The 115,343-nt window shown below is 43.2% G+C and carries 97 protein-coding genes and 2 tRNA genes (1 of these 99 running past the window's edge); 52 read left to right on the top strand and 47 right to left on the bottom strand.

All coding sequences use genetic code 11. The annotated features are described in order from the left end of the window. The 4 genes in view from HY064_01200 to HY064_01185 are tightly spaced (at most 52 nt apart) and all read right to left on the bottom strand, a layout consistent with a single transcriptional unit that may run on beyond the window. Nucleotides 1-857 carry the beginning of a hypothetical protein gene (locus tag HY064_01200; protein ID MBI3509250.1) on the bottom strand. It extends 4,162 nt beyond the left edge of the window, so 857 of the gene's 5,019 nt are visible here — the first part of the coding sequence; the start codon lies at nt 855-857; the stop codon falls past the left edge of the window. 52 nt (nt 858-909) lie between these two features. Next, on the bottom strand, nt 910-1,989 hold the full coding sequence (locus HY064_01195) for a PorV/PorQ family protein (protein ID MBI3509249.1): 1,080 nt from the start codon (nt 1,987-1,989) through the stop codon (nt 910-912). A 52-nt stretch (nt 1,990-2,041) separates the two neighbouring features. Continuing rightward, on the bottom strand, nt 2,042-2,977 hold the full coding sequence (locus HY064_01190; GenBank protein ID MBI3509248.1) for a hypothetical protein: 936 nt from the start codon (nt 2,975-2,977) through the stop codon (nt 2,042-2,044). Between the two features lie 25 nt (nt 2,978-3,002). Next, a complete protein-coding gene (locus tag HY064_01185) occupies nt 3,003-4,442 on the bottom strand; it encodes an MBOAT family protein (protein MBI3509247.1) in 1,440 nt (479 codons plus the stop codon). A gap of 89 nt (nt 4,443-4,531) precedes the next feature. Between HY064_01185 and HY064_01180 the strand changes: the two genes are divergently transcribed. The 3 genes from HY064_01180 (at nt 4,532) to HY064_01170 (ending at nt 6,660) form a co-directional block, all read left to right on the top strand. Then, a complete protein-coding gene (locus HY064_01180) occupies nt 4,532-5,395 on the top strand; it encodes a CDP-alcohol phosphatidyltransferase family protein (protein ID MBI3509246.1) in 864 nt (287 codons plus the stop codon). Nucleotides 5,396-5,721: 326 nt separating this feature from the next. Next, nucleotides 5,722-5,976, top strand: coding sequence for a phosphoribosylformylglycinamidine synthase subunit PurS (gene purS / locus HY064_01175; protein MBI3509245.1), 255 nt, complete (start codon nt 5,722-5,724; stop codon nt 5,974-5,976). Between the two features lie 72 nt (nt 5,977-6,048). Then, on the top strand, nt 6,049-6,660 hold the full coding sequence (locus HY064_01170; protein ID MBI3509244.1) for a hypothetical protein: 612 nt from the start codon (nt 6,049-6,051) through the stop codon (nt 6,658-6,660). A gap of 60 nt (nt 6,661-6,720) precedes the next feature. Here the strand turns inward: HY064_01170 and HY064_01165 are convergent, their stop codons facing one another. Further along, on the bottom strand, nt 6,721-7,224 hold the full coding sequence (locus HY064_01165; GenBank protein ID MBI3509243.1) for a hypothetical protein: 504 nt from the start codon (nt 7,222-7,224) through the stop codon (nt 6,721-6,723). A gap of 272 nt (nt 7,225-7,496) precedes the next feature. Between HY064_01165 and HY064_01160 the strand changes: the two genes are divergently transcribed. Continuing rightward, on the top strand, nt 7,497-8,888 hold the full coding sequence (locus HY064_01160) for a YifB family Mg chelatase-like AAA ATPase (GenBank protein ID MBI3509242.1): 1,392 nt from the start codon (nt 7,497-7,499) through the stop codon (nt 8,886-8,888). Nucleotides 8,889-9,038: 150 nt separating this feature from the next. Beyond that, the gene (locus tag HY064_01155) at nt 9,039-9,362 is read left to right on the top strand and encodes a GxxExxY protein (protein MBI3509241.1); all 324 of its coding nucleotides are present in this window, start codon (nt 9,039-9,041) and stop codon (nt 9,360-9,362) included. 106 nt (nt 9,363-9,468) lie between these two features. On the opposite strand, the gene HY064_01150 is transcribed toward HY064_01155, so the two are convergent. Further along, nucleotides 9,469-12,705, bottom strand: a complete 3,237-nt coding sequence (locus HY064_01150) for a SpoIIE family protein phosphatase (protein MBI3509240.1) — start codon at nt 12,703-12,705, stop codon at nt 9,469-9,471. A 191-nt stretch (nt 12,706-12,896) separates the two neighbouring features. Here HY064_01150 and HY064_01145 point away from each other — a divergent pair, with 191 nt between their 5' ends. The 3 genes from HY064_01145 to HY064_01135 all read left to right on the top strand — a co-directional run bounded on the left by HY064_01145 (nt 12,897) and on the right by HY064_01135 (nt 15,253). Further along, a complete protein-coding gene (locus tag HY064_01145) occupies nt 12,897-14,168 on the top strand; it encodes a hypothetical protein (GenBank protein MBI3509239.1) in 1,272 nt (423 codons plus the stop codon). A gap of 9 nt (nt 14,169-14,177) precedes the next feature. After that, nucleotides 14,178-14,573, top strand: coding sequence for a hypothetical protein (locus tag HY064_01140; protein ID MBI3509238.1), 396 nt, complete (start codon nt 14,178-14,180; stop codon nt 14,571-14,573). 365 nt (nt 14,574-14,938) lie between these two features. Further along, nucleotides 14,939-15,253: a hypothetical protein gene (locus tag HY064_01135; GenBank protein MBI3509237.1), complete on the top strand. Its 315-nt coding sequence runs from the start codon at nt 14,939-14,941 to the stop codon at nt 15,251-15,253. Nucleotides 15,254-15,297: 44 nt separating this feature from the next. On the opposite strand, the gene HY064_01130 is transcribed toward HY064_01135, so the two are convergent. Together HY064_01130 and HY064_01125 are read right to left on the bottom strand one after the other, a co-directional pair. Next, nucleotides 15,298-16,104 (bottom strand): dienelactone hydrolase family protein, encoded by an 807-nt coding sequence (locus tag HY064_01130; protein ID MBI3509236.1) that lies wholly within the window; start codon nt 16,102-16,104, stop codon nt 15,298-15,300. Then, the gene (locus tag HY064_01125) at nt 16,101-17,501 is read right to left on the bottom strand and encodes a tryptophan 7-halogenase (protein MBI3509235.1); all 1,401 of its coding nucleotides are present in this window, start codon (nt 17,499-17,501) and stop codon (nt 16,101-16,103) included. The genes HY064_01130 and HY064_01125 overlap by 4 nt, the downstream gene beginning before the upstream one ends. A 122-nt stretch (nt 17,502-17,623) precedes the next feature. On the opposite strand from HY064_01125, the gene HY064_01120 reads away from it, so the two are divergent. Further along, the gene (locus tag HY064_01120) at nt 17,624-18,601 is read left to right on the top strand and encodes a type IX secretion system membrane protein PorP/SprF (GenBank protein ID MBI3509234.1); all 978 of its coding nucleotides are present in this window, start codon (nt 17,624-17,626) and stop codon (nt 18,599-18,601) included. A 49-nt stretch (nt 18,602-18,650) separates the two neighbouring features. Here the strand turns inward: HY064_01120 and atpC are convergent, their stop codons facing one another. Both atpC and HY064_01110 read right to left on the bottom strand, forming a co-directional pair. Further along, nucleotides 18,651-18,887 (bottom strand): ATP synthase F1 subunit epsilon, encoded by a 237-nt coding sequence (gene atpC / locus HY064_01115; protein ID MBI3509233.1) that lies wholly within the window; start codon nt 18,885-18,887, stop codon nt 18,651-18,653. A 60-nt stretch (nt 18,888-18,947) separates the two neighbouring features. Continuing rightward, entirely contained in the window at nt 18,948-20,447 is a 1,500-nt protein-coding gene (locus HY064_01110; protein MBI3509232.1) for a F0F1 ATP synthase subunit beta, read from the bottom strand. A 184-nt stretch (nt 20,448-20,631) separates the two neighbouring features. Between HY064_01110 and HY064_01105 the strand changes: the two genes are divergently transcribed. Both HY064_01105 and HY064_01100 read left to right on the top strand, forming a co-directional pair. After that, nucleotides 20,632-21,555, top strand: a complete 924-nt coding sequence (locus HY064_01105) for a bifunctional riboflavin kinase/FAD synthetase (GenBank protein ID MBI3509231.1) — start codon at nt 20,632-20,634, stop codon at nt 21,553-21,555. Beyond that, complete coding sequence (locus HY064_01100) at nt 21,552-22,193, top strand: leucine-rich repeat domain-containing protein (GenBank protein ID MBI3509230.1); 642 nt, start codon at nt 21,552-21,554, stop codon at nt 22,191-22,193. Before HY064_01105 ends, HY064_01100 begins: the two co-directional genes overlap by 4 nt. Before the next feature lie 177 nt (nt 22,194-22,370). Here the strand turns inward: HY064_01100 and HY064_01095 are convergent, their stop codons facing one another. The 5 genes from HY064_01095 to HY064_01075 form a co-directional block, all read right to left on the bottom strand. Continuing rightward, nucleotides 22,371-23,261, bottom strand: a complete 891-nt coding sequence (locus HY064_01095) for a T9SS type A sorting domain-containing protein (GenBank protein MBI3509229.1) — start codon at nt 23,259-23,261, stop codon at nt 22,371-22,373. Nucleotides 23,262-23,491: 230 nt separating this feature from the next. Further along, complete coding sequence (locus HY064_01090; GenBank protein MBI3509228.1) at nt 23,492-24,376, bottom strand: T9SS type A sorting domain-containing protein; 885 nt, start codon at nt 24,374-24,376, stop codon at nt 23,492-23,494. Nucleotides 24,377-24,560: 184 nt separating this feature from the next. Continuing rightward, the gene (locus HY064_01085) at nt 24,561-25,190 is read right to left on the bottom strand and encodes a thiamine phosphate synthase (GenBank protein ID MBI3509227.1); all 630 of its coding nucleotides are present in this window, start codon (nt 25,188-25,190) and stop codon (nt 24,561-24,563) included. 3 nt (nt 25,191-25,193) lie between these two features. Next, nucleotides 25,194-25,922: a geranylgeranylglyceryl/heptaprenylglyceryl phosphate synthase gene (locus HY064_01080; protein MBI3509226.1), complete on the bottom strand. Its 729-nt coding sequence runs from the start codon at nt 25,920-25,922 to the stop codon at nt 25,194-25,196. Then, entirely contained in the window at nt 25,919-26,554 is a 636-nt protein-coding gene (locus HY064_01075) for a 4'-phosphopantetheinyl transferase superfamily protein (protein MBI3509225.1), read from the bottom strand. The genes HY064_01080 and HY064_01075 overlap by 4 nt, the downstream gene beginning before the upstream one ends. 126 nt (nt 26,555-26,680) lie before the next feature. On the opposite strand from HY064_01075, the gene HY064_01070 reads away from it, so the two are divergent. After that, nucleotides 26,681-28,000, top strand: coding sequence for an adenosylhomocysteinase (locus tag HY064_01070; protein ID MBI3509224.1), 1,320 nt, complete (start codon nt 26,681-26,683; stop codon nt 27,998-28,000). A gap of 88 nt (nt 28,001-28,088) precedes the next feature. On the opposite strand, the gene HY064_01065 is transcribed toward HY064_01070, so the two are convergent. Continuing rightward, nucleotides 28,089-28,505, bottom strand: a complete 417-nt coding sequence (locus HY064_01065) for a hypothetical protein (protein ID MBI3509223.1) — start codon at nt 28,503-28,505, stop codon at nt 28,089-28,091. 75 nt (nt 28,506-28,580) lie between these two features. On the opposite strand from HY064_01065, the gene HY064_01060 reads away from it, so the two are divergent. The 6 genes from HY064_01060 to HY064_01035 all read left to right on the top strand — a co-directional run bounded on the left by HY064_01060 (nt 28,581) and on the right by HY064_01035 (nt 39,439). Beyond that, nucleotides 28,581-28,922 (top strand): hypothetical protein, encoded by a 342-nt coding sequence (locus HY064_01060; GenBank protein ID MBI3509222.1) that lies wholly within the window; start codon nt 28,581-28,583, stop codon nt 28,920-28,922. 451 nt (nt 28,923-29,373) lie between these two features. Further along, nucleotides 29,374-33,120 (top strand): TonB-dependent receptor, encoded by a 3,747-nt coding sequence (locus HY064_01055; GenBank protein ID MBI3509221.1) that lies wholly within the window; start codon nt 29,374-29,376, stop codon nt 33,118-33,120. Nucleotides 33,121-33,182: 62 nt separating this feature from the next. After that, the gene (locus tag HY064_01050; protein MBI3509220.1) at nt 33,183-37,334 is read left to right on the top strand and encodes a T9SS C-terminal target domain-containing protein; all 4,152 of its coding nucleotides are present in this window, start codon (nt 33,183-33,185) and stop codon (nt 37,332-37,334) included. 50 nt (nt 37,335-37,384) lie between these two features. Continuing rightward, the gene (locus HY064_01045) at nt 37,385-38,458 is read left to right on the top strand and encodes a PorV/PorQ family protein (GenBank protein ID MBI3509219.1); all 1,074 of its coding nucleotides are present in this window, start codon (nt 37,385-37,387) and stop codon (nt 38,456-38,458) included. 109 nt (nt 38,459-38,567) lie between these two features. Then, a complete protein-coding gene (gene greA, locus HY064_01040) occupies nt 38,568-39,041 on the top strand; it encodes a transcription elongation factor GreA (GenBank protein MBI3509218.1) in 474 nt (157 codons plus the stop codon). Then, on the top strand, nt 39,041-39,439 hold the full coding sequence (locus HY064_01035) for an HIT family protein (GenBank protein MBI3509217.1): 399 nt from the start codon (nt 39,041-39,043) through the stop codon (nt 39,437-39,439). The genes greA and HY064_01035 overlap by 1 nt, the downstream gene beginning before the upstream one ends. Nucleotides 39,440-39,448: 9 nt before the next feature. On the opposite strand, the gene ruvC is transcribed toward HY064_01035, so the two are convergent. After that, complete coding sequence (ruvC, locus tag HY064_01030) at nt 39,449-40,027, bottom strand: crossover junction endodeoxyribonuclease RuvC (GenBank protein ID MBI3509216.1); 579 nt, start codon at nt 40,025-40,027, stop codon at nt 39,449-39,451. A gap of 40 nt (nt 40,028-40,067) precedes the next feature. Between ruvC and HY064_01025 the strand changes: the two genes are divergently transcribed. From HY064_01025 to HY064_01010, 4 genes are all read left to right on the top strand, one after another. Next, nucleotides 40,068-40,994, top strand: a complete 927-nt coding sequence (locus HY064_01025; protein ID MBI3509215.1) for a hypothetical protein — start codon at nt 40,068-40,070, stop codon at nt 40,992-40,994. Beyond that, the gene (locus tag HY064_01020; GenBank protein ID MBI3509214.1) at nt 40,991-42,109 is read left to right on the top strand and encodes a glycosyltransferase; all 1,119 of its coding nucleotides are present in this window, start codon (nt 40,991-40,993) and stop codon (nt 42,107-42,109) included. The genes HY064_01025 and HY064_01020 overlap by 4 nt, the downstream gene beginning before the upstream one ends. A 15-nt stretch (nt 42,110-42,124) precedes the next feature. Then, entirely contained in the window at nt 42,125-43,366 is a 1,242-nt protein-coding gene (locus tag HY064_01015; GenBank protein ID MBI3509213.1) for an ABC transporter permease, read from the top strand. 172 nt (nt 43,367-43,538) lie between these two features. After that, a complete protein-coding gene (locus HY064_01010; protein ID MBI3509212.1) occupies nt 43,539-44,153 on the top strand; it encodes a deoxynucleoside kinase in 615 nt (204 codons plus the stop codon). Nucleotides 44,154-44,223: 70 nt separating this feature from the next. Here the strand turns inward: HY064_01010 and HY064_01005 are convergent, their stop codons facing one another. The 4 genes from HY064_01005 to HY064_00990 all read right to left on the bottom strand — a co-directional run bounded on the left by HY064_01005 (nt 44,224) and on the right by HY064_00990 (nt 55,733). Continuing rightward, nucleotides 44,224-46,314, bottom strand: a complete 2,091-nt coding sequence (locus HY064_01005) for a tetratricopeptide repeat protein (GenBank protein MBI3509211.1) — start codon at nt 46,312-46,314, stop codon at nt 44,224-44,226. A gap of 141 nt (nt 46,315-46,455) precedes the next feature. Then, entirely contained in the window at nt 46,456-49,512 is a 3,057-nt protein-coding gene (locus HY064_01000) for a gliding motility-associated C-terminal domain-containing protein (protein ID MBI3509210.1), read from the bottom strand. Nucleotides 49,513-49,546: 34 nt separating this feature from the next. Beyond that, on the bottom strand, nt 49,547-52,615 hold the full coding sequence (locus HY064_00995; protein MBI3509209.1) for a gliding motility-associated C-terminal domain-containing protein: 3,069 nt from the start codon (nt 52,613-52,615) through the stop codon (nt 49,547-49,549). A 31-nt stretch (nt 52,616-52,646) separates the two neighbouring features. After that, nucleotides 52,647-55,733 carry a gliding motility-associated C-terminal domain-containing protein gene (locus HY064_00990; GenBank protein MBI3509208.1) on the bottom strand — a complete coding sequence of 1,029 codons (3,087 nt, stop codon included), beginning with the start codon at nt 55,731-55,733 and terminating at the stop codon, nt 52,647-52,649. A 181-nt stretch (nt 55,734-55,914) separates the two neighbouring features. Here HY064_00990 and mtgA point away from each other — a divergent pair, with 181 nt between their 5' ends. Further along, nucleotides 55,915-56,643: a monofunctional biosynthetic peptidoglycan transglycosylase gene (mtgA, locus tag HY064_00985; protein ID MBI3509207.1), complete on the top strand. Its 729-nt coding sequence runs from the start codon at nt 55,915-55,917 to the stop codon at nt 56,641-56,643. Next, entirely contained in the window at nt 56,640-57,227 is a 588-nt protein-coding gene (locus HY064_00980) for a hypothetical protein (GenBank protein ID MBI3509206.1), read from the top strand. Before mtgA ends, HY064_00980 begins: the two co-directional genes overlap by 4 nt. Here HY064_00980 and HY064_00975 read toward each other — a convergent pair whose 3' ends face one another. Beyond that, a complete protein-coding gene (locus tag HY064_00975) occupies nt 57,228-57,866 on the bottom strand; it encodes an O-methyltransferase (GenBank protein ID MBI3509205.1) in 639 nt (212 codons plus the stop codon). Between the two features lie 144 nt (nt 57,867-58,010). Here HY064_00975 and HY064_00970 point away from each other — a divergent pair, with 144 nt between their 5' ends. Further along, nucleotides 58,011-60,812, top strand: a complete 2,802-nt coding sequence (locus HY064_00970) for a PD40 domain-containing protein (GenBank protein ID MBI3509204.1) — start codon at nt 58,011-58,013, stop codon at nt 60,810-60,812. Nucleotides 60,813-60,858: 46 nt separating this feature from the next. Here the strand turns inward: HY064_00970 and HY064_00965 are convergent, their stop codons facing one another. The 3 genes from HY064_00965 to HY064_00955 are packed head-to-tail and all read right to left on the bottom strand — an operon-like array spanning nt 60,859 to nt 62,515. Then, on the bottom strand, nt 60,859-61,290 hold the full coding sequence (locus HY064_00965; GenBank protein ID MBI3509203.1) for a GNAT family N-acetyltransferase: 432 nt from the start codon (nt 61,288-61,290) through the stop codon (nt 60,859-60,861). Nucleotides 61,291-61,292: 2 nt separating this feature from the next. After that, a complete protein-coding gene (locus HY064_00960) occupies nt 61,293-61,631 on the bottom strand; it encodes a hypothetical protein (protein MBI3509202.1) in 339 nt (112 codons plus the stop codon). Nucleotides 61,632-61,633: 2 nt separating this feature from the next. Beyond that, nucleotides 61,634-62,515 (bottom strand): PD40 domain-containing protein, encoded by an 882-nt coding sequence (locus HY064_00955; protein MBI3509201.1) that lies wholly within the window; start codon nt 62,513-62,515, stop codon nt 61,634-61,636. A gap of 349 nt (nt 62,516-62,864) precedes the next feature. Between HY064_00955 and HY064_00950 the strand changes: the two genes are divergently transcribed. Then, entirely contained in the window at nt 62,865-64,154 is a 1,290-nt protein-coding gene (locus HY064_00950) for a hypothetical protein (GenBank protein MBI3509200.1), read from the top strand. Between the two features lie 187 nt (nt 64,155-64,341). Here HY064_00950 and HY064_00945 read toward each other — a convergent pair whose 3' ends face one another. Further along, entirely contained in the window at nt 64,342-64,746 is a 405-nt protein-coding gene (locus tag HY064_00945) for a hypothetical protein (GenBank protein ID MBI3509199.1), read from the bottom strand. 248 nt (nt 64,747-64,994) lie between these two features. Then, the gene (locus tag HY064_00940; GenBank protein MBI3509198.1) at nt 64,995-65,954 is read right to left on the bottom strand and encodes an acetyl-CoA carboxylase carboxyltransferase subunit alpha; all 960 of its coding nucleotides are present in this window, start codon (nt 65,952-65,954) and stop codon (nt 64,995-64,997) included. 262 nt (nt 65,955-66,216) lie between these two features. Between HY064_00940 and HY064_00935 the strand changes: the two genes are divergently transcribed. The 6 genes from HY064_00935 (at nt 66,217) to HY064_00910 (ending at nt 75,131) form a co-directional block, all read left to right on the top strand. Then, complete coding sequence (locus HY064_00935; protein MBI3509197.1) at nt 66,217-66,576, top strand: hypothetical protein; 360 nt, start codon at nt 66,217-66,219, stop codon at nt 66,574-66,576. Between the two features lie 19 nt (nt 66,577-66,595). Further along, nucleotides 66,596-67,435: a 4-(cytidine 5'-diphospho)-2-C-methyl-D-erythritol kinase gene (locus HY064_00930; protein MBI3509196.1), complete on the top strand. Its 840-nt coding sequence runs from the start codon at nt 66,596-66,598 to the stop codon at nt 67,433-67,435. Between the two features lie 230 nt (nt 67,436-67,665). Continuing rightward, nucleotides 67,666-69,039 carry a DUF58 domain-containing protein gene (locus HY064_00925; protein MBI3509195.1) on the top strand — a complete coding sequence of 458 codons (1,374 nt, stop codon included), beginning with the start codon at nt 67,666-67,668 and terminating at the stop codon, nt 69,037-69,039. Next, the gene (locus HY064_00920; protein ID MBI3509194.1) at nt 69,036-71,876 is read left to right on the top strand and encodes a hypothetical protein; all 2,841 of its coding nucleotides are present in this window, start codon (nt 69,036-69,038) and stop codon (nt 71,874-71,876) included. Before HY064_00925 ends, HY064_00920 begins: the two co-directional genes overlap by 4 nt. After that, nucleotides 71,839-72,840, top strand: coding sequence for a MoxR family ATPase (locus tag HY064_00915; GenBank protein ID MBI3509193.1), 1,002 nt, complete (start codon nt 71,839-71,841; stop codon nt 72,838-72,840). Before HY064_00920 ends, HY064_00915 begins: the two co-directional genes overlap by 38 nt. A 65-nt stretch (nt 72,841-72,905) precedes the next feature. Continuing rightward, nucleotides 72,906-75,131 (top strand): hypothetical protein, encoded by a 2,226-nt coding sequence (locus tag HY064_00910; GenBank protein ID MBI3509192.1) that lies wholly within the window; start codon nt 72,906-72,908, stop codon nt 75,129-75,131. A gap of 20 nt (nt 75,132-75,151) precedes the next feature. Here the strand turns inward: HY064_00910 and HY064_00905 are convergent, their stop codons facing one another. The 4 genes from HY064_00905 to HY064_00890 form a co-directional block, all read right to left on the bottom strand. After that, complete coding sequence (locus HY064_00905) at nt 75,152-76,279, bottom strand: rhomboid family intramembrane serine protease (protein MBI3509191.1); 1,128 nt, start codon at nt 76,277-76,279, stop codon at nt 75,152-75,154. Nucleotides 76,280-76,409: 130 nt separating this feature from the next. Continuing rightward, the gene (locus HY064_00900) at nt 76,410-78,305 is read right to left on the bottom strand and encodes an Nramp family divalent metal transporter (protein MBI3509190.1); all 1,896 of its coding nucleotides are present in this window, start codon (nt 78,303-78,305) and stop codon (nt 76,410-76,412) included. Then, nucleotides 78,302-78,970, bottom strand: a complete 669-nt coding sequence (locus HY064_00895) for a metal-dependent transcriptional regulator (protein ID MBI3509189.1) — start codon at nt 78,968-78,970, stop codon at nt 78,302-78,304. The genes HY064_00900 and HY064_00895 overlap by 4 nt, the downstream gene beginning before the upstream one ends. Before the next feature lie 103 nt (nt 78,971-79,073). Then, on the bottom strand, nt 79,074-81,071 hold the full coding sequence (locus tag HY064_00890) for a gliding motility-associated C-terminal domain-containing protein (protein ID MBI3509188.1): 1,998 nt from the start codon (nt 81,069-81,071) through the stop codon (nt 79,074-79,076). A gap of 233 nt (nt 81,072-81,304) precedes the next feature. On the opposite strand from HY064_00890, the gene HY064_00885 reads away from it, so the two are divergent. Next, nucleotides 81,305-81,601, top strand: coding sequence for a DUF721 domain-containing protein (locus HY064_00885; protein MBI3509187.1), 297 nt, complete (start codon nt 81,305-81,307; stop codon nt 81,599-81,601). Further along, entirely contained in the window at nt 81,601-82,131 is a 531-nt protein-coding gene (locus HY064_00880) for a bifunctional (p)ppGpp synthetase/guanosine-3',5'-bis(diphosphate) 3'-pyrophosphohydrolase (GenBank protein MBI3509186.1), read from the top strand. The genes HY064_00885 and HY064_00880 overlap by 1 nt, the downstream gene beginning before the upstream one ends. Here HY064_00880 and HY064_00875 read toward each other — a convergent pair whose 3' ends face one another. The 4 genes from HY064_00875 to ubiE all read right to left on the bottom strand — a co-directional run bounded on the left by HY064_00875 (nt 82,132) and on the right by ubiE (nt 85,790). Continuing rightward, complete coding sequence (locus HY064_00875) at nt 82,132-82,404, bottom strand: hypothetical protein (GenBank protein MBI3509185.1); 273 nt, start codon at nt 82,402-82,404, stop codon at nt 82,132-82,134. 304 nt (nt 82,405-82,708) lie between these two features. Continuing rightward, nucleotides 82,709-84,280, bottom strand: a complete 1,572-nt coding sequence (locus HY064_00870) for an FAD-binding protein (protein ID MBI3509184.1) — start codon at nt 84,278-84,280, stop codon at nt 82,709-82,711. A gap of 6 nt (nt 84,281-84,286) precedes the next feature. Beyond that, nucleotides 84,287-85,015 carry a PorT family protein gene (locus tag HY064_00865; protein MBI3509183.1) on the bottom strand — a complete coding sequence of 243 codons (729 nt, stop codon included), beginning with the start codon at nt 85,013-85,015 and terminating at the stop codon, nt 84,287-84,289. A gap of 31 nt (nt 85,016-85,046) precedes the next feature. Further along, nucleotides 85,047-85,790 carry a bifunctional demethylmenaquinone methyltransferase/2-methoxy-6-polyprenyl-1,4-benzoquinol methylase UbiE gene (gene ubiE, locus HY064_00860; GenBank protein MBI3509182.1) on the bottom strand — a complete coding sequence of 248 codons (744 nt, stop codon included), beginning with the start codon at nt 85,788-85,790 and terminating at the stop codon, nt 85,047-85,049. 485 nt (nt 85,791-86,275) lie between these two features. Between ubiE and HY064_00855 the strand changes: the two genes are divergently transcribed. The 5 genes from HY064_00855 to eboE all read left to right on the top strand — a co-directional run bounded on the left by HY064_00855 (nt 86,276) and on the right by eboE (nt 91,688). After that, nucleotides 86,276-87,178: an EboA domain-containing protein gene (locus HY064_00855; protein MBI3509181.1), complete on the top strand. Its 903-nt coding sequence runs from the start codon at nt 86,276-86,278 to the stop codon at nt 87,176-87,178. Nucleotides 87,179-87,258: 80 nt separating this feature from the next. Next, a complete protein-coding gene (locus HY064_00850) occupies nt 87,259-88,167 on the top strand; it encodes a TatD family hydrolase (protein ID MBI3509180.1) in 909 nt (302 codons plus the stop codon). A 195-nt stretch (nt 88,168-88,362) separates the two neighbouring features. Continuing rightward, complete coding sequence (gene eboC, locus HY064_00845; protein ID MBI3509179.1) at nt 88,363-89,259, top strand: UbiA-like protein EboC; 897 nt, start codon at nt 88,363-88,365, stop codon at nt 89,257-89,259. 96 nt (nt 89,260-89,355) lie between these two features. Beyond that, nucleotides 89,356-90,477, top strand: a complete 1,122-nt coding sequence (locus HY064_00840) for a 3-dehydroquinate synthase (GenBank protein ID MBI3509178.1) — start codon at nt 89,356-89,358, stop codon at nt 90,475-90,477. 2 nt (nt 90,478-90,479) lie between these two features. After that, a complete protein-coding gene (eboE, locus tag HY064_00835; protein ID MBI3509177.1) occupies nt 90,480-91,688 on the top strand; it encodes a metabolite traffic protein EboE in 1,209 nt (402 codons plus the stop codon). Between the two features lie 5 nt (nt 91,689-91,693). Here the strand turns inward: eboE and HY064_00830 are convergent, their stop codons facing one another. The 6 genes from HY064_00830 to HY064_00805 all read right to left on the bottom strand — a co-directional run bounded on the left by HY064_00830 (nt 91,694) and on the right by HY064_00805 (nt 96,475). Further along, the gene (locus HY064_00830) at nt 91,694-91,966 is read right to left on the bottom strand and encodes a cytochrome c (protein MBI3509176.1); all 273 of its coding nucleotides are present in this window, start codon (nt 91,964-91,966) and stop codon (nt 91,694-91,696) included. Nucleotides 91,967-91,984: 18 nt separating this feature from the next. Then, the gene (locus HY064_00825; GenBank protein ID MBI3509175.1) at nt 91,985-93,256 is read right to left on the bottom strand and encodes a hypothetical protein; all 1,272 of its coding nucleotides are present in this window, start codon (nt 93,254-93,256) and stop codon (nt 91,985-91,987) included. 88 nt (nt 93,257-93,344) lie between these two features. After that, nucleotides 93,345-93,731: a cytochrome c gene (locus HY064_00820; GenBank protein ID MBI3509174.1), complete on the bottom strand. Its 387-nt coding sequence runs from the start codon at nt 93,729-93,731 to the stop codon at nt 93,345-93,347. Beyond that, nucleotides 93,728-94,273 carry a hypothetical protein gene (locus tag HY064_00815; protein MBI3509173.1) on the bottom strand — a complete coding sequence of 182 codons (546 nt, stop codon included), beginning with the start codon at nt 94,271-94,273 and terminating at the stop codon, nt 93,728-93,730. Before HY064_00815 ends, HY064_00820 begins: the two co-directional genes overlap by 4 nt. Beyond that, on the bottom strand, nt 94,266-95,579 hold the full coding sequence (nrfD, locus tag HY064_00810) for a polysulfide reductase NrfD (GenBank protein MBI3509172.1): 1,314 nt from the start codon (nt 95,577-95,579) through the stop codon (nt 94,266-94,268). The genes HY064_00815 and nrfD overlap by 8 nt, the downstream gene beginning before the upstream one ends. Continuing rightward, nucleotides 95,579-96,475 carry a 4Fe-4S dicluster domain-containing protein gene (locus HY064_00805; GenBank protein ID MBI3509171.1) on the bottom strand — a complete coding sequence of 299 codons (897 nt, stop codon included), beginning with the start codon at nt 96,473-96,475 and terminating at the stop codon, nt 95,579-95,581. Before HY064_00805 ends, nrfD begins: the two co-directional genes overlap by 1 nt. Before the next feature lie 381 nt (nt 96,476-96,856). Here HY064_00805 and HY064_00800 point away from each other — a divergent pair, with 381 nt between their 5' ends. From HY064_00800 to HY064_00790, 3 genes are read left to right on the top strand one after another with little or no spacing between them, the layout of a single operon-like run. After that, a complete protein-coding gene (locus HY064_00800; protein MBI3509170.1) occupies nt 96,857-98,218 on the top strand; it encodes an alkaline phosphatase family protein in 1,362 nt (453 codons plus the stop codon). A gap of 41 nt (nt 98,219-98,259) precedes the next feature. Beyond that, nucleotides 98,260-98,442 (top strand): hypothetical protein, encoded by a 183-nt coding sequence (locus tag HY064_00795; protein ID MBI3509169.1) that lies wholly within the window; start codon nt 98,260-98,262, stop codon nt 98,440-98,442. Next, nucleotides 98,430-98,732, top strand: coding sequence for a type II toxin-antitoxin system RelE/ParE family toxin (locus HY064_00790; protein ID MBI3509168.1), 303 nt, complete (start codon nt 98,430-98,432; stop codon nt 98,730-98,732). Before HY064_00795 ends, HY064_00790 begins: the two co-directional genes overlap by 13 nt. A gap of 276 nt (nt 98,733-99,008) precedes the next feature. Here the strand turns inward: HY064_00790 and HY064_00785 are convergent, their stop codons facing one another. The 3 genes from HY064_00785 to HY064_00775 form a co-directional block, all read right to left on the bottom strand. Next, the gene (locus tag HY064_00785) at nt 99,009-99,353 is read right to left on the bottom strand and encodes a transmembrane 220 family protein (GenBank protein ID MBI3509167.1); all 345 of its coding nucleotides are present in this window, start codon (nt 99,351-99,353) and stop codon (nt 99,009-99,011) included. Between the two features lie 21 nt (nt 99,354-99,374). Continuing rightward, nucleotides 99,375-100,832 carry a PQQ-dependent sugar dehydrogenase gene (locus HY064_00780; protein ID MBI3509166.1) on the bottom strand — a complete coding sequence of 486 codons (1,458 nt, stop codon included), beginning with the start codon at nt 100,830-100,832 and terminating at the stop codon, nt 99,375-99,377. Between the two features lie 64 nt (nt 100,833-100,896). Next, nucleotides 100,897-102,426 (bottom strand): PQQ-dependent sugar dehydrogenase, encoded by a 1,530-nt coding sequence (locus HY064_00775; protein ID MBI3509165.1) that lies wholly within the window; start codon nt 102,424-102,426, stop codon nt 100,897-100,899. A gap of 94 nt (nt 102,427-102,520) precedes the next feature. Here HY064_00775 and folK point away from each other — a divergent pair, with 94 nt between their 5' ends. The 5 genes from folK to HY064_00750 all read left to right on the top strand — a co-directional run bounded on the left by folK (nt 102,521) and on the right by HY064_00750 (nt 107,087). Then, entirely contained in the window at nt 102,521-103,036 is a 516-nt protein-coding gene (folK, locus tag HY064_00770) for a 2-amino-4-hydroxy-6-hydroxymethyldihydropteridine diphosphokinase (protein ID MBI3509164.1), read from the top strand. Beyond that, the gene (locus tag HY064_00765; protein MBI3509163.1) at nt 103,033-103,650 is read left to right on the top strand and encodes a deoxynucleoside kinase; all 618 of its coding nucleotides are present in this window, start codon (nt 103,033-103,035) and stop codon (nt 103,648-103,650) included. Before folK ends, HY064_00765 begins: the two co-directional genes overlap by 4 nt. 108 nt (nt 103,651-103,758) lie before the next feature. Further along, a complete protein-coding gene (locus HY064_00760) occupies nt 103,759-105,483 on the top strand; it encodes a hypothetical protein (GenBank protein ID MBI3509162.1) in 1,725 nt (574 codons plus the stop codon). 81 nt (nt 105,484-105,564) lie between these two features. After that, nucleotides 105,565-106,209 (top strand): hypothetical protein, encoded by a 645-nt coding sequence (locus HY064_00755; protein ID MBI3509161.1) that lies wholly within the window; start codon nt 105,565-105,567, stop codon nt 106,207-106,209. A gap of 194 nt (nt 106,210-106,403) precedes the next feature. Further along, a complete protein-coding gene (locus HY064_00750; GenBank protein ID MBI3509160.1) occupies nt 106,404-107,087 on the top strand; it encodes a carboxypeptidase regulatory-like domain-containing protein in 684 nt (227 codons plus the stop codon). Nucleotides 107,088-107,108: 21 nt separating this feature from the next. Here HY064_00750 and HY064_00745 read toward each other — a convergent pair whose 3' ends face one another. Next, nucleotides 107,109-107,648, bottom strand: coding sequence for an RNA methyltransferase (locus HY064_00745; GenBank protein MBI3509159.1), 540 nt, complete (start codon nt 107,646-107,648; stop codon nt 107,109-107,111). A 119-nt stretch (nt 107,649-107,767) separates the two neighbouring features. Between HY064_00745 and HY064_00740 the strand changes: the two genes are divergently transcribed. After that, on the top strand, nt 107,768-108,400 hold the full coding sequence (locus HY064_00740; protein MBI3509158.1) for an outer membrane beta-barrel protein: 633 nt from the start codon (nt 107,768-107,770) through the stop codon (nt 108,398-108,400). Nucleotides 108,401-108,605: 205 nt separating this feature from the next. Here the strand turns inward: HY064_00740 and HY064_00735 are convergent, their stop codons facing one another. Continuing rightward, the gene (locus tag HY064_00735; GenBank protein ID MBI3509157.1) at nt 108,606-109,406 is read right to left on the bottom strand and encodes a pyrroline-5-carboxylate reductase; all 801 of its coding nucleotides are present in this window, start codon (nt 109,404-109,406) and stop codon (nt 108,606-108,608) included. A 227-nt stretch (nt 109,407-109,633) separates the two neighbouring features. On the opposite strand from HY064_00735, the gene mutS reads away from it, so the two are divergent. The 4 genes from mutS to HY064_00715 all read left to right on the top strand — a co-directional run bounded on the left by mutS (nt 109,634) and on the right by HY064_00715 (nt 114,837). Then, nucleotides 109,634-112,255 carry a DNA mismatch repair protein MutS gene (mutS, locus tag HY064_00730; GenBank protein MBI3509156.1) on the top strand — a complete coding sequence of 874 codons (2,622 nt, stop codon included), beginning with the start codon at nt 109,634-109,636 and terminating at the stop codon, nt 112,253-112,255. A 245-nt stretch (nt 112,256-112,500) separates the two neighbouring features. Continuing rightward, nucleotides 112,501-112,573, top strand: a tRNA-Gly gene (locus HY064_00725). A 99-nt stretch (nt 112,574-112,672) separates the two neighbouring features. After that, a tRNA-Leu gene (locus tag HY064_00720) sits at nt 112,673-112,760 on the top strand. A gap of 172 nt (nt 112,761-112,932) precedes the next feature. Next, nucleotides 112,933-114,837, top strand: coding sequence for a hypothetical protein (locus HY064_00715; protein ID MBI3509155.1), 1,905 nt, complete (start codon nt 112,933-112,935; stop codon nt 114,835-114,837). Nucleotides 114,838-114,897: 60 nt separating this feature from the next. Here HY064_00715 and HY064_00710 read toward each other — a convergent pair. Then, a partial coding sequence (locus HY064_00710; GenBank protein ID MBI3509154.1) for a hypothetical protein occupies nt 114,898-115,343 on the bottom strand: 446 nt, incomplete at its 5' end.

Below are 115,343 nucleotides of genomic sequence, written 5' to 3'. Positions count from 1 at the left end.
ACTGTAAAGTTGGTTGTGCTGGAAGACAACGTGGACGGATTGAATGAAAAATATTTTTTCCAGACAGAATAACCATCGTAAACCGTATCGAACGGAGAACCGAGCGCCGGAAAATTTATCTGCAATTCATTGTCGTTCGGAGTGGACCAGTCATTGGAAGCAGAGCCGACCTTCATTTCTACAGTTGCATTGGGGCCGAGGTTCCACGCATGTTGCGAGTTGAGCGGAATGGCTGCCGACTGGCCATAATAGAAAGTTGTGTTATAATACCCCTCACCATCCAGAAAAAGCGGATCGGTCACTCCATTCGGATCTTCAACGCCATCGAGGTATTCTGAATTTCCTGCATAAATTTCTTCGTCGGTGAAATAGTTGGAAGGAGTATATGCACTGAAATTGGTATCGACCGGCGCAGTAAAACGGCGATTAGTGATGGAAGAATTCCACGTGATGAAATAAACAGAAGTGTCGTTATACAAACTGTAAAACGGGTCGAGCTGGTTTGAAGCTCCGCCGTAAATGGAAGTATCGTTTGTTCCGTCATTTCTTTTTCCGAAAAATTCCAGATAATCACCGGAATTGAAAACGCCGTCAGTGTCACCTTCCACCCAGATGTATTGTTCCGTTCCATTGTAAAAAACCTGGAAATTCCTGGGATCAATTGCAGCAAGTGAATTTCCTGTTGCTGCTACTGCATTCGCCATGGTGGTGGAATCAATGCGGTAAATTCCATCCCACACTATTTTTACTTTGAGATATTTTTGCGAATAGTTGATCCACTCATTTCCATACGTCTGTGCGGAAACGCTGCAAACAGAAAAAAGCAAAATGAAAAGTGTAAAGTAAAGTCGCTTCATGCAGGGTTATTCATAATGTTAAGCATGCGGCAGGGAGAAATGCCGCAAAGGATCAATGCATTTTTTTATCGAGATCGAATTTCAGGGAGAAGATATTCGAGTACAACGCTACCGACTGATCGCCGATATCAGTGAATGCGTAGTCAATGGTTATTTTTTTAAGGTGAATTCCCACTCCGAAATTCGGCTGGAACGTGGTCACATCTTTTCCGAAAACATCTTTTGCGCGCTGAATATTTCCGACACCACCGCGCAGAAAAATAATATTTTTAAAACCGGCTTCTATCCCCAGGCAGGGTTCCATGCTCCAGCTTCCCGCGCGCACAGGAACATTTCTTCTTCCGTCGAACGTATTGATGAAATCTATTTCGCCACCTACAGAGAATTTTTTCGATTTACCAACGTCCACTTTTTTCGCAGCGCCCATAATGAGTCGCGGTAAAGTAAGTTCCAGTCCGTTCTGCGGAATTGCATTTCCTGTTGCAAGAAAAACATCCTGCATATCCTGGCTGAGATTGAAACTCCACGCATTGAAAGTGGAAGTTACATCACGCACCACGGCGCCGAAGCGAATTCCCCTCCAGTCGTATTGCGCGCCTGCATCAATTCCGAATCCCCATGCGCCGGCAAAATCGCCGATCTTTCTCCTTATAATTTTTACGTTCGCGCCATAATTCAATCCTGCGATCGGGCCCTTGCGTGCGTAGGAAAAAAGAAATGCATAATCCTGCGCGGAAAATTTAGTGATGCGGTCGTAATCAATATTTCCTCCGGCATCAATGAGTTGTGTCGTATTCGGAATATCATCTACTGCAAAACGAAGAACGCTGAAACCGATAGCGCTGCTCGAATCGAGTTTGTGTGCAAATGCACCGTAATCATATTTGGCAATAGAAGCAAAATATTCGGCGTGCTGCAAACCGATCTGCAGATTTGTTTGCATGCCCATGAGTCCCGCCGGATTCCAGTAACCCGCCGTTACATCATTTACACTCGCAACACTCGCATTCGACATCGCGAGCGATCGCGCGCCCACACCTATAGCGAGAAATTCATTGCTGTATTTCGGCGCCTGTGCAAAGGCATTGAAACCGATAGAAACCAGGAAGGAAAAGAGAAGGGTTTTTCGCATGAGATTACTGAATATAAATTTACGGGAATTGTTTGACCTCTGCAATAACGATTCAGGGCCGGATATATTGCGCCAGATCGTGCGAAAATTGCTGTGAAAAACGAAGCGATCCATAGCGGGAAAGATGATGCAGGTCGGTAAAATTGGTTTTATCGTAACAAGGAGGCGAAAGGTGGTAATCGAATGTTTTAATACCGGATGCAGTGGCGATCGAATCAAGATGAGCGATCAGTTGTTTTTCATTGGTAATCGAATTCGAAAGGCGATAGTAAAGCGGCGAATAAACGAAGATCAGTTTAATATTCTTCGCTTTGCAGGTTTGAATAATGCGCTCGAGACATTTCCACGAAGATGATTTGAAAGAAATGACCGTTGGAATAACCGACATGGTATCGAGATCTCCTTTGTACGTTACCGGTATGGGAGAATAACCATCGTGAAAAGTGGTATCGTATTTCGAGGGCTGGTTGAAAAAACCACGCAGTGAATTGTCGAGGTATTGCGTTCCCATATAGGGAAGACTGTAAAACGGAAAATACCTGAACGCAGTGAAACGCGGATCGCTCGCCGAGAAATCTTTGTAAAGTGCAGGGTTGGACAAATAGGGGAAATAAGAGGGAAAATTCGGAATGGAATCGTCGGGCGCGTCGAACATGTGATAATCCATATTCAGGATGACAAATTTTGGCGGCGAACTTTTTTCGAGATATGCATCGAGCGCTCCTTCTATGAAAGGCATGGTGGCGCCGAGCAATCCTGCATTGTAAACAGTGAGATGAGTGGAATCGCTGATAATGTCGGGACGGAAATGCGATTCTGCCCTCGAAGAACCGATGATGAGCACATTGTAATTATTTTTCTGGAGGAACAGTCGGTTATATTTTTCGAATTGCCCGCGTGTGTTCATGCGTATGCCGATATATTCTATTTCCCGTACAGCATAAGATAGGAGAATAGCAGAAAAGATATACAGGAGTGAACGCTTCATTTCAGTTGTCAGTTTCAGTTGTCAGTTAAAAATGGAAATAAATAAATTCATTTGCATTGAATTGCCCGATCGCAAAAATTCCTGTGAACAGAATAACATAGATCCACGGGCGAATGTGCATTTTATAAAGTGATCCGGAATTTGTGAAGAAGAATTCCTCGTGAATTTCTTTGATGAAAAGGAAAGCGATGGCAAAGACAGCAATAAGCAAAGGGAAGGTTTCGAATTTCGTGCACAATGCCAGCCACGAAGTGTGCAGGTTCCAGTCGGAAGAAAATATTTTCGAATAGAAGATGCCCATATCTCCAATGGAATTTGCACGGAATGCGATCATGATGAGTGAATGAATGGTGATGAGATAGATCCACGCGGGAAATTTTATTTTTTTCCCGGGAGAAAATTTCATGAACGGAATTTCGAGCAGGTAAATTATTCCATAGAGAGCGCCCCAGAGCACGAAGGTACAGTTGGCGCCGTGCCACAACCCGCTGATGAGGAACGTGAGAAAAATATTCAGGTAATTTCTCGAAGTAGAAACGCGGTTGCCGCCAAGTGGAATGTAGAGGTAATCGCGGAACCAGGTGGTCATGCTGATGTGATTCCGTTTCCAGAATCCGTGAAGAGAAGTGGAGAGCAGCGGCCGGTTGAAATTGGTGACGAGGTCGAATCCGAAAAGTTTTGCTGTTCCTTTTGCGATGTCAGAATAACCCGAGAAATCGCAATAGATCTGCACGGCAAAGAAAAATGAAATAATGAAAAGAGAACTTCCGGAATAAGAATGAGGATCGTTGAAAACCGGAGTAACAAGATCATGTAACCGGTCGGCAATTACAATTTTTTTAAAAAATCCCCATGTCATGAGCCGTACCGCTTCGACTAAATTTTCGTGAACTAATTTTTTCTCCGAATGAAATTGCACGCCGAGATCGCCGAAGCGCGCAACAGGGCCGGCTACGAGCTGCGGGAAAAAAGAAACGAAGACTGCGAAGATGCCCAGGTTTTTTTCTGCAGGAATTTTTCCGCGATACACATCGATGACATAACTCATGGAATGAAAAACGTAGAAGGAAAGTCCGATGGGAATGATGAATGCTTCAATGTAATGCGGTTGTTTTCCATTGACAGATGCCGATAAAAAAGAAAAGGTGTTATAAGCGAAAGCAGAATATTTGAATGCGGCGAGGCAGCCGATGTTGGTGATGATGCTTAATAGCAGCCATGATTTTCCTTTCCTTATTCGGGATTTTTCCTGAATCCTGAATCCTGAATCTTGAATTTTTTTCCCAACGAACCAATCGATGCAGGAAGTAGCGGCGAGAAGAATTCCAAACCAGGGATTCCAGCTCATGTAGAAATAATAACTCGCTATGAGCAGCAGCATCCATCTCCACTTGTGCGGAATGATCCAGTAGAGAATGAAAACTACTGGGAGGAAAATGAGAAAGTGAATGGAATTGAATAACACGTTGTAAAAGTAGGTGGTTGGTCGTTGGAAGTCATAGGTCGCTCAATAAAATTAAGATGAAATATCGGCCACCAACGACCAACGAACCGATGACCAACCATTATCTTTGCGAAGTGAAATTATTCTCTATTCCGAATTTACTTACGTTGGGAAATCTCCTGTGCGGATGCCTTGCGATCGTTTTTGCATTCGAAGAATATCTTGTGTGGAGCGCGTATCTCGTGGGCATTGCCTGTGTGTTTGATTTTCTCGATGGATTTGTGGCGCGTGCTTTAAAAATAAATTCTCCAATAGGAAAAGATCTGGATTCACTGGCGGATATGGTAACATTTGGTGTGGTGCCGGGAGTGGTGATGTTCCAAATGATAAATGTTTCTCTTTTTTATTCCGGAAAATTACCGATGGGATGGGGAAATGATGATTATTATTTCGCACAACATGGGATAGCGTCGATTGCTTTTTTAATTACAATTTTTTCGGCTTTGCGTCTCGCTAAATTCAATAATGACACACGCCAGTCGGAAAGTTTCATTGGCCTTCCTACGCCTGCGAATTCTATTTTCATTTGTTCGCTCCCGCTGATACTGAATATTGACCGCAGCAATCTTTACGAATATGAAACGCAACACGTGAGCATAGCTGCCTTGATGACCAAAACGCAAGTCAGCCCTACACTGGGTATGGAGGAATTGGTGACAAGAATAATTCTCAATCCGTGGTTTCTCATTGGTGTAACGGTGGTGATGTCCCTGCTTCTTATTCTTGAACTTCCGCTCTTCGCATTAAAATTCAAATCGTTTTCGTGGAAGGGAAATGAGATCCGTTATATTTTTCTGCTGTTGTGTGCAGTGATGCTGGTGTTGTTGAAATTCGTTGCGCTGCCAATGATCATTGTGCTGTACATCCTGATGTCGGTGGGGAATAATATAATTGCAGGAAGAAATAAAATATGAAGGGCATCTCTAATAACTTCGAACTGCTGCGTTGGGCTACGTCCTCAAAATCCTCATTTACGAATAGTAAATTCCGGTTTTTCGGGCTTGCCCGCCTTGCATTTCTATGTTTTTAGAGATGCCCTGAATGAAGTTGGATGCATTTGTGATTTTGCAGCACTGAACCAACATTCATAGCCCCGACAGAAGCGCTTTCCCGAACGCGTTCGGGAATAGCGATGGCGGGAAGGCAGTTGATAAAATGCACAAAAGTTCCGCTCCGAATCGCCCTTATTCCCAACGAACATTAGCACATTTGCACTTTCACAAATCAGTAAATTATTCCAATGAAATTTAAAGCAGAAATAGATGTTATGCCACTGAAGGCGCTCCTTGATCCGCAGGGGAAAGCGGTGACCGGTTCCATGAAAAATCTCGGGTTGCCGGAAATTCAGAATGTGAGAATAGGAAAACACATTACCCTGGAAGTTGAAGCAAGTGATAAAAATGCAGCGAAAACAAAAGTGGATGAAGCGTGCAAAAAATTACTGTCGAACCAGATCATGGAGTTTTATGAATTTGAGATTGATGAACTGAAGTAGGTTGGTAGTAGGTGGCTGCGTGCTCTCCGGATTATTTTACTCCCAACCACCAACCAATAACCACCAGCTCCCATGAAGTTTTACAAATATCCTCTTTCCTTAGTTGCGTATGCGGTGCTCTTTGTTTTTGCGGCTTCGTACGGTTATCATCGTTTGGGAAAAATGGAGATGGCTCATTTCTGGTATTTATTTCCGGCTTGTGCGGCTGGTTTCATTTTCTGTTCATTCGTTCTCTCGAAGATTACGATGCCATGGGAACTGGATGTGATCCTGCAGGTGGCCATCGTGCTTGCGCCGGTGTTGTACATCATTAACCAGCGCGAAGAATACAGGCAGCCGGTTTTTATTTTTGTGATGGAGCCGGGTTACCATGGAACTTTGCAAATACATTTTAATACGGACAAGAATGCGCCGATGAATGCGCGAAGTACGGCTGATACGGTTTATTTCCGGTTCGATGAGTACGGAAGAATTCTGCTGAATGAAGAAGCGTTGTATGTGCAGAAAATGATGAAGAAGAATCTTTTTATTTTTTATCCCGATCACACGAAACAACATATTCCGTTCGTGGATAAAAACCGGAAGCCGGACAAAAATTTCGAAATAGTGGTGATGGAAGACAGCGCGGTGATGAAGAAGGGAAGAATGGATGCGATTTATTATTCGGTAAATAATTCCCGGTAATGCATAATGAATAATGAATAATGAGGAATGAAATTTAATTATGCATTATTTATTATCGAATTAATCTTCCGGTGGTTCAGGGGCAGTAGAGTAGCCCACTTTTTTCGGTTTGAGTGATTTCGGAAAGATCACATTTATGAGATCGTCCTCTTTGGTGAGCAGTGTTGCAGAAACTCCGTTGGTGATGGTCATCGGCACATCATATTTCAATTTCGGTTTGTAAGTTTCGTAAGTGCCGTCCTGGAGTTTGCGTTCCATTGAAATTATTTTTCCTTCTTTCACTTCCACTCTTCCTGTGTAGCATTGTGCATCGGGCCCGCTGCGCACGCTGATGATCACATCGTCATAAACTCCGTCTTTCACATCTTCTGCTCCGCGTTCTTCGAATTTCTGTTCCCACTTCGTGTAGCAATTGGAAGGCGCTGCAGAGCCGGCCCCGGTAGAAGTAGTAGTTGTGGTTGTGGTGGCTGTGCCCTTGCTTGCAGTGGTAGTTCCGCCGGAGGTCTGCGCGAATGCTGCGAAAGCAAAAAGAATCCCGGTGATTCCGGCGTAAACTTTTTTCATGAATAGGGTGTGTTTGTGGTGTGGAGATAAAGATAACAAAATCTGTACCAATGGGGAATTGGGTTATGGGTTGTGAGTTATGGGTTATGAGTTAATGTGGTATTGAGGTATTGGGTTTTGTGATTTGTTGCGGGAGTTTTCTTCCGGCGAATAAAAGTTACTAACATCCTTGGCGATCCGGAAAAAAGAGAATTCCTTTGCTGCACTTCTATTATTTGTAAGAATCATATCGTTAATGAATTTGAAAAATTTTAATTGTAAAATGAAAAGCCATGCCACTCGTAAAAATGTTCGGTTGTGCCGTTTCCGGCATTAATGCAAAGACAGTAACCATTGAGGTCAATATTGACACCGGTATCAATTACCATATTGTAGGGCTTGCCGACAGCGCCATTCGTGAAAGCCAGCAGCGAATTGATGCAGCGCTCAACAATAATGGTTTTAAAATTCCCGGAAAAAAAATTACAGTGAATCTTGCCCCGGCCGATATCCGCAAAGAAGGTTCTGCTTATGATCTTCCTATTGCAATTGGAATCCTTTCTGCATCCGGACAACTCATTGACGAAATCAACCCGGAAGAATTTGTGATCATGGGAGAATTGGCGCTTGATGGAATTCTCCGACCGGTGCGTGGCGCATTACCCATTTCCATTCATGCGAAAGAAGAGGGATTCAAAGGATTGATCCTTCCAAAGGAAAATGCGCGCGAAGCTGCCGTAGTGAACGGGATCGATGTTTATGCCATGGAACACCTCAGTGAAGTGTGTGCTTTCTTCGAAGGAAAAAGGGAATTCAAGCCCATGAAACTTGATCTTGACAAAGAATTTGCTGCTGCCGAAATTCTCACCGATTCTGATTTTTCGGATGTAAAAGGACAGGAAAATATTAAACGCGCACTCGAGATCGCAGCGGCTGGCGGACATAATCTTCTCATGGTGGGCCCACCCGGCGCAGGAAAAACTATGCTCGCAAAAAGATTGCCTGGCATTCTTCCGCCAATGACTTTGCGCGAATCGCTCGAGACAACGAAAATTCATTCGGTCGCCGGAAAGACGATGAAGAATTCAGGGCTTATTACGCAACGGCCTTTCCGCGCGCCGCATCATACGATTTCCGATGTGGCGCTTGTAGGCGGTGGCGGAATTCCCATGCCCGGCGAAATTTCTCTTGCACACAATGGAGTTTTGTTTCTCAATGAATTGCCGGAATACGATTGTGTGTGTCCGCCCGGTGGTATACAGAAATATCTCAATCGTTTGTCGGGCCCGCTGCTCGACCGGATCGATATTCATATTGAAGTTACGCCGGTTGGATTCGGAGAACTCATTGATCGTAAAAATTCCGAGCGCAGTTCCGATGTGCGTGCGCGTGTGGTGCGTGCGCGGAACAGGCAACTGGCGCGATTTGAAAAGCAGGAAAATATTTATTCGAATGCGCAGATGGGCGCGAGTTTGCTGCGGGAAGTTTGTGTGATCGATGAAGTGAGCATTCAGTTGCTGAAAACTGCAATGGAAAAAATCGGGCTCTCCGCGCGTGCGTATGATCGCATCCTGAAAGTATCGAGAACGATCGCCGACCTGGATGAATCAGAAAAAATTCTTTCGAATCATATTGCAGAAGCTATTCAGTACCGAAGTTTAGATAGAGAGAATTGGGCGGGGTGATTTACTAACAAATTTATTAGTGGCGATGGGGAAAATATTGCCACGGATTTTCACAGATTATACACAGATTAATATGGAAAAAGAAAAAAAGCGTTTTGATAAAACGTTTTATCCGGAATCAGAAATTACAGCAAGGCCATTGGATTATGCATGGAAGTTCACAGAAATCTCGGTCACGGGTTTCTTGAGATCGTTTACAAAGATGCGATTGAACGGGAATTCAAAATGAGCGGGATTAATTTTGAGAGGGAGAAAAAGTATGATGTGACCTATAAGGGAATTATTCTTCCCCATTATTTTTTCTCGGATTTTGTCATTGAAAATTCGGTGATACTTGAAATAAAAGCGCAGAATGGAATTTCAAATGAAGATTTAAAACAAACAATAAATTATCTCGCAGTATCGAAATGTAAAATCGGGTTGATAATGAATTTCGGCGAGTACTCTCTTAAATTCAAGCGCATAATTCTCTGAAAAAAATCTGTGCATAATCTGTGAAAATCCGTGGCAATATTATCAAACTTAAAAAATTCCAAATCCCAAATGGAAAATCCAAAATGAAAAACCTATTGCATTAACCTTAAACCTTCACTCCCATCACGCACACATCGTCGATCTGCGGTTCATCGCCTTTCCATTCGTCAAATTCCTTTTCCAGCATTTTTCCGAAATCGCGTATCGGTAATCCGGCACCGAGTAAAAGTGTTTCCCGGAATTTACGATAGGAGAATTTTTTTCCTGTCTCCGAGTTGAATTGGTCGGGAAAGCCATCTGAAGCAGAAATAATAATATCGCCGGTGGAAAGGCCGACTGTTTGAAGCGTGAATGGTTTTATTCTTTCGTGCGCGCCCACCGGTTGTTTATCCGGGGCAAGTTCGATCAGTTCTTTTCCGCGAACTATATAAACAGGATTGTTGGCTCCTGCGTAATGCAGTTTTTTATTTTTTTCATCAATGCAGCAGAGTGAAATGTCCATTCCATCGCGTGCAGGCATTTCGCCTTCCTTGCGCGAGCGGTTAAGCGCCTGTATCACCTGTTCGCGCAATTCATCGAGCATGAGCCCGGGAGAAATAATATTTTTTTCAGCGAGAATTTCATTGAGCAAAGTGATCCCGAGCATACTCATGAATCCGCCGGGAACGCCGTGGCCGGTGCAATCCGTTACTGAAAAGAATTTCAATTTATCGCGTTCTCCCACCCAGTAAAAATCGCCGCTCACAATATCGCGCGGTTTGAAAAGAATGAAGGATTCAGGAAAAAGTTTTGTGACAAGATCTTCCGGAGGAAGAACCGACAATTGTATTTTCCTCGCGTACGTAATGCTATCGGTAATGTCTTTATTTTTTTCTTCAATGACGGTCTTCTGATTTTCGAGCGTAATATTTTTTTCGTGCAACTCCGCCGTTCGCGCACGTACTTGTTTTTCCAACCGTTTTTTTGCATTGCGCAAACTGCGCGTACGCACGCGGCTGTATCCCAAACCGCCACTCAGTAAAAGTAAAATGCAGAAGCCATAAAATACTTTTGTTTTATAGAAAGGCGGGTCGACAGAAAAAGAAAATGATTGCGGAACTTTATTCCACACGCCTTCGTTGTTGCAGGCCTTCACATAAAAAGTGTAATCGCCGGGTGGTAATCCGGGATACGATGCAAAAGTTTCGGTAGTAGGAGGCGACCAGTCTTTGTCGAGTCCTTCGAGTTTGTAACGGTACTGAACTTTTTCCGGTGATGTGAGACTGATTCCTATAAAATCGAAAGTGATGTGATTCTGATCATAGCCCAGTGTAAGATCAAAAGGCATACCGGTAGAATGGTCAACGCTGTCAGCGAATTTACTCCAGTCTGTTTTTTCATAGAACAATCGCATGCCCGTTATGTGTGTTGCCGGTTCAATCGCATTGTGCGTTTCATAACGCGCATCGTATTTTATTGCGCCGCTTCCGGTTCCGAACCAGATATTTCCCTTACTGTCCCTGAATGCAGAATTCTGTGTGCATTCCACGCCGTTGAATCCTTCTGCTTTTCCGAAATGCTGAAAAGATTTTTCACCGGTGGAATCAAACAACACAACGTTGAATTTATTGATCCCGTTCACGGTTCCGATCCAGAAATATTTTCCGTCTTTCACTATCGACAGAACAGTGTTGTGGCTTAATCCGTCTTTCGTTTCCAGCTCCACACTTTTTCCGGTGGCCGGATCATAACGAATGATGCCGTATCCATAAGTGGTGAACCAGATATTTCCATTGTCATCGCCGGTAATGGAGTGCACCACACTTTTATCCACCTTGTCATTTATTTTTATTTGTTTGAAATCAGTGGCAAGTGGTTTTTTTCCTGTTGGTGTAAATTGAAGAACACCATTACGTGTGCCGATCCAGACAATTCCTTTTTTGTCAATGAAGATCGATCGCACGCGGCAATTGTTCAGCCCGTTTACCGAATTATAATAGAACAGGGAATCCTTCCAGAAAAATGCGATCCCATAATCAGTACCCAGCCATATATTTCCATCGTGGTCCTGGTTGATGTCGAAGATCGCACTATTGGGCAAACCATGATCATTCGTGTAAACAGTGGATTTTTTTCCATCGCATTTAATGGCTCCGCCCAAATATGTTCCCAGCCAGATAGTATGATCGCGATCCTCGAAAATTTTCCACACATAATTACTCACCGGTTTTCCGTCAACAGCATAATCACTGAAAGAGGTTCCATCAAAAACATTTACGCCACGCTGTGATCCGAACCACAAATTATTTTTACTGTCTTCAAAAATATTCAGCACATAAGAATTATTCAGCCCGTCTTTCCGGTCGTAAGTTGTGAATGCACCGAGATCATAGCGCGTTAATCCCTGGTCACTGCCTATCCACATATTTCCTTCTTTGTCCTGCATGATGCAGCGAACGCGATCATTGGGAAGTCCGTTTTTTTCAGTGATGTTTTGCAGAAGCGTGAGCGTATCTTCTTTTGAATTATCAAACTGGTAAATTCCTCCTCCATCCGTGCACACCCACAAATGGCGCTGACGATCTTCAGTCATATTCAGGATCAAACCATTCGAAAGGCCGTAACTGCTTTCAATATGCTGCCATGAATTTTTTTTCTTGTTGTATTTGCACGAAAAATTTCCATAAGAACCGATCCAGATATTATTGAAATGATCTTCGCAAAGCGACCATGCGCCATTCGAACAAATATCATAGCGGGGCTGCTGGTAAGAGATCAGTGAATCATTTTTACTTGAAAATACTGCACCGTCGCTCGCTATCCATATCGTTCCATCACGCGTACAGAGGATTGATTTTATTCCGTCGTTGAAAGGAGTTCCATTGCCAAGTGTGAGTGAAATTTTTTTGAAATTTTTTCCGTCAAATGTCCACACTCCTTCTTTATCTGAACCCAGCCACAATAAACCGGATGCATCTTCGCAGATTGCGTTAATCGAATTTGCATTCGCATTTATTTTGTTGAAGAAGATCTCCATTTTATTTCCATCCCACCGGGTAAGGCCGCTGAAAGTGCCGAACCAGATATTGCCTTTCCGGTCTTCATAAACTGTATTCACACGATTGTCTGCCATTCCGTTCTCTACATTGAATACTTCGAATTTTTTTCCATCAAAACGCGCAGCTCCTCCGCCATCAGTACACAGCCACAGGTAACCGCGGCTGTCCTGTATGATCTTCATCACCTGCGATTGTGGAAGTCCATCTTCAATAGAATAATTTTTCAGGTTGTAATGTTGAGCGAAGGAAAAAACAGGAAGAAAAAAGAGAAGAAGAAAAAAATAAGGTGAAATTCTTTTCGGCATAGAATGGTTTCTCCTCGAAAGATATAAAAATAGAAACAAGGAATGATGAACACCGGAACACCGGGTAAGTCTTTCTGCCGGATATCTTATTAAAGGCACCAACCATTGAGAATATTCGATATCCTGTTTGGCTGGTACCGGGCTTCATTCATGCCATTTCGATTCTGATCGCGGTGCATTATCTTTATAGCATGGCTGTTGACCGCATTCCGGAAAAGTTATATTTTACCTTAATTCTATTCCTGTTTTGTATAGGTTGTGTTTTTGCACAACCCACCGTCGTTTCGGGAAAAGTATATGATGCTGAAACCAGGAAGCCAATGAAGTATGCGGGTGTTTTCTTTGCCGATCATTTTCCGGATTCAGTTCGTTATCGGAATGATGAACGTGGAGGAGTTACCGACGATTCCGGTTATTACCATGTTGCTGCTTTGTATGGCGATTCACTGCAGGTCGAGCGCAATGGCTACGCAACGATCCGCGTGGTGGTGAAAGAAGGGCAGCAGCAAACATTGTATTTTTTTCTTCGCAAGCGCGATACGATCTTCGATGGAACAAAATACCATTTCGATTTTGATGCCGATTCTTCGGTCAGTGTGTGGATACAAATTCTTGGCACCGATCTCTTCGAAGGAAAATATCTTGAAACTTACCCGGGCGGAAAAATAAAATGTAGTGGTGTTTATTCAAAAGGAAACAGGGTGGGCTTGTGGAACGAATATTATGCGAATGGAAATCCGCGCGCTCACGGAAATTTTAAAAAAGGTGAAATGGATGGATTATGGAAATTCTATTACGAAAGCGGGAAAGAATATTCGGAAGGATATAATGAGGAAGGATATAAAGTTGGTTTGTGGAAAACATATTATGAGAACGGACAATTGCTTTCGCAGGGACAATATTTCATGCACATGAACAGCGGAACCTGGCGCTGGTATTATGAAAATACCAGCCCGAATGACTCGGTCGGGCGGGGAAAACTGAAAGCGCAGGCGCATTACATCATTAAATCTGACTGGCAAAAAACGAAGTTGGGAATTGGTTCTAATAAATACTGGGATCCGAAATATCATTTGCCCTGGATGAAGCGCACCTGGAAAAGTTCCCCGGTCGATTCGCTTGTGGAATATTATCCGGACGGCAAATTGCGTTCAAGAATTATTTATGATAAACACGGGAACGAGGAAGGTTCGGCAGAATATTATTACCCTGATGCCCGCCCGAATGACTCGCTCGGGCGGGGAAAACTGAACAGAATTGAATTCTACAAAAACGGCAAACCGGTTGATTGCTGGAAATATTATTGCGAAGACGGATCGCTTTCAAGATTCCAGAATATGAATAATCAGCAGAACGCCTGTGATTTGAACCAGGAAGTAAATGAAGATTGTACTTATCCCGGTGATATTCTTCCGGAAATTCCAACGGTAAGTTGCTGGCCGCCGCTGAGAATAATTTTTTAAAACAAAAACATGAAAAAATATTCAACTATTATTTTCTCCGGCGTGATCAAATTCAGAACAAAGAAAGTTCCTGATCCGAAGTTTTGTGTCGGTTCCCATTTGCAGGACGATTCCATTTTTCCGAAAGAACTTGTTTCTCAGAAGGGAGTTTTTGCGAAGATGGTGAATTTTGATTTCGATTGTGGTTTTAATATTGTCAGTTATGATCTTTCCGTTTTTCATGACGAAAAATTCAAAGACATGAAAGCTTCCGGGCCAGAGTTCACCGATGAAATGTCAAAACAACTCACGCTATTGGAACAGGGCGACCGTTTAATTTTCAGTAATGTAAAAGTGAAAATGCGTGCGCCTTCGGAAGATACTATCGTGAGAAAAATTAATGGGATCAGTCTGGTCGTGAAATAATTTTTATCATGGCGATAAAATTCATGAAGAATAGATTATCATTTTTCATTCCGGCAATTTTATTTGTTTCATGCTCATCGTATTTTCATCCTGAAAAAAGACATTACCGGCCTGGATATTATTTTGATGAGAGGGGAAAGTCGCGTGAAAACAATTTGCCAGGAAGAAGTAAGGACAAGCATTTCATTTCAACGGCGGATAGAAAAAGTGCAGAACAAAGTCGTTTTTCTGCCAAGCAAAAAGATACTTTAAAGAACGCGGGTATTTCCGGAAAAATAAAATCAGTTGCGGTGCTATTGCAGCGAAAGAAAATCAGGTCGCATTTTTCTGTGCTGAAGAATATTCCACGCGGTAAAAACGATAACGTGAATAAAAAGTCACGTATCGCTGCTTATTCATTCGTCATAGCACAATTGCTCGCTATCGCCGGATTCATCCTGCTGTTGACGGGATTAATGGAAATCGCGATCTTACTTGCGGGACTTGCATTTGTATTTTACGTTCTTGCCATTTATTTCGGATGGAAAGCGCAGAAAGAAATCGCAAGGGAAGCGCCGCCTGAAAAAGAAGAAGGTTCCGGTGAAGCGAAAAAAGCGGTGGCCTATTCAGCGGGAATACTTTTGCTCGCAGCATCACTCGCCGTACTGGCATTACTCAATAAACTGATAAACGGGAATTGATTCGATGCTGTAAGGATCTTTGTCTTCACGCCACAATTCGGGATTCATATTCCGGTTTTCAGAAATGCTTTTACCGCAACCCAGTATTCTTTATAATCATCGGTTGTTTCCCACAAACATCTCGAAGCGTGAATACCCGGCGACTTCGGCTCGAAAAAAGTTTTGTGCTGAGATGGAATAGCGTCGTAAATTTTTCTCACATCAGGAATTTCGTCGTGCGAGCAGGTGATGAAAACAGGTTTGTCGAGTGTGCTCACAGTTTTTGCAAGATTTAATTTGTCGCCGTAATATTCCCCGGGAGAAAATGCGAGCACTGCTTTTACCAATGGATTCACCGTTGCAATTTTCAGAACTAATCCTGCGGAGTAAGAACTGCCAACGAGGATCACCGGTTTTTTTGTTTGCTCATAGAGATAATTAATTGCTGCAATGATGTCCTGTTCTGCATCGAGATAAGTAGTGGGCCTGCCAGCATCTTTCGCGCGTTGTGCTGTTTCATTTTTCACGCCGTTCACTTCATTTCCCGAACGTTGATCAATGGCGAGACAATTGTAACCAAGCTCCGCCAGTTTCGGCGCGGTCTCGATGTATTCACCGCGACTGAATCCAGCCTGGTGACAAAGAAGTAACCACGGCAAAGTATCATTGCTGAAATAACTGTCGGCAGAAATAATAATGCCATCAGCAGCGGCGAATGTAATTTTCAACGGGGCGGAAATTTTTTTGCCGGTGGCCACGACTTTTGTTGTATCAGGAACAGAATCACTTTTAGTTTCACCAGCAACATTTCCAGAGCAATTCACAAGCAGGAGAAAAAAGATTGAAGGAATGAATATGCTTAAGGTTTTCATTTTGATATTTTTTCATTTTGTTTCTCAATGGTACTTTTTTCAGGCAGGTGTCCGTAAATTTCTTCGAAGGAATAGCGGCAATATTCTTTATCCGCGATCTGTCCGGCCCGCGATTTCACATAATGAATGAACTGGTTGAAATTGCGCTCCTTTGTGAGCGTGTCGAGGAATCCGGAATATTTTTTCCAATGCGAAAAAAAATCTCCGGCAAGCAGGTAATGAAAAGTATCGTAGGCATTCAGGAATTTCTGAAAACCATCGTCGCTGCTTCCTGTATCAGAAAATTTCATCAACTCCTGATCATAGAATAAACGAACGAATTGTTCGATGAGCCGGTAACCTCCTTCAATATCGATGAACGCTTCTGCGAATTCCAATTGCGCGTTGTCAATTCCTTTTTTCAGATGCGTGTCCACAACTTTTGTAACACGGAATGCAGTTTCCATTGCCACGAATAATCCGCTGGAAAAAATAGGGTCGAGAAAAGCGCCGGCATCGCCGATCATTGCCCAGTTCTTTCCGTATTTTTTTTTCGCGAAGTAAGAATAATCGCTGATGGTAAGTGTGTCGTGCTCAGGAACTGAATCACGCAGGATATCATGAAGACAAACCGCTTCAGAAAGTTCCTGCGCATACAATTTGTTTTTCCAGTCATCGCCGGTAAACTTTTTTTTCTGCTCACGCACATAATCATGATTCAGCGAAACGCCGATGCTGAGATAATTTCTGCCAATAGGGATCACCCAGAACCAACCTTTCTTTTCTCCGCCGAGATAAACGATCTTGATCATTCCTGCATTGAGAGAATCATCATATTTGTTATTCACCCAGCGGCGGTAAAAAGCTACACGATCAAGCCCTGCATAATGTGTTTTGTCGTTTAATTTTTTTGCGAGAAAAGAAGACTGTCCGCTGGCATCAAGAAGAAATTTTGCACGAATAATTTTTTCTTCGCCTGAAATATCCTGAGCCCGAAGCGTTACCTCATTTGTATTTTCAAGATTCACTTCAAACACGCGATGTTCTTCAAAAATATGTGCGCCGCATTTTGCAGAATGATCGAGCAAACATTTGTCGAACTCAGCACGTGGCGTGTGAAAGATCATTCCGGCTCCGTCGGTAAGCACGCGTTCGAAACACCAGACAGATTCGCGCCTGCCATCCTTGTCAATGAAATTTATTCCGGGTTTTTTTGTTGCAAATTTTCTCACCTCGTCGATCACGCCCATGTCTTTAAGGCGGTAATAACAAAAAGGAATGAGCGATTCGCCCACGTGCTCGCGCGGGAATTTTTCTTTTTCGAAAACTGCAACGTTGTAACCCATCTTTGAAAGATAAGTTGCAGCAGAAGATCCGGCCGGGCCGCCACCAATAATGGCTATATCATATTCGTTCATAACTGCATAAAATTACTCAAATCGTGTGGTGCAATGAAGAGAAAGCAATCGGCAGGGAAAAAGATTCTCATAAGCGTGTATCTATTTTTCCAGATCACGTTATAAATGCAAAACCCCGCAACATGAAAACATTTTTTACACTCGCCTTTTCATTCGCAATGCTCGTTTCGTTTGCATGCAATGATCATCTCTACCGCCTTGGACTCAACCAGCGTTCTTTTTATAATCCTGCATCGCTTTGTCCATACTGCAAAGGCAGTACTTTTTTTTCAACCGGTTTTATTTTTATGCCCGGAAATAAAAATATTCACGGCGATTTTTTTGCTGTAGGATGTGACGGGCCGAACAAATTACACGGGCCGTGGGACATCAGTTACACGAATGCTGTTGGTGATGATTCGCGCGCGAACGGCTACAGCCTGCGTTATGCGTACGAGCAGAAACTGAATAAGAAATGGCGTTTTTCTGCCGGGATGCGTTTCTCGTACGTGAACATGGAGCAGAAATTTTCCGGCGAAGGAGTTTCCCATTCTGTGAAAATGTCTTTTGCTGATCTGGATGGAGGAATTTTTCTGACGAACCAGAAAGGATTTTATTCCGGTTTTGCGGTGCAGCACATTCCTGCCATGAATAAAAAAAATGTTGCTTCTGACGGAGCTGCTGCGAATGTGAATAGGGATCGTGGGTATAATATTGTTGCCGGTGGAATTATTCCGGCCGGGTACAATTGGGATATTCTTGCGGAGACCAACGCGATGTATGATGGAAAAGAATATGTTGCACAGCTTGGTGCCATGTTCCGCTGGTACAGTATTGTCGGCATAGGTGGGGGAGTGACTTATTCCCGGCATGAAGTTCCGCACTATGAAGTGCGCGGCGGTATCACCACTTCTGTTTTCAAAATGATCTCATCGGTTGGATTTACTCCGGATGGAATTTCAGTTGAAACGGGAATGATCATTCGCTTCGGCGCCGATCTTCATCACCCGCTCATCATTCACACTGTTTCATCGCCGTGCACAGGAGGAAGTTGTGCTGTAACACCACCCACAAAGAAAAAGCACAAGCACGGGAAAGATGAATTCGATCCGCATCAATAAAAAATCCCGCCTCCTGTTAAAAAAAGATGAGATCATCTGAAAAATAAAATTATTCCGCGAGAATGATGATCTTGTTCTTATGAACTTCAGCAACCCCACCGTTGATCTCGAAGAATTGAGTTTGTGACTGTGTGTCCACCACTTTGATTTTTCCCTTCTTCAGGGACGAGATCATTGATGCATGTTTATTGAGTACTCCGAATTTTCCGGCAAGGCCTGGCAACTGCACAGATTTTACTTCTCCGCTGAAAAGCTGTTTGTCAGGTGTGATGATATCGAGTTTCATTTGAGTTAAGAGTTATGAGTGATAAGCAATTTGTACGAATTTGTAACTCATCGCTTATCACTAGTTTGCTTCCGCCATCATTTTCTTTCCTTTCTCAATGGCATTTTCAATTGTACCAACGAGGTTGAACGCAGCTTCAGGATATTCATCCACTTCTCCGTCCATGATCATGTTGAAACCCTTGATCGTATCTTCGATGGGAACGAAAACTCCTTTGAGCCCGGTGAATTGTTCTGCAACATGGAAGGGTTGAGAGAGGAAGCGCTGCACGCGGCGCGCACGATGCACCACCAGTTTATCTTCTTCCGAAAGTTCATCCATACCGAGAATGGCAATGATGTCCTGTAATTCTTTGTAACGCTGCAGCAGCATTTTCACGCGCTGTGCACATCCGTAATGCGCTTCACCCACAACAGCCGCGGTAAGAATTCTCGAAGTAGAATCGAGCGGATCAACCGCGGGATAAATTCCAAGCTCAGCAATTTTGCGGCTCAATACAGTGGTTGCATCAAGGTGAGCGAATGTGGTAGCAGGAGCAGGATCTGTCAAATCATCAGCAGGAACATAAACCGCCTGCACCGAAGTGATGGAACCTCGCTTAGTGGAAGTGATGCGTTCCTGCATGGCGCCCATTTCAGTTGCGAGCGTCGGCTGGTATCCAACCGCAGAAGGCATACGACCGAGAAGAGCAGAAACTTCTGATCCGGCTTGGGTGAAACGAAAAATATTATCGATGAAGAAAAGAATATCTTTTCCACCACCCGACGAATCTCCATCGCGGAAATATTCTGCGAGTGTAAGTCCGGAGAGCGCAACACGTGCACGTGCTCCCGGAGGTTCATTCATTTGTCCGAAAATAAAAGTGGCTTGTGATTCGAGCAATTTATTCTTGTCCACTTTAGAAAGATCCCATCCGCCTTTATGAAGCGACTCGTTGAATTCGTCGCCGTATTTTACAATTCCGCTTTCGATCATTTCGCGCAGAAGATCATTTCCTTCACGCGTACGCTCGCCTACACCGGCGAAAACAGAATAACCGGAATAACCTTTTGCAATATTATTGATGAGTTCCTGGATCAAAACTGTTTTTCCTACGCCTGCACCACCGAACAAACCGATCTTTCCTCCTTTGGAATACGGCTCGATAAGATCGATGACTTTAATTCCTGTGAAAAGTACTTCGGATGCTGTGGAAAGATCTTCGAATTTCGGTGGAGTACGGTGAATGGCATAACCATTTTCATTGCTGACCGTTCCAATTCCGTCGATTGCTTCACCTACCACATTAAAAAGCCGTCCTTTGATTTGGTTGCCAATCGGCATTTTTATCGGTGAACCGGTTGCAACAACTTCCATTCCTCTTGCAAGGCCGTCGGTAGAATCCATTGCTACTGTGCGGATGGTATTTTCACCAATGTGTTTCTGGCACTCGAGAACTATTTTCTGTCCACTGCTTCGTGTAACAATGAGTGCGTCGAGAATATTCGGAAGCGATCCTCCTTCAGAGAAACTGACATCGATAACCGGACCGATGACCTGGGCAATTTTTCCTTTTTGCATGGATGTAGAATAAATGGTTCTTGAAATTCGGCGCAAAAATAGTTGTTTTTAGTTGTTCATGATTCCGGCTTGTTGATAAAATTGGAGAATTCTGCAAGAGATATGATGATTGTCATGATCGGCACGCGAATCGTAAAATGAATTCCCCTTGCGAAATAAGCACATGATTATCTTTGTTCGCTGAATGAAAAGCTACAATCACATTGATGAATTCTCCGGAGTGAAAAACGCCGTGGTGACCACCGGAACTTTCGACGGAGTGCACCTGGGCCACCTTGAGATCATACGCATGATGCGTGTATTGGCGGATGCGTGCGGGGGAGAAACAGTCCTGCTAACTTTTTTTCCTCACCCAAGAATGGTTTTGTTCCCGGAGAGAAAACAATTGCTGCTGACTACGATTGCCGAGAAAACAGAATTGCTGGAAAAAGCCGGCGTCGCCCATCTGATCATTCATCCGTTCACAAGAGAATTTTCCATGCTCACATCGCACGATTTCATTGCTGAAATTCTCGTGAAAAAATTGCACACAAAAAAATTAGTGATCGGCCACGATCATCATTTCGGTAAAGACCGGGAGGGAAGTTTTTTTCAATTGAAAAGTTCTGGCGCGATTTATGGATTTGAGGTAGAAGAGATACCGGTGATCATGTCGCAAAAAATAAATATCAGTTCTACGCAGATCAGGAACGCGTTGATGAGCGGGAATGTGGAACTCGCTGCACAATATCTCGGGTATGATTACAAATTGGGAGGAACAGTGGTGAAGGGAAGAATGGCGGGAAGAAGTATCGATTTTCCGACAGCAAATATTTCCGTGAGTGATGTATTTAAAATTGTTCCTGCCGATGGTGTTTACGCAGTGAAAGTAAAACGCGGGAAAGAAGAAATGAAAGGAATGATGAATATAGGAATGCGGCCTACGGTGAATGGAAAGGAGCGGACGCTGGAAGTGAATATCTTTGATTTCAATGGAGATCTTTACGGGGAAACGCTTATCTTGGAGTTTGTAAAACGTATGCGCGACGAAGTAAAATTCGATGGACTTTCCTCTCTGAAATCTCAATTGGAGAAAGACCGCGCACTGGCGAAGGAAATATTACAATGAGAATTTTCAGAAATATTCTTTTCACGGCGGCAATTATTCTTTTGTTCTCATTGCGCGCATTCGCGCAGGCGGATGTTTCGAAAACGGTGATCCCGCTTATGGATTCTCTCACGCTCGATACGATGACCGCCTACACGGATCTTGCAGAAGCGATGAAGGAACCGGATAAAGTGGTAAAGCTCGTGTTGCGCAAGCAGGGATATACCGAATTCCCGAAGGAGATCTGGAGTTTTCCTAATCTGCAATATCTTGATCTCAGCAAAAACAAGATCAAGGAATTTCCCGACACACTTGCAAAACTGAAAAATTTACAAGTGCTTCACCTCTCAAGGAACAAGATCGAATCGCTTCCACGCGAATTGGGAGATCTTTCCAATCTCACTATTCTCGACATCAATCAGAATGAACTGACCATGATACCCCCGCAGATCGGGAAATTGAAAAAACTGAAATACCTCGATCTGTGGAGTAATAACATTTCTGTTTTTCCGGAAGAGCTGAAAGATATTGCCGGTAATCTTCAAATACTTGATCTGCGCGTAATCCTCATCAATTATGAAACGCAGAATAAGATCCGTGGATACCTGCCGAATACAACGATTTATTTTTCTCCACCCTGCCATTGTTCTGACCGTTGATTCTTGTCGGAATAGTTTATTACCTCCTTTCTTGTTTTTCTTAAGGGAAATATTTTTTGTTTTTTAATGGAAGATGGACTTATTTCAATTAAGGGACTCGTTCTTTTTTTTCAACAACTAAAACGCAGTCTTCTTCCAACTTCCTTCTTCCCCAAAAATCTCATCGCAACTAATACGTCAGTTTTCTATAATAGTTTTCGCTGAATAAACTTTTTCTCCGTCAATCACTGTGCAGATATACATGCCGGATTCGAAATTTTCTGTATTCACTTTCTGTGTGAATGTTCCACCGTTCGCTCCTTCTACTACCGAGGCAAAAATTTCTGCACCATTCAGATCATAAACGTAAAAACGGATCGCATTGTTTTCGTGCGGAACATCGAATGTAATATTCATGCAATGGAGAAATGGATTTGTACTCACGCGCAACGGGCGCGGGTAGGAAGTCTGCGAATAAATTCCTGTGGTCATTGCATAGGTCACCGTCATGGAAACACAATCGACACTGATAATGGGTGAGGACAAAGTAGGATTGTAAACTTTAATATAGGTTCCGAAATCCTGCGAATTAATATCGCCGGGTGACCAGGTGAGTCCCCATAATTCATTGGGCCCGCCATACGAGCGTTCGGAATTGGTGGTTGACCAAGGGAGATAGTTGGACTGGTTGTTCCCGCTGAGTGAAACGCTGTTTTGCCGTAATACGATTGTGCAGTCAAGAACTGCGGAAGCCATATTGCAGAAACCCGTTACATCTACTTCTATTCCTTTTATTTCCGCATTCCATGGAATATTAAATCCGAAATCAAAACACGTCAGGTAACGCGAGCGGTAACAGGAAGACTGGAAACAATTGAGAAATGGCTGCAGTTGAACATCCGAAAATTGTCCGTCACTCGACGAGATGTTGCTGGTATTATTCCAGATAGCGCCGGCGCATGCTGAACAATAAGTATAAGGTTCGTTGTCGGTCGAAGAAGGATACATGGGTCCTTCACTTTGTGCATACGCTGGAACATTCAGCAATAAAAATGTTCCGATGATAAGGGTTGGTGTAATTGTTTTCATAGCGGTAGATTTTAAGAAATAAAAAAATTACAGAGATAAATAAGTGGGTATATAATTATTGTCAATGAACGTAATCCTGAAACAAGTTTATGACAGTTCCGGCGTTTGATTATTTCAATTTCGATGGGGTGATAAAAACGGTCGATGCCATGCAGGAGAAAGAGCATGATCATTCATTCAGAATATTTTTTCTGTCTCTTAACGGAAAAAATCCCGTCCCAACTCAAACATCAATTCCCGATGATCGTTTTCTCCGAATAAATTTTATCACCGTCCACTACGGTGCAGATGTACATTCCCGGGCTGAGATTTTCCGTGTTTACTTTTTCCGTGTAAGTTCCGCCGTTCACACCTTCCGCAACCGAAGCAAAAACTTCTGCGCCATTCATATCATAAACATAAAAATGAACGGCATTGCTTTCATCCGGAATATCGAACGACATATTCATAGTTTGCTGCGCCGTATTCACATTCACACGCAGCGGATGAGGAGAAGAAGTTTGTGAATAGATTCCGGTAGAAACTTCATAGGTAACAGTCATGGAAACATGATCGACACTTACCGACGGAGAAAAAGTAGTCGGGTTGTATAGTTTAATATTCACACCAAAATCAGGAGCATTTATTTCTGCGGGTGTCCAGTTGTATCCCCAGAGTTCCCCGTTTCCACCGTAATGACGCGTTTCATCAGAAGTACTCCACGAAATCAGCGAAGCCATATTTGTTCCGGCAACAGAATTTGCATTTCTCCGGATCACGATGGTGCAATCGAGAACGGCTGAACTCAAAGAGGAAAATCCATTCATGTCCATTTCAATTCCTTCAATGACCGCATTCTGCGGAATGGAAAAATTGAAATTGTAACAAGAGAGATAGCGCGACCAGTAGCACGTGCTCTGGAAACAATTAAGGTAAGGCGCCAGTTGGAGAGTAGAATAATCGTTATCCGTTTCATTCACATTCGCTGCATCATTCCAGATGGAACCTGCACACGTTGTACAATAGAGGTAGGGATTATTCTCTGTTGTTCCGGGATCATGTACGCCGGAATTCTGGGCGAAAGAATAAGCAGGGAAAATAAAAATAGCCGGGATGAAAAGTGCAGCGGTTTTCATGTGCTTCGGAGTTTGGGTGGTTGCATTCATAATGCAGCTACCGCATAAAAGTCACAATCTGTGCCAAACCCGTGTAAGGAAGTCAAAGTGCATTGCCGGTCAACAACTGGTTGTTTTAATACACAACCGGCGATCAGAAAAAAAACAGGAGTTTGAAATAATAAAAAAAACAAAAAAATATTTTTTAGTCTTCCTCAATATTCAATTCCCTGAATTTATCCTTGATCGCGCATAATTTCTGAAGTGGATCTTCCGCTTTCCATATCCCGCTGTAAAAAACCATTCCCGAAAATCCAAGATCACGGCAGAGCGCCACATTTTCAAGAGCGGTTCCCCCGCGCGCAATGAGTGGATTAGTTGAACGTTCAATTCCGGCACGCAGGCTGTGTTCGCTGTAACCCACATTATATTTTCCACTCACTTTGTCGAAGATCGTTCCGAGGAATGCATAATGATAATTCTGATCATTGGAATAAACGCTGCCTATCTTATGAAAACTTGTGGTGACCACCAGTCCAGGTTTTTTCAGAAGCAACGTGCGCAGGCGCCACCAGGTACGGAAGCGCCGTTTCAGGTGTATGCGCGTGAGATGAATTCCTTTTAAATTGAATTGCGATGCAAGTTTATGATGACTGTGAATAATGATTCGGTTGTGGAATGCAGCGGGAATTTTCTTCAGGTATTCTTTCATCTCGCGCGTACTCATATTGGGCTTGCGCAGGTGATAAACGCGTAGCCCGTGTTCGAAGAAAGAGATGACCTGCTGGATCTCTTTTTCAGTTGTTCTGGATGGAGAAATTAAAAGAAGTTTCATGCGCTATTTCGGGACAGCTTTTACAAATTCAGAAAGTGATTCCGGAAAATTTTCCAGATGATTACCAATGACGACAATATCGGCTCCGACCGCGAATTTTTTTTTCATCTCCGGCGCTGAACGTATTCCTCCGCCAACGATTAGCGGGATGGAAATATTTTTTTTGACTGCTGTGATCATTTTTTCAGGAACGGAATTTCTGGCTCCGCTTCCGGCTTCAAGGTAAATGAATTTCATTCCGAGTTGTTCCCCGGCTACAGCGGTTGACACCGCGAGGGCATTGTCTTTCCTGCTGATGGGTTTTGTACTGCTGAATTTATTCACAGATGTTTCGCGCCCGCTTTCAATAAGGATATATCCCGTCGGAAATATTTTTATCGCCGTTTTCTTCAGATGCATGGCGGCTTTCACATGTTGCCCAATGAGCAGATCGGGATTTCTTCCGGATATCACTGACAAAAGTAACAGGCCATCTGCATGTTCACTTATTTGCTCCGGATTTCCCGGGAAGATAAGCACAGGGATATTTGATCTTTTTTTTATGGAGCTGATCAGCCGATCGAGATTTTTATTTCCCGGAGAACTACCGCCCACCAGAAAAATATCGGGAGGAAAATTTTCGGCCGCATTAAGGATCTCGCCGAGGTAAGTTGTTTTTTCCGGATCAATAAGGACCGCCAGTTTTTTTCTGCGCGATTGTTTTTTGAATATTTCAGGAAATAGAACGGTCATTTTGCAGAATGAAGAGTATAAGCAAGCATGTGTTCGCGGAAAATTTCATACCGTACATTCGCTGAAATGATTGTTGTTCCATTCCTGACCGAGGCGACCACTTCACCATGATCAGGAATATTTATTTCCGGAACTGAAATATCTGTTCGCATGGAAATAAATTTTTTTCCATTCATTTTGTAGATCGCTTCCTTGATGCACCAGTAAGCATGAAGTCGCTCCGTTAGTGATTCTGCATTCACAATTTTTAATTCTTCTTCCGAAAGAAATTTGTGAGCGATGAGATCGATCTTCGGACGGATCAGTTCAATGTCAATTCCACAGGAAGAATCAGAGATCATGAGTGCGATCATTTTTCCGGAATGAGAAATTGAAATAAAATCTGTTCCGCTGTGCATCCGGGGTTTTCCGTTCTCATCATAATTTATTTTTCCGCCCGGGTGAAGTTGCTGAAGCAGGCACCTCGAAGCAAGCCATTGCGATCTGCGGAAAACATGAGTGAAAGAATCGTACTGCATCTTTTCATGCTCATCGGGCACATACAGTTGCTCCAACTCATTGATATTTTCCGTCACTTCCCATATTCCTATCAAAGTATTTTTTCCGGGCGAAAGTTTATCAATGAGAGGCATGTTCGGAATTTTCAGCAGCAAATTAAATCAATAATGTTCTTCCATTTCATCCACGACGTTACGAACTTTTAACGCCAACCGGCCTTTGTTGCTTTTTTGTAACTTTGCATTCCAAAAAAAGAAACAATGAGCCACTTAACCGCTGAAAAGCAAATGAAATACAAAGTGAAAGATATTTCCCTCGCAGAGTGGGGAAGAAAAGAAATAAAACTCGCCGAAGCAGAAATGCCAGGGCTGATGTCGCTGCGTGAAGAATTCCGTTCTTCAAAACCGTTGAAAGGAGCACGCATTGCGGGTTGCCTTCACATGACGATCCAGACAGCAGTACTCATCGAAACGCTCGTTGAACTCGGTGCGGAAGTTACCTGGTCATCCTGCAATATTTTTTCTACGCAGGATCACGCAGCAGCAGCAATTGCAGCAGCAGGAATTTCCGTTTATGCATGGAAAGGAATGAATGCAGAAGAATTCGACTGGTGCATTGAGCAGACACTTTTCTTCGGTGCAGATAAAAAGCCATTGAACATGATCCTCGACGACGGAGGAGATCTTACCAATATGGTTTTCGATAAATATCCTGAGCTAGCTCCCGGCATCAAAGGACTTTCTGAAGAAACAACTACCGGTGTTCATCGCCTGTATGAAAGAATGAAGAACGGAACTTTGCTGATGCCCGCTATCAATGTAAATGATTCGGTAACCAAGTCGAAGTTCGATAATAAATACGGCTGTCGCGAATCACTTGTTGATGCTATTCGCCGTGCTACCGATCTTATGCTCGCCGGAAAAGTTGCAGCCGTTGCCGGTTATGGCGATGTAGGAAAAGGTTCCGCGCAATCGCTCTCGAGTCAGGGCGTGCGCGTGATCGTGACGGAGATCGATCCGATCTGTGCACTGCAGGCAGCGATGGATGGATATGAAGTGAAAAAAATGGATGATGCAGTGAAGCGGGCCGATATCATTGTCACTGCAACCGGGAATAAAGACATTGTGGTTGATCGTCATTTCAAAGCGATGAAGCATAATGCGATCGTCTGTAACATTGGACACTTCGATACGGAGATCGATATGGCCTGGCTGAATAAGAATTACGGAAAATCGCGCGATGAAATAAAACCGCAGGTAGATAAATATACGATCGACGGAAAAGATATCATCGTTCTTGCAGAAGGCCGTTTGGTGAATCTCGGTTGTGCAACCGGGCATCCTTCTTTCGTGATGTCAAATTCATTCACGAACCAGACCCTTGCGCAGATCGAGCTCTGGAATCATTCTGATAAATACGAGAAAAAAGTTTATACACTTCCGAAACACCTCGATGAAAAAGTAGCACGACTTCATTTGAAAAAGATCGGTGTAGAATTAGACACACTTACCAAAGAGCAGGCCGATTACATTGGTGTAACGGTTCAGGGGCCGTTCAAAACAGATCATTATCGCTATTGAGAAACAGATCTTCAGAAAACTGGAAAGACATTCTCAATGAATGTCTTTTTTTTATTTCTGGTAAATTGAATTTGCCGGAGAAACTTTTTCAGTTCGTCACCCGAAGTGTAGTTCCGTCAAAAGTTGTCCGATACATTTTCAGCGGAATTACTGCGTGCCCTGCAACGTTGCTTCCATCACTCAGCAGAAATTGCGAACCGCAACTCACATCTTTCATCAGCACATTATTCGTAGTGTCGACCGCAACAACCGAAGACGGATCTTCAGGTTTGTAAGGACAAGTCCTGTCGTAAGCCATGAATTCACTTTGCCCTTTTCTGTAAATCACAATTCCGCGGTTGCCGCCGGAAAAATATTTCCATCCGCCAACCGTGGTCAAAGAAATATTCTGCGGGTCATTCACATAAACGATCAGGTTCACATATACATTCGGCACGTACTGGTGTTCTTTCTGGCAGGCAGAAAAGAACAAAAGGAAAATGCCGCTGACGAAATATTTTTTCATTTTGGTTTATCAAAGATACAATTCCATTATGGCAATCCGTTTTACATTGAAAAGGTTAATTTTGCAATGATGAAGATGTTTTCCATTAGACGAATAATTTTCCTTTGCGTTGCCGGGCTGCTGTTGCCAATTTTCATTCACGCGCAAACCGATGCAGGAACAGGAGGAAGCTCTGATAACGGAACTTCGGAAGGAGCAAAAGCGCCGGATAGCAAACTGGAAAAGAAAAAAGCAAAGCGCGAATGGAAGAAAAACAGAAAACAGGAACTGGAAGATGAGAAAGCGAAAAAGGAATACAATAAAAAATACAATTCAAAAAAAACACGCAGGCGAATGAAACGCGATCAGCGCGAAGCGCAACGGAATAATGAACATAAAAGTGAATTTTTTCTGATTCGATGGATTCACCATCTCTGACACTGACCACTTGTGCTGAAAAGTAAACCAATTATCGCCCTTCTATCGCCGCGAAAAAGAAAGAGAAGTTTGGTTTAACCTTCTTCAGATTCTTTCGTTAAATTTGACTATCACGTTCTTTATTCGCATTGTCGAATAACCCGAAGTCCTCCTTTCATTCGAGGCTCACTGGTCCCGGATTTATTCCGGGTAACGGTCGACAAAGATCCCATCCCAAACAGGTCTTTGTCTCCGCTGCAACATCCTCCCGGCAGCGGGTTTCACATACTGAAATTTCCGGTGAATAACATGGAATTTTATTGCTGATCTGAGCACAATTTTCAGCGTTGCTGAGCATGCTTTGGACATGTAAACTTTTGTTAAAAACAAATTTGCATGACAGAAATAAAACTCTCTATATTTACCGACTTTAATTTTGCACGACCAATACACAACACGAAACTGAACCACTATGCTGCGAAAATTCTACGTAGTTCTTGCTTTCATTCTGGCAAGCGTCTCTATCGCTTATGCACAAAGCGGAGGAGCAATCAAAGGCAAAGTCATTGACAAAGCCACACGCGAAGGCATTCCCTTCGCTGTAGTTACGGTTTCTTCAAATGGCGTTAATGCCGGCGGAACAACCACAGACATGAATGGTGAATTTCAGATCAAGCCACTCAACGCCGGTGTTTATCTTGTGAAAGTTCAATATGCCGGTTACCAGCCGCTGGAAGTGAAAGGCGTGATCGTGTCTGATCTTAAAACAACTTATTTCGATCAAACTCCTCTCGAACTCAACGCAACTTCTGTTCAAATGACGGAAGCGGTTATTGTTGATTATAAAGAACCACTGATCGATCCTGATACAAAATCCGGAAGTACGGTTACGCGCGAAGAATTTCTCGCAATGCCTTCGAAAAATATTAATTCTGTTGCGGCTACCACTGCGGGAGTTTACCAGGCCGACGAAGGAAAAGGACTTAACATGCGCGGAATGCGTGACGGAGGAACTGCTTATTTCATAGATGGTCAGCGTGTAATCGGAAGTGCGAATCTGCCTCAATCAGCTATTGAACAGGTTAACGTTATTACAGGTGGTGTTCCCGCACAATTCGGTGATGCTGCCGGTGGAATTGTAAATATTACAACCCGTGGCCCACAAGCGCAATATTTTGGTGGAGTAGAATTGATCACCTCTGAAGTTCTTGATAAGTATGGTTACAATTTTGTCGGATTTAGTGTGGGCGGTCCGATTCTCATCTCAACAAAAGATTCGAATAACATTCGTCCGATTCTCGGATTCATTCTTTCAGGCGAAGGTTCGATCGAAAAAGATCCGAATCCATCTGCAATAGGAACTTACAAAGTGAACGATGATACGCTCCGGTATCTTGAAGAGAATCCGTTGCGTCCGGCACCGAATGGAGCTGGATTTGTTCGCAATACAGAATTCACGCATATGGATGATCTCCAGAAAATCAAAGCAAGACAGAATGTGGAATCACGCACGCTTCGTTTGAATGCAAAGATCGATTTCAAACCAACAGAAAATCTGAATCTTACTTTTGGAGGTTCTGTTGATTACAATAATCGCCACGATTATATTTATGAATACGCTCTTTTCAATCCAACCAATAATCCAATGGTGAATGAAAATACCTGGCGTGTTTACGGGCGACTCACTCAGCGTTTCGGAAGTTCAGGAGTTGAAGCTGATAAAAGTGCGTCCAACATCAAGAACGCGTACTATACTTTGCAGGTAGGATACACCCGCTATAAAAAAGTTACCGAAGACGATACGCATAAAGACAAGTTCTTTGATTACGGTCATATCGGAACTTTCCACCAGTATAAAACACGAACTTTTGCTCCGGGAAATATTATTTACAACGGAGATACTACGCTCGGTTATATTCAAACAGCTTATTCCGATTCTGCTCTCACATTCGACCCGCATTATTATGATACCTATACAGGATCTTATGGTAGCAACGGACTAGACTATACTTACGATGGTCAGCACGATCCTCTGAACCCGCTTGAAACAAACTATACTTCTTATGTATATGATAATCTTGGCGGCAACGTGGTCAATGGTGATGAGGTGAGAGCAAATCTTGGTTTGCTTAACGGTGATCGTCCTGGCAACGTTTATTCATTGTGGTATAATACAGGTCGACAGTATCCCGGATATCATATAACAGATAATACGCAAGTGAGGGTATCAACCAGTTTCTCGGCCGACATTAAAAATCACGCTATCCAGGTTGGTTTCGAATTCGAGCAGCGGGCTGAGCGTGGATATGATCTTTCAGCTGCGGGTCTTTGGGACAGGATGCGTCAATTGGCAAATGCACATCTTACACAACTTGATCTTGCAAATCCGCATATGTATAATTATGGAACTTATAATGCTTATCTGTACGATCGTTATTATGATGCATCACAGCAGAAATATTTTGACAAATCACTTCGCGCCAAACTAGGAATGCCGGAGAACAGTACAGACTGGATCGATATTGATGCTTTGCCACCTTCTTTCTTTACTCTTGATATGTTCAGTGCTGATGATATGTTGCTTGATGGGAATAATATTGTTTCTTATTATGGTTACGATTACACAGGTAAGAGAAGCAAAGGCAATCCATCTTTTGATGATTTCTTCAATCAGAAAGATGCGAATGGGAATTTCACTCGTGCTGTACCTGCTTTCCGTCCGATCTATATGGCTGGATATATTCAGGATAAATTCGATTTCAAAGATTTAAAATTTAATGTCGGTGTTCGCTTTGATCGTTTTGATGCAAATCAGAAAGTTCTTAAGGACAAGTATCTTTTCTATGAAGCAAAAACAGTATCAGAAATCAAATCGGAATTTCCCGGCACAAGTATTCCTGATAATATGGGTGATGATTATGTTGTGTATGGTGATGCTACGTGTAACTGGAATACGATAGTAGGATTCAGGAATGGTGATACCTGGTATGATGGAAATGGAAATGAAGTTGCCGATCCTTCAGTTATTGCACAGGCTTCTCAGACAGGACAGATATCACCAATCCTCGTGAATTGCAATCAAACCCAGATCGATTCAAAAGCATTCAAAGATTACTCACCTCAGATCAACGTAATGCCGCGTATTGCGTTTGCATTCCCGATCTCTGAGGAGGCGAATTTCTTTGCGCACTATGATGTGCTCACACAACGTCCGACTGACGCTTATCGTTTGGATCCACTTGAATATTATTACATCGCGAATCGAGTAGCGTTGTTCAATAATAATCCTGACCTGAAACCAATGCGTACTACAGATTACGAATTGGGATTCACACAAACACTTACAGCTCGTAAGAATTCTGCGATCACACTTTCTGCATTCTATCGCGAAATGAGAAATATGATTGAAACAGTTGCGGTGAATTATGCATACCCTGCGAAATATCTTACTTATGGCAATATCGACTTCGGAACGGTAAAAGGATTTACAGTTGCTTATGATCTCCGCCGTACCGGAGGAGTTCAGCTTACTGCAAGTTACACGCTTCAGTTCGCTGATGGATCTGGATCAGGAGCAGGTTCCGGCGCGAATCTTGTTTCTGCGGGTCAGCCTAATTTGCGTACTACTATTCCTCTGGACTTCGATCAGCGTCATTCTATTGTTGCTAACGTTGACTATCGTTTTGGTTCTGGTGCAAACTACCACGGCCCGGTTTGGGAACGTAAAGGTGGAAAAACAGTGAAGCTTTTCGATAACTGCGGTGCAAATATGGTTTTCCGTGCTGGCTCAGGTACTCCTTATTCCAAACAATCGAATGTTTCTCCTGAAGCCCAATTCGGCGTTGCAAGTCGCCAGATACTGCAAGGATCTATTAACGGATCAAGACTTCCATGGCAGATTCGCGTTGACCTCCGCATTGACAAAAATATTGATCTTCATTGGGGAGGAAATGAGAACGGGGAAGGACAGAAAATGGCCAACCTAAATGTATACCTGCAGGTTCTGAATGTTCTGAATACAAAAAATATTCTCGGAATTTATCGCTACACAGGAAACCCGCTTGACGACGGTTATCTTGCTGCTGCGGAAACACAATCGCTTATTAATTCACAGAATGACCCCACTTCATTCCGCGATCTTTATTCAGTGAAAGTTGCTAATCCATCAAATTACAGCATCCCGCGCCGCATTCGTATAGGTGTAATGCTCGACTTCTAATCGAACGTGTGATTTTTATCAATACAAAAAAAGAAAACACGTAAAATCTAAAAGGAAGCAAAATGAAAATCAAGTTTAGTATTATCGCAATCCTGATCTCCGCAGCAATGTTTTTCTCATTCGCTGCAAGTGCAAGAGAAAATGGAGCAAATGGTCACCGTGAAGCATCTGCTCACCGTGTTACCACACAGGATCAGCTCGCGTCATCCTGTACGCCCGCAACTGCGAAAACAGATCTCGATGTAAACAACGTAAGAACTACTATTATGACCGGTGGTGATATGTGGTGGGATTTGAGCACTGCGCGTTACGAAATTCCAAAAGACGGTAAAGCACATTCAATTTTTGCCGGCGCACTTTGGGTAGGGGGACTGGATGCAGGTGGACAATTAAAAGTTGCTGCCATGACTTACCGGCAAACCGGAAATGACTTCTGGCCCGGTCCTTTGGACACCACAACAGTTTCTATTGATGCAACAACCTGCCAGGCTTATGACAAACACTGGAAGATTACACGTAAAGACGTTGATGATTTTGCTCTTTACAATGCTGGCAACGGTGCACCAGGTTATACAGTTCCTCTTGTCATTCAGAGCTGGCCGGGCAATGGAGATGCTTCTTTAGGCCAGGGACATTATCTCGCGCCATTTGTTGATGTAGATGGAGATGGTTATTACAATTGGGCTGCGGGAGATTATCCTGCATACGATCTTAACGGTACTCTCGGCTGTTCCCGCTTCCAGTTATTCGGTGATCAAACTCTTTGGTGGGTGTTCAATGATAAAGGAAACGTTCACTCTGAAACTGGCGCTGCAGCTATTGGACTTGAAGTGCAGGCACAGGCATTTGGATTTTCTACAAATGATGAGATCAACAATATGACTTTTTATCGTTACAAAGTGATCAACAGATCTACCGTTGCGATGAATGATACTTATTTCGGACAATGGACCGACGCCGACCTTGGTGCCTATGACGATGATTATGTAGGTTGTGATGTTTCGCGCGGATTGGGTTACACTTATAATGGTGATGCGAATGATGGCACAAGTGCACTTCCCACAATTGGAACGTATGGAGCAAATCCGCCAGCGATTGGAATGGACTTTTTCGAAGGACCACTTGCTGATCCCGGCGATGGAATTGACAACAATCGGAATGGAGTAACTGATGAGCCGGGTGAGCAGATCATCATGTCGAAATTTGTTTATTATAACAACGACTTTTCTGTTATCGGTAATCCTGAAAATGGAACCCATTATTACAATTATCTCTCAGGATTCTGGAAAGATGGATCGCCTTTTACCTATGGAGGAAATGCCTATGGTGGTTCTATTGTGTGTGATTTTATGTTCCCCGGAGATTCCGATCCACAAGGATGGGGAACCAATTTCCAGCCGCAACCACTTTGGAGCGAAGCGTCTGTTGGGAACACTCCTTTCGACCGTCGTATGATGCAGTCTGCGGGACCATTCACCCTTCAACCTGGAGCAGTGAATTACATTACTGTAGGCGCAGTTTGGGCGCGTGCCTCCAGTGGGGGACCAACAGCATCTGTAAATCTGATGCGTACTGTTGACGATAAAGCGCAGCGTCTTTTCAATAATTGTTTCCGTACTCTGGATGGACCTGATGCTCCGGATATGACGATCCAGGAACTCGATAAGCAACTTGTTCTTTATCTCACGAACAAATCGAATTCAAATAATTATCTCGAAAAATACGAAGCATATGATCCATCGATCGTTTATTCTTCTTTGAATTCTGCACTTGCAAATATCGATACTACTTACGATTTTGAAGGTTACCAGATATTTCAGTTGAAAGATGCGACAGTCACAACAGCCGATCTTTATAATCTTGACAAAGCAAGATTGGTTCAGGAGTGTGATTTGAGAAATGGTGTAACGCAATTGGTGAACAGAGAATTTGACCAGTCATTGAATGCGGATGTTCCGCAGGATATGACCATTGAAGCAAATGATGTGGGAATTGCTCACTCCTTCGATGTAACGGAAGATGCTTTCGCAACCGGTAGCCGGACGCTGATAAATAACAAGACCTATTATTTCCTGGTTCTGTCTTACGCCTACAACCAGTATTTGCCTTATGCAGATGTAACTTTCGATTCACTTTATCCATTGAACGCATCAAATATCGGTCAGAAAAAACCGTATCTCGCAGGAAGAAGAAATGTGAAAATTTATTCCGGCATACCGCACATTACTTCTCCGGAAGCAAATGGTACGCTGCAACTTTCAAATTATGCAAGCGGGCCTAAACTCACAAGGATGGAAGGTTCCGGTAGCGGACAAAATGTTCTCGATCTGACTGAGGAATCGGAGAATGCAATTGTAGCGGCTCCGCCGGTTGTGTTTGATGGTTCTACAGGAACTTGGAATGGAACCGCCCGTGTCGACCAGGTGCAATACCAGAATGGAAAAGGACCGGTAAATATTAAAGTGATCGATCCGCTCAATGTACCTGATGGTATATTCAACATTAAGATAACGAATAATGTTGCTTCCAGTTATACAGTTGCAGCTGGTACAACTCACTGGGTATTGAATGAAACGTCACCATCTGTTCGATCGTGGGCATCTGATACGTCGCTTACTTTCTACAGTGTTTACGCTAATGAACAGATCATTCCTGAATTGGGAATGTCTGTGACCATGGCACAGGTTCAAACCCCGGGATTAGGCGCCAATCCTCTTGCAAATAGTGCCCTTGAATCTTCGATCACATTCGCCGATCCTTCCAAATCTTTCCTTACCGGTGTTGTTGACGAAGATGGTTCATCTGTTGCAAATTGGATTCGAGCTGGAGATTATCGATACACTCAATCCAATCCTCCTCCGTGTGCTCAGTCATTCGATGACCGATTTACGGGTGCTACACCAATCGACGCTAATGGAGATTATGAAAAATTAGTGGGCGGAACCTGGGGACCGTATCGCTTGTGCGATGATGCCATCAAATCAAGTGTGACCACGGTCTGCTATGAGACCGGACTTGCATATTGGGATACGCCTACAATGCAGACGAATAAATTTGAAAACCTTGCAAACGTAGATGTTGTACTCACAAATAATCGTGCGCAATGGACACGTGTTCCTGTTTTCGAAGTCGGTTCGAATCCTTCTCTTAATGCCGGCGGTGTTGGGCCATTGTTGCTCCGAAGCGGATCGTCAGTAGATCAGTATGGAAGAGATATTGCTCATGGTGGATCCTCTGGTTCCGGAACCGGCAATAGTGACTTCATCAGTGGAACAGGAATGAGTTGGTTCCCGGGATATGCAGTGAATGTTGAAACCGGTGAACGTTTGAATATTGCTTTCGGCGAGAATTCTTCTCTTACAGCTGAGCGTGGAAATGATATGTTATTCAATCCAACAGCTGACGAATACTCTGACTTCCCTTACCAGTATCCTCTTTTCGGCGGACAACATTACATTTATATTTTCGGCCATAATGGAAATGCACGCTATACCACCGGTGCGTTGAATGGTGAATTGAAAGATATTCCAGCATACGATTATGGTAAAGCGATCATGAAGATCATGTCATCTGCAACCGCTGCCACAGATCGAAATGAGGTTTTCCGTGATGCAATGTGGTGCAGTATTCCAATGCTCAATGATAATTACAGAACATGGTCATGGCCTTATAGCAGTTCTACTGTTATTCCTACCGATGTGAAGGTTCGTTTGCGTCTTGCGAAACCATACAAACGTATGCTCACCGGAATTACACCGAATGCGCAGAATCCATTATTGCCTACAGATAGTGTTGCCACTTCGCAAAATGGTAATAATCCTATGTACTATTTCGATACTCATGATCTGAAAGTAACACTCGGTGATAATCAAACCGCACAGGATGCTATGGCGCTTATCAATATCGTTCCGAATCCTTACTACGCTTATTCTGCGTATGAAAAGAATCAGATAGATAATCGCGTTAAATTCACCTGCCTGCCTGAAAACTGTACCATAAGAATTTATACGGTCAATGGTACACAAGTCCGCAAGTTGACCAAAGCGTCGGCGCAAACTTACCTCGACTGGGATTTAAAAAATCAGGCAGGAATTCCTATCGCCAGCGGATTATATATTATTCACATTGAAGCTACAATGCCGGACGGTTCAACAGGAGAGAAGATCCTGAAATGGTTTGGCGTGATGCGTCCAATAGATCTCGATGCATATTAATCATGATCTGTAGAATGTAATCTTCCGAATGAATTTTTTAAAAACAGAATATGAAAACATCAAATAAATCGATCATCATAATTCTCACAGCAGGATTGCTTTTCGCTTGCACTGAAAATGCATTCGCGGGGAATAAGGATCGCGCCGGCCAGGCAGGTGCACAGGAATTGCTCATCAATCCTTACGCAAGGACTTCCGGATGGGCAGGATCCAATTCTGCTTCTGTACGCGGGCTTGAAGCGATGTATCTGAACGTTGGAGGAACAGCTTTCACTCAGAAAACAGAACTTCTTTTCGCCCATACAAATTGGCTGGGAGGAACCGGCATTGGTATCAATTCTTTCGGATTTACACAAAGAGTTGGAACTACCGGTGCTATCGGTCTTGGTGTTATGTCAATGGATTTCGGTGACATCATGATCACTACAACTGATCTTCCTGAAGGTGGTATTGGAACTTTTCATCCAACCTATACCAATATTGGTTTGTCATACGCGAAAGGATTTTCAGAGCATATTTTTGGTGGTGTTGTGGTGAAAGCGATTTCAGAATCTATAGCAGACGTTGCAGCAAGAGGTGTGGCCCTTGATGCCGGAATTCAATACGTAACTGGGAAATATGATCAGTTGCATTTTGGAATCTCATTGAAAAATGTTGGGCCACGGATGCGTTTCTCCGGCGATGGACTTTCGTTCAAAGGAACTTCGCCCAATGGAAATTATGCAATGACGCTCGAGCAGCGTTCGGCGGATTTTGATCTTCCGACTTGTCTGAACATCGGAGCATCTTATGATTTCTATTTTTCAAACGACAGTTTGAGCATGAAAAATCACAAGATCACCGTTGCCGGAACATTTGTTTCGAATTCATTTTCAAAAGACCAGTTCAATACAGGTGTCCAGTATACCTGGAAATCTATGTTGATGGTTCGCGCGGGTTATTACTATGAGCAAGGCATTACTTCAACAACAGATCGTACAACTGCTTTCACGGGACCTACAGCAGGCGCAACTTTTGAAGTTCCTTTCGGAAAAAAAGGATCGACTTTCGCGATCGATTATTCTTATCGCTTTACAAATCCTTTCAGTGGTGTTCACTCGTTTGGAGCGCGACTCAACCTCTGATGCACTTGGGCTTTTAGCCTGATTTTATTATCTTTGCTCTGGCAGGAGAGTTCCGGTAAAACGGGATTCTCCTTCGCTTTTCAATAATACCACCGAAAAACCCAAAGTCATGTCCCAGATTACTTATGTAACCGAAGAGGGCCTCAAAAAATTACACGAAGAACTTCTCTTTCTTAAAACCAAGGAAAGGGCCAGTATTTCGCGCCAGATCGCAGAAGCCCGCGATAAGGGTGATCTCTCCGAAAATGCCGAGTACGACGCAGCTAAAGATGCACAGGGCTTATTAGAACTGAAAATTTCAAAGCTGGAAGAAATGGTCAGTAATGCACGCGTGGTTGATGCGTCACAACTCGATCTTTCTAAAGTTCTTATTCTTTGCAAAGTCACGATCAGGAATACAAAGAACGGCCAGAAAATGACCTATACGCTTGTTCCCGAAAATGAAGCGGATCTCAAATCAGGAAAGCTCTCTATCAATTCCCCTATTTCGAAAGGATTGCTGGGAAAAAAAGTGGGCGACATTGCTGATGTGGTTGTTCCTTCAGGTAAGATGCAGTTTCAGATCGTAGATATTTCCCGCTGATGCCCAGTATTTTTTCGAAGATCATTGCAGGAGAAATTAGATGTCACAAGATCGGTGAAACAACTAATTGCTTTGCTTTCCTCGATGTGTTTCCACTCGTTGAAGGACATGTGCTCGTTGTTCCAAAAAAAGAAGTGGATTACCTTTTCGATCTCGATGATGAATTACTTGCAGAAATAAATCTGTTCTCAAAAAAGATCGCCAAAGCGATTGAAAAAGTAATTTCCTGCAAACGCATTGGCGTGGCAGTTATCGGGCTTGAAGTTCCTCACGCACACATTCACCTTGTACCCCTCAATAATATTTCTGATATTAATTTTTCCCGGACTAAACTCAAACCTTCTGCTGAAGAACTCGCTGCTGTTGCCGAAAAGATCCGCGCTGCTTTGCAGGAATGAAATAACAGTTCACTTTTTCTTCCCGATAAGTCGCGATGGATTTTCAGTCAGAAAATTTTTCCATCCGCTGACTTTTTTTTCAAGATTTCCATTTCCGTTATTCTGAAAATGATGGCAAACCGCCGCAGCTAATGCATCAGTAGCATCGAGGAATTCGGGTGTCTCACGAAATGATAATAAAGTTTTAAGCATTGCAGCTACCTGTTCTTTCGACGCATTTCCATTCCCGGTGATCGATTGTTTTATTTTTTTCGGGCTGTATTCACGAACAGGAATATTTTTCGATAATGCAGCTGCGATCGCTACGCCCTGCGCGCGACCCAATTTGAGCATCGACTGAACATTCTTTCCGAAGAACGGAGCTTCGATTGCAAATTCATCCGGGAGGTGCCTCGAAATTATTTTCTCGGTTTCCGAGAAGATCATCTTTAATTTGGTTGCCGGATCTTTGATTTTTTCCATCCGGATAACACCCATTTCAAGCAGGAGCATTTTTTTCCCGGTAAGATGTATCACACCGAACCCCATAATATTTGTTCCGGGATCTATCCCGAGAATGATCTTATCCTTGTTCTTCTTTATTTCCATCGGGAAAGCCATGGCCGGCTTTTGTAAATTTACATTTGTAATGAGACCAGCAAACAGTCGTGATGCATTCAGCTTTGCAATAAAATTAGCAATTGTTTTGCTTGCGGTCGGTTATATCGTGTGGAGATTACAAAAAGGTGACGATCCAGTTGGTATCACAACCAGGATTTTTCGCGAGATAAAATTTTTTCCGGTTGATTTCCTATTTGTATTTTTTTTAATGCCGGTGAATTGGGCGCTCGAATCATTGAAGTGGAAATTAGCTGCCGGTCAACAGGTGCAGATGAATTTTATGCAAGCCGTTCGCGGTGTTCTAGCAGGAGTAACCATTGGTACTGCAACCCCGAATCGCGTGGGAGAATTTGCCGGAAGAATTTTTATGGAAAAAGAAGAAGACCGTTTGCCGCTTTTATTTCTCTCCTTCATTTGTAGTTTTTGCCAGGTGATGGTTACGTTCCTTGCGGGTATCGCCGGTATGCTCGTACTCGGTGATAATGCCGGGCTGACGCAGAATGAAAAAATTTTCATTTATGTTTCAGGTGCTCTTTTCTGCTGCACACCTTTTCTTCTTCCGCTTCTTTCCAGCAAGTGGAAAGAGAGAACAAAACAATTGAGGAATTTTCCGATCAGTGTTTTCTCAAAAATATTTTTCCTTTCCATAATCCGTTACGGGATTTATGTGTTCCAGTTCGCATTGCTTCTTCATCTCGAAAAACCGGAGATGTTTCTTTCAGATATTATTGGCGGCATTCTTGTTTGTTATCTCGTAATAACACTGGTACCGACTTTTGCTTTTACCGAGGTTTTGATAAGAGGAAGTATTGCCGGCCTTGTTTTTTCTGCATCAGGTTTCGGTAAAGCAGGATTCATTGCCGCTGTTGTACTCTGGATAATCAATGTGGCGATACCTTCACTCATTGGAAGTATTTTCGTTTTCAGATTGAAATTCTTCAACCGGGTAAAATGAAAGATATTCTCAGCGCGATTATTTCATTGCTCCTTGCTGCTTATTCCATGCGCCTTCTTGTACCCGCGATCCGTTTTTTTTTCCGGAAAAATTTCAGGCGCACTGAAAATGAAAATCATTTTATTTCCATAGTGGTTGCGGCGAGAAATGAAGAGACCAATATCGGTAAACTCATTTCTTCCATCATGCAACTTGAATATCCTTCAGATAAATTTGAGATTATTATTGTTGATGATCATTCGGACGATGAAACGGTGCAGCGGGTGGAAGATATGATCAGCGATGAAATGAATTTTAAAATTCTGCGCGCAGGTGCAAATGAGAATGGGAAAAAAGCTGCCCTTACAAAAGGAATTTCCGAAGCGAAAGGAGAGATCATTGCCACTACCGACGCTGATTGTAGTTTGCCCACTCAATGGCTGCAGGAAATTTCCAGTGCATTCTCCAATGAAGAATTGCAATTATTTGTCGGTCCCGTAATATATGCGAGAAAAAATTTTCTCTCTTATTTTTTTCAGAACGAACAGTTGGCGATCCAGGTTTTTGCAGGAGGATCCCCCATGAATGATCCGATGTTTGCCAGCGGAGCTAATCTTGCCTACAGAAGAAAAATATTTTTTAAAACCGGCGGATATGCAAACGATAAATATGTTTCGGGGGACGACATGATGCTGCTCTACAGAGTGAAAAAAAAATATCCGGCCGGCTGCAGGTTTCTTCATTCGCGCGCATCCATAGTGCATACGCTCGCGCCCGCGAACTGGAAAGAAGCGATACAGCAACGTTCCCGGTGGCTTTCGAAAATGAAGGGAATGAAAAACACCGCACTAAGGTTTACTGCGCTCGTCGTATTCTTCTCTAACCTTATCGTCCCCGCATTTTTATTCATCGCAGTTTACCAGTCCCACGCACTTTTTCCATTGGGAATCGCAGCTTTGTACAAGATGACGGTTGACGTTTTGTTGCTATCTTTATCCGTTCCGTTTTTCGGGGAACGAATTGTTTTTTTAACCTTCATTCCTGCAGAGATCATTTATCCTTTCGTCAGTATCATTGCCATCGCAATGAGTGTTCGGAAAAAAATGAAATGGAAAAAAAGAGTTTGGAATAATTGAATCTCCCGCATTTCTATGGATAACAGCGGCAATAACCGATCTTATTCACTCGCCTCATTCGCGTGGCATCGTCTCCGGAGAAATAAGCTTGCTATGACCGGCATTACGATCATCGTAATTGCTATTCTTGTTTCTATTCTCGGTTACAGCATTACACCCGATTCAAGCCCTGATGCTGATACACACGTAGACGAGATCGGTATTAATCGCCCCGGTTTCAAAGTGCTGATGATTCGATTGAGAAAAAATGCGGAGTCTGAAGACAAAAGTTTTTTTTCCTGGATGTTCACCGGTAAAAAAAATGATTACGAATACCATGCGATAAAACGCTATTGGTTTTCCGGGAATAATATTTATTATGAAGAATATACAGGTGATACCACGATGGGAAAGATTATTCCCTACAATCTTGCTGATGCGGTGTACGCCATCAATCAGGCATTTCCCATTTTAGATGATAGTATCAATGGCACCGATGATTTTTATGCTTACGGTGAAGTGCGCAAGATCCACAAAACGGTAAAGGAATTGCAGGCAGAAGTGAAGGATAATATTTTTGAAAAAAGATTTTTACTCGGCACAGATCATTTCGGCAGAGATCTGCTCAGCAGGTTGATGATAGGAACGAGAATATCACTTTTTGTCGGATTGGTTTCCGTTGCTATTTCTCTTCTTATCGGAATTCTGCTGGGTGCTATCTCCGGTTTTTTCCGCGGATGGGTGGACGATGTGATCATGTGGATCATCAACGTGGTCTGGTCGATTCCAACTTTGCTTCTCGTGATCGGAATTACACTTTTATTCCGCACCGGTATCTTTCCGATCTTCGTTGCCGTTGGTTTGACGATGTGGGTGGAAACTGCACGTGTTGTGCGCGGACAAATTCTCAGTGTGCGCGAAAAAGAATTCGTAGAAGCAGGACGAGCGCTCGGATTCAGGAATGCACGCATAATCATGCGGCACATTCTTCCAAATGTAATGGGGCCGGTGATCGTTATCTCTGCCAATAATTTTGCTTCTGCCATTCTTATCGAAGCAGGATTGAGTTATCTCGGTATTGGCGTTACACGTCCAACTCCATCATGGGGTGTGATGATCAGCGAATACAAAGGTTACATTCTTACCGGTGATGCTTATCTCGCGGTATTGCCCGGACTCGCGATTATGTTCGTCGTGCTTGCTTTTACACTGCTCGGTTACGGTTTGCGCGATGCCATCGATACGAAATTGCAGGGAGAAGACCGGATTATGACTTAGAATTCAATGATTCAATAATTCAAAAATTTATACTGGAAATCTTTATTCGTAAATCTTTGAATCATTGAGTTTTTGAATTTAAGAGATGAAAATTGTTAGTATTTATCAGTTGCTCACCAATAGGGATTTTCCTACTTTAGCCGCACACACGCACAAAATTTAATACACACTTATGCATATTGCCATTGCCGGAAATATCGGTTCCGGAAAAACCACTCTCACGACCTTACTCTCCAAACAATTCGGATGGCAGGCGCATTACGAAGACGCTGATGAGAATCCTTACCTCAGCGATTTTTATGAAGACATGCAACGCTGGTCATTCAACCTTCAGATTTATTTCCTGAACAGCCGTTTTGCTCAGGTGCAGGATATTCACAAATCCGGAAAGAATGTGATACAAGACCGGACGATCTACGAAGACGCACATATTTTTGCCCCCAATCTTCATGCAATGGGACTGATGACGACCCGCGATTTTGAAAATTATTTTTCTCTTTTCAAATTAATGGAGTCACTCATTGCCCCACCCGATCTTATCATTTACCTGCGCGCATCCGTGCCCACACTCGTGGCGAACATACAGAAGCGCGGGCGCGATTATGAAAATGCAATTCGAATCGATTACCTGAAACGACTCAACGAACGTTACGAAGCTTTCATTTCTACTTATGAATCAGGAAAGCTACTCGTGATAGATGTAGATGAAAATAAATTCCACGAGAATCCCGAACATCTTGGCGAGATCATGAATAAGATCAGTGCGGAGATCAACGGATTGTTTTAAAAATATTTTTTCTGAAAATGAAAATGCGCTGATTAGTAGCGCATTTTTTTTTGAAAAGGAATTTTCCTCCTCATACCTTCATCCCGATCAAACAGATATCATCCACCTGCTCGTAATTACCTTTCCATTTTTCGAGAATATCCTTCAGTAAAATTTTCTGCCGCGACATTGGTTCATTGCGCAGAGAGAGCAGCGTTTCTTTCAGCCGCGAATACCTGAATTTTTTTCCCTGCTCGCCCCCGAACTGGTCGGCAAAACCATCGGTGAAAAGATAAATAATATCATCTTTTTCCAAATGAAGACAATGATCCTTGAAGGGAGTCATTTCATACATGAAGCCGATCGGCTGCTTCGTCGCTTTTATTTCAATCAATTCTCCTCCCCGAATGTAATAGAGCGGATTATTGGCACCTGACCATGTGAGTTCTTTCGTTCGAAGGTTGAGCCGCAAGAGTGAAATATCCATCCCGTCGTAATTCGAACCGTGTTCGTGCTGATCGAGTTCACTGATGAATTTTTTCCGGAGTTCTTCAAGAATTTCCGCAGGAGAAAGAAGCCGGGAAGTTGCGTTGATCTCATTCAGAAAAGCAGTACCCAGCATGGTGAGCAATGCACCGGGAACTCCGTGGCCTGTGCAATCGGCCGCGCAGAAATAGAGATAATCCTCTTTTTCCAGTGCCCAGAAAAAATCACCACTCACAATATTTCTCGGTTTAAAAAAAATGAAATGGGGTGGGAGATGAAGTGAAACATGCTCTTCTGGTTTAAGCAACGCTTTCTGTATCTTTTTTGCGTAGATAATGGAATCGAGAATCTCTGTTTGTTTTTCTTCGACCAGTAATTTTTGTTTTGCAATTATTTTTTTCTGTTTTTCCGATTCGCGCAAACGGCGGAAAACAAAAATGATAAGAAAAGCAAGTCCGGAAATTCCGAGAATAAGGGAAACGCGTAGGTACTTTTCTTTTTGGAGCCGGGCGTCTTTTGCCTGCAATTGCGCATCTGTCAGTTTGATCTGATCGGCTTGGAGGATGCTGTCTGCTTCTGCTTTTTTCTCGAACTCGTAACGGAGTGTGGTCTTCGTGATTTCTTTTGTGTGAGCATCATTTACCAGTGAATCCTTATAATCCTGGTATTTGATGAAATAGTTCAGCGATGATTTATAATCATGCAATCCGCTGAAAGATTCCGAAAGACAATTGCAATCATCGCGTTCCACTTCCGGATCACCTATTTCCATGGCAAGATCATAAGCTTTCATGCAAAAAGTTTTTCCATTAATAAAATCATTTCGGCTGTTATAAAGAATTCCGAGAGAAGAATAAATGCGTGCAAGATCGATCGTACTGTTTGTTTTCTCTGCTAATTGCAGACTCTCCCGGTAATTTTTTTCGGCGTTATCAGGATCACCGAGATCTTTGTAGATTCCACCTATGTTGTTGTAAGTCCCGGCAAGACTTTCTTCATCGCCGAGTTCTTCCTCGATCAATTTACATTTTTCATAATAGGAAAGCGCTTCTGAAAATTTTTTTTCGAGTTGGTAAATTCCACCGATATTACTGAGTGAATTAGCCATTCCCCGCTTATTCTTAACGCTATCCTGGATATGAAGACTCTGCTCAAAATTTTTCAGAGCATCATCATAGTCTCCCTGCTCTTTATAGATCAACCCGATATTGTTGAGCGTGGTCGCTATCCCTTTCACATCTTTCAATTCATCTTTTATTCTCATACTTTCCTGGTAATAGAAAATTGCGGATGGGTAATCTCCCTTCATTTTAAAAATATTCCCGATGTTATTAATTCCCGACGCCATTCCTCTTTTATCATGTTGCGCGCTGTCGAGCGCTACTGATCTTTTGTAAATGATAAACGAGGTGTCGAAATTTCCTTTGAAATAATAAGCCATTCCCATTGTACTGAGGGCAATGCTTTCGAATTTCTGATTGTGGATGGAAGTGGCAAGATCCAGTTCTCTTTTAAGAAGAATGATTGCAGTATCAGGATCTGTATTCACATAACTTCTCGCTAAAGCATGATTTGCTTTCAGCCGAACTGTGTCGGGCCGGCCATGATCATTCCAGATATGAAGAAGTGAATCATTATTCTGCGCCGCGCCGCTCACCGAAAATAATAAAGTGATACCAAAAATTATTTTTTTCACAGAAAAAGAATTTAACCAGTTCATCCGGATTTGAACTTACAGAATAAAAACGGCATGACAATTTCCACCACGGCGAATGGAATAAACTTAAAAAAAAAGAAGTCTTGCGAACAGGATCTCTTCCGGAAAAATATTCCAATCTTAATTTCCCCTGATCAGATGAATAAATCCTTTTTCATTGTAGATCTTATCGGTATCATCTATCATGTGAGCAGTGAAATAATAAACACCGTCTGTTGCTTCTTTTCCATTCTTCGCCATTCCGTTCCATCCACCGGTAGGCCCTTCCCACACATACACGAGCGCGCCCCAGCGATCATAGATATCCACATGCACAGTTTTCATTCCTGAATTCGTGATGAACCAGAGATCATTATTGCCGTCGCCATTTGGGGTGAACACATTCGGGATCGAGTAAGAAACATTCGTCACTTCAATGCACGTACTGTCGCTCGATGTACATCCTGCTGCATTTGTCGCTGTCAATGCAATGCAATACGATCCGACATTTGAAGCAGTTAGCGCCATGCACGGATTCTGTGAAGTGGATGTATCTGTATTATTGAAATTCCACGACCACTGCACAGCGCCTGTTGTATTATCGGTCACGCAGAGATTCCCTGCACTGAGCGAGAAAACTCCATTCACTGCATTCGTTGTGAATGAAACTATAGGTGGAGAATTCAAGATCACTGATGCAGTTCCGGTTTGTATGCAACCATTAGCATCCGTTACAGAAACTGTATAAGTAGTCGAAACAACAGGATTCACCGAATGTGATGATCCGTTTCCACCATCGGCCCACGAATAGAAATACGGACCCACGCCGCCATTTGCATTCGCAGTCACTGTTGCATTTCCACCGGGACAAATGGAATCCGGTGTCATCGTCACGTTAAGTTGTGTTGGCTGCGTCACCTGGAAGGTTTGTATTGCAGCACAACCACTCGTATCGGTTGCAGTCACTGTGTATGATCCTGCAGGCAATCCATTCGAAGTTGGCCCGGGCCCTCCGCTCGGCGACCATGTGTAACTGTACGGTGGTGATCCGCCATTGACGACCATTGAAGCTGAACCATCCGCATTACCGAAACAACTCACATTTAAAACATTTAGCGTCGACGTTATGGCGGGAGGTTCTATGATCATAAATATCTGCGTGGCATTACACCCGTTAGCATCCGTTATTGTACACGTGTATTGTCCGGCTGCAAGATTCGTTGCGGTCTGGTTATTTCCTCCCGTTGGAGACCAGAAGAAAGTGTATGGGCCGGTTCCTCCGGAAGGAATTGCAGTTGCTGTTCCGTCAAAATTTCCGTTGCATGTAATATTGGTTTGGCTTGATGCAATGGAAATCGGATTTACAGAAGTGATCACAGCAGTGTCAATGATCGAACATCCATTCGCATCAGTAATTGTTACGGTATAAGTTCCAACAGAAAGATTGAGATCAGTTGCACTCGTACTTCCATCGGTCCACAAATAAGTGTAAGGCGAACTTCCTCCACTCGGATTTGCAGTTGCACTTCCTGGACCCGTACATCCAACAGGGAAAGTGGTCATGGTATTCAGAAGCACCGGAGGATCTGTAAGCGTAAAAGTTTGAGAAGCGCTGCATCCATTTGCATCGGTCACATTCACGGTGTAAGTTCCGGCAGCTAATCCTGTTGCTGTATCATTCGTTCCTCCGGCAGGACTCCAGAGATAATTGTATGTCGGATTTCCGCCACTCGTGTAAACAATTGCAGTGCCTGTTGATTGTCCGTTGCACACCGGTGATGTTGAAGTGAAAGTCAAAGCCATCGATGGAGGTTGTGTGATCACCACAACTTCATTGTATGTGCATGGTGTTGCATCAGTAACAACACAAGTGTAAGTTCCAGGAGAAAGTCCGGAAGCAGTAGGGCCGTTTCCACCTGATGGTGACCAATTGTAAGTGTAAGGACCAGTTCCTCCCGTTGGTGTAACAGTTGCTGTTCCATCGTTGTTACCAAAACATGTTACACTATTCACAGCAGCAGTTGCAGAAAGATTCGCGGAATTTCCAACAGAAACAGTTTGTGTTGAAGCAATACATCCTCCACCAACAGTTACCGTGTAAGTTCCGGAACAAAGATTAGTTGCTGTAGCAGCGCTGCCGCCACTCGGTGACCAACTGTACGTGTAAGATCCCGCAGGAGTAGGAGTGATCGTTGCAGATCCATCGCAGTTTCCGCACGTCGCCGGATTTGAACTTGCGCTGAGCGAAATAAGATTGCTTCCGCTCGGACAAACAGAACATGTGGTTGTCTGCCAATACAACCCTGCAACGCAAAGATTGAAACAATCTCCACCGGTGTTGAGATTAAAATTGGAAGTAGTTTGCGCAGCGTTAACGGTGGTTGGAACTGAAACATAATTCCACCAGTCCCATGCAAATGTTGCAGGCGTTCCGTTCATGGTCAGCGATGTTACCGAGAATTGAATATCGCCAACGCAGATGAAAGCAGTTGCATTTGTTGTTGCACCACATACTGGCGGAAAATTCATATTGTAATTTGCAACTCCTCCACTCACTTCAATACATCCGTCATCAATGACGAGAGTTCCCTGCCACGGTTGTGTACGATTACTGTAGATCACGATGAGCGTTGCACCATCCATATCTTCTCCTGCAGTCGGTGGATTTGTAAATACGTTGCTGAGATTATAAGTTCCGTTTCCGCTGATGATAGAAGTAACATCTGCGCGATAAGTGTAAGTTCCCTGGTATCCCCAGCATTTGTCGGGGCCGCTACCGATAACTGTCAATGGAAAATTCTGTGGGCCACCGGCAGGAGGTTGTATCGTTACTGTTTGCGCAGCGCCAGTTCCGGAACCTTCCACGTACAGGTAAGCTTTTTCAATGGTATCGCAGGTTTGTAATCCGCTGATAGTGTAAGGAGCTGGTTGCGGAATTCCGATCGGTGTAAATCGTTGGCCGAGTCGCTGCGAAATAGAAATATAATTCAATCCGCATTTGGAAAGCATGAAAGTATTTCCAAGCGTGTTGTTTCCATCCTGCGTATTCTGGTGGCCACTGCTTCTTGCAGTAGAATTGGTTGCATTGTAGCCACATGCTCCGGGTACACCAGGACAGTTGGTTGCGTGCTGTGCTTTAACTGCAATTGCAGAAAAAACTAAAACGTAACTCAGAATTAATCTGGAAAAATATTTCATCGCGGAATTATTTGGTTCTGTTTTTTTTGAGAATTTATTGTTTGTCTTTTATCAGGTGAAGGAAGCCGCTCTCGTCATAGATTTTATCTGTGTAATCAACGAGGTGAGCTGTGTAATAATAAACGCCATCGCTTGCCAGGGATCCGTTCTTCGTTTTTCCATCCCATCCACCGGAAGTAGAATCCCATTCGTAGATCAACTCCCCCCAGCGATTGTAAATTTCACAGCGCAGTGATTTCATTCCTTCATTCGTGATCGTGAAAATATCATTCGTGCCATCAGCATTCGGTGTGAAAACGTTCGGGATGAAATAAGAAATGTTCGTGATCTCGATGCAGGTGTTTGTGGTGTCAAGGCATCCATATACGTTTGAAGTGGTCAGTGTGATGCAGTAAGAACCGGTATCGCCGGGAGTCAGCGTCACGCATGGATTCTGAATATTCGAAGAGCCAGTACCATTGAAATTCCATGACCAAGCCACCGAACCATTGGTAATATCTGTCGGACAAAGATCACCAGAACCTAAAATGAAATATCCGTTGATATCATTCACTGTGAAAGCTGCAACCGGTGAGGGGAGAAGTGATGCGCTTGCAATTCCAGTTGTAGTACACCCGTTCGCATCTGTTACAATTACTGTCAGCGTAGTTGAAGCTAAAAGATTGAATGTTGTTGATGCCGTATTCGCGCCGTTCGACCAGGAATAAGTATAGGGTCCTGTTCCCCCTCCACCAGATGAATTGAGAGTGACCGGTCCGCCGGCGCAGGAAGAATCGGGTGTCATCGCCACGGTTAGGAGTGTTGGCTGTGTTACCTGAACGGTTTGTGTTATAATACAACCATTGGCATCTGATGCTGTTACTGTGTAGGTTCCGGCAGCAAGATTGCTGGCAGTAGCCGCATTTCCTCCCGATGGAGTCCATGCATATACGTATGGGCCTGTTCCGCCGGAAACATTCACAGTTCCCGATCCGATCGATTGGCCGAAGCAACTTTCATTCACTGAAGTTGCAGTAGTGTTCAACGCAGTAGGTGATGTGATAGTGAAGGTTTGTGTTGCAGTACAACCTGCTGCATCAGTGATCGTACATGTATACTGGCCGGCGGCGAGATTATTCGCTGTTTGCGCATTTCCTCCTGATGGTGACCAGGAATAAGTGTAAGGACCTGTTCCGCCTGATGGAGTAGCAGTGGCGCTGCCGTTATTGCCAGCGAAACAGGAGAGATCAGTTTGTGATGCAGCAATAGTGATAGGTGTTGAACTGGTAATGGTAGCAGAATCAATGATCGTGCAGCCATTCGCATCTGTGATGGTAACGGTATAAGTTCCGGGATTCAGGTTCGGTTCTGTAGCAGCAGTTCCGCCAGATGACCAGGAGTAGGTGTAACCGGGTGTTCCGCCACCTACAGTTGCTGTTGCACTTCCCTGTCCATTGCATCCCGCAGGAACAGCAGTCATGGATAATGTGAGTGCAGGCGGTTCTGTAATGGCCAGGGTTTGTGTTATAACACAACCATTCGCATCGACCACTGTTACGGAATAATTTCCGGCAGGAAGATTGATTGCGCCCGCGCCCGATCCGCCGCTCGGTGACCACGAGTACGTGTAGGCGGGTGTTCCGCCGCTCACAGTAACACTTGCAGTTCCTGTTGCCTGGCCGTTACAAGCAGGAGATGTGTTGGAAGAAGTTGAACTGAGAGCCGCAGGTTGCGTGATCATACTCACTTGGTTAAAGGTGCACCCGTTTGCATCGGTGACTGTGCAAGTATACGTTCCCGCCGCGAGTCCACCCACAGTTGCGCCACTTCCTACGTTGGGTGTCCATGCATAAGTATAAGGTCCGGTTCCTCCGGATGGTGTAACAGTGATGGACCCATTATTTCCATTCGCGCAAGGAATATTTGTAACTGCTGCACTGCCGGATAAATTCCCATTGCTGGTGACAGTCACAACTTGAGTTGCAGTTGCACATGTTCCTGTAACAGTAACGGTATATGATCCGGGACATAATCCTGTTGCTGTTTGCGTAGTTTGTCCACCGGGTGTCCAGGAGTAAGTATAGGATCCTGCCGGTGATGGTGTAACAGTTGCGGTTCCATCGCAAGCAGAACATGTTGCTGCAGTAGAACTTCCCGTTGCAGTAATAGAAGATGCAGAAGGCGTACATGTACTACAACTCGTTTGAAAATATAATCCGGCGATACAGAAATTGTAACAATCACCGCCAGTAGAAATGTCGTAGAGTGATGAGGTTTGCCCTACAGCGAGTGTACTATTCACCTGTTCGAAATTCCACCAGTTCCAGGTTATCGGATCTGGTGTTCCATTCAGGTCAAGAGAATTCACTGCCATCTGAATATCACCGAATCCTCCGAATGCAATTACATTGGAAGCAGTTCCGCAAACTGCAGGATAAGTGAGCGTAGAAGAAGTGGCTCCTCCTCCGATAATGATTGCACCATCGCTGATGTAAATATTTCCCTGGTAAGTTTGAGTAGGATCAGAATAAATGATCATGAGTGTTGCTCCGTCCATATCATTTGCAGAACCGGAAGTGAGACTTGTCCACAAACCACTGACGTTGTATGTTCCGTTTCCGTTTACAGATGCAGAGATATCTGCACGGTAAGTATAGGATCCCACATAGCCCCAGCATTTATCCGGACCCGCACCGGAAATCGTCATCGGATAATTTGCACTTCCTAGCGGGCCGTTGACTGTTGCTGTTTGAGCGGCACCATTTCCGGAACCTTCAGCCCACAAAAAAGCTTTATCAATTGTTGCACAAGCAGGAATTCCGGAGATAACGAATGGCGCAGGTTGAGCAATTCCCGCTGGAGAAAACCGTTGTCCGAGTCGTTGAGATGCAGTTGTAAAATTCAATCCACATTCGGTATTTGAATAAATACTTCCGAGAGAACCATTACCATCCTGCGGAGTTTGGTTCGGGCCGGAGTGATTTGCATTATTGTTATTCGTATGATGATAACCGCATGCACCGGGAACGCCTGGACATCCGGTAGAAGTTTGCACCTGTGCAGGGATCTCAGCGGCCAGAAAAATACCCGCAAGAAGAATTAAAGTGTTGTAAAATTTTTTCATGGTCGATTAAATTGGGATTGTGAACATGATCTTAATTGTCTTTGATGAGATGAATGAATCCACTTTCATCATATACTTTTTCAGAATAATCAGTGAGTCGTGCAGTGAAATAATAAACACCGTCGCTTGCCGGCGAACCATTTTTTGTTTTTCCATCCCAACCACCGGAGGTGGAATTCCATTGGTAAATAAGTTCGCCCCATCGGTTATAAATGGAGCACTGTAACGATTGCATTCCAGTATTGGTTATCACGAACAGGTCGTTGTTGCCGTCACCATTCGGTGTGAATACATTCGGAATGCTGTAAGATGAATTAGTGATCTCGATGCAGGTGTTTGTTGTATCGGTACAACCAAATGAATTTTCGACAATGAGTTGCGCACAATAACTTCCGATGTTACCTGATGTTATGGTAATGCAGGGATTCTGCGAAGAAGAAGTATCAGATGTTCCGAGTAACCAGTTCCAGCTGACCACGCCGGAATTCCCGGTGAAACATAATTGTCCCGACGATCCGGTCAATTGAAAAACACCGTTGGTTGCATTCGAACTGATCGTTGCAAGCGGAAGAGGATTCACCGTTGCAGTAACAGTGCCTGTTGCTGTGCATCCGTTCAAGTCAGTAACCGTCACAGTGTAGGACGTGGTGCTGATGAGATTCACATTGATATTCTGAGTCGTTTGTCCGCCGGGTGACCAGGTGTAAAAGTAAGGGCCGGTTCCACCGGATGCACCTGAAGTAATAACAGAATTCACACCGTAACAAACAGAATTGCCGGAAGTATTCACCGCGATCTGTGTCGGCTGCGTGATCGAAAGCGGTTGTGTTGAAATACAACCATTCGCATCGGTCACCGTTACGGTATAGTTCCCGGCAGGCAGGCTGTTCGCAGTTTGGCCTGTTCCTCCTGATGGAGCCCAGTTGAAAGTATACGCCGGGGTTCCGCCGGAAACATTCAGCGTTCCCGAACCATCACTCCAGCCAAAACAACTCACGGGAACTGCACTCGTGCTGGTGATCAGTTGAGCGGGTTCCGAGATCGTCACGATCTGCACGGTTGAACATCCGTTGCTGTCAGTGATAGTACAAGTATAACTACCGCCCGGTAGTCCGGAAGCCGTTGCTGCATTTCCACCGAATGGAGCCCAGCTGTAAGAATAAATTCCTGTTCCGCCGGAAGCGGTTACCGAGGCACTTCCGTTATTATTCCCGAAACACTGAACATCGGTAAAAGTGGAAGTTGCTGTAACACCTGTAGGATTCGTAACAGAACAGGTTTGTGTTGTAGTACAACCATTGGCATCCGTGATCGTGCACGTGTAGGTTCCCTGAACGAGATTATTTTCTGTTTGTGCATTGCCACCGCTCGACCAGCTGTAAGAATAAGGCATAGTTCCTCCGGAAGGATTTGCGGTCGCTGATCCATTGGAAGAACAGCCCGCATTGACGACCGTAATCGTAGCAGCAAGAATATTGGGTTCTGTAATTGTTACTGTGGCAGTACCGGAACATCCGTTCGCATCAGTGATCATGCAAGTATAAGTGCCTGCTGTAAGACCTGAAGCTGTTGCATTTGTTCCTCCAGTCGGTGCCCATGAATAATTGTATGATGGTGTTCCTCCGAACGGACTGATAGTAGTACTTCCGTTATTTCCACCATTACACAAAACATTTGTTTGCGTACTTGTTGCAGTAATGGGAGGAGGTTGAGTTACATTAACCACCTGTAGATTTGTGCAGCCATTACTGTCGGTGATTGTGCAGGTATAAGTTCCGGAAGAAAGATTGGTTGCAGTTGCTCCATTTCCGCCGGAAGGTGCCCAACTGTAAGTGTAAACTCCGGAACCACCACTTGCGGTGACGGATGCATTTCCATTATTTCCTCCAGTGCATGTTGGCGATGCGGAAGAAGAAGTCGCGGTTAGATTTCCTGTATTCGGAACAGTGAGTGTTACAGTAGTTGCGCAACCTGTATTTGCATCAGTGATCACACAAGTGTAATTTCCGGAAGCAAGATTAATTGCTGTGGCATTTGTTCCACCTGAAGGAGTCCAATTGTAAGTGTAAGTTCCGGATCCGCCAGAAGGAACAACTGTTGCCGATCCTGTATTGGAAGCACACGAAGATGCCGTTGTGGATGTTGTTGCAGTTAATGAATTCGAAACATTGATCGTGATCTGGTCATTGACAACAATAGGACCGGAGCAACTTGTGTTGGTAACAGTTGCAGTGTAAGTAGTAGTTGCAGTCGGACACACGTTCACAGTGTTCGTTGTTCCGATCACACCGCTTGGTCCTGTCCACGAAACAGAATAATTCGGTGCGCCCGCCGGCATAAATCGTTGTCCGTCATTAGTCGCGGTCCATTGTGTAGGATAATTTCTTCCCGGAACAAAAAATGCATTTGTACCTGTTGCGTTCTGTATTCCTTCTATTGCTGCTCCTCCATTCCAGGTTGTGCAAACCGGTTTATCCTGGCAATAGACATCGATGATGTTGGTAGTTTCGTGAAGCACAACTTCAGAAGTAGCGATGAGGTTGTTGCATTGATACATCGCAACATCATTCCAGCTCACCACAAATTCGCGACAAGGAGCAGAACCATAAACCTGCCAGTTAACATCGGTGGCGGAATTGGCAGTAGCAACTGAAGGATCAATATCGTGCCACGGACACATGATGCTGTTCATCGGATCTGCATTCGAAGGAATCGCAGCGCCAATGGGCCATTGGCAATAACCACTCGCCTGAGTAAGATCGAAAGTGATGATTGCGTTTGAACCGATGACGATCGAGTTATAAGTGTTTCCGAAAAATTCAAAACAGAATGGAAGAGCAATTGTTCCGGACCAGGTATCATCAATATTGATGAGTACAGAATTTCCGCCAGTGTACGGATATGGATTATAAGCAATAGGATTCACCGTGTATGAAGTTGTTCCTACAGAACCCTGGACACTTGCATTGAGATTTACACATTGGCCGGAGCAGATACTCTGATCAGGCCCGGCGTCAACTGCAGGACATGCAGACGCCTGTGCGCGTGTCGTACGCGGGGAAAACAGAAAAATCAAAAAGAAAGAAAATAAGGATAAGAAATGTAGCCCTTTTTTCATTGGAGTTCAATACACAGGTTTGCCAGCGACAAGATAGAAAAAAACAGGTTATCAGGCAATGTGTAAATGGACGATTTATTGAACATTTTCATTGCGAAAAGAGTGGGTTTTCATTCACTATGGTTTAATAACTGTGGATGAAGTGGGGGAAACTTCTGCCCGAAACGAAGTAAATTTGTTTATGACTCAATTCCCATTGAAGATTTTCCGGTTTTTCATTCGCGCCGGAATATTTTTTATTACGTTCAGTTTTCTGCTTGTGCTGGTTCTCCGATGGCTCCCCGTTTCCTATACACCGCTCATGTTCATCCGGCTTTGCCAGCACAATGAAAAGGAAAAAAAGATCGATCATCAATGGGTGGGGTTCAAAAGTATTCCGGACAATCTCGAGCTTGCAGTGGTGTGTTGCGAAGACCAGCGTTTTCTTCTTCATCACGGATTTGATCTCGAAGAAATAGAACGCGCAAGTAAGGAAGCAGAAGATGGCGGAAGAACGCGAGGGGCCAGCACTATCAGTCAGCAAACGGCGAAAAATGTTTTTCTCTGGCCCAGCAGCACGTATGTGCGTAAAGGATTTGAAGTATGGTTCACACTGCTGATAGAATTTTTATGGGGCAAAAAAAGGATCATGGAAGTTTACCTGAATTCGATCGAATTCGGAAACGGAATTTACGGATGCGGGTCGGCCGCAGAGCATTTTTTTCATAAGGATGTTTCCCTTCTGTCCAATGCCGAAGCGGCGCGGCTTGCCGTGGTACTTCCTAATCCTCTCGGGATGAAAGCAGATGCTGCAAGTGGAATTGTTATTAATCGAATGACATGGGCACTCGGGCAAATGAAGAATTACGGAAATAAAATTGATTTTGACAAAGGCGGATCTCCATTGGAAAATACAACCGGCACCAAGTGAAAAAAATCAGTTTCATATCGGCTATCATCATTCTTTCCACGGGATGCAATAGTTTTTTTCACGAGCGCTATTCATCGCTGAAAAAAATTCCTGCTCACGGCATTCCCAGTGAAGAAAAATGTGCAGCCATCAGAAAAAATGATCCGGATACTCAAGCCGCTTTAGTGGCCGCACAAAATGAAAATTTATACGCGAATGAAATTGTACTTCCGGCTAAGCCCGCCTGTTTTTCCGGGAACGATTCCATTTCTCATTTAATGCGCGGAGAAAAAAAAATTTCCTCTTTCCTGCATGCAGGCGTGCTCAGAAAAAATTTTCCATTCAAAAAGAATTTTCGCAAGGGAGATCCGCCCAATGACCATTCCGCAATTATTATTCTGGGCATGATCATCGTCGGACTTTTCCTGATGGGATACGGTGGTGGAATACTGGTCGTGGGAATTCTCGCGCCGAGCGCATTGCTTATCCTGCTCGGCGCTGCAATGCTTTTTCTCGGGATCATTCCTTTCCTGGGTTTGATCTCAATGATTGCCGGTGATCCGTATAAAGACGGGCCGAAAAAATTCCAGGAAAAAAAACGCTGATCATTTTTTCCGGATGATGAGCAAACCATCGCGCACCGGAAGTAAAACCTGTTCTGCTTTTTTTTCGTTCAGCGCTATTGCTGCAAATTTTCTGACGCCTTCCGTTTCTATGTCTTTTTCATTTTCATCAATGACCTTTCCACTCCAGAGCATGTTATCGGCTATGATGATGCCGCCGCTTTTCATTTTTGGAAAAATAATTTCCCAGTAAGCCGGATAATTTTCTTTGTCAGCATCAATGAACGCAAGATCGATCGGGTCTTTGATCTCTTTGAGAATAGTCAGCGCATTGCCATAACGCATTTCTATTTTTTTTCCGTGAATTGATCCTTCAAAAAATGGCTGTACTAATGGTTTCAATTCTTCATTGATATCGATCGTGATCAGTTTTCCTTCTGCGGGCAATCCTTCCGCAAGGCAAAGCGCAGAATAACCGGTGAACGTTCCTACTTCAACGATAAGCGAAGGATTACACATTTTCGAGATCATGCTGAGCAAACGTCCCTGCAGATGTCCCGACAGCATTCGGGGCATGTATGTTTTCAGATGTGTTTCCCGGGAAAGCCGCCTGAGTAATTCACTTTCTGCTGTAGTTTTCTCAATGGAATATTCTTCAATTTTCGGATCAATAAAATTCATCTTAAATGTTTTTTCAAAGGTAACATCCCGTGGAAAAAAACGTAAAAACTGCTACAATGTCAGTCCTTCTTAACTTTCTTGTGTTCAAAAGTTGAGAATTTGTTAATAAGCGCGCTATTCCGATTTGTTCAATTTAGCCTGATTATGAGAAAGCTCCGATTTCTGCTCGTTGCATTGGTTTTCTGTGCCAGTCATTTATTGGCGCAGAAGAAAGATAAAGCGACGGAGAAGAAAGAGGAAAAATGGCTGGAGACCGCAGAATATTTTTACGAAGAAGGAAATTATCTCCGCGCGTTGCCGTATTACAAATTATTGTCGGACGCCCATACTGATGATGCGTATTTCCATTACCAGTTGGGAATTTGTTACCTGTACAAAGGAGACGAAAAAGAAAAATCGATCACCAATCTTGAATCTGCAAAACAACTGGACAATACATTACCGCGGATTGATTATTATTTAGGCCGTGCTTATCATCTGAATTATCGTTTCGATGACGCCATCAATGAATTCAATCTCTCCATGCAGAATGATGAACTCAATGACAAGGATAAAAAAGAACTCAACCAGTATATCGGCTATTGCGAAAGTGCAAAAAAACTCATGCAGGATACTGCCGATGTGGAATTGAAAAATATCGGCGACCCGATCAATACTGCGAATTCAGAATATGTTCCGGTGATCTCTATTGATGAATCGAATCTTATTTTCACTTACCGTGGGGAAAGAAGTACGGGCGGACTCGAGGATGCAAAATTCAGATCAGATACTACCGGCGATTATTATGAAGACATCATGTATTCCATGCGCGTGGGCGATCGCTGGCTCGACCCGGAACCGATCAGTAATAACATCAACACAAAAGGACACGATGCAAGTATTGCGTTGTCGAATGACGGGCAAATACTTTTCATTTTTAAAAGCAATTCAAAAGACGGCGGCGATATTTACATGAGCACACTCAACGGTGATAATTGGTCAACGCCTGAAAGATTAGGGCCGACCATCAACACCGATAAATATTGGGAAGGAAGTTGTTCGCTTTCCAGTGACGGGCAAATTCTGTATTTCGCTTCTGATCGTCCCGGCGGATTAGGTGGAAGAGATATTTATTATTCCAATAAGCAGAGCGACGGATCATGGGGGCCTGCGATCAACATGGGACCCACTATCAACACGCCTTACAATGATGATGCGCCTTTCATTCATCCTGATGGCATCAATTTATTTTTCAGTTCCGAAGGACACAACAGTATGGGAGGGTATGATCTTTTTTATTCCACTTTCAAAGATGGCCAATGGGGAGATCCTGTGAATCTCGGTTACCCGGTGAATACTCCTTCGAACGAAAGATATTACACACTTTCTGCTGACGGAGCAACGGGTTATTATTCTTCAGATATGAAAGGCGGATATGGCCAGCAGGATATTTATACGGTGAGTCCGGGATTCCAGGGAGAGCCGCCGATACTCGCACTTGTTGTTGGTTTTGTTACGAAAGACGGAGCGCCGACTGATGCAAATATCAACGTCACTGATTCTACCACTGGGAAAGTGTATGGAAATTATCATTCCAATTCAATGAGCGGAAAATATCTTATTGCCCTCAAACCCGGAAATACTTATAAAGTTGCGATCGAAGTAGAAGGTGCTGATCCTTATTTCGAATATGTGAATGTGAAAGGGCTCGATACGTATGTGCAGGTGAATAAAGATTACAATTTCACCACAATGAAAACTGATTCGGGAACAACAGTTACTCCCGCAGTTGAAGATTCAAATGATGTGTTGCAGAAAAAGATAGATACGCAATTAAAAGAGATCCGTGCAGAGCAGAATGACCAGGTGTATGAACAGCGCATTTACAAACAGGTGCTGAAAAAACACGGAACAGATTATGATTCTACAATGAATTATGTAGTTGAACTCGGCACGTATGAGAACGCAAAAGATTTTGATTCATCAAAAGTTGCTGATATGGGGCCGATCACACGAACCGTTACCGCCGATGGATACGTGCGTTATTCGGTGGGGCCATTCAAAAATCTGATCGACGCTGAGCTTTACCGATCGCGATTGACTTCACACGATTCCACCATCGCATCAAATTCGGAAGTGGTGATTTACAAGAATGGAAAACGTTCTACTATTCCTTCTTACTACCGCAATGATTATAAAAGATCGGGTTACACGCCGCGCACGGATACGCGCGTTGTGATGAGCAAAAAAGGAACGCTCAATACAACTATTGGCAGCGATTACGGTTATGATAAAATTGTGAATGACTACGGAACATTCCAGGCCGACGGACTCGAATATAAACTTGAAATAAAAAATCCGAACGACACAACTTTTTTCGCCAAGCATGGAAAAATAGAACGCAAGCAATACCCGGATGGAACTGTGCGCTATTATCTCGGCCCGTGGAAAACACTGAAGGAAGCGGAAGATTTCAGGAACAATCTTATCAGCAGCGATTCTACTGCGGCAAAATCTCTTATCACTGTTTTCTATTTCGGCCAGCGTAAAACCGTTCCGGATTTCTTCAATAATCTTCCCTGCAATAACAACCCCGTCGATCTTACCGCATTTAAAAATAAATCACTCAACGATACAGCAGTCTATCATAAATTTCTCGGGCTCGCAGGAAATTATTGTCGCCCGGGATTGACCTACACTGTGCAGATCGGCGCTTATCATCACCCGCAGAATTTCAAATATTCTCAACTGGATAAATTCGGCCCGGCAACTATTAAAGATTATCCCGACACACTCACTCGCTTCACTATGAAAACTTTCGATACCGTGCGTGATGCAGAAATTTTCCGGCAGCAATGCATTCGCCTTGGAATTAAAGATGCGTGGATCACCGTGACTTACAAAGGAGAAAGATTCACACTCGAGCAACTGATAGCAAAAGATTTCTACGGCCAGCGGATCGATTAGATTTTTGATTTTTTTTTCTTCTTCGCTTCTGTCTACTGTCTACTGCCTACATATAAATATCTCTCCTGATAATTTCCATCATGTTCTGCGGATTCTTCGTCACTTCAAAACCGAATTGCGTGTAGAGCGTGTGTGCATCGCGCGTGGCGAGCGTGAATCTTCGTAATCCTTGCAGATCGGGATGATCTATGATGAATTTCATCATCGCCTTACCGATTCCTTTTCCGCGGTAATTTTCATTCACGATCACATCGCACAGGTACGCATACGTCGCCTTGTCTGTGATCACGCGCGCGAATGCAATTTGTTTTTCTCCTTGATAAACATTGAAGTTGATTCCGCTTTGAATTGCTTTTTCTAAAAGAGTACGGGGAATATTTTTGCACCAGTAACTGTTCGACAGTTCATGATGAATAAAATTCATATCAACTTTTTCTGTTGAATCATTGATGATGAATTCTCCGAAAACAATTTCCATACTTATTCTTTCACGTGAAATTTATGCATGGCGCGGTGAATGACAGGAGCGAGGAGAACGCCAACTGTTGTGAGAAAAGCTACACCGCTGAAGATAGCGTAGAACGAAGCGAAAATTTTTGCTGTTTCATTTTTCATCGGATCTATTGGCCCCATTCCGGTTAAGATCATTGACGCGTTCAGTAATGAATCAACCCAACCCAGTGAATTGAAAAAATGATAACCAAGTACGCCGATCATCAGCGAAATGAAAAGCAACAGCATCGCAAGCATGAAACTACCTATGAGCCGCTTCGTGAATTCTTTTTTTGTCGCTAATGGTTTGTGTTTGCTTTCGTACATGATCAGAGGTTGTCGGTTAATGCAATGAGATCCCCATAGGGAGAAATAGCAATGCGGGTGATCTTGTGTAATCCGTTGGTGGCGAAATCGTGTTCGAGTTTCCAGACTCCGGAATTGAACATCGTGCTGTAGAGTTTTGTTCCTTGCGCTGAGAAGATCCGCCCGTTTTTATCAATGGCAAAATCCTGACTGCCCTTAGGAAGTATGATCGCCGGAGCCAGAGAATCATTGTGTACACCCGTATTTGTCAATCCAGTGACCCAACAATTGCCACTGGTATCTGTTTTGGTGTAAAACATAATATCACCGTAAACACCGAAAGAACGGCCGATGCTCTCATCAACTTTTATTGTTTTCCCGCTGTTCAGATAACCAATGTAAAGTGTCATCGGTTCCGGAAGATCAGCAATGAAAACGGTGTTAGCGTCAAGCCATCTGTAATAAGCAACACCTTTCAGATCGGGAAAAAGAATTTCTGTTTTAGGATGAACGACATCTGCTTTTGTTTCATCGTAGCTCCATAATCTTTGTGTTGAATCTTGTTCTACCACAACAGCAGTCATGAAATGTGTTCCCGGAATAAACATCGGAGAATATTCGCTGACGTTAGTACTCGTGACGCGTGAAGTTCCGTTGGAGTTGTGACAATAAATATCCGTTTCACCACTGTCACGAACGGATGTCCAGAAAATATTTTCTTCATCAGAGGAAAACCACGGTTGATTATCATAGCCGGGGCGATTTGTGATATTCTTTCCATTGGTGAATGTCCCTAATGCAGCTTCTCCATACGTATCGAACACCCAGATATCCGTTTCCGGCATCTGCGCAATGAGTTCGGAGAACGGAAGGAGGAGAATGTAGAAGAAGAGGAATTTTTTCATTTAGCACAATGCTTTTTGACGTGTTCTTCTTTATGCGGAAAATAAATTGGAATAGGCATGAGCCAAAATTAGCAAAGAAGAAGATGCGAACACAAGATGGTATTTTCAGGTAGTGGGTCAGTTTGAAAATTCTTAGTGCCTTAGCGTCTTTGCGGTTTAATAAAAGAATGGTTTAGGAACCGTCCTTCAATTCTTCAGGGCAAGCTCCGGCGCGAAGTTGAATCGGAAAAGAGCAAACTGAGCCACTACCTATTTTTCACCAATGAAAGATCAGCAATTGCGTTTGACCTGTTAAATCATGGAATATTCCAGATGTGAGTGGTCTTTTTGTTTTTCGTAAATTAGATTCATGCGAAGAGCATTACCATTTTTTTTGTTGTGCCTTTTTTTTGCTACTTGTAAAAGAGATACCGACACTGCGCCGCCGGATATTTCAGTAGTGACTCCTTATGACATGCAGCAATTCAATGTGTTCGATACTATTCATGTTCACTTCACGGCGCACGATGAAACGCAACTCACAAATTACAATGTGAAACTCGAAGATGCGAATAACATTTCTGTGATTCCCGGAGTTTCGGGAACGCTCACCGGAATGAGTGCCGATATTTCATTCGATTACCCGATCAGCGAAATCCGTCTCACATCCGGAACTTATTATCTCGTGATAGAAGTGAGCGATGGAACCAATCTGAAAAGGATTTTCCGGAATATTTACGTTACCGAAGTTCCGAGAAAACTGAAAGGCGCTTGCGTGGTGATCTCGCCTTCTGCAAATTATTTCGAGGTGAATTCCATTGACACTGCAATGATCAACGTGGCAAATATTTCCGGATTCTATTATGGTTTCACCGATATGTTTGTCAATTCTTACTGGCAGCAGGCCGTTGTGGAAGGAAATGATCTGGGTTATGTAAACGGTTATTCATTGGGAACAATAAATGCATTCAATTATTATTCTTCCGGCGCTGCTTCACCGGTGTGGGGCGGTATCTGTTCAACAGGCCAACGCTATTGGGTAACGATGCCCGGTTCAGGAATGATCAGGAGTTTTGACGAGACCGGCCTTACCAAAGCGCAGGGTGCAACGGATGCCGGTTATTATGCACTGAAAATTTTCAATGTTGGTTCGCGCGTGTTTACCGAGCAGAGAAATGTTACTACGTTCGATTCGAAGATCGTGGTGTATAATACTTCCGGCGTCGGATTGCAGGAATCACCGATGAATCTCGATGTGGTTTCTTTTTTTGAAAAAGACGCTGATAATATTTATACACTTGGAAACTGGGCCGGGCAGGGGCATCTTTTTATTTACGATTATAATTCCAATGGATTCTGGGAACCGGTTTCGCTTGCAGCCGGCGCAACAATTACCTGCGCTGCACAGATCGACAACACTACTTTGCTGATCGCTATGAGCAACAGCGTTGTTTATAAATTCACTTATTCTCCTGTAGGATTGCTCACATGGAAAGCGGGCGTCTATCCTTCGCTGGTGGAATACGATCAGCCCGACGATGCTGTTTTCTGGACGGAAGGAAGTGCGCTGAAAAAATATTCTTTTTCTACCGCGGCGCTGTTGCGCACGTATACGTCTTCTTCCAATATTCTTGATCTGAGTTTGTGGTACAATCGGTGAGCTTTGAGTTATACCAATACTTAGCTCAGAAATTTCCAATGGGCATCTCTAATAACTTCGAACTGCTGCGTTGGGCTGCGTCCTCAAAATCCTCATTTACGAATAGTAAATTCCGGTTTTTCGGACTTGCCCGCCTTGCATTTCTGTGTTTTTAGAGATGCCCCAATTTAATTTTGGAGTTTGGATTTTATTTTTTTTCTCTTTTCTCGCTCTGTGCATATTTTCTTTTCAATTTTCGCTCATACTTTTCGGATTGGTGTTTTGTCATAATACCTCCGCCGAATAACAGTTCATTATTCCAGGTCATGAAAGGTATTGCTCCAGAAATTGTTTTCACGGAATCTGGAATTCGGAAGCAAAAAGTTTGAACAGAATCCCCGGCGATTCCCAGCAGTAAAGCACTGTTGGTTGGAAATGAATCAGAAGGATAATCAGAAATAATGCAGGCGACTGAACCATCAAGTGAATATGTGCCCTGATAAAAACGAGCGATTTTTTTTCTGCATGCATCGGTCGAATCACTACTGTATTTGTAGTGACAATTGTTCAAAGCATGTCTTATTTTCTTAGGAAATGCGCCGAAATCATTCACGACCGGCTGTTGATTCCATGAATTAGTGAAATCAAAATAAATTTTTGCTGATGCAATATTTGTTTTCCTGTAATGCGTGCAGGAAAACAGAAAAATCAGAAGAAATGGAATAATTCGCTTCAGCATTAACATTCAGACGCAACTAAACGAATATAGTTGGCTCAATAGCCAAAAATCTTAACCCAGAATCTGTCTGAATCTGTAATCTGTATTCTCCGTAGAAAATCCGTAATCCTCCCGCCAAATAACTATCCTTCCTCAATTACAACTCCCATCGCGCAGAATTTTTCGATGCGGTTTTTTACTAACGTTTTTGCATCCGGCATTTTCAGTTCGGCCACCTGTTTCAGAATTTCTGTTTTTACTGTTGCAAAAATTTCATCCCAGTTCACGTGTGCGCCACCTACAGGTTCTTTGATCACTCCGTCAATAAGATGTTGTCCGAGCATATCTTTCGCAGTGAGTTTCATCGCAACAGCAGCTTTTTCTTTTTCATTGGAACTTCTCCACAAAATGGTCGAGCAGTTTTCGGGAGAGATCACCGAGTACCAGGAATTTTCCAGCATCAGCACTTTATCACCCACACCTATTCCCAATGCACCGCCCGATGCGCCTTCACCGATGATGATGCAGATGACGGGAACAGTGAGCTTCGACATTTCTAAAAGATTTCTCGCGATCGCTTCGCCTTGTCCACGCTCTTCCGCTTCGATTCCGGGATAAGCGCCGGGAGTATCGATGAGCGTGACGATCGGTTTGTTGAATTTCTCAGCGAGTTTCATCAGGCGCAATGCTTTGCGGTATCCTTCGGGATTCGGCATTCCGAAATTATGAAACTGGCGCAGCTTTGTATTTCTTCCTTTCTGCTGGCCAATGAACATGATGGTTTCTCCATCCACTTGTCCGAATCCGCCCACCATCGCTTTGTCATCTTTCACCGTGCGGTCGCCGTGCAGTTCGATGAACGTATCGCCGCATAAACTTTTGATGTAGTCGAGCGTGTACGGGCGATCGGGGTGACGCGATACCTGCACGCATTGCCATGGCGTAAGATTGCTGTATAATTCTTTGCGCTTCAGTTGAATTTTTTCATCAACCTCGGCGAGTGATTTGGAAACATCCACTTTGCTTTTTTCGGCGGTGGAGATTATTTTTTCACGAAGCTCATCAAGCTCTTCGAGTGGTTTCTCAAAATCAAGATAGTTCATTCCGGGAGTAATATTGATTGGCGACAAAAATACAGAATACTGGGACTGGAAAGTTACTGTTTCGACGAAGGGGTGGAATACGACAATATCATTGGGAAAATGGGTATATTTCGGGGGGGAATAAAGCTGCTTTTATCAGATATTCAGTGAAATTATGTTGTTGGTCAGAATGTTCTGTGTTTCGTTTTGCTTGATTCTGTTCGGGGGTTTTTCGGTCAGAACCATTTCCGTTTCCAAAACCCATATTTCTTCAGCAGATACTATGAAATTGATTCAGGGTAGTTGGGAATTCGACTGCATAATGATCCTGAATAAAAAGCATTCAAAAGAGAAAAATTATTTTGCCACAAATCTGGAAATTGATTCAAACCAATTTATTATGAATCTAAGCGAAGCAGCTGAAGGGGGAAATATTGTCGAAAAGGATAATAAATTACTTTTTGTATTCTGGAACGATTGTCTAAAATACAAAACCGCAAATTGGTGTAGTGATATGGAAATTTACGAATGTAACAATGAAGAATTGATTCTATTAAAAAGGCAAACTAGTGCCGAATTCTATTTTGATAAGCAAAAGGGGCTATGCGATGTGCTTTTTGTTTACAAGAGAAAACATAAATAAATTTTGCATCAGAATTGAAATGATCTCCTTCCCCAACTCCAAAATAAATCTCGGCCTCAATATCGTCGAAAAACGCCCCGACGGATTTCACAACATCGAGACGGTTTTCTATCCGGTAGGGTGGAAGGATATTATCGAGATCACCCCTTCCAAAGCAACCGAACTGAAGATCACGGGGAACCCGGTGGAAGGAAAGTTGAACGAAAATCTCTGTATGCGTGCGTATGAGTTGTTGAAAAAAGATCATAGGATTCCTCCCGTAAAAATTCATCTGCATAAAAATATTCCAAGTGGGGCCGGATTAGGCGGCGGTTCTTCCGATGCAGTTTCTGTTCTGAAAATGCTCAATGAAATTTATGATCTGAATTTGTCGTGGGGAGAATTGCATCATTACGCAAAACAACTCGGATCGGATTGCAGTTTTTTTGTTACCAATAAACCGGTATTTGCGCAGGGAAAAGGAGATGATCTCGAAGGAATTCAATTTTCTATGAAAGCCCGCCCGGGCGAAGCGGTCGGACGGGGAAAATTCATTGTCATTGTCCATCCTCCCGCGCACGTGAGTACGGCGGAAGCGTATGCCGGCATGACTCCGCGCAAGAGTGAAATTTCTCCTGCAAAAATTATCACTGAAATGCCGATCGAAAAGTGGAAGGATGTACTCGTGAATGATTTCGAAAAAACTATTTTTAAGAAATATCCTGAAATAGAAAAACTGAAAATGCGTTTGTATGAAAAAGGCGCCATCTATGCATCTATGAGTGGAAGCGGCTCTGCTGTTTTCGGGATATCCGAAAAAGAAATTGCAACGGAAATATTTTCAGGGTACAATTGCTGGAGTGGCAGTTGTGATTTCTGATCACATATCCTCACGAAACTCCCAACTATTGTTAAGAATCGCTCAATTGAAAAATAGTATTTTGGTGCCAAATCAAACTTGCTAACTTTAGACAAGATGATTGGCCAGATCACGAAATACTGATTGCTAAAACACTCAACCTGCAAATAATCAGCAAATGAACAACACTTCGTATTTTTCGGTCATTCGTATTTCGTAATTCGTCCGTTTCGTAGTTCGTACAATAGTTTATGTTTAGAAAGATCTCCTACTGGCTTGGATTTACCGTAATGCGATGGCAACTGATCGCGACGCTCCTCTGCGTTTGGGCCATTTACGGATTCACTGATGAGCATTTCAAGATTTACGACAACAGCGATCAATCATTACTTATCCTCCATGCATTTCTTCCTGTGCTCGCGCGCGCGCTCCTGCTCGTACTCGGTTTCAGTGTGCTCACTTCGCTCTGTTCCTACCTCTGGTTTATTTTCCGCTATCGTTCAAAAAAAGTTTCCGTTACTCTGAAATTCGGCGATGGCCAACAGGCACTCGCAGGAATGGTTCCGTACCGGTTGACGGTAAAAGGGATTTTTCGTCCGCTGCTCGGCACGGTCCGCGGCAAACTTGTTTTTACAGGAATGAAACTTTCTTCCCCGGTATTGCTTGATGAAAATAATTTTCCGAAAGGAAGTATTCTCCGCCAATCCATTTCCGGCAAAGGGGAAACCATGCTGCATGATCGTGGAATTTATGACGTGGAGGAAATTCATCTCCAGTTCTTCGATGCACTCCGCATCATCATGCTTCCTTTTTCCATTCATGTTTCGAATCAATTCTATACACTTCCGCAGAAACAGGAAGAGAAACTCATCAAGGCAAATCCGAATACCACCGAAGAACAGTTGCAGCGTATTGAAATTCCGAAACGTGTAGAAGGAGAATACCTCAACTATAAAGATTTTGAAACCGGTGATGATGTGCGCAGGATCGTATGGAAAATTTACGCGCGCAGTAAAGAACTCGTTGTGCGCATTCCGGAAACAATGGATCCTTATGCATCGCATCTTTATTTCTATGCAAGTTTTTTCCGCGCAGATCGCGATGTGAGCGAAGAAGTTTTTGAAACAGAATTGCTCAATGGTTACAAAGACCGTCTGCGGAATATCCTGGATTCACTTCAGTTGAACGGATTTGAAGTGCGCATGCCTCACGACCAGGAAACACCGAAACTCGCCGGCGTAGGAGATAAGAAAAATGATCTCTTCCATATCACCGCTGCGCATTGGCAGAAAGACAAACGCCCCGTAGAATTTGTTGAACCGCGCAAAGCTGCTTTTGTGTGCGTGTCCTCGCTCGTGCCTGCGCAGGATGTGGCGCGTGCGATGGACAACCTGCCGATGTATGTTCCGGTTGTAGCTATAAAACTTTCCGATGGAATTCCTTCCGTGTTCCGTTTTCGTTTTAAAAATATTTTTTTCAAACCCGAACCGCAACCCGCTGATTCACTCCGCAGCCGCTGGTTGCTTTCTCCTATGAGAGCACGATTGAAAAAAAACGAACGCGAATTACAGTCACTTTTCAACCGGAGAGGAAATGCTTTTTTAATTGATGTGAACGGAAAATGAGCGAGGAGATCCATACACGGAAAACGATCCTGCAGCTTTTGTTCCGGCTGCTCTTCGAGGTGGCGCCTACCATTTTCATCAGCTACGTTACGCTCGGTTATATCAATAATTATTTCACAGCGCTCGAAACTTCTGTTGCCACACAAGCCATCTGGCTCGCCGCCGGACTTGTTATTTCATTCGTACTTTATTTTTATCGCGCCCGCATTGCAGTTACGATTATTCTTCTTTTGCTTGCTAATTGGATCGTCGCAAAAATAATTTCAAAAACTCCGGGAGAATTCGATCTTTTCAAACGCGAAGTTCAGTACCAGATATTTTCAACTTTATTTTTCATCGGCTGGGCTTTCGGGTTACTTCTTTCGAGATGGAGATTTGCTTTCATCGCCATTGCCATCGGACTCGGAATTACTACGATCAGTTCCATCGGGCAGAATATGGACATGACCGTTCCCGATGGAAAAACATTCGACGACGTTTTAAAATCATACATCTTCGATCACCTCTTCGCTTTATTTGCTTACGTGATGTTCATGCTTTTCATTTCACCTGTACTGGTGGAAATTCCTGATACCGGTTTAAAGAGAAGCGGAAGAATTGTGATGCGTGCGATCGCGTTCATGGCGCTGATGTTCGCCATTTTTATTTTCACAATGAATATCACCACATCGAATCCGCTGAAAGCCGTTGAAAAAATTCTCGAGTCAAGAGGAGGAATTGGCCCGCATCCTCCTGATAACGGCGATAAAAAAAATCCGTACGATGAAAATAACGGACTGCTCGAGCGCGGTGATAAAGGACAGAAACCAAATAAAGACGGAAAAGGCGGACAGGGCGGGAACAAGCCGGATGATAATGGTGATGGTGGTTACAAGATGAAGGACACGATGAAGATGAGTGATAAAATGAGCCAGGCCGATTTCGTGATGTTCTGTGCTAAGATCAAAAATTATTTTCCCGACGGAACTCCCAAACCTTTATACTTCGTTTATCACTACCTCACCAAATACGATCCGCATTCCGAAAGTTTTATCCGCGACACTGCGATGCCTTACTTCGATGAGATGCGCGTGGATCCTTCCACTTTGCCAATGTATCGTTCGAGAACAGATAGTTCGGTGATAAAAAATTCGCTCGCAACGAAAGAAAGAAAAACAGTGGAGTCGGAAGTTTACGTTTCTTCCAACACGTGGAAACATGCATTACTAGGTCCGTCCGGAACGTATTCGGTGCAGACCATTCCGGTCGATTGCACTTACAAAAATATGTTTCGCAATGCATACAAGGTTCGCTCTTATGTTTCTGATCTGAACAATGCGTATTTCGTTTACAATCCTTCCGCCAATCCGCAACTCGAAGATTACCAGCAGGAGCGTTTTAACGAACTGAGAAAAGTAACTGATTATTTTTCTGCCGATAAAAAACTTTACAATTACTACACCGACATGCCTACGGGCGTGCTTTACGATTCCATTCGCGCGCTCGCACAACGCATCACGAAGAATGCAACAACTCCGGTCGACAAAGTGATAGCAGTACGCGATTATTTTTTACAGCGCGATGAGAATGGAAAAAGGATCTATCGCTATTCACTCGATGCCGGTGTTCCGAGCGATCCGAATATTCCGAATGCATCGATGCTCAGGAATTTTCTTTTTAAAACACACACGGGCTATTGCACGTATTACGCAGGCGCTTCACTTTTCCTTTTGCGTTCTGTTGGAGTTCCCGCGCGATTCACAACGGGATTTGCAACGATCGATCGAAGCGATAAGAATAAAGGATGGTATTGGTTTTACGCGAGCCAGGCGCATGCGTGGACACAGGTTTATTTTCCGGGATACGGCTGGCTTGATTTTGATATGACGATCGGTAATGAAGATCAGAAAGAAGCGCCGAAGCCCGACGGAACTCCCCCGCTTCCTCCACCGGAACCGTGGCTCGTCATAGAAGGGAAAGCTGAAACAGATCCCGATCCGAAAACAAAACATCTCAGCGTTTCATTTGATAAAATTATTTTTTTCAACGATGAATATCATTTGAATCGCTCGTTCACGCGTGATGTGGATGCAACAGTTTGTCGTGTGATGTATGGAAAAAAAGATACTACACTCGCAGCAATTCATGCAGGAGATTCCATTTTCGTTGTGTCGTATGACGATGCGGCAAAAAAGGTTCCTCAGCCAATAACCGGTATGAAGATCGAAGACCAGGTGGAAAAATTTCCGGTTCCTGTTATTGCCGATGAAATACATAAGCAGCCGAAGGAAAAACCAAAGGAAAAAGAAGAGATCGATAAGAAGAATGGAAAAGCAAATGCAAAACCCATAACGTGGATGCAGATCATCGTGCGCATGCTCATCATCGTCGCAGCAGTAACCGTTTTCACATTTCTCCTCCCGTTATTCTGGATGTGGATACTTTTTGTGCGGATGAAATTATCTTCGGCGGCGAAGAAAAAAGCAGACCGCGCTTATCGTCTTGCGCTTTATCATTATCACATGAGCGGAACGGAGATCGCCAATGAAACTCCGCTGGAGTACGCCACCATAAAATCAGATCCGGTTTTCAGAAACGGGTTCGGAAATTTCATGAACGTTTATCTGCGGCTGAAATATTCCGGTGGACAAATGATGAATGGTGATGAGCAGATCATCCGCAATTTCGCTTCATCCATTCTCTCATCTGCAAGAAAAGCAAAAGGATTTTTCTCAATTCTCATCAGTTACACAAACATTTCCCGCGCAAATCGTTTTTTCAGAAGACCGTTGGAAGCAGACCAAAATAAAAACAAAGAACATGACGGACCACTTAGCGCCGACAACCGGCCCCAATAAAATTCCGCTGCTTATTGATAACATCAGTAAGATCATCCGCGGAAAAGAAAAAGAAATAAAATTTGTGATCACTGCGCTTCTTTCGCGCGGGCACATCCTGCTCGAAGACAATCCGGGCGCAGGAAAAACTGTTCTTGCAAAAACGCTTGCGCAATCCATTTCCGGCGGGCTCGACGAAGCGCCGGTGGAAGTGACAGGAACAGTTGCTTTCCGCAGGATTCAATTCACGCCCGATCTTCTCCCGATGGATCTGATCGGTTCACATATTTTCGATGATTCGAAAAAAGAATTCATTTTCAAAAAAGGTCCGCTCTTCACGAATATTCTTCTTGCGGATGAGATCAATCGCGCATCACCTAAAGTTCAGAGCGCGTTGCTCGAGTGCATGGCAGAGAACCAGATCTCCGTTGGAGATCGCACCTGGCATCTCGATAAATTATTTTTCGCGATCGCAACGCAGAACCCTATCGAGATGGAAGGAACGTATCCGCTTCCTGCTGCACAGCTCGATCGTTTCTACATGAAAATTTCTTTCGGTTATGTAACAGAAGATGTGGAACTCGACATTTATAATAATTACATCGCTATCGGCGACATCAAAGCGAATGTGAAGCAAGTTCTTTCTTATCACGATGTGGTGGAATTGCAGAAACAGTCGGAAGCAATTTTTGTTCATCCTGAACTTGTGAAAGCCGTGGTGAGCATCGCGCAGAATACGCGCCGTCACCCTGAGATCGCGCTCGGTTGTTCAACGCGTGGAGGAATCACTTTCATAAAATGTTTAAAATCGTGGGCGCTGGTGAACGGAAGAAATTATGTGATTGAAGATGATATCCGCGCCATTTCACGCCCTGTGCTTCATCACCGTTTGATCTTCCGTAATAAAGAAGCATCGCGCGTTGCACTGGCGCAGGTCGTCGATAAAGAACTTGAACGCCTCACCCGCCTGCATATTTCTCAATGAGAACTGCGTTGAAAAAAATATTGCTGTTTATTTTATCTGATTGTCGTTGTATAGCAATGATGAGTGTGGCAATTATTTTTTTTCCGCAGGTGATGCGTGCGCAATCCGTGCGCGAACAGATCGATGCCGACCGGCGTTCACTTTCTTACGAAGACGAAAAAACGCTGGAGAAGGCGAGGGAATTCATCCGGATGGACACATCGTATTACGTTGGCTATATGTATATGGGTGCGTTTCATTTTTATCGTGCGAATGATAAACTCGGTTTCACACAGGTCGTTGTTCCGCTTTCGAATGCAATGCGACTGATGGAAAAAGAATTCGATGCGCAGTTGCGTACACGCACGAATGACCTTTTCAGTTATTTAAAAGTGAGTCCGCTCCAGAATGATTATTGTACGATCGCTTATTGGCTCGAACAGAGTTACCAGAATATTGATGAGCCGGACAAAGCGTTTGCAGTGCTCGAACATGTGCGCGACAAAAGATTGCAGTATGAAAACGGGATAGATACGTACAACACGATGGCGTGGATCTATCACAGGAATCGTGTTTATACTTCGAAGAATTTTAAATTCCTGAAAAATTCTGTCGCTGCCAATGATTCTGTTGCGATGATGTATCTCGATTCTGCGATCACCACTTACCAGCAGAATGCAGAACTGAATGTGGGGATCTTCGATGCAACGTTCATCAACCAGCAATACCTCTACGTTTATCATTACAAAGCGATACTCTTCGATTACAAACTCAATATCGATTCCGCGAATTATTATTACGACATTCTTCTCCGCACCGGTTATTACAGCAGTAACAATTATGCAGAATTCAAATATGCATTGGGAGATTTTAAAACGGCCGACGATTATTTTCATGAAGCAGAACAACGGGAAGGAACTTCCGAAAAACGTACGCGCGAATTTTATTATATGCGCGGCAATCTCGATGAGTTCCGTGCGCGTCCTGATCTCGCCGACACTTTGCTCAGCCAGGTGATCGAAAAGCAGGGATCGACTCCCGGTTTCGGATGGCATTCCATCGGACTTGCACGTGCGTTGTATTATGAAGGACTAACGGCTGAAAGTGAACAGCGGAATATTAAAGCGCAAAATTTTGACGAGCTACATATTTCTACCACGTGGGGAAAAGAACAGTACAATCTCGCAGTGATGACGCTGAATTATTCCAATCAGTTGCGTTTTGAAAGAGAATATTTATTCGAGAATGATCAATGGTATTTCTGGTTCAACCCGGTTAACTGGTGGAAACTTTTTGAATATTCTGTGAAGAACCGTGAACTGAAACTTGTTCTTGCTTCTATGGTCGCCGCAAATCCCGAGCGTGCGCAGGTCATCTACCCGATATTCTCGAGTGAGAATCTCATCAACTTTGATGAAGTGTGGACCGTGATCGATGGATTCGGAACAGATTATTTCATCAAATTCTATTCTGATCTCCTGGAGAAAGACAAACGTCCGCTCATCAAAAAATATTATAAATATTTTCTGGGAAAACTTTATGCATCAGAAGGAGACAATGCAAAGGCGCTGGATTATTTCAACCAGGTGCTCGACGATCCGGATATTGATGACGAATACAACAAATTGCTTTACGCGCGTGCGTGCGAAGGAATTGCACTCACCACTTCAAACGCTGATGATCGTTATTACTACACGAGAAAAATGTATGAAGCATTTCCACAACTCGTTCCGTTCTCCGATGTAAAAATGAAATTCAATCTCGACATCAGCAACGACATCAATGATTCAGGAGTGAGTGCAGTTGGAAAATTCGGATGGTTCTTTGGTTGCATTGGATTACTCGGTGGAATTGTAATGTATTATCTCGTTAGTTCCGGCCGTGTGAAAATTAAAATGAAATTTGTTTATGGAATAACAACGCTCTTCATTTTATTCGCGGCCATTCTCATCTGGGGTTCGAAAGCCGGTGAGAAAAATGATCCCGCCAGCAATTGTATTCGTCAATTGAAAGAATGCTCCATCGATTTCAGCAATCGTTCTGATGTTCCTGTTGTGCACGTGGAATTCGATGTGAAGAAAGATGGAATGGATATTCATTACAGCGTGGAAGGCGCACACACTTCTGCCATCGGTGATTCAAACCCGTTGGAAGGATCATTCCATGTAGAGGATTTCGAATATAGTTTTGCAGGAAAATTACTTGCTTATCATTTGTTCGGGATTCAGAAATCCCGTTTAGGCGGCGAATATCTGGTGGATGACGTAGATGCGAAGATGAAGAAAATAGAGAAAGCGGATTCAGTAAAATAAATTTCAGATTTTTTTTCGCGTTATTTTGATTCCGTTTCAAAATTTAGCAGCAACATTTTTTTTCTGACCTCATCTGCCTTACGGTTCAAATTGTATGCGCTGTCAATGAAAGAACTGTTTTTTTCTTTTTTTGCTTTGAGAAAATAATCGCCGGCATTCAATTTCATTTCTGCATAAGCGCCAAGGCCGTGAAAATAAATCCGTGCACTGTCGGTAATATCATTTTTTCCTTCGAGCGAATCGGCAATGGCGCGGCAACGCTGCCAGGGCTGAATGAAATTCTTCTCTACATTTTCAAGAAGCTGTTCATTCGTATGAGCAATAAGATAATGCTGCGCTGATGTTTCCGTTTGTTCGAAGTGAAGCATCAGCGATTCCACATCGCCGCCAAGCGGAGTTATGAAACGAAAAATAAGAATACCGATAAAGGTGATCACAGCCGATAAAAAAACAAAAGTGTGACTGTTGATCTTCTGGTAATAGAATTTTTTAAGATCGAAATAAATGAGATATCCTCCAATGGTTCCGGTAATAAGTCCGCCGATGTGCGCAGAATTATCAATGTGCCACGAAAGGCCGATGAGTAAATTAATTCCTATCGCCTGCAACATTCCTCTCAGCATTCTTCCGCGAACTTCTTTATTGATAAGATCCGTTGTGAGTAACGCTGCAAAAACCCCGAATGTTCCGAAGATGGCGCCCGATGCACCAACTGCAACAGAATCTTCGTGCCACCACATGCTTACTGCACTTGCTCCTAATCCTGAACAGATGTAGAGAATTAAAAATCTCCATTTGCCGATGAAAGTTTCAAGCATTCTTCCAATGACAAAGAACGCGTACATGTTCGCAGCAAGATGGATGATACCAAAATGCACGAACATACAGGTGAACATTCTCCAGATTTGTCCGTGAACAAGCGTCAGGTTTCTCGAATTCGCTCCCCAAATAACAAGATCATTGGAGTCAGGCGCAATGGGATTTGATCCGGTCAAACACATCGCGATCCACACCAGAATATTCAGATCAAGAATGATCGCAGTGAAAAAGTAATCGCCTTTCGGAATAAACGCATTCAGAAAATTCTTCCACCACGGATTTCTTTCCGGAGTTCCGTTCCCTGTGTTATCGTTGTTCTGTTCTTCCATTGAAGCGCTAAGGTAGAAGTCGTAAAATGAATGGCAATGATTAAAATTACCCTTTGTATTTTTTTTGGAATTGAAAAATGTTCAATGTAAATTTTTCTCGTTTTCTGGCTACTGCCGTTATTTCCTGCCGCTAATGTTTACTTTTTCTTACAATAAGAACAGGAATATTTATCCGGTGCCGCACAGTTTCTACAGTCGTTCCGAGAAGAAGGTCTTTGAAAAAATTATGTCCGTGCGCTCCTATCACGAGCAGATCACTTTTTGCTTCGATCACAATCTTCGGGATCATTTCTTTCGGATTACCAAAACCGAGAATGGTTTCCACCTGGTAACCTTTCTCGCGTAGTTTTTTTCCATAAACCTCCAGCATTTTTTCATCGAAGGTGGTTTCCATGTCTTCCGTTTCGGCACTCATTACGCGCGCGCCCGCAGTTTCGGTTACGTGGATCAGGATGTAAGTTGCATGTTTTCCACCCTGGCCAATAGCATTGCTGATGGCCACTTCATCGCTCGCAGAAAAATCAACACACATCGCCACACGCTTGAATGAAATATTCTCGTGTATCGCCGGCAGATGTGAAACATCATGAGGTTTTGTTTTCTTTTCTGAAAGTGCTTTGGAAACCAGCGGACGAAATGTGATCCACAATAATAAACCTCCGACAAGAATGGAAACAGGGATAATGAGAAAACGGATCACCGTGTGATCGCCGGGTTTTGAAAGCCAGTCGTGAATGGAAAATTTTACAAGAAAAATATTGAGCACGATGATCAGTGCCGCGGTGATCCATGCCGGAATGATGAGTTGCAGATTGATTTTGAATTTTCCCATGAGTTTTTTACTGCTCACAAAATGGATAAGCGGAATGATCGCAAATCCAAGTTGAAGACTCAGGATCACCTGGCTGAGGATGATAAGGTCGTTCGTCATTTTTTCTCCAGCGATCATGATCGTGATCACCGCAGGAATGATCGCGAGAAATCGTGTGATGAGACGGCGTATCCACGGTTGCAAACGAATGTTGAGATAACCTTCCATCACGATCTGGCCCGAGAGTGTTCCGGTAAGTGTTGAACTTTGCCCTGCCGCGATCAATGCGATCGCAAAAAGAACAGGTGCAATTTTCGCACCGAGTAAACCTGCGAGTAACGGATGTGCTGCTTCTATTGTTTGTACATCTGTTCTTCCTTTCATAAAAAATGCGCAGGCGGCAAGAATGAGAATCGCTGCATTCACAAACAAAGCAAGATTAAGCGCGATCGCCGAATCGAAAACATTATAACGTATCGCGCGCCACACTCCTTTCGGCGAACGATCGATCTTCCGCGTTTGCACGAGTGCGGAATGCAGGTACAAATTATGCGGCATCACTGTTGCACCAATGATGCTGATCGTAATGTACAATGCAAATGAATCGGGGATCACTGGCTTGAGTCCGCCAATGATATCGTGTGCAGAAGGTTTAGCAAGAAATAATTCTGCAATGAATGCAAGGCCGATCACACTAATGAGTCCGATGATGAATGCTTCCATTCTTCTTATTCCGAATCGCTGCAAAGCGAGCAGGAGGAACGTGTCGAAAAATGTGATGAGAACTCCGGCGATCATTGGCAAACCAAAAAGTAATTTTAAACCGAGCGCCATACCAAGAACTTCAGCAAGATCGCAGGCGGCGATCGCGATCTCGGCAAATATCCAGAGTACAAAATTGATCGTGCGCGGATAATGTGCGCGTGTTGCCTGCGCGAGATCAAGCCCTGTTACCAATCCGAGCCGGGCGCTTAAGCTTTGCAACAGCAGTGCCATGAAGTTTGAAACGACAAGCACCCACAATAAAGTGAAACCATATTTACTTCCGCCGGCAATATCTGTGGCCCAGTTTCCCGGATCCATGTAACCGACACTCACGAGATAAGCGGGGCCAAAGAATGCAGCGAATTTTTTCCACCCGGTTCTTTTCACAGAAGCATCAATGGTTTGATGAACGTCGCCGAGTGAATTACTATTTTGCGAACTGTATTTCATCGGGAAGCAGATCTTGTTTTTTTAACGAGAATATTTTTTGTGATCTGCGGGCTCATGTGGATTTTTTTTCTGTTGATTCGGACCACTATGGAGCGATCGTATTCAACGATATTTTTTATTTCAAATGCACTACCAATCCGCGTCCCGGTTTTATCGAGGTGGCGGAGAAAAACAGGATTGTCTTCTGTTACGCCGGTCACAACGCCTTTGTCGCCGGCGCGCAATTCTGAAAGAAGAACACTCCGGTTGTCCGGAAATTTTCCTTCGCTATCGGGAATAAGATCTCCATGCGGATCTGTTTTCGGGAAACCGAGGTAAGCATCGAGTTTTTCTGTAAGTGAAGAAGAGTGAATATGCTCAAGTTGTTCGGCAATATCATGCACTTCATCCCATTTGTAACCGAGTTGTTCGACGAGGAAAACTTCCCAGAGCCGGTGTTTTCGCACTACTTCTATTGCAACAGAAAATCCTTTCCCGGTAAGTGAAACGCCGCGATAGGGTTTATAGCGTATGAGTTTTTTCTCAGAAAGTTTTTTCAGCATATCGGTAACGGAAGCTGCCTTCGTACTCACGATAGCGGCAATATCATTCGTACTGACCGGTTCGCCGTTCTTTGCAACGAGTTTCCAGATCGCCTTGAGATAGTTTTCTTCGGAATGTGACATTTCAATATTTCAGTTAACAAAAATAATAATTTAGACTTGTCTAAAAAAATATCCATGCAAAAATAAAACCCGGCTTTGGAGGCCGGGCTTTAGAAAAGTATTTTTACCTGATGACGTGAACGAATCCGTGATTTTCTATTGGAGCCATTCCCGGTTTGCAGCGCGATGTCATTTTCGTTACCCAATAGTAAACGCCTTCTGTACAATCTTTGCCGTGCGCTTTTCCATCCCAACCAATATTGTAATCATTGGAGTAGAAAACCTGGTTGCCCCAGCGGTCATAGATCCATATCTCGTAAACATCAATGTAGAGATAACGGAAATCATAAGCAGGAGTAGAATTCGTGGTTGAAGTCTGGTTCGCTACCGTCTGATCATAATACGGGTAGAAGAAATCATTCTTCATGTCGCCGTTAGGCGTGAACACGTTCACAGTTGTATCCGGGTTGAAGAAGTTTACTGGCGGATTCAGATTCAGAATAATACTATCGTAGATCGGACAAGCGGGCGGTGACCAGAGCACACACATATATTCAGCACCTATCTGCGGACCCGTTACAGTGATTGTATTCGAAGAACTGAGGTAAGCAAGTGTATCTGAATTCGGACCGATCCAGGTATAATTCTGGTAACCGGAAGGAGCGATGAGTTTGATATCAGGATCACCCGGACAGAAATCATAAATAATATTTGACGTGTCTAATCGCGCCGGTTCATTAACCGTGACCGTATCGAAATCAGTACAACCCAGCGAGTCGGTGAGATTAACGATGTAAGTGCCGGGTGGTACATTGGTAACATTGGCCGTACTTGCAGGTGGAGTTGTATTCCACGCGTAGGTGTAAGGAGGAATTCCCATTGTGGCACTTGCGGCCAGTGTACCATCTGAGAAACGCCAACAACTCGCAGGCGTGGCTGTGGCGTTCGGGAAAATATGAGTGTACTCAAGAGCAACCGGAAGAGTATTATGACAACTTGTGTCCACCGAAGAAACGAGATAAACATAGAAAGTATCTCCAACGGTTGGATTGCTTACGATCAATGTATCATTCGTTGCGCCGTTGATAGGAGTATGATTCGGATCGAGCCACTGATAAGAACCGTAACCGGTTGGTGCAGTAAGTATCAGTTGAGTATTGCCAGGGCAGAAGTGAACCTGAGCTGCGAGTGAAGAACATGCACAATCTACATAAGCATATCCCCAATGGCCACTCTGCGTACATCCTGCAACAGTGAAACGAACAGTCACCTGCTGATTGAGATAAGCAGATAAGTCAAAGTTCACTGTTGTCCACGGTTTATAATAAATAGTAGTGTCAGGAGCATACTGGAAAAATCCATTTATAGTTGCGGAAGTTCCTGCAACCACATAAAGCTGTGTGCATGAATTAATCGGTTGTCCGCTTGGATCGAGCACTTCAATACGCATATAAGGTTGCCAACTCGGTTGGTGTCCTCCGCTCCAAAGCACACAAGCATACTGGTAAGCAAAACTTGTAGAATTCGGGCCCACAATAAAAGTTTGTTCGAGAATTTCTCCCTGGTAGTTTGGTGTGGTGCCTCCCATTCTTGCAGCATAAATTCCGCCACCTGTTGGTACAACAGGAAATCCGCCATAAGGATCGGGACCAAAAGCATTTGAAACAATAGTATGACGCGCAGAAGAATTGCTGAGCGCAGCATTCAATCCCATAGTGAAAATACCAGGAGTTTGAGACTGAAGAGGGCCGAGTGAACTCACGGTATTGTCACCGATCGCTCCTGCCCAACCTGTAAAATCACCTAATTCAAAATCGACGTTATCACAAGCTACATCCGGATAGGAAGGATTATTCTGTTTCAGATTCGGAGGAGTATATCCGGCAGAATATTTTCCGAGATGGAATTTCTGATCGATGTAATTGCGTTTTGCGAGTTCGATCTGGTTGTTTGCTTCAACAGGGTCGCTTGCTTCACCGCATTGCTGTAATGCAACATCAACCTGGAATCCTGCAAGAGAATCCAACACGATGTCATTATCAGTTTGCGTGGAAACCTGTGCTAACACAGGAATCGCAGAAAATGAGCAGGCTGCGATGAATAGAGTAAGTTTTTTTTTCATGGTAAATAGGGTGTCTGCCAGACCTGCTAATATACTAAAGTTATCCTTTGAATGTCAAGTCATTGGCAAGTTTATATTCACATAACGCCAAAGATCAGAAAGGGTACAATCTCCTCGTAAATTATTGAAAATTAATTGATAAACTACGTTGTTAACCAGCCGGAAATCTTTTGAACAGGATAATTTTTTTAACATCGTCTTCTTAAATTCACAAACAATTAATCCTGATCGCGATGACAGTCAAAAAAGGAAATGAGTACACGATAGCTGAGGCGATACGGGAAATGATGGAAACTTACCGGCTTGATGGGAAAATAAATGAACTGAAAGTCCTGAATTCCTGGGAAAAAGTGATGGGGCCGGTGATATCAAAATACACGAAGAAAATGCAGATCAATAACAGGATTCTTTTTATTGAATTGAATTCTGCTCCGCTTCGTGAAGAACTTTCTTATGGAAAAACAAAGATCATCAGTATGCTCAATTCCGAAGCAGGCGCAAATGTGATCGATGATATTGTATTACGCTGATGAAACTCCTGATAGACGCTATTCTTTTTGCTTCTGAATGTCATTCGGGCCAAGTGCGGAAAGACGGACACACGCCTTATATCAATCATCCGCTTGAAGTGATGCACCTGCTCATTTCAGAAGGAGGAATTGATGATCATGAAATTCTTATTGCTGCCGTGCTGCACGATGTAGTAGAAGATACGCAGGTGACGGGTCAGGACATCCGTGAAAAATTCGGGAAGCGGGTAGAAAAAATCGTTCTTGAATTGACGGATGATAAATCGCTTTCGAAAGATGAAAGAAAAAAAGCACAACTTGATTCTGCTGCTTCGTTGTCGCGGGAAGCGCGATTCATTCGCCTGAGTGATAAGATCTGCAATGTGTACGATATTCTTTATGCACCTCCGGGAAACTGGGGAATGGATCGCAGGCGCGATTATTTATTCTGGGCAGAAGCGGTGATAGAAAAAATAAAAGGAATAAATGAACCGCTTGAAAAAAAATTCGCTGAGCTGATGAAAGAAGGAATACGTTTTCTCAATGCATGATCAGCGCACTTCAGGGCCAAGCATCTTCGGCCTCACTTCTGAAACATGGATCAATTTTATTTTCACCGGATCATTCATCTGAAATTTCATCCTTGTCAATGCAATTTCGAATGCGCTGGAATTAATGCTGTCGAACGAAAGTTCAATCGAATCGTTGACCACTACTTTTCTTGTGGTGAATACCGGGATTGAATCTTTACAAATCAATTCAGGATTTTGGAAGTAAATATTCTTACCCTGAAAACTTACATTAAGAGGCTGTTTAAATTTCATCCTTCTGTTTTGTTATGCGCCATTTTTGTCCATCCTTCGTTGCATTTCTTGGCCGTAGTCGCTCCACTATGGCCTGCAAAATGCGCCTCGGCTGAACAAAAATGGCATCATAACAATTTCAAAAAATGAATTTTAAACAGCCTCTAATAACCAGCGTGTCAAGTTGGGAACAATCTGCAATTTCGTAAGTAGGAATATAGGTCGGATGCTCAATAGATATTGCTTTCTTTTCACGGCATTCCGTCAATGGAAAAATTAAAATGATAAATGCAATTAGTTTTATCGCCTTCATTAACGAAGCAATTTACAGAACCGCGATCATCTCCGCACATTTCTGCCCGTCCATTGCCGCAGAAACAATTCCTCCCGCATATCCTGCTCCTTCTCCGCACGGAAAAAGATTCGTGATCTCTACGTGATGCAATTTTTCTTTATCGCGCGGAATGCGCACGGGAGAAGATGTTCTCGATTCCACTCCAACCACCACGGCTTCATTCGAAAGGTATCCTTTCATTTTTTTTCCGAATTCACGGAATCCTTCCTGCAATCTTTTCCCGATAGATGCGGGAAGTAATTCGTGCAGCGGCGCAGAAATAATTCCCGGCGTATAGGAGCATTCCGGAAGTTTGCGCGAAAAATTTCCATAGGCAAAATCAGCGAGCGCCTGCGCGGGTGCGACTTGGGTTTTTCCGCCGGCTTCCCATGCTGCACGTTCGAGCTGACGCTGAAAATTCAATCCTGAAAATTCCGCACTACCATTTTCATTTTTCAATTCCAACGGATCAACCGGAACAACGATGCCGGAATTTGCAAATGGATTATTTCTCTTCGAAGGCGACCATCCATTCGTCACAATTTCTTCCTGAGCGGTCGCGCATGGCGCAATGATTCCGCCCGGGCACATGCAGAAAGAATAAACTCCTTTTCCATCCACCTGGTGAACGAGCGAGTAGGGAGCAGGCGGTAAATATTTTCTCAGGTTCTGCACTTCTTCCACACGACAACGATATTGCAATGAATCGATCAGTTCCTGCGGATGCTCCACGCGCACGCCCATCGCGAATGGTTTTGCCTCGATCAGAATTTTTTTGCGATGAAGCAGTTCGAAAATATCGCGCGCAGAATGGCCGGTGGCGAGAATAATATTCTTTGCAGGAAATTCTTTTTCCGTTCCATTCCGGACAGCAGTGACTGAAATGATCTTTTTTTCATTGAGCATAAAATCAGTTACGCGCGTATCGAAATGAATCTCTCCGCCGGAAGCAAGAATATTCTCCCGGATCTTCACGATGATCTCCGGTAGTTTGTTGGTTCCTATGTGCGGATGCGCATCAATGAGAATATTTTCATCGGCGCCATGGGCCACAAATAATTCCAGTACAGAATTGATGTCTCCTCTTTTTCCGGAACGCGTGTATAATTTTCCATCGGAATAGGTTCCTGCTCCGCCTTCGCCAAAACAATAATTGGAATCGGGATCCACGATCATTTCTTTATTGAGTATAGCAAGATCACGTCTTCTTCTTCGTACATCTTTTCCGCGTTCGAGAAGAATTGGTTTTTTCCCGAGATCAATCAAACGCAGTGCTGCGAATAATCCCGCAGGGCCTGCCCCGATGATAACCACTTCTTCTTTTCCACTCACCTCTTTCGGTTGCCAGGAGAAAATTTTATTCATCACCGGTTCGTCAATGAAAACATCTACGCTGAGCATGATCTTCACAAAACGCGAACGTGCATCAATGGATCTTTTGCGCAATAGAAAACCATTCAGTGATTCAGGATCGATACCAGTGGCTTCGCATATCTGCGCACGTATTTCCCGCGCGTCATTCGCCTGTGCAGGCGTGAGCGCTAATTGAAGTGAACGGATCATGTCGGATTATCCCTCGAATGTGAAGGAAACAAGAAACACCTGCGATTTCAGCGAATCGAGCGTGCGTGCGTAAACGGTGTCGTCTTTAATGAGCAGGTTGCGCAGTCCCATGGAAAGTTTCAACTCAATTCCGAATTTAAAATAAGGAAGAAAAAAATCGACACCGGCTCCTGCTTCGTAGGCCCAGTCGTCTCTCGCGATCTTCACCACTTGCTGCGCCGAAGAAACAGAAGCATTATTTACATCTTTCTGCGATGCGAGATCGAGCACATATTTTCCACCACCGATCATGTAAGCTGCAAAATTTCCGAGACGTTTCGAACGCACTTTTACATCGAGCGGGAAATCAAGAAAAGTAGATTCTACTTTTTTTACAATATCGAACGTGTCCTGTCCGGCAAAATGGTATTCGAGTTCGCGCGAACCGAAAGCAATATCGGGAGTGAAACGCAGCGTTACATACTCCATCATTCGCAATTCTGAAACAATTCCCAGGTTGAACCCGGTAGCCGGCTTTGATAAAATTGTTTTCAATGAATCGCCGGCCACACTTCTCCAGTTTTGCACGGGCGTGATTACGAAATTCGTCCTGTTTACGCCGAGATAAAATCCGAAGTGGATAGGGTCGCCATAATATTCGGCACGGTTCATGGCCGACTGCGCGCCCTGTTGTGCACAAAGTGCTGCCGGCAGCAGTGAAACAAAAAGAATGAACCGCAAAAAAATGAAACGCATTGTCAATTATTTAACGGGTTCAAAGATAAGTTTATTGTTTAACCTGTTCCTTCATCCCTGTATAGATAGAGGCGATGCCAAAAGCCAAAGGTTGCCTTGTTGTATTCACAAATCCGGTTTTTTCAAGAATATCGGTGAATGCTTTTCCGTCGGGAAATACTTTCACCGATTCAGGAAGATAACGATAGGCCTTTTTGTCTTTCGAGATCATTCCGCCAATAGCGGGAGTCAATTTATAAAAATGAAAATTGTAGAATTGCTTTGCAGGGAATTTCGAAGGGCGTGAAAATTCCAGGATCACCAGTGTGCCGCCGGGTTTAAGAACACGCAGCATGCAAGCAAGCCCTTTCTCAAGCGATTCAAAATTCCTGACGCCGAATCCCACGGTGATCGCATCAAAAGTATTATCAGCAAATGGAAGATTTTCCGAATCGCCATATTGCAATTTAATTTTTTTTTCGAGTCCTGCTTTTTTCAGTTTTTCTCTCCCGCACGCGAGCATGCCTTCGGAAATATCCACGCCGACAATTTTTTCGGGATTAAGTTTTTTCAGACTTACAATCGCAAAATCGCCGGTGCCGGTTGCCACATCAAGAACTGTTTTGGGATGAAACTTCAGAAGTTTTTTCACCGCTTTTCTTCTCCAGCTTTTGTGAATTCCAAACGAAAGCAACGTATTGATGAAATCGTACCGATGCGCGATGTTGTCGAACATCTTTGCGACCTGCGTTTTTTTTCCGGTCGTGGAATCGTAAGGCGTAATGGTGGATGACATACGTGCAAAGGTAGCTAACTGTTGGCAGTTGCCTGTTTTCGGTTGGTGTTCGGTAGTGGCTCAGTTTGCTCTTTTCCGATTCAACTTCGCGCCTTGGCGCCGCAGCCTGCCCTGAAGAATTGAAGGGCGGTTCCTAAACCATTCTTTTATTAAACCGCAAAGACGCTAAGGCGCTAAGAATTTTCAAACTGACCCACTACCTGGTGTTTCAGAGGCAACTAAATATTCCCTTGCGTGAGGCCCGCCCGAATGATGCTGAGTCGGGCACGCCCAAAGAAAAAAGCAAATGATTTTCCAATGAGAATTTCCGAATGTCCAATAGCTAATGACATTTGGCCAATGACATTAGGGCATCTCTAATAACTTCGAACTGCTGCGTTGGGCTACGTCCTCAAAATCCTCATTTACCAATAGTAAATCCCGCCTTGCATTTCGGTGTTTTTAGAGATGCCCATTAGTATATTTGCAATGCAATAAAAAGCACGATGAGTATAATTTCATTTTTACCGACTGATGTTTCCAAGGCGAAGAAATTCCTGAAGGAAAAACTGGGCGGTATTCTTGAAAAAAATATTAACGAGGAACTGGAAAGCGTGCTGAGCGGGCTGAAAGAAAATACTTCGGCGGATTATTTATCGAATGCATTCAGTAAAGCAGTTCGCTTATTCGGAAGATCGGAATTGAAATTTTCTGCAGATGAATATGCGCAAGCCGGAAAGATCTGTGAAGGATGGAGGCCGCCGCGTTCAATTGATAAAGCGGTCCGCACGCTGATCCTTTTGCAGATTCCTAATGAGAATGAAACTGAATATGTGCATACTATTGAAGATCTTTTTTCTACGGCCGATGCCGGTGAGCAGGTGGTGATCTATTCTGCGCTTCCTCTTTTTTATTTTCCGGAAAAATTTATTCCGCGATGCATGGAAGGTGTTCGTTCAAATATGGGAGAAGTTTTTGAAGCTGTTGCCAATGAAAACCCGTTTCCGTCGAATTATCTTCCGGAAGATGCATTCAACCAGATGGTGTTGAAGTCTCTTTTTGTAGGAAAGCCATTGTATAAAATTCAGAATTTACACAAGCGGCCGAATAAAAAACTCGCGCACATGGCAAGCGATTACGCGCACGAGCGCTGGGCTGCGGGAAGAGAACTGAATCCGGAGACCTGGCAATTGGTTGGAGATTTTCTTGAAATGAAAGACATGACTGATATGTATCGCCTATCGCGAAGTGAAAATTATTTCGAGCGAATGGCAGCTGCAATCTGTTGTTCGCAATGCCAGATCACTGATGCTGAAGAAATTTATGCGATGAGTGAATACAAAATGAAAGTGGAAAGCGGAGAACTCAACTGGAGAAATCTCGGGGTTGAAATATGGACTACTAAATAAAAAAGCGACAGTTCTCAGCGTCAGTTTAAAATAGCCAGTCAGAATTTCAAATCGTAAATTGTACATCGTAAATTATCAGAATGAAATACATCGATCCTCACATACACATGGTCTCGCGCACGACCGACGACTATGAAGCCATGCGCAAGGCCGGAATTGTGGCCATCATTGAACCTTCTTTCTGGCAGGGACAATTGCGCACTTCGGCCGGAACTTTTCTCGATTATTTCAATACGCTCGTGGGTTTCGAAAGATTCCGTGCCAGTCAATTCGGAATAAAACATTACTGTACCATCGGGTTGAATTCAAAAGAAGCAAATAACGAAGCGCTCGCCGAACAGGTGATGCACCTGCTTCCGAAATTCATTTACAAAGACGGAGTGGTTGGAGTAGGAGAGATCGGCTATGACGACCAGACGGATCTTGAAGATAAATATTACCGGTTGCAACTGGAATTGGCGAAAGAAGCAAAACTTCCCGTGCAGATCCATACGCCGCACCGCGACAAGAAAAAAGGAACTTCACGCAGCATGGATGTTGTATTGGAACACAACCTTTCCCCGCGCATGGTGATCGTCGATCATAACAATGAAGAGACCGTGAAAGAAGTGCTCGACCGCGGATTCTGGGCGGGCTTCACCATTTACCCGCACACGAAAATGGGAAATGAACGTATGGTGGAAATTGTAAAGCAATATGGTACAAAGAATATTTTCATCAACTCCGCAGCCGACTGGGGCGTGAGCGATCCGCTGGCCGTTCCGAAAACTGCCGCGCTGATGCTGGAGCGCGGAATTTCTGAAGACGATGTGAAAAAAGTCTGTTACTCCAATGCGCTTGAAGCATTCGGACAAAGCGGACAATTCAACGAGAGCGATTGGCTGAATGCAGATCCCGTTGATCAGAACCTGAAATATCATGGCAATTCCATTCTGCGCGGCGGACAAAAACCATTGGTGGAAGAGAAGGATCCGAAAATCATCAGGTGAAAAAAATAATGTTCAATGTCATTTGGCATTGTGTATTTTTCTTTCCTGAAAAATAATCGTTGAATGTGATTTATCCATTGGTGAAATGAAAACTATAAATCATCAGGTGAAAAAAATAATGTTCAATGTCATTTGGCATTGTGTATTTTTCTTTCCTGAAAAATAATCGTTGAATGTGATTTATCCATTGGTGAAATGAAAACTATTCTCGCGTATTTACGATTGATGCGTCCCGCAAATATTGTGACGGCAGTCGCCGATATCCTCGCGGGATTTTCATTAGTAACCTGGAAAGATTACGACACGGTAACGGATCATTCTTCAAAACTTTTTTTTCTCATTATTGCAACGATCGGTTTGTATGGCGGTGGTGTGGTAATGAATGATGTTGCGGATGCTGAACTGGATAAAATTGAAAGGCCGGAACGATCTATTCCAAGTGGATTGGCAAGCAGGAAAGGCGCCTCCATTTTCGGAATTTGCCTTCTGATCTTTGGGATTTGCGCGGCGTGCATGGTTTCACTTCTCAGCGGAGTAGTAGCTTTTTTCGTTGCGTTATTCGCATTGAATTACGATTTTTTCGCAAAGCCGCATAAATTTTTCGGCCCACTCAATATGGGATTATGCCGCGGTGGGAATTTATTATTAGGAATGAGCGCGTCCGTTTGGATCCTGCGCAATTGCTATCCGCTCGCGATCCTGCCGGTCATTTACATTGCTGCAATTACCATGATCAGCCGCGGGGAAGTAATGGGCGGAAATAAAAAAGCAATTCTTGTTGCCGGATTTTTTTATTTGATGGTGATCGCCGGATTACTTTTTATTCCATTTTATGTGATCCATAAAACAGATATTTTCATCACAGATGCTTTTGCCATCCTGTTCGCCGCGCTCATTTACCAGCCGCTTTTCAATGCGTTTTCCGATCCCGCACCAATGAATATCCGCAAGGCAGTGAAAGCAGGCGTGCTCGCACTCATAGCGATGGACGCTACCATTTCCGTTTCATTCATGGGCTGGCACTATGCTTTGATCGTCCTCGCGCTGCTTCCTGTTTCTGTTTTACTTGCAAAGGTTTTTTCTGTAACGTGATTTTTTGATCTTTGTTTTTTGTCCGTTCTGGAGAATCCCGATTGTTATCGGGAGAGAACTTATTGGTAATTTCGGAATCAATTTCAGAAAACCGCCGTGATCCGCCAGCAATTCAAAATAAATTTTTCCTACCCGGTTTTTTTTGTCGATTCATTTTTTGATCGAGAAAAAAACAAAGAAGATATTTTCGCACAATGTGGAATTCAAGCAGGGAGTAAATTTCTTTTTGTAATCGACAATGCAGTTGTTGGAACTGATTTGGATTTAGTAAATCGAATTGAAAATTATTTTAAAAATTCCCCTTACAAATTGGCAACAGCAAGAATGATTGTTGGTGGAGGAGAAACAGCAAAAAATGATTTCGGAGTTCTTCAAAATATTCTTTCGGCAATTGATGAAAATAAAATGGATCGACATTCTTATGTTGTTGCAATTGGAGGAGGAGCCGTTCTTGATGTTGTTGGATTCGCTGCTGCGATTTCTCATCGTGGAATTCGTCACATTCGTTTTCCGTCAACTGTTTTATCTCAAAACGATTCTGGTGTTGGTGTGAAAAATGGAATAAATTATTTCGGGAAGAAAAATTTTCTGGGAACTTTTGCCCCACCCTTTGCTGTTATCAACGATTGTTCTTTTCTGAAAACTTTAGATGATCGTGATTTCCGTTGTGGAATTGCGGAAGCGATAAAAGTTGCGTTGGTGAAAGACGCAGATTTTTTTGATTTCATCGAGAAGCATGCAGACGAATTAAATAATCGTGATGAAAAAATTATTAAGCAATTAATTTACGTTTGCGCCTCGATGCATTTGCAACATATTGCCAGCGTCGATCCTTTTGAACAAGGAAGTTCGCGCCCGCTGGATTACGGACACTGGAGTGCGCACAAGATTGAACAATTGAGCAAGTATGAAATTCGTCATGGTGAGGCCGTGGTTATTGGAATGTGTTTGGATGCCGTTTATTCAAATCTCATTGGGAAATTGAGCGAAAAAGAATTGTTGCGCCTCATCAATCTTTCGGAAAAATTAAATTTCAAATTGTTCGCGAATGAGATGGAAAATAATTTACTTGAAGGGTTGCAGGAATTCCGTGAACATCTCGGGGGAGAATTGACCATTATGTTGCTGGAGAAGATCGGGAAAGGAATTGAAGTTCATGAAGTGCATGAGCAACTGATGATGAATGCTGTTGGTTTTCTGAAGAATTTCAAATCCTGAAAATGGAGATCGCGGAGAATTTACATCTCACGTATTGTTCCAACATTCATCCCGGTGAAACGTGGGAAGAAGTTTTCGCTGCGCTGAAGAAAAATATTCCCGGAATTAAAAATTCAGTTTCTCCCGATAAAAAATTCGGAATTGGTTTACGATTGAGTGCGGAAGCAGCAGGCGTCCTGTTGACGGAAAATCATCTCGATGAATTCAAATCGTGGTTGAAGGGGAAGGATTGTTATGTTTTCACGATGAATGGATTTCCATTCGGGAATTTTCATCATTCCATTGTAAAAGATGAAGTGTACAAACCCGACTGGACCACCGATCTTCGTTTGCAATACACGCTTGACCTCATCAATGTGATGGCCGAATTAATCTCAGAAAATTCCGAAGGAGGAATTTCAACTTCTCCGTTATCTTTCAAACCGTGGATCAAAGACACCGCCCAGTTGGATTTTATTATTAAGTCTTCCTGTTTTCATTTGATGAAATGCGTGGAGGAAATGGCGGCGATCAGGAATTCGACAGGGAAAATAATTCATCTCGATATTGAACCGGAGCCGCGTTGCCTGCTGGAGAATTCTGATGAAACAATTTTCTTTTTTAAAAATTATCTCATTCCATTCGGCGTAAATTATTTCAACGACAAAAATGGTTTGAATAATGAAGAAGCAACAAAACTCATCCTTGACCACATCCGCATCTGTTATGATGTTTGCCATTTTGCTGTGGAATTTGAAGAACCGGGAAGCGTGATCGCGAAATTTCAGAATGCAGGAATTAAAATCGGGAAAGTGCAGATCAGTTCCGCGCTGAAAGTCCTCACGGAAGAAAAAGCAGATCGAAAAAATATCCTGGAAAAATATTCTTCATTCGCAGAGTCAACTTATCTCCACCAGACGATTGCAAAAAATAATAAAGGAGAACTGCGCCATTTTACAGATCTTCCTGATGCATTAAAAGAATTTGAAAATAAAGACTGGGTCGAGTGGCGCACGCATTACCATGTGCCTGTGTTCATGCCCGCTTATAGTGCGCTCGCTTCTACGCAGGAAGACATCCTGGAAGTTTTTGAGATCCTGAAAAAAAATAAATTTACTTCTCATCTCGAAGTAGAAACCTACACGTGGGATGTTTTACCAAAAGAAGAAAAATTGCCGATTGATGAATCCATCATCCGTGAATTGAAATGGCTTTTGGAAAAAATGAAATGAATCGCTTATTGTCCTGACTGAAGAAACTCAAGAATTTTTTTGCATTCTTCATCGGGGATCATGGCCCGTGTCTTCATGTGCATCACCAGAACCTCCCATTGGGCGGGAGAATAAACAGACGAGGCAGGCGCATTGTGGCATCTGGAACAATTTTCGCCCCAGAGTTGTGAGCCGCTTTTTTCCGATTCAATATCTTTACTTGCGCCGCAACTTCCACCGATAGTTGCAAGTGCGATTAACGTTATTGCAACGAACAGAATATTTTTTATTTTTTTCATGACCTTCAATTTAAAATTTTATAATCCCATTGCAAATTGTATCACCAATGTTCCCGGCGGGGTAGCAGGTGTTGTTCCCTTAACCGGGTCTTTAGCAATGTAATTCTGTTCATAAGCGATTTTAATAACTGCATTCCATTTCAGCCAGTAATCCACCACGTAAGCTAATTGCGTTCTGCTTTTTGCCGCAGAAGATGTAGTTGGCATTATCCAGTTGCCATAGGCTTTGTCAGGATAAGTAACAGAACCATAACGAACGCCTACTTCAATTCGCTTGAGGTATTTATTTTTCATCATTGCCCCGCGATAATTAAAAGAAGCATAATAGGCGTGACTATTGTTGTTTGCAAATGAGTATTGCTTTCCGATGTTTGTTCCTGTATCGCTCGATAAAGTGTAAAGAAAATTTCCAACCGACAGCATTGAATATTGAGAACGAACAGTGATTGTTCCCTTAATGGGTTCAATATCTTTCGCAAAAGAAAAATAAACTCCGGAATGAATTGCTTTCACATTTGAATTTAATTTATCACCGGTTGCGCTTACCACCTGGCTTCCATACCATCCTCCGAATTCTAAACAATTATCAGAGAAAGGCAGAATTCCTATTCGGGCGACCAATGCTTTGTTCGTATTATTATCAATAATATTTTCATACTCGAGGTTGCCTATGTTTTGTGTTGTGGTATTTGATGCGTCTTCCTGCTGTGTAATCAATTTCGCTCCATTGAGTAAAGCAACAGCGTAATGCATCTTGGCTATGCCAATGGGAATTCCGCCATTCAGTTCAATTCCTTCATCCGATCCGGGTTCAATACCTCCGTGGCCAATTCCAACCGGGCGACTCGTGAAACGGTTGGAGATTCGCTGGTGATACCAATCTTCAAAAACTCCATAAGGAGTGAACAGCGCTCCTGCTTTAAACAGCATATATTTATTTATAACATAATTCATATTTGCATATTCAAGTTCAACTGCCACCCCTTCTGCTGCAGCATTTCCGCTCGTGAGTGAGGGATCTTCCTGCCAGCGGCTGGTTTGAAATTCTATTTCACCTTCAAAGAATAGTTTATCAGAAAGTTTGTACAGGATCACCGGGTTGTAACCGAGTGTTGTAAATGTGGCGGTGTTTCCTCTTGGTGATGAAAGATATTTGAATCCGTAAAACACATCGCCGGTGATCACGTATTTCAATTCTCCAAAGGTGGGAGAAGGTTTAATGCTGTCCTGGGAAAAAACATTTCCAGAAATAACTATAACAAATACAAATAGTGTAAGAATGTTTTTCATGGCTAATAAAAATTTGTGACACAAAAATTTGAAAATTGAAATGAGTACAAAATGATTTCAGTCAGGAGGAATAATGACTTTCCTCAAATTATTTTTTTATTGCTCCAAGTGTCCTGATATAATTCACAAGATTCCATCGCTGGTCATCACTGAGTTTTCCTTTGAAAGCGGGCATCGGTTTTTTCCCTTCACCGATTTTCCAGAAGATGGCTCCGTCGGACTGCGACCTGAAATTTTCGGAAGTAAAATCTCCTACTGAAACATCAAAGTCTGCTGCTTTCGGGCCATCACCTTTTCCTTTTGATCCATGGCAGGATTTGCATTGTGGCGAATAAATCAGTTTGCCTGCATTAATCGAATTCTCATCAGCAGCAACCGGATTCTTTAATTTATCGGCAGAGGGCGGAGCCACCCATTGTGTTTTTTGCTGGAACGCAAAAATTGTAAAAGACAGAAGTAATATTATTTTTTTCATGTGTTGGACTTATTTATCTTTTTAATAGAGCGCATAGTTTTGAGTACGAAGGCATAGGTTAGCCAGACGCCGCCAAGCAGAACACTCACCACAATGATCAGCCATACCGGCGCTTTGGATGCCCATATTGCTCTACTTGTTTTTTGCGTTTTCAAATCGGGCTGACGTATTGTTTTAAATTCAATTTGGCCTGATGCGTCATTCACATCATCATTATCTTCAATTACAACTTTAATAGTCATTAACCCATGATCTGGTTGTGGAGGAAGATCCATTGGAATAAATACCTGTGCGCGTCCTGTACTGTCGGTTGTTTCTTCCGGCAATTCCATCCATCCGAATAATCTCTTCACTTCGAAAACCACTGAAATATCTTTAAGTGGAATTTCTTTTTCTTTTTTATGAACCCATGCAGAAATGATATAACCGCTATCGGTTTTAAGCACATTCATTTTTATTGTACACGAATCTTTTTCTGCTCCTGAAACTTTTGCGAAAACAAGGGTCAACAGAAAAAATACTATGAATTTTATTTTATTCATCGATGCTTTTTTCTATGGTGAAATTCTCTGCTGTTTCTACGATTGGAACAATTGGAAATAATTTTGAGAACCCTATGTACACCAGGAAAAAACCTGCAAAAGAACCTGCAACTATCATCCATTCGGCTGCACTTGGAAAATAATTGCCATATCCTTTAACTGCATTTTGTATAGGGATAAACGGATGAAGCAGTGTTGGAATAACGACGAGATATCTTTTTACCAATGAGCCCAGCACAATCAAAACTGAAGCAATTACCATCGAGGGAACAGATTTTCTTATTGCTGAAAACGCAAGCATTACCATTGGAATAAACAATCCTGCAGTTTGTACCATCCAGTAAATCCAACTGTACTTTCCGTAGAAGAGATCAGTAAGTAATTCTTTTTCGCCGCGCTCCATTTTGTAAGCGGGAACTCCATATTCATTCACATTGAAATAAAAATAAATCAATGCCAGTGTGAGCAGTAAAATCGATAACCGCTGGAAATGTTTAAGCGTAATATATTTTTCAAGATGATATGCTTTGCGGAAGCCAGCCATCGCAATAATTACAGCAGCACATCCCGACATAATTGCACCTGCAACGAAATAGGGGCCGAAGATGGTGCTTGACCATCCCGGGCGAAGCGTCATTGCAAATAACCACGAAACAACGGTGTGAACGGAAACAGCAATCGGAATAATTATTAGGGTCATTATGCCAATACACTTATCAAGAAGTTTTTTCTGTTCGGGAAGATTGTTCCATCCGAGAGAAAGTTTTGAATAAATAAATTTTCTTACCGTTGAAATTTTTTTTGAATCGCGCAACAAAGCGAGATCCGGAATCATCGGGAGATAAAGAAAAAGAATACTCCCGAAAAAATAAGTCAGGATGGCCATTACATCCCAGAGTATTGGCGACTGAATTCTTCCATAAAATAAAAGATGCAGCAAGCGATCGGGGCGGCCTAAATCGAAGATCGGCATCAGCGCAGCGAAGAGCAAAGATGAAAACGTAATCGCTTCCGCCATTCTCGTAATGGGATATCGCCATTCTGCTTTTGTTAATCTCAGGATCGCCGACATGAGCGCACCTACGTGACTGATCCCGATAAAAAAAATAAAAACAGAAATATATAATCCCCAACTCACATAATCTCTCATAGCTGTCACCACAAGCCCGTTCTTCAGTTGATAGATGTAGGCAAAAATTCCTGCAAGAAAAATTAATGTAAGCAGCCAGATCAGTATTTTTCCTTTCACAGAAAATGGCTGCATCTTACTCATCAATTCATTCTGTATGGACAGTTGCTTTGTCATTAAGATTGCTGATTTTTTTCCGGCCCAGGATACATCCTGCTATACGGCGGCAAATAATATACACGCGGTTGTGTTCCTAATTCTTCCATGAAGCGATACGCAGATTTTTCTTCGAGCATTTGCGAAAGGCGGAACGTATTGCCCGACCCATCTGTAACCGCATCTTCAATTTCATCTCCGAAATAAATAGCATCCATAGGGCAACCTGTTACGCAACCAGGAAGTTTTCCTTCTCTCGCCATGTGCGGACAGAAATCACATTTTTCAACGCAACCTTTTTTACTCTGAAAAACATGTTCTATTGATTCATTTGATTCTATGATATTTGGTTTAATGGGTTCAGCCCAATTGAACGTGCGCGCAGAATAAGGACATGCTGCCATACAAAATCTGCAACCAATGCATCGCTCATTATCAATTGCAACAATTCCATCTTCGCGTTTAAAAGTTGCATCAACCGGGCAAACTTTTGTACAGGGTGGGTTGTCGCAATGAAAACAGTTTTTCGGAAACCAGTAAGGCGCTTCTTCCGTGTTATCCTGCATTTTCAAAACTTCAATCCATTCTTTCGTGGGAGGAAGAAAGTGCATTTTATTGCAGGCTTCAGTGCATTTTCCACAGCCATCACATTTTGAAAGATCAATGACCATTACAAATTTTCTTCCAGGAATTCCTTCGCGCCCTTCGGCATTTGTAATTACTGAATGTTCACTGGATAATTTTGATTTCGGCACCGAAACTAATTTCCCATCCGGAGTAAGAACAGCCACTTGTTCTCCAGTATCATTTTCAGGATCGCACGACTCAAGCAATGAACCGGATAAAAAACCGGCGCCCAATGCAAGAAAAGAGGAGCGGAGAAATTTTCTTCTGTCCGGTTTATTTTCTGAATCCATTTTGTCGATAAATTTTCTTCACCTTCTGAGAATAAGAATAGAAGATGAATAGTTAGCGGTTAAAATTCAATGGGATGAATGATTATGCTATTAATCATTTCAAAAGTAGATTCGATGAAAAGTTTACTGAATGATGATGCTCACTTAAGTTGGTGAGGGAAATCAGTACCGATGATTTCATTCGTAATTCGTATATCCGCACTTTCCGCATTCCGTTCCCGCATTCGTAATTTGTAAATTCGCACTTCGCATTTTCGCACCTATTCGCACTTCGTTCCCCTATTCGTAATTCGTATATCCGCACTTTCCTCATTCCGTTCCCGCATTCGTAATTTGTATATTCGTCCCGAACATTTTCGGGATAATTCGCAACTATAATAAATGAATCGAATCGCAGTCATCAACGTCGTTGGACTTACCCGGTCTCTCATCGGGGAGCACGCTCCGTTTCTAAAAAAATGGTCGGAGAAAAAAAATATTTCTCTTGTGCATCCCATTCTTCCCGCTGTCACCTGTTCCGTTCAATCCACTTATCTCACCGGGAAAAATCCGAAGGAACATGGGATCGTTGGCAATGGTTGGTATTTTTCCGAGGAGTGTGAGGTAAAATTCTGGAGTCAGTCGAATAAACTGGTGCAGGCGGAAAAGATATGGGAAGTGATGAAGAAAGAGAATCCGGATTTCACCTGCGCAAATATGTTCTGGTGGTACAATATGTATTCGTCAGCCGATTTTTCCGTAACGCCGCGCCCGCAATATCACGCCGACGGATTGAAATTGCCCGATATTTATTCTCATCCTTCTGCGCTGCGCGATGAATTGCAGAATGAGCTTGGAATTTTTCCGCTGTTTGATTTCTGGGGGCCGAAGACAAGTATCCGTTCTTCGCAATGGATTGCTGATGCTTCCATGAAAGTAGAAGAGCGATATTCGCCCACACTTTCATTGGTATATCTGCCACATCTCGATTATTGTTTTCAGAGGAATGGAAATGATGTAGCGAAAAATAAAATTGATCTGAATGAGATTGATCGTGTTTGTGAAAAATTAATTTCATTTTATGAAAAGAGAAATGTGAAAGCGGTCGTGCTGTCTGAATATGGAATTACTTCGGTGAATAATCCTGTTCATCTGAATCGTGTGCTTCGGAAAAATAATTTCATCTCCATTCGGGAAGAAAGCGGTCTTGAACTTCTTGACGCAGGTGCATCGCGCGCATTCGCGGTGTGCGATCACCAGCTCGCGCATGTATATGTGAAGGAAAAAATTGAAATTGAAAAAGTAAAAGCCCTCCTCGTAAAAACCAACGGAGTAGAAATGGTGCTGGATAAAAACGAGCAGAAAAAATATTTCCTGGATCATGATCGTTCAGGCGATTTGATTTGTGTTGCCGACAAAAATTCCTGGTTCACTTATTATTATTGGCTCGATGATAAAAAAGCGCCTGACTTCGCGCGCACGGTAGAGATCCATAAAAAGCCCGGCTACGATCCTGTAGAATTATTTCTTGATCCGCAGATCGCTGCACCTGCATTGAAAGTCGGATCAAAAATTATTAAAAAGAAATTAGGATTCCGCTACCTGATGGATGTAATTCCGCTCGACGCAACTTTGGTGAAAGGATCACACGGAAGAATTCCGGAATCGAAGAATGACTGGCCGGTTTTCATTGGTGGAGGAAAAAACGAGAATAAAATCACTTCGCGTGATGTCTTTGGTATTCTCCGGGATATCTTGAAATAATTCGTGCTTTATTTTGTAACTTAGGGTCAAATTCTTTTCCTATGCTGACTAAAACTAAATTACTCTTGTCCATTAAGGATCTTCCGGAAAAATTTTCGATTGAGGATCTTCTGGATCGTGTCTTATTCCTCCAAAAAGTTGAAACCGGGCTGGAACAATCTGCTAAAGGAAAAAAGGTTTCTACGAAGCAAGCAAAGGAAAAATTGAAGAAATGGTTGAAGTAAGTTGGACTGAGCAGGCAATTGACGACATTGATAATATTGCAAAGTTTATCGCGAAAGATTCCGCAAAGTTTGCACGAATTCAAGCAAGACGATTTTTTGAGGTTACCTTAAAACTGGAGAAATATCCTTTGGCTGGAAAGATCGTACCTGAAATTGGTAATAAGAATATCAGAGAGATAATTCTGGGAAATTACAGGATCGTTTATAAAATTGTTTCAGTGAAGAACATTGATATCATTTCTATTCATCATAGCTCAAGATTGCTGAATAAAGCTATTCTCAAAAAATAATCCGGGGGTATTGTACGGTAGAAAATTGAAACTGAGATTTCCGCGACAAATGTTTTTGATGAATAGAGTTTATATCGATTAAGAGTTGTATAACTATGATTGCAAGCGCTCTATTATTAAAAACGGAGCATTTGCAAGGTATTCCCGATGCTCAGTCTGATTCATTTGAATGTCAAAAAGTTTCCTGTTTCGCATTTAGTATCTTATTCGGAATAAACTCTAATTAAGAAAAGCATTTCAGTGATTATTTCCCACCCCGTCCCTCCAATCTCCCGACTAAAATATCCATCCGCCTTTTCCAACCCAATAACTAAACACCGTACACGCCGCCGCAATCAACAATCCGACCGATTCCCTTCCCTTCTCTATATTCATATCGTGATCGTTCATCGGCATTCTAAATCCCTTGAATGTATTCGGCCAGTTTACTATTGAATAGATCACATAAATTAATATTAAGGGCGCATCCACATACCACCACGCCATTTTAAAATAGGCCAGCAAACAAACTGTGGCAGCAGCAAAATAAATAGCTACCCAATGAACAGGATCGGGATCGTTGAAATTCAAGTATCCGAAATAAACAAACATAAAGAAGAGTGCAATGCAGATATAGCCCATAATTATATTGAATTTATTTTTTTATTTCGTTACAATAAGTTTCACGCTCAGTGTTGAATTTTCGCACGCAAACGCGCAAAAATAAATTCCGGGGGAAAGGCGAAGTGTCTTCGCATCGATCGTCAATTCATGTACTCCTTCCTGTTCGCTTCCGTTTTTAAGAAGAGCAATTTCTTTTCCGGAAATATCATAAAGGGAAATTACCAATGGGGAATTCTGTTTGAGGAAATAATGAATGGAAGTAGTTTCAATGAACGGGTTCGGAAAATTCTGTTGCAAAGAAAAAAACGGATTCTCTTTTTCTTCTACATTCATCCACGACGGACAGATTTTTATCACCGATCCGTTTCCCGTGTATCCTCCGTTCATCGCGTAAATGCAGCCGTCACTTCCTTCACGCAGCGTAGTGAGTCCGCCCACAGTAGTAGCATCCATGAATAAAGTTTTTGAAAGAACGGTGTCGTATGCCGGAGAATTTCCCATTGTGAGATCGAAAATATTTCCATAATCATTATCGGCAACAAGAAGATGATCGTCAAATTGCGGAAGTACATTTCCCGAATAGAAAACAATTCCTGTCAATCCGCCGAGCGGCGCTCCCCAGGTTTCAATCGGTAGTACTGCAGTAGTGTCGTCGCAGGGAATGGTAGTGGAACTGTTCAGGAAATTTCCTTCGCATTCATTCCATCCGTATTTTTTTCCTTTGTGAATAAGATCTACTTCATCCCACGCATTCCATCCATTCTCAGAAACATAAAATGAATCATTCACCGGGCTGAAACAGAAATCGAATGGATTGCGGTGCTCATAACTCCAGATGATGTCGCAATTTCCTGTATAGATATTTCCGTCGTCGTAGAATGGATTGTCAGTTGGAATGGTACCGTCTTTATTGATGCGCAGCGTTTTTCCGTACGCGTTAGTGAGCATGTGCGCGTAATTGAGCGAAGTATCGGTTGGGTTCAATTGAAGATCACCCACTGTGAAATAAATTTTGCCGGGTTCAGAAGGGCGGAAGTGAAGATTGCCGCCGAAATGTTCGCCGGGTAAATTATCCGGAACATCAATGTCAAAAATAATTGTGGGATTTGTTCCGAGATTATTCACGTCGGTGAATCGTGCAATGCGAATGTGTTCATCGATCGGGTAACGATGCACGTAATAAACGTAAATGTATTTGTTGTTCACATAATCCGGATCGACTGCAATACCGAGCAATCCTCTTTCATAATCAGCATCTACGGAATCGCTCAGGTCATAAAAATCGCTGATGAAAGTTCCGGTTGACGAATACACTTTTATTTTCGCATTTACTGCCTGTGCAACCGATCCGCCTTTCTGCGTCAGAAAAATTCTTCCATCGGGCGTTTGATCGAAAGCAACAGGATTAATGAGGCCGGTGCAGAGTGTATCTATCCAGTAAGTCTGTGCAGGAATGAAAATGGGGAGAAAAAAGAAGAGCAGTAAAATTTTTTTCATGGCAGAATAATGATTTATTGTTCATCAGGAAACAACAAATCACTAAACGCTGAAAACAGTAAATTTATTTTACTACTGTAAGTTTCAGGCTTTGCGCGTAGGTGTTGCTTTCCATATAACAGAAATACATTCCGGGAGCAAGATTCAAAGTAGCTGCGTTGATATCGTAGGTATGACTGCCTTCTGTTTGTTGTCCATCAACGAGCACTGCAACTTCTTTTCCATACACATCATAAAGTGCAATACGAACGAGTGCCTCCTGTTTCATAGAATACGTCAGCGTGGTTGAAACTGAAAATGGATTCGGATTGCTTTGCTGCATGGTGAAATAAGGATTGATGAAATCACCGGTTCCCAATCCCTGCGGACAAATTCTTTTCACTGCACCGGTTCCTGCTTCATATCCGCCACGCATTACATAAATGCAGCCTTCGGGCCCCTGCATTAATGTAGTGTGCCCGCCGGGCATGTCCTGCCATTGTGTGCGCGAGAGCACGGTGTCGTATGCGGGAGGATTTCCCAATGTGAGATCGTAAATTCTTGCATAATCATTATCAGTAACGAGCAGGTGGTTATTGAATTCCGGCATCACAGAACTGGAATAATAAACGATGCCGGTAAGAGCGGGAAGTGGTGCGCCCCACACATCCATTGGTAAAACATCGCCGGTAAGATTACAAGGAACAGTAGTTGAACTGTTCATCATTCTTCCTTCGCAGGTTGCCCATCCGTAATTTGCGCCTTTGTGAATCATATTTATTTCGTCCCAGGTATTCAATCCGTTTTCCGAAACGTACATGGAATCACTCACAGGACTGAAACAAAAATCAAACGGATTGCGATGGCCGTAACTCCAGATGATATCGCAATTACCTGTGTAAATATTTCCATCGTCGTAATAGGGATTATCAGTTGGAATATTTGCTCCGCAGGTTCCGACACCGTGTACATTGTAAGTAGGCATTCCCACCGTGATCGGATCTTTTCCTATGCGAAGAACTTTTCCGAATGGTTTGGTGAGTTTATTCGCATAATTCAAAGTCGGATTGGTTTGCTGGTAAGCAAGATCTCCGATCGTAAAATAAATATGTGTGGGGTCAGATGGACGGAAGTGAACATTTCCACCGACATGATTTCCTGCAATGTTGTACGAGGTAATATCGAGATCGAAGATCACCTGCGGATTTGTTCCTGCATTACTGACTTCAGTGAAACGAACGATACGGATACGTTCACTTGCATTGTAATAATGCACGTAGTAAACATAAACGTAATGGTTGGTGGTGAACGATGGATCAAGGGCAATTCCAAGCAGTCCGCGTTCAAAATCGGAATTCACCGAATCAGAAAGATCGTAGAAAGTGGAAAGGAAAGTTCCGGTGAGTGTATAAACCCTGATGGTAGCAGAACCGGCAACAGCGGGAATACTTCCGTCTCCTTTCTGCGTGAGAAAAATTCTGTTGTCAGGAGAGATTGCAAAAGCAACCGGGTTTTGAAGTGAAGAAATAAGCGTGGTAGTCGTGTACACTTGTGCGCGGAGGAATCCGGCGGAAACAAGTGCAATCAGGACAAGGATCTGGCGGAAGGATCTCATGATGATTTTTTTTGGTGAAAATTTTATCGAAGATAGTAAAATTGGCCAGTGGTTGCCACTCTCATTTTTCAACTTGATATGGTACATTCGTGTCATGAATTCTGTGTTCAATAATGTTTTCGCAGGGCTGGGTTCCAATCTCGGTGACCGGAAAAAAAATGTTAGGAATGCCTGTGAGATGATCGGGCAATTGAATGGAACAACAATCACGCGCTTCTCTTCAATGATCGAAACGGAGCCATGGGGAAAGACCGATCAGCCATTCTTCCTGAATTGTGTGATTCAGATTGAAACTTCTTTAACGCCTGAAGAATTGTTGGTGCATTTTATTGCCATTGAAAAAAAAATGGGCAGGACGCGACAGGAAAAGTGGGGTCCCCGAATGATCGATATCGATATTATTTTTTTCAATGATGCAGCGATCCGGGAAGAGCATCTTCAGATTCCGCATCCGCACATGGCACAAAGAATATTTGTACTCGCAGGCATGTGCGAACTCGATCCTCATAAAATTCATCCGGTCATTGGCAAATCAATGCTTAATCTTATGGAAGAGTGTGTCGATGGATCGAAGATATTTCCTGTTCGGAAAACTGAATTTCATTCGTGAAAAATTTGCGTTACATAGCCATCGAAGGAAACATCGGTGCGGGAAAATCCACGCTGGCAGAAATGCTTGCACGTCGCACAGGTTCTGTTTATGTCCGCGAACAATTCGAGGATAATCCGTTTCTCGGCGATTTTTATTCCGATATGGAGCGTTATGCGTTTGCAGCCGAACTCTCTTTTCTCGAAGAGCGGCTTCGCAATGTGCGCGATGCAATAAAAAGAAATGAATCAGTTGTGGCCGATTATTTTTGGGAAAAATCGCTGGTATTTGCCCGGGTTAACCTCAAGGGGGAGGAATTGAAATTATTCGAACGTATTTCATCTTCATTTTCTGTTCAGGCAAAAATTCCGGATATCATCGTTTACCTGCATCGTCCTGCGGAAAAGTTATTGAAACATATCAACAAACGCGGGCGCGAATTCGAGCAGCAGATAGCGAAAGAATATCTGGCAAAGGTGGCCGCCGGGTATTCCAGTTTTTTCGCTGCTGAGAAAAGGATGCCGGTGCTGTGGATCAATAATGAATTGGGTCCGGAAGCGCTCACACAGCATGTGCTCAATCTGGTTCAGAAGAATTATTCGCCGGGGCTGCATTTAATCCCTGAATTGCAATAAATCGGTTAATTGCGACGAATCGCTTCTTCCTGTCGATTTTCCTTTCTTTTTTTAGGATTTTGTTTATTTTTGCGCCGTACCAAAAAAAGGAACTATCCTGATCTTAACATGAAACACACGAATCTTTACATCTTCGGACTCGCTGCTGTAGCCTCCCTGTCATTCGCGTCCTGTACCGGACTCGGAAAAATGTCAAAGAAAGAAGCAACTGTCCAATACACCGTAACCCCGAATCCTCTCGAAATGCACGACGATTCCGTTATGGTAACCATCAGTGTAAAATATCCTCCAAAATATTTCGGTAAAAAAGTTGTGCTTACCGTTACTCCACAGTGCGGTGATCATAAATTCAAATCCGCAACACTGCTCGGTGAAAAAGCACAGGGTACCGGAACCAAGATCGCTTATAAAACAGGCGGCTCTTACACTTATACCGATAAGCAGCCCTACACTTCGGATATGAAAGATGCCGATCTGAAACTGGATGCGAGCGGCGCGGTCAAGAAAAAAACAAAAGACATGCCGGCGCGCACTATCGGACATGGTACTATCATCACACCTTATCTTCTTAAGAATGATGATAAACCGATCATCGGGAAAGATAAATTCCAGAAAACAGTTCCGAATCCGGTCGACGGTTCTACACATTTCGTGATCAGCACTACCACTTACACTTCTAAACATGATGTGAAAGGTGAGGACATGAAAGTGCTGAATGATTTCATGAAAGCGCACCGTACCGATCCGAATATGGAAATGCCAAGCATAAATATTTCTTCTTATGCTTCTCCTGATGGTGAAACGGATGGCAACGCTAAACTTGCTGAAGACCGTTACACAAAAACGATGAAGGATATGCAGGCGATGGCGAAAGACAAAAAAACCGGGTATGATCCTGCTACAAAAGATGGATTCTATATGAAGCAGGTAACGGCAGAAGACTGGAATGGTTTCCAGGATCTTGTTTCCAAATCAGATATTAAGGACAAGGATCTTATTCTTCGTGTTCTTTCTACTTATCCTGACGGAGAAAAACGCGAAGCTGAGATCAAAAATATGGCTGCTACTTATCAGGAACTTGCAAAGGATATTCTTCCCCAGTTGCGTCGTTCAATGGTTACCATCAACGCGATCAAACACAATCGCACCGATGAGCGCATTCTCCAGCTTGCACGTTCCACTCCGGACAGTCTTTCTATCGAAGAAATTCTTTATGCAGGATCACTTACCAATGATCTGAATGAAAAACTGAATTTCTATAAAGCAGGTGAGCGTATGTATGGTAATGACTGGAGAACTTCCAACAACGTAGGTTGTGTTCTTCTTATGCAGAATAAACTCGCTGATGCAAAAGCAGAATTCACCAAAGCAGATAAACTGAATCCGAATAACCCGATCATCCAGAACAATCTTGCGATCTGCGCTCGTTGGGAAGGTGACCGCAAAACTGCTAAAGGAATGCTCATGAATGCAAAATCTGCAGGGCCTGAAGTTTCTTACAATCTCGGACTCATCGCAGTTCAGGACGGACAATATGCAGATGCAGTTACCGATTTCGGTTCAAACAAAACTTTCAACGTAGCGCTCGCGCAGGTACTCGCAGGCGATCTTGATGGCGCTTTGACCACGATCGATAAGAGCTCAGAAAAAGAAGATGCACTTTCTTATTACCTGAAAGCAATTATAGGTGCACGTAAGGGTAATAAAGATATGCTCGTCAATAATCTTCGTACCGCTTGCGAAAAAGATCCTTCTATGAAAGACAAAGCAAAATCAGATGTTGAGTTCCTCAAATATCGTGATGATGCTGACTTCAAAGGAATCATTCAATAATCAATGATGAATTTATTAAAAGGCCTCTCCTGATCTCCGGACGAGGCCTTTTTCTTTTTCAATTGTTCTGAAAATATTTTCATGAAAAAAATAATTATTCTCTGCCCCGTCATTTTATTCTCTGTCTTCACCGCTAAGGCGGGAGATACACTCGTGAAAAACGGGAGCGATTTCCTGGAACTGAAAGGAAAAGTATTATTGTCGCAAGGACAACAGCGTGATGAAGATAAAACTGTACTCGACAGCGCAGTTATTTCTGTGAAGAACGAAAGCGGCCTTATTGTTCTTTCCCAACTCTCTGATGTAAAAGGAAAAGTTGATCTGAGATTACCGCTCAATAGAAAATTCACCGTCAGTATCACCAAACCGGGTTTCATCTGCAAGATCATCAGCGTGGATACAAAAGTAGGGAAGGCCTTCATTCAGAATTATTCGTTCGCTTTCGATGTTGATATTTTCGAGAAAGTAGATGGGCTGGATGTTTCTGTTCTCGATCAGCCCGTCGCAAAAATTTCATTCAATTCCATCAGCCATGAATTTTCATACGACATTGCGTACACTTCAAAAGTAAATGCCGGCCTTCAGAAAATGTACCGCGAATATTATGTGCTGAAAAGAAGAGAGATCGTGCTCAATGATTCTGTTCCTTCTTCCAAACCTACTGCATCGCGTTCTGCAGGAACAAAAAAATCTGTTCCATACGGTAAGAATAATAAGCCGAAGTGAGAAGAATAGAGACGTGGGTAGTGGCTCAGTTTGCTCTTTTCCGATTCAACTTCGCGCCTTGGCGCCTTCGCGGTTCCTAAACCATTCTTTTATTAAACCGCAAAGACGCTAAGGCGCTAAGAATTTTCAAACTGACCCACTACCGAGACGTGCTTTAAAAGTAAAGTAAACGGAAGGTTTCGTAAATTGAGGGGATGAAAAAGAACCTTCTTCTTATCCCCGGCTTCACTTTTTTCATACCATTTATTTTCATTTATTTTTTTTCGTTTTCTGAATTGAAAGCTCAGGACGAACGCGATTCTCTAGTCGGGGATGATCAGTTCTACCTTGAATTGAACGGCAGAGTTCTGGAATCGCGGGGACAGGAAAAGGATGAGGATAAAAAAAACCTGGACAGTGCAGAGGTGACGGTTACAAATGAATCAGGAAAAAAAGTGTTGTACGGACTTACGGATAAGCAGGGCAGGCTTTCTTTTCGCCTCCCGTTTTCGAGAAAGTTTGTCGTTCACATCACGAAAAAAGGATATGTCGAGAAAATGATTGAAGTGGATACGCACGTGCCGGTGGATGAAAAGAAAAATTACACATTCGCTTTCAATGTCGATATTTTCGAAAGTATACAAGGGCTTGATGTTTCAATACTGAGCAAACCCATCGCAAAAGTAAAATACCATACGACTGAAAAAATATTTTCATACGATGTGGGTTATACGAGTATGGTTAACGGATCGCTGCAGAAAATGTACAGGGATTATTATGCGCTGAAACGGAAAGAAAAAACGACAACCGATTCCGCAACCTCAGCATCAGATTCGCTGAAACGGCCCGTTCCCGGAAAAGTAGTTTCAAAAAAAACGCCGAAAAAGGAGGGGAAGTGAGATCACTCTTTCTTCCCGGAATTATTTTTTCAAATTTTTTTTGAAAATTTCCCAGCATACAATTCCTGCGCTTACCGCAATGTTCAGAGAATGTTTCATTCCCGCTTGCGGGATCTCGATCACACCGTCGCTCAGGCCGATCGCTTCTTCGCTCACCCCTTCTACCTCGTTGCCGAAAATAAGCGCGATCCTTTCGCCGTTCGTTAAACTGATCTTCTCCGGCGAAATACTTTGTTCTGTTTGTTCCACCGAAAAAATTTTCACGTTCATTTCACGGATCGACTCCACCGCTTCAGCTATTGTATTGAAATGTTTCCACGTCACAGTTTCTGTGGCGCCTAAAGCTGTTTTGTGAATTTCACGGTGTGGAGGAACCGGTGTGTAGCCGCATAAATAAACCGCTTCAAAAAGAAATGCATCTGCCGTTCTGAAAACTGATCCTACATTATTCATACTCCTCACATTCTCAAGAACGATGATGGCCGGCGTTTTTTCCGATGCACGGAATTCTTTCACCGACTTACGCCCGAGTTCTTCGTTCGGGATTTTTCTTTTTTCCATTGCACCCGAAAGATAAGCGGAAGAAATAAATTTCATGGGCTGTAACTTTCAGATTAACCCGTGCGTCGTATGTTCAAATAAAAGCCATTGGTCAATTTCCACAAAACTCAAAACTCAAAATGAAAACTAAACTACTTTCTCTCCTCGCGGCCAGCGCACTTTCTTCTTCTGTAGCATTGGCCTGCAACGACTCACTCCGCATCAATTGTGGCATTGACCAGGGATTCCATTACTGGGAAGGACTGGATATCGGCGTCAACGGGTATTTCAATAATAATTCAAGTATTGAAACTCCCGGCGGATATGATTTTCTGGATCTTGATTACGCGCGTTCGCACAGCATAGCGTGGAATATGATGCAGTACAATATTCATCTTTATAAAAATCACGTGAATCTTGTTACCGGCTTCGGCCTCGAATGGAATACCTATTCTTTCCGGCAGAATATTTCTCTTTCCACCAATTCAAATTCTGTTTCTGCGACCTATGAAAATATCGATTTTGATAAAAATAAATTACGCACTACGTGGCTGGATGCCCCGCTTCTTCTCGAATTCAATACAGGCAAAGACGAGGATAATTCATTTCACCTCGCTGTCGGCGGAACTTTCGGCTACAATATTTTCCGCAACAAAATGATCCAGGAATACAATGTGAACGGGAACGAACAGGATCGTAAAACAAAAGATGATTATAATATCAATCCATTCCGTTATGGTGTTACAAAGAATCTGATTGAAGAATCTGATTGAAGAATCTGATTGAAGAATCTGATTGAAGAATCTGATTGAAGAATCTGATTGAAGAATCTGATTGAAGAATCTGATTGAAGAATCTGATTGAAGAGGCTGTTTAAATTCCAAAAAATGAATTTTAAACAACCTCTAAATGAAATGCCGGTTGATTTTTCTCCCGGCATTTTTCACAATTCAACTTTGAACCTTAAATCCTGAACAGTCAACCGGCAAGTTCCTTCGCTCTTTTTTCAGCGGCAATTATTCCGTCGATGAGTGAACGATGAATCGCACACTTATCGAAAACAGTGAGTGCCGCTTCTGTAGTTCCGCCTTTCGACGCAACAGTTTTTATCAGTTCATCAAAAGATTTATTCGCGTTATTGATCAGCTGGAAAGAACCGAGCATGGTTTGCTTTACCAAGGTTGCAGCAACGGCTTCACTCATTCCCATTTCTTTTCCTGCTTCCATCATCGCACGCACTACGTAATAAAAATAGGCCGGCCCGCTTCCGCTGAGCGCAGTCACGGCATCCAGCATTTCTTCCTTCTCAAAAAAAACAGTCCGCCCCGTAGTGGAAAGTAAATTTTCTACCGTACGCACCTGCTCGACCGACACGCTCGCGTGCGCACTGAAACCGGTCATTCCCATTCCCACTTCCACCGGCGAATTCGGCATGGCGCGGACAATTGTTTTATGTGAAAGTTCTTTTTCAAGATGAGAAATTTTTATTCCCGCCATTATCGAAAGCACCAGCATTCCCGGTTTTACCAATGGAGAAATAGAAGGAAGAAGCGCCGGAAGATCCTGTGGCTTCACGGCAATGATCATTAATTCACTCTCGCTGATCTTCGCATCGTCGGCAACAACTACTTCGCCGAGATCTAATTTTCGCAATTCATCGCGGCGCAATTCATTTTTTTCAGCGAGCAGCAATTCATTTTTGCTCACAATGTTGTAACGCAGGAACGCACGCGCATACACGAGTCCCATATTTCCGCAACCGACGATAGTTATTTTCATGGCGCGAAGATAGTTTTCTTATCCTAAGGCAAATATTCGGAAGATGATAATGGAAGTTGGACAGAGTTACTGTAAACAAAAAAAGTACTTCACCACTGATTTATAAGTCCATCCTCCAACATCCATCTTTCACTATCCAGGTGTGAGAAAAGTAATTAACAGCAAAGAACTAATGTTAAAAACTTGCGTCATTCTCAGAGGGAGAAACGGGTAATTTTGATTCCTTCATGTCAAAAGTAAAAACGGAAAAAGGAGCAGCAGAAACTCCGCTGATGAAACAGTATAATGCGATCAAGGCGAAACATCCTGATGCGCTTTTACTTTTTCGTGTCGGAGATTTTTATGAAACATTCGGTGAGGATGCCATAAAAACTTCTTCCATTCTCGGCATCGTACTCACCAAGCGCGCCAATGGTTCTGCATCTTACGTAGAGCTCGCCGGATTCCCGCATCATTCGCTCGACACTTATTTACCGAGATTAGTAAGAGCCGGACTTCGTGTTGCCATTTGCGATCAGCTTGAAGATCCGAAAATGACCAAGACGATCGTGAAGAGAGATGTGACCGAACTGGTAACACCCGGAGTTTCCTTCAATGAAAAAGTGCTGGATCACCGCACGAATAATTTTCTTGCCGCAATTCATGTCGATGGCAGTCGTGCGGGCGTAAGCTTTCTCGACATTTCAACCGGAGAATTTTTTGCCGCACAGGGAACGATCGCCTATACAGAAAAGCTCATTCAGAATTTCCGGCCGGCCGAAGTGCTTTACAAAAAATCCATTCGTGCACAGGTGACAGAAACTTTCGGTGAAAAAAATTATTTCTTCGGAATGGAAGACTGGGTTTTTACGGAGGAATTCACCACGGAAAAACTTTTACGTCATTTCGGAACTACCTCGTTGAAAGGATTCGGTGTGGAAGGAATGGGCCTCGGAACCATTGCCGCCGGAGTTTGCCTTCACTATCTTTCCGAAACACAGCACGATCGTGTGCAGCACATCGCTTCCATTTCACGCATCGAAGAAGAAAAATATGTGTGGCTCGATCGTTTCACGATCCGCAATCTCGAATTATTTTCCAGCGCGAATGAAAATGCAAAGACACTCATTGATGTAATAGATCGCACGGTTTCTCCTATGGGCGCACGCCTTCTCAAGCGCTGGCTCGCACTCCCGCTCAAGGATCTGCAACCGATCAATGAAAGACTCAGCGTGGTGGAAGCATTACTTACGGAGGATGGTGTTCATGAAAAAATTGTTGATCTCCTGCGTGAGGCCGGCGATCTTGAGCGGCTCGTGGCTAAAGCGTCTGCAGCCAGAATAAATCCCCGGGAGCTGATGCAGCTGCGACTTACACTTGAATTGCTCCCCCAATTGAAAGAGTTGTGTTCGAATACAACCAATATCCACTTGCAGAAATTCGGGGAACAAATGGATCGTTGTGAAAATGTTCATCAGAAAATCCTGAAAGAACTTCATCCCGATCCGCCTGTGCTTGTGAATAAAGGTTCCGTCATAGCAAAAGGAGTGAATGCAGAACTTGATGAATTGAGACAACTGGCTTTTTCCGGGAAAGATTTTTTACTGCAGATCCAGCAGCGCGAATCGGAAAGGACGGGAATTCCTTCACTGAAAGTCGCATTCAATAATATATTCGGATATTATCTCGAAGTGACGAATGCGCATAAAGAAAAAGTTCCTGCCGAGTGGATCCGGAAACAAACACTCGTCAATGCCGAACGGTACATCACCCCGGAATTAAAAACGTACGAGGAAAAAATTCTTGGCGCCGAAGAAAAGATCCTCGCGATCGAAACACGTTTGTACGCCGAACTTGTTCAGTCGCTTGCACCTTTCATTACCACCATTCAGAAAAATGCATTCATCCTGGCGCAACTCGATTGCCTGGCGGGATTTGCAACACTGGCCAATCACCGCAATTACATTCGCCCGCATCTCAATGATAATGGTGTTATCGATATCCGCAATGGCCGTCACCCGGTTATCGAACAGATGCTTCCGCCCGGACAAAGTTTCATTGCGAATGATATTTATCTCGATCCGTCTTCGCAACAGATTCTCATGATCACCGGGCCGAACATGTCTGGCAAATCTGCATTGCTCCGCCAGTGCGCACTCATTGTTCTTCTCGCGCAGATCGGCTCGTATGTGCCCGCATCGCACGCGGAGATCGGGCTCGTTGATAAAATTTTTACACGCGTCGGTGCTTCCGATAATATTTCTTCCGGTGAATCCACCTTCATGGTCGAGATGAATGAAACGGCAAGCATTCTCAATAATCTTTCCGATCGTAGTCTTGTCCTGCTCGATGAGATCGGTCGCGGCACAAGTACTTACGACGGAATTTCCATTGCATGGGCGATCGCCGAATATATTCACGAGAATGCGAACGGGAAAGCAAAAACACTTTTTGCAACGCACTATCATGAATTGAATGAAATGGCAGAACGTTTTCCGCGTATCCGCAATTTCAATGTGAGTGTGAAAGAAACCGGGAACAAAGTGATCTTCCTGAGAAAATTAATGCCGGGAGGAAGTGAACATAGTTTCGGAATTCATGTTGCGAAAATGGCAGGAATGCCGGTGAAAGTTGTTGAACGCGCAAAGCAGGTACTCACTCAACTTGAAAGAGCGCACAGCGGCGAAGAACTTTCGAAAGAAAATTCAAAACAGAACAGTGAAGATTTTCAACTGAGTTTTTTTCAGCTTGATGATCCAACCCTCGAGCAGATACGCGAAGAATTATTGAAGGTCGATATCAATACACTTACACCGGTAGAGGCACTCATGAAGTTGAATGAAATTAAAAAGATGATAGGAAGTAAGTGAACAGAAGGCAGCCTGCCCGCCGAAGTGATAACGAAGGAGGGTAAGCAGAAAGGAGCAGTTCAGAGGATAAAAAGCGGTGTGAATCATTACCAATTTTTCCAACTTTTTCGAACGGAAAATGACTGAAATTAAATTTTGAGAGTTAGGGTCAGGACATTACTTTTGTACCCCTGAAAGCGGAAGTCATCCAGCGTTAGGTTTCGGATTAAGTTCACCGGTTGTTTGAAATATTGAATCACAAATTTGCGGAAGTAGCTCAGTTGGTAGAGCGTAACCTTGCCAAGGTTAAGGTCGCCGGTTCGAGACCGGTCTTCCGCTCAAAGACCTCTTTTAAAAGAGGTTTTTTTTTGTCGGGACTTCTTGTTGCTATCATTTCATTCAAATCAAATTGTAAATCCTAAAATTGTAAATACCAATGCCTGGGTGGTGAAATTGGTAAACACGAAGGACTTAAAATCCTTTGGCCAGTCAAACGGCCTTGCCGGTTCAAGTCCGGCCCCGGGTACAACAAAGCAGAAAAGCGGTTTCTTATTAATTCGAGAACCGCTTTTTCTTTTTTAATGGCATTGGAACAATGCAGCCATTTTCTCCTCTTTTTGTTCATTAATAAACTCTTCAAACAAAAACCTTCGTGATCTTTTTACGTAAAAGGAAGCAACACCACCAACCCTTGCTGCATGCAGAGATTTTACCTTCCCCACAAAGGCTTTCTTTTTATTTTATTTTTCGCTGTTCTTTTCAGCTTTGAAAAAAGTTATGGACAATGTACTGCCTGTAGCGCTTACACGGTAAATGTTAATCTTTCATCTGCTACTGATACGGCCTGGACCTACACGCATACTCGCAGTGGGAATTGCTGTACGGGTACCAACTGCATTCGTTTTAATGTTACGCTCAATCCTGCGTCGGATCTTCTGAGTTTTGATGTGACGAATCCTTCTCCATCCGGCTCCGCATATTACCAGATTGAATGTGGTCCACAGGTTCCGATCGGAACTCCTGCTTGCATCGTTGGTCTGACAAATATTTGCATTGTTTATTGTAAGCCCGGCGGTGATTCTCCCATCTATCACATTACAGCAACACGTACTGTGCATGGTTCTCCGGATGATACCGTTCGTGTTGGATGCACAGGAACAATGTCCGTTACCGGTTTGCAGACTTCTTCGATAGTCTGGACCTCTATCTATCCCGGTGTAACAGGACAATACAATTCTTTGCTGAGTTGTACTTCTGCGTGTGCGTCAACAAATTTCACTCCTACTTCTACAGTTCCCACTTACATCGACTACATGGTGAGTGGAAATCCGAACACTTCCTGCCCGGGCACCTCACGCGATACGATTCGCATGTATGTTGTTCCTACAATGAGTGTGACCATTAGTCCTGCAAATCCTGTTCTCTGCTCTGCTGGACCCGGGTCGGTAACACTCACTGCAAATCCCACCGGTGGAGCTCCGCCTTATACTTATTCTTGGAGTCCGGGTGGACAAACCACGCAATCTATTTCTGTTAGCAGTCCCGGTACTTATACTGTAAGTGTTCTTGATCAAACCAATTCGTGTCCTGCGATAACGCAGACAATAACTGTAACATCTGTCACTACTCCGTCTCCTCCAACCGCATCAAGTAATAGTCCGGTGTGTACGGGTTCTCCGATAAATCTTACAGCGAGTTTAATTGCAGGAGCAACTTATTCGTGGACGGGACCAAATGGTTTTTCTTCAGCGTTGCAGAATCCTACAATAGCAAGTGCCGCTGCCGCGAATGCAGGAACTTATACAGTGACTGCAACAGTAAGTGGTTGCACAAGTTCCACCTCTACAACAACTGTTGTTGTAAATCCTGTTCCATCTCCACCAACTGCATCAAGTAATTCTCCGATCTGTGCAGGATCCACTTTAAATCTCACAGCGAGTTTAGTTGCAGGCGCAACTTATTCGTGGACGGGGCCAAATAGTTTTTCATCGTCATCACAAAATCCTTCAATCGCAGGAGCAACTGTTGCAGCAACCGGAACATATTCTGTGAATGTAACTGTTGCCGGATGTACAAGTACAAATGCAACAACTGCTGTAACTGTAAATCCAACTCCGGCTCCGCCAACTGCATCGAGCAATTCACCGATCTGCGCGGGATCAACTTTAAATCTTACGTCGAGTTTGGTTGCAGGAGCAACATATTCGTGGACGGGCCCGAATAGTTTTTCATCGTCATCACAAAATCCTTCGATCGGTTCAGCAACCACAGCAGCAACCGGAACATATTCTGTGAACGTAACTGTTGGAGGTTGTACAAGTACGAATGCAACAACTGTTGTAACTGTAAATCCGATTCCCGCACCACCAACCGCATCAAGTAATTCACCTATATGCGCAGGATCAACTTTAAATCTCACATCAAGTTTAGTTGCAGGCGCAACATATTCGTGGACGGGGCCGAATAGTTTTTCATCGTCATCGCAAAATCCTTCTATTGCCGGAGCAACTGTTGCAGCAACCGGAACATGGATGTACGAGCACAAATGCAACAACTGTTGTAACTGTAAATCCTGTTCCATCTCCGCCAACTGCATCAAGTAATTCACCGATCTGCGCGGGATCAACTTTAAATCTTACATCGAGTTTAGTTGCAGGTGCAACTTATTCCTGGACGGGTCCGAATAGTTTTTCATCGTCATCACAAAATCCTTCTATTGCCGGAGCAACTGTTGCAGCGAGCGGAACATATTCTGTGAATGTAACTGTTGCCGGATGCACGAGCAGCAATGCAACAACTGTTGTAACTGTAAATCCTGTTCCATCTCCACCAACTGCATCAAGTAATTCACCGATCTGCGCGGGATCAACTTTAAATCTTACATCGAGTTTAGTTGCAGGAGCAACATATTCGTGGACGGGGCCAAATAGTTTTTCATCGTCATCGCAAAATCCTTCAATCGCAGGAGCAACTGTTGCAGCAACCGGAACATATTCTGTGAATGTAACTGTTGCAGGATGCACAAGTACGAATGCAACAACTGTTGTAACTGTAAATCCTGTTCCATCTCCACCAACTGCATCAAGTAATTCACCGATCTGCGCGGGAT

Source organism: Bacteroidota bacterium (assembly GCA_016194975.1).
Taxonomy (GTDB): Bacteria; Bacteroidota; Bacteroidia; order Palsa-965; family Palsa-965.
This window is presented reverse-complemented; position numbering and strand designations above follow the sequence as displayed.

Excerpts from the sequence above, each read along its gene's own strand:
- HY064_01195 (MBI3509249.1), bottom strand. The coding sequence starts at position 1,989 with ATGCGAAAAACCCTTCTCTTTTCCTTCCTGGTTTCTATCGGTTTCAAT.
- HY064_00715 (MBI3509155.1), top strand. The coding sequence starts at position 112,933 with ATGCAGAGATTTTACCTTCCCCACAAAGGCTTTCTTTTTATTTTATTT.
- HY064_01130 (MBI3509236.1), bottom strand. The coding sequence starts at position 16,104 with ATGAAAACCTTAAGCATATTCATTCCTTCAATCTTTTTTCTCCTGCTT.
- HY064_01180 (MBI3509246.1), top strand. The coding sequence starts at position 4,532 with ATGACCAACCATTATCTTTGCGAAGTGAAATTATTCTCTATTCCGAAT.
- ubiE (MBI3509182.1), bottom strand. The coding sequence starts at position 85,790 with ATGTCATCCACCATTACGCCTTACGATTCCACGACCGGAAAAAAAACG.
- HY064_01065 (MBI3509223.1), bottom strand. The coding sequence starts at position 28,505 with ATGAAAAAATATTTCGTCAGCGGCATTTTCCTTTTGTTCTTTTCTGCC.
- HY064_00735 (MBI3509157.1), bottom strand. The coding sequence starts at position 109,406 with ATGAAAATAACTATCGTCGGTTGCGGAAATATGGGACTCGTGTATGCG.
- HY064_00750 (MBI3509160.1), top strand. The coding sequence starts at position 106,404 with ATGAAAAAGAACCTTCTTCTTATCCCCGGCTTCACTTTTTTCATACCA.
- HY064_00895 (MBI3509189.1), bottom strand. The coding sequence starts at position 78,970 with ATGTCACATTCCGAAGAAAACTATCTCAAGGCGATCTGGAAACTCGTT.
- HY064_01085 (MBI3509227.1), bottom strand. The coding sequence starts at position 25,190 with ATGAAACTTCTTTTAATTTCTCCATCCAGAACAACTGAAAAAGAGATC.
- eboE (MBI3509177.1), top strand. The coding sequence starts at position 90,480 with ATGGAGATCGCGGAGAATTTACATCTCACGTATTGTTCCAACATTCAT.
- HY064_01145 (MBI3509239.1), top strand. The coding sequence starts at position 12,897 with ATGGCTGTTGACCGCATTCCGGAAAAGTTATATTTTACCTTAATTCTA.
- HY064_00890 (MBI3509188.1), bottom strand. The coding sequence starts at position 81,071 with ATGAAAAAAAAACTTACTCTATTCATCGCAGCCTGCTCATTTTCTGCG.
- HY064_00830 (MBI3509176.1), bottom strand. The coding sequence starts at position 91,966 with ATGAAAAAAATAAAAAATATTCTGTTCGTTGCAATAACGTTAATCGCA.
- HY064_00865 (MBI3509183.1), bottom strand. The coding sequence starts at position 85,015 with ATGCGTTTCATTTTTTTGCGGTTCATTCTTTTTGTTTCACTGCTGCCG.
- HY064_01105 (MBI3509231.1), top strand. The coding sequence starts at position 20,632 with ATGAAAAGCTACAATCACATTGATGAATTCTCCGGAGTGAAAAACGCC.
- HY064_00760 (MBI3509162.1), top strand. The coding sequence starts at position 103,759 with ATGAAACACACGAATCTTTACATCTTCGGACTCGCTGCTGTAGCCTCC.
- HY064_00875 (MBI3509185.1), bottom strand. The coding sequence starts at position 82,404 with ATGAAATTTAAACAGCCTCTTAATGTAAGTTTTCAGGGTAAGAATATT.
- HY064_01035 (MBI3509217.1), top strand. The coding sequence starts at position 39,041 with ATGCCCAGTATTTTTTCGAAGATCATTGCAGGAGAAATTAGATGTCAC.
- ruvC (MBI3509216.1), bottom strand. The coding sequence starts at position 40,027 with ATGGAAATAAAGAAGAACAAGGATAAGATCATTCTCGGGATAGATCCC.
- HY064_01100 (MBI3509230.1), top strand. The coding sequence starts at position 21,552 with ATGAGAATTTTCAGAAATATTCTTTTCACGGCGGCAATTATTCTTTTG.
- HY064_00920 (MBI3509194.1), top strand. The coding sequence starts at position 69,036 with ATGAGCGAGGAGATCCATACACGGAAAACGATCCTGCAGCTTTTGTTC.
- HY064_00975 (MBI3509205.1), bottom strand. The coding sequence starts at position 57,866 with ATGAATTTTATTGATCCGAAAATTGAAGAATATTCCATTGAGAAAACT.
- HY064_00965 (MBI3509203.1), bottom strand. The coding sequence starts at position 61,290 with ATGGAAATTGTTTTCGGAGAATTCATCATCAATGATTCAACAGAAAAA.
- HY064_00780 (MBI3509166.1), bottom strand. The coding sequence starts at position 100,832 with ATGAAAAAAATTTTACTGCTCTTCTTTTTTCTCCCCATTTTCATTCCT.
- HY064_00880 (MBI3509186.1), top strand. The coding sequence starts at position 81,601 with ATGAAACTCCTGATAGACGCTATTCTTTTTGCTTCTGAATGTCATTCG.
- HY064_00800 (MBI3509170.1), top strand. The coding sequence starts at position 96,857 with ATGAATCGAATCGCAGTCATCAACGTCGTTGGACTTACCCGGTCTCTC.
- atpC (MBI3509233.1), bottom strand. The coding sequence starts at position 18,887 with ATGAAACTCGATATCATCACACCTGACAAACAGCTTTTCAGCGGAGAA.
- HY064_00785 (MBI3509167.1), bottom strand. The coding sequence starts at position 99,353 with ATGGGCTATATCTGCATTGCACTCTTCTTTATGTTTGTTTATTTCGGA.
- HY064_00815 (MBI3509173.1), bottom strand. The coding sequence starts at position 94,273 with ATGAATAAAATAAAATTCATAGTATTTTTTCTGTTGACCCTTGTTTTC.
- HY064_00775 (MBI3509165.1), bottom strand. The coding sequence starts at position 102,426 with ATGAGATCCTTCCGCCAGATCCTTGTCCTGATTGCACTTGTTTCCGCC.
- HY064_01140 (MBI3509238.1), top strand. The coding sequence starts at position 14,178 with ATGAAAAAATATTCAACTATTATTTTCTCCGGCGTGATCAAATTCAGA.
- HY064_00820 (MBI3509174.1), bottom strand. The coding sequence starts at position 93,731 with ATGAAAAAAATAATATTACTTCTGTCTTTTACAATTTTTGCGTTCCAG.
- HY064_00905 (MBI3509191.1), bottom strand. The coding sequence starts at position 76,279 with ATGGAAGAACAGAACAACGATAACACAGGGAACGGAACTCCGGAAAGA.
- HY064_00970 (MBI3509204.1), top strand. The coding sequence starts at position 58,011 with ATGAGAAAGCTCCGATTTCTGCTCGTTGCATTGGTTTTCTGTGCCAGT.
- HY064_01055 (MBI3509221.1), top strand. The coding sequence starts at position 29,374 with ATGCTGCGAAAATTCTACGTAGTTCTTGCTTTCATTCTGGCAAGCGTC.
- HY064_01010 (MBI3509212.1), top strand. The coding sequence starts at position 43,539 with ATGCATATTGCCATTGCCGGAAATATCGGTTCCGGAAAAACCACTCTC.
- HY064_00805 (MBI3509171.1), bottom strand. The coding sequence starts at position 96,475 with ATGGATTCAGAAAATAAACCGGACAGAAGAAAATTTCTCCGCTCCTCT.
- HY064_00885 (MBI3509187.1), top strand. The coding sequence starts at position 81,305 with ATGACAGTCAAAAAAGGAAATGAGTACACGATAGCTGAGGCGATACGG.
- HY064_00870 (MBI3509184.1), bottom strand. The coding sequence starts at position 84,280 with ATGATCCGTTCACTTCAATTAGCGCTCACGCCTGCACAGGCGAATGAC.
- HY064_01060 (MBI3509222.1), top strand. The coding sequence starts at position 28,581 with ATGTTTTCCATTAGACGAATAATTTTCCTTTGCGTTGCCGGGCTGCTG.
- HY064_01050 (MBI3509220.1), top strand. The coding sequence starts at position 33,183 with ATGAAAATCAAGTTTAGTATTATCGCAATCCTGATCTCCGCAGCAATG.
- HY064_00795 (MBI3509169.1), top strand. The coding sequence starts at position 98,260 with ATGCTGACTAAAACTAAATTACTCTTGTCCATTAAGGATCTTCCGGAA.
- HY064_00930 (MBI3509196.1), top strand. The coding sequence starts at position 66,596 with ATGATCTCCTTCCCCAACTCCAAAATAAATCTCGGCCTCAATATCGTC.
- eboC (MBI3509179.1), top strand. The coding sequence starts at position 88,363 with ATGAAAACTATTCTCGCGTATTTACGATTGATGCGTCCCGCAAATATT.
- HY064_01165 (MBI3509243.1), bottom strand. The coding sequence starts at position 7,224 with ATGAAAAAAGTTTACGCCGGAATCACCGGGATTCTTTTTGCTTTCGCA.
- nrfD (MBI3509172.1), bottom strand. The coding sequence starts at position 95,579 with ATGACAAAGCAACTGTCCATACAGAATGAATTGATGAGTAAGATGCAG.
- HY064_01155 (MBI3509241.1), top strand. The coding sequence starts at position 9,039 with ATGGAAGTTCACAGAAATCTCGGTCACGGGTTTCTTGAGATCGTTTAC.
- HY064_00950 (MBI3509200.1), top strand. The coding sequence starts at position 62,865 with ATGCGAAGAGCATTACCATTTTTTTTGTTGTGCCTTTTTTTTGCTACT.
- HY064_00790 (MBI3509168.1), top strand. The coding sequence starts at position 98,430 with ATGGTTGAAGTAAGTTGGACTGAGCAGGCAATTGACGACATTGATAAT.
- mutS (MBI3509156.1), top strand. The coding sequence starts at position 109,634 with ATGTCAAAAGTAAAAACGGAAAAAGGAGCAGCAGAAACTCCGCTGATG.
- mtgA (MBI3509207.1), top strand. The coding sequence starts at position 55,915 with ATGACTCAATTCCCATTGAAGATTTTCCGGTTTTTCATTCGCGCCGGA.
- HY064_00745 (MBI3509159.1), bottom strand. The coding sequence starts at position 107,648 with ATGGAAAAAAGAAAAATCCCGAACGAAGAACTCGGGCGTAAGTCGGTG.
- HY064_00935 (MBI3509197.1), top strand. The coding sequence starts at position 66,217 with ATGAAATTGATTCAGGGTAGTTGGGAATTCGACTGCATAATGATCCTG.
- HY064_00995 (MBI3509209.1), bottom strand. The coding sequence starts at position 52,615 with ATGAAAAAATTTTACAACACTTTAATTCTTCTTGCGGGTATTTTTCTG.
- HY064_01090 (MBI3509228.1), bottom strand. The coding sequence starts at position 24,376 with ATGAAAACCGCTGCACTTTTCATCCCGGCTATTTTTATTTTCCCTGCT.
- HY064_01000 (MBI3509210.1), bottom strand. The coding sequence starts at position 49,512 with ATGAAATATTTTTCCAGATTAATTCTGAGTTACGTTTTAGTTTTTTCT.
- HY064_01110 (MBI3509232.1), bottom strand. The coding sequence starts at position 20,447 with ATGCAAAAAGGAAAAATTGCCCAGGTCATCGGTCCGGTTATCGATGTC.
- HY064_01125 (MBI3509235.1), bottom strand. The coding sequence starts at position 17,501 with ATGAACGAATATGATATAGCCATTATTGGTGGCGGCCCGGCCGGATCT.
- HY064_01015 (MBI3509213.1), top strand. The coding sequence starts at position 42,125 with ATGGATAACAGCGGCAATAACCGATCTTATTCACTCGCCTCATTCGCG.
- HY064_00990 (MBI3509208.1), bottom strand. The coding sequence starts at position 55,733 with ATGAAAAAAGGGCTACATTTCTTATCCTTATTTTCTTTCTTTTTGATT.
- HY064_01025 (MBI3509215.1), top strand. The coding sequence starts at position 40,068 with ATGAGACCAGCAAACAGTCGTGATGCATTCAGCTTTGCAATAAAATTA.
- HY064_01190 (MBI3509248.1), bottom strand. The coding sequence starts at position 2,977 with ATGAAGCGTTCACTCCTGTATATCTTTTCTGCTATTCTCCTATCTTAT.
- HY064_00850 (MBI3509180.1), top strand. The coding sequence starts at position 87,259 with ATGAAATACATCGATCCTCACATACACATGGTCTCGCGCACGACCGAC.
- HY064_00755 (MBI3509161.1), top strand. The coding sequence starts at position 105,565 with ATGAAAAAAATAATTATTCTCTGCCCCGTCATTTTATTCTCTGTCTTC.
- HY064_01160 (MBI3509242.1), top strand. The coding sequence starts at position 7,497 with ATGCCACTCGTAAAAATGTTCGGTTGTGCCGTTTCCGGCATTAATGCA.
- HY064_00900 (MBI3509190.1), bottom strand. The coding sequence starts at position 78,305 with ATGAAATACAGTTCGCAAAATAGTAATTCACTCGGCGACGTTCATCAA.
- HY064_01120 (MBI3509234.1), top strand. The coding sequence starts at position 17,624 with ATGAAAACATTTTTTACACTCGCCTTTTCATTCGCAATGCTCGTTTCG.
- HY064_01020 (MBI3509214.1), top strand. The coding sequence starts at position 40,991 with ATGAAAGATATTCTCAGCGCGATTATTTCATTGCTCCTTGCTGCTTAT.
- HY064_01070 (MBI3509224.1), top strand. The coding sequence starts at position 26,681 with ATGAGCCACTTAACCGCTGAAAAGCAAATGAAATACAAAGTGAAAGAT.
- HY064_01095 (MBI3509229.1), bottom strand. The coding sequence starts at position 23,261 with ATGAAAACAATTACACCAACCCTTATCATCGGAACATTTTTATTGCTG.
- HY064_00915 (MBI3509193.1), top strand. The coding sequence starts at position 71,839 with ATGACGGACCACTTAGCGCCGACAACCGGCCCCAATAAAATTCCGCTG.
- HY064_00740 (MBI3509158.1), top strand. The coding sequence starts at position 107,768 with ATGAAAACTAAACTACTTTCTCTCCTCGCGGCCAGCGCACTTTCTTCT.
- HY064_00825 (MBI3509175.1), bottom strand. The coding sequence starts at position 93,256 with ATGAAAAACATTCTTACACTATTTGTATTTGTTATAGTTATTTCTGGA.
- HY064_00855 (MBI3509181.1), top strand. The coding sequence starts at position 86,276 with ATGAGTATAATTTCATTTTTACCGACTGATGTTTCCAAGGCGAAGAAA.
- HY064_01045 (MBI3509219.1), top strand. The coding sequence starts at position 37,385 with ATGAAAACATCAAATAAATCGATCATCATAATTCTCACAGCAGGATTG.
- HY064_00960 (MBI3509202.1), bottom strand. The coding sequence starts at position 61,631 with ATGTACGAAAGCAAACACAAACCATTAGCGACAAAAAAAGAATTCACG.
- HY064_01150 (MBI3509240.1), bottom strand. The coding sequence starts at position 12,705 with ATGCCGAAAAGAATTTCACCTTATTTTTTTCTTCTTCTCTTTTTTCTT.
- HY064_01170 (MBI3509244.1), top strand. The coding sequence starts at position 6,049 with ATGAAGTTTTACAAATATCCTCTTTCCTTAGTTGCGTATGCGGTGCTC.
- purS (MBI3509245.1), top strand. The coding sequence starts at position 5,722 with ATGAAATTTAAAGCAGAAATAGATGTTATGCCACTGAAGGCGCTCCTT.
- HY064_00955 (MBI3509201.1), bottom strand. The coding sequence starts at position 62,515 with ATGAAAAAATTCCTCTTCTTCTACATTCTCCTCCTTCCGTTCTCCGAA.
- greA (MBI3509218.1), top strand. The coding sequence starts at position 38,568 with ATGTCCCAGATTACTTATGTAACCGAAGAGGGCCTCAAAAAATTACAC.
- HY064_00940 (MBI3509198.1), bottom strand. The coding sequence starts at position 65,954 with ATGAACTATCTTGATTTTGAGAAACCACTCGAAGAGCTTGATGAGCTT.
- folK (MBI3509164.1), top strand. The coding sequence starts at position 102,521 with ATGAATTCTGTGTTCAATAATGTTTTCGCAGGGCTGGGTTCCAATCTC.
- HY064_00925 (MBI3509195.1), top strand. The coding sequence starts at position 67,666 with ATGTTTAGAAAGATCTCCTACTGGCTTGGATTTACCGTAATGCGATGG.
- HY064_01080 (MBI3509226.1), bottom strand. The coding sequence starts at position 25,922 with ATGACCGTTCTATTTCCTGAAATATTCAAAAAACAATCGCGCAGAAAA.
- HY064_01075 (MBI3509225.1), bottom strand. The coding sequence starts at position 26,554 with ATGCCTCTCATTGATAAACTTTCGCCCGGAAAAAATACTTTGATAGGA.